The organism is Atopomonas hussainii (assembly GCF_900109735.1).
Lineage (GTDB): Bacteria > Pseudomonadota > Gammaproteobacteria > Pseudomonadales > Pseudomonadaceae > Atopomonas > Atopomonas hussainii.
Genome location: NZ_FOAS01000005.1, coordinates 56,906 through 169,849, shown reverse-complemented (window position 1 = coordinate 169,849; position 112,944 = coordinate 56,906). Strand labels below are relative to the sequence as shown.

General features: G+C 58.7%; 109 protein-coding genes and 1 tRNA gene. 40 read left to right on the top strand and 70 right to left on the bottom strand.

Annotated elements, in window-relative coordinates:
• Positions 1-86: 86 nt before the first annotated feature.
• Complete coding sequence (locus BMX80_RS06475; RefSeq protein ID WP_074866507.1) at positions 87-1,013, top strand: LysR family transcriptional regulator; 927 nt, start codon at positions 87-89, stop codon at positions 1,011-1,013.
• Here BMX80_RS06475 and BMX80_RS06470 read toward each other — a convergent pair.
• On the bottom strand, positions 1,010-1,768 hold the full coding sequence (locus BMX80_RS06470; protein ID WP_074866504.1) for a helix-turn-helix domain-containing protein: 759 nt from the start codon (positions 1,766-1,768) through the stop codon (positions 1,010-1,012). The genes BMX80_RS06475 and BMX80_RS06470 overlap by 4 nt on opposite strands.
• A gap of 171 nt (positions 1,769-1,939) precedes the next feature.
• On the opposite strand from BMX80_RS06470, the gene BMX80_RS06465 reads away from it, so the two are divergent.
• Positions 1,940-2,509, top strand: a complete 570-nt coding sequence (locus tag BMX80_RS06465; RefSeq protein ID WP_074866501.1) for a hypothetical protein — start codon at positions 1,940-1,942, stop codon at positions 2,507-2,509.
• Here BMX80_RS06465 and BMX80_RS06460 read toward each other — a convergent pair.
• From BMX80_RS06460 to BMX80_RS06450, 3 genes are all read right to left on the bottom strand, one after another.
• Positions 2,506-3,846: an ATP-binding protein gene (locus tag BMX80_RS06460; RefSeq protein ID WP_083394258.1), complete on the bottom strand. Its 1,341-nt coding sequence runs from the start codon at positions 3,844-3,846 to the stop codon at positions 2,506-2,508. The genes BMX80_RS06465 and BMX80_RS06460 overlap by 4 nt on opposite strands.
• Positions 3,846-4,523, bottom strand: a complete 678-nt coding sequence (locus BMX80_RS06455; RefSeq protein WP_074866499.1) for a response regulator transcription factor — start codon at positions 4,521-4,523, stop codon at positions 3,846-3,848. Before BMX80_RS06455 ends, BMX80_RS06460 begins: the two co-directional genes overlap by 1 nt.
• Before the next feature lie 65 nt (positions 4,524-4,588).
• Positions 4,589-5,188 carry a hypothetical protein gene (locus BMX80_RS06450; protein ID WP_074866494.1) on the bottom strand — a complete coding sequence of 200 codons (600 nt, stop codon included), beginning with the start codon at positions 5,186-5,188 and terminating at the stop codon, positions 4,589-4,591.
• 233 nt (positions 5,189-5,421) lie between these two features.
• On the opposite strand from BMX80_RS06450, the gene cmoA reads away from it, so the two are divergent.
• Both cmoA and cmoB read left to right on the top strand, forming a co-directional pair.
• Complete coding sequence (gene cmoA, locus BMX80_RS06445; protein ID WP_074866491.1) at positions 5,422-6,162, top strand: carboxy-S-adenosyl-L-methionine synthase CmoA; 741 nt, start codon at positions 5,422-5,424, stop codon at positions 6,160-6,162.
• Positions 6,159-7,118 carry a tRNA 5-methoxyuridine(34)/uridine 5-oxyacetic acid(34) synthase CmoB gene (gene cmoB, locus BMX80_RS06440; protein WP_074866488.1) on the top strand — a complete coding sequence of 320 codons (960 nt, stop codon included), beginning with the start codon at positions 6,159-6,161 and terminating at the stop codon, positions 7,116-7,118. Before cmoA ends, cmoB begins: the two co-directional genes overlap by 4 nt.
• 39 nt (positions 7,119-7,157) lie before the next feature.
• Here the strand turns inward: cmoB and pdxJ are convergent, their stop codons facing one another.
• The 12 genes from pdxJ to rpoE form a co-directional block, all read right to left on the bottom strand.
• A complete protein-coding gene (gene pdxJ, locus BMX80_RS06435; protein ID WP_074866485.1) occupies positions 7,158-7,913 on the bottom strand; it encodes a pyridoxine 5'-phosphate synthase in 756 nt (251 codons plus the stop codon).
• A gap of 3 nt (positions 7,914-7,916) precedes the next feature.
• Positions 7,917-8,603, bottom strand: a complete 687-nt coding sequence (gene recO, locus BMX80_RS06430) for a DNA repair protein RecO (RefSeq protein WP_074866482.1) — start codon at positions 8,601-8,603, stop codon at positions 7,917-7,919.
• Positions 8,604-8,760: 157 nt separating this feature from the next.
• Positions 8,761-9,663 carry a GTPase Era gene (gene era, locus BMX80_RS06425; protein WP_074866479.1) on the bottom strand — a complete coding sequence of 301 codons (903 nt, stop codon included), beginning with the start codon at positions 9,661-9,663 and terminating at the stop codon, positions 8,761-8,763.
• A gap of 10 nt (positions 9,664-9,673) precedes the next feature.
• On the bottom strand, positions 9,674-10,363 hold the full coding sequence (gene rnc / locus BMX80_RS06420; RefSeq protein ID WP_074866477.1) for a ribonuclease III: 690 nt from the start codon (positions 10,361-10,363) through the stop codon (positions 9,674-9,676).
• Positions 10,360-10,740, bottom strand: a complete 381-nt coding sequence (locus BMX80_RS06415) for a DUF4845 domain-containing protein (RefSeq protein WP_074866474.1) — start codon at positions 10,738-10,740, stop codon at positions 10,360-10,362. The genes rnc and BMX80_RS06415 overlap by 4 nt, the downstream gene beginning before the upstream one ends.
• Positions 10,741-10,767: 27 nt before the next feature.
• Positions 10,768-11,613, bottom strand: a complete 846-nt coding sequence (gene lepB / locus BMX80_RS06410; RefSeq protein WP_071870747.1) for a signal peptidase I — start codon at positions 11,611-11,613, stop codon at positions 10,768-10,770.
• A 12-nt stretch (positions 11,614-11,625) separates the two neighbouring features.
• Positions 11,626-13,425 carry a translation elongation factor 4 gene (gene lepA, locus BMX80_RS06405; protein ID WP_074866471.1) on the bottom strand — a complete coding sequence of 600 codons (1,800 nt, stop codon included), beginning with the start codon at positions 13,423-13,425 and terminating at the stop codon, positions 11,626-11,628.
• Between the two features lie 151 nt (positions 13,426-13,576).
• The gene (locus tag BMX80_RS06400; RefSeq protein WP_083394263.1) at positions 13,577-14,944 is read right to left on the bottom strand and encodes a DegQ family serine endoprotease; all 1,368 of its coding nucleotides are present in this window, start codon (positions 14,942-14,944) and stop codon (positions 13,577-13,579) included.
• A gap of 129 nt (positions 14,945-15,073) precedes the next feature.
• Positions 15,074-15,520: a SoxR reducing system RseC family protein gene (locus tag BMX80_RS06395; RefSeq protein ID WP_074866466.1), complete on the bottom strand. Its 447-nt coding sequence runs from the start codon at positions 15,518-15,520 to the stop codon at positions 15,074-15,076.
• Positions 15,517-16,443 carry a MucB/RseB C-terminal domain-containing protein gene (locus tag BMX80_RS06390; RefSeq protein ID WP_074866463.1) on the bottom strand — a complete coding sequence of 309 codons (927 nt, stop codon included), beginning with the start codon at positions 16,441-16,443 and terminating at the stop codon, positions 15,517-15,519. The genes BMX80_RS06395 and BMX80_RS06390 overlap by 4 nt, the downstream gene beginning before the upstream one ends.
• Positions 16,444-16,461: 18 nt before the next feature.
• Entirely contained in the window at positions 16,462-17,064 is a 603-nt protein-coding gene (locus BMX80_RS06385; RefSeq protein WP_074866459.1) for a sigma-E factor negative regulatory protein, read from the bottom strand.
• Between the two features lie 28 nt (positions 17,065-17,092).
• A complete protein-coding gene (gene rpoE / locus BMX80_RS06380) occupies positions 17,093-17,674 on the bottom strand; it encodes an RNA polymerase sigma factor RpoE (RefSeq protein WP_074866456.1) in 582 nt (193 codons plus the stop codon).
• A 251-nt stretch (positions 17,675-17,925) separates the two neighbouring features.
• Here rpoE and nadB point away from each other — a divergent pair, with 251 nt between their 5' ends.
• Positions 17,926-19,548, top strand: a complete 1,623-nt coding sequence (gene nadB, locus BMX80_RS06375) for an L-aspartate oxidase (protein ID WP_074866454.1) — start codon at positions 17,926-17,928, stop codon at positions 19,546-19,548.
• Here nadB and BMX80_RS06370 read toward each other — a convergent pair.
• A complete protein-coding gene (locus tag BMX80_RS06370) occupies positions 19,487-19,966 on the bottom strand; it encodes a protein YgfX (RefSeq protein ID WP_074866451.1) in 480 nt (159 codons plus the stop codon). The genes nadB and BMX80_RS06370 overlap by 62 nt on opposite strands.
• Positions 19,950-20,204, bottom strand: a complete 255-nt coding sequence (locus tag BMX80_RS06365) for an FAD assembly factor SdhE (RefSeq protein ID WP_071870583.1) — start codon at positions 20,202-20,204, stop codon at positions 19,950-19,952. The genes BMX80_RS06370 and BMX80_RS06365 overlap by 17 nt, the downstream gene beginning before the upstream one ends.
• Before the next feature lie 148 nt (positions 20,205-20,352).
• Here BMX80_RS06365 and ygfZ point away from each other — a divergent pair, with 148 nt between their 5' ends.
• From ygfZ to BMX80_RS06350, 3 genes are all read left to right on the top strand, one after another.
• Positions 20,353-21,276, top strand: coding sequence for a CAF17-like 4Fe-4S cluster assembly/insertion protein YgfZ (gene ygfZ / locus BMX80_RS06360; protein WP_074866449.1), 924 nt, complete (start codon positions 20,353-20,355; stop codon positions 21,274-21,276).
• A gap of 72 nt (positions 21,277-21,348) precedes the next feature.
• Positions 21,349-22,185 (top strand): HDOD domain-containing protein, encoded by an 837-nt coding sequence (locus BMX80_RS06355; RefSeq protein WP_071870585.1) that lies wholly within the window; start codon positions 21,349-21,351, stop codon positions 22,183-22,185.
• 3 nt (positions 22,186-22,188) lie between these two features.
• Entirely contained in the window at positions 22,189-22,974 is a 786-nt protein-coding gene (locus BMX80_RS06350) for a substrate-binding periplasmic protein (protein ID WP_074866445.1), read from the top strand.
• On the opposite strand, the gene ung is transcribed toward BMX80_RS06350, so the two are convergent.
• The gene (gene ung, locus BMX80_RS06345) at positions 22,949-23,632 is read right to left on the bottom strand and encodes a uracil-DNA glycosylase (RefSeq protein WP_071870587.1); all 684 of its coding nucleotides are present in this window, start codon (positions 23,630-23,632) and stop codon (positions 22,949-22,951) included. The two genes, BMX80_RS06350 and ung, sit on opposite strands and share 26 nt — an antisense overlap.
• Positions 23,633-23,715: 83 nt before the next feature.
• Between ung and BMX80_RS06340 the strand changes: the two genes are divergently transcribed.
• Complete coding sequence (locus tag BMX80_RS06340; protein ID WP_074866443.1) at positions 23,716-24,603, top strand: HDOD domain-containing protein; 888 nt, start codon at positions 23,716-23,718, stop codon at positions 24,601-24,603.
• Positions 24,604-24,613: 10 nt separating this feature from the next.
• On the opposite strand, the gene BMX80_RS06335 is transcribed toward BMX80_RS06340, so the two are convergent.
• Complete coding sequence (locus BMX80_RS06335) at positions 24,614-25,495, bottom strand: AraC family transcriptional regulator (protein ID WP_071870589.1); 882 nt, start codon at positions 25,493-25,495, stop codon at positions 24,614-24,616.
• Between the two features lie 111 nt (positions 25,496-25,606).
• Here BMX80_RS06335 and BMX80_RS06330 point away from each other — a divergent pair, with 111 nt between their 5' ends.
• The 6 genes from BMX80_RS06330 to BMX80_RS17615 all read left to right on the top strand — a co-directional run bounded on the left by BMX80_RS06330 (position 25,607) and on the right by BMX80_RS17615 (position 32,023).
• The gene (locus BMX80_RS06330; RefSeq protein WP_074866440.1) at positions 25,607-27,100 is read left to right on the top strand and encodes a CoA-acylating methylmalonate-semialdehyde dehydrogenase; all 1,494 of its coding nucleotides are present in this window, start codon (positions 25,607-25,609) and stop codon (positions 27,098-27,100) included.
• A 15-nt stretch (positions 27,101-27,115) separates the two neighbouring features.
• The gene (locus BMX80_RS06325; RefSeq protein WP_074866438.1) at positions 27,116-28,279 is read left to right on the top strand and encodes an acyl-CoA dehydrogenase family protein; all 1,164 of its coding nucleotides are present in this window, start codon (positions 27,116-27,118) and stop codon (positions 28,277-28,279) included.
• Between the two features lie 18 nt (positions 28,280-28,297).
• Entirely contained in the window at positions 28,298-29,116 is an 819-nt protein-coding gene (locus BMX80_RS06320; protein WP_074866434.1) for an enoyl-CoA hydratase, read from the top strand.
• 10 nt (positions 29,117-29,126) lie between these two features.
• On the top strand, positions 29,127-30,236 hold the full coding sequence (locus BMX80_RS06315; protein WP_074866432.1) for an enoyl-CoA hydratase/isomerase family protein: 1,110 nt from the start codon (positions 29,127-29,129) through the stop codon (positions 30,234-30,236).
• Between the two features lie 10 nt (positions 30,237-30,246).
• Positions 30,247-31,143 carry a 3-hydroxyisobutyrate dehydrogenase gene (gene mmsB, locus BMX80_RS06310; RefSeq protein ID WP_071870594.1) on the top strand — a complete coding sequence of 299 codons (897 nt, stop codon included), beginning with the start codon at positions 30,247-30,249 and terminating at the stop codon, positions 31,141-31,143.
• A 223-nt stretch (positions 31,144-31,366) separates the two neighbouring features.
• On the top strand, positions 31,367-32,023 hold the full coding sequence (locus tag BMX80_RS17615) for a potassium channel family protein (RefSeq protein WP_083394257.1): 657 nt from the start codon (positions 31,367-31,369) through the stop codon (positions 32,021-32,023).
• A gap of 51 nt (positions 32,024-32,074) precedes the next feature.
• Here the strand turns inward: BMX80_RS17615 and BMX80_RS06300 are convergent.
• Positions 32,075-32,148, bottom strand: a tRNA-Gly gene (locus tag BMX80_RS06300).
• Between the two features lie 186 nt (positions 32,149-32,334).
• Between BMX80_RS06300 and BMX80_RS06295 the strand changes: the two genes are divergently transcribed.
• From BMX80_RS06295 to rimO, 3 genes are all read left to right on the top strand, one after another.
• Entirely contained in the window at positions 32,335-33,519 is a 1,185-nt protein-coding gene (locus tag BMX80_RS06295; RefSeq protein WP_074866429.1) for an NnrS family protein, read from the top strand.
• A 174-nt stretch (positions 33,520-33,693) separates the two neighbouring features.
• The gene (locus tag BMX80_RS06290; protein ID WP_074866426.1) at positions 33,694-34,416 is read left to right on the top strand and encodes a 4'-phosphopantetheinyl transferase family protein; all 723 of its coding nucleotides are present in this window, start codon (positions 33,694-33,696) and stop codon (positions 34,414-34,416) included.
• Positions 34,417-34,505: 89 nt separating this feature from the next.
• Positions 34,506-35,828 (top strand): 30S ribosomal protein S12 methylthiotransferase RimO, encoded by a 1,323-nt coding sequence (gene rimO, locus BMX80_RS06285; protein WP_074866424.1) that lies wholly within the window; start codon positions 34,506-34,508, stop codon positions 35,826-35,828.
• A gap of 69 nt (positions 35,829-35,897) precedes the next feature.
• Here the strand turns inward: rimO and BMX80_RS06280 are convergent, their stop codons facing one another.
• On the bottom strand, positions 35,898-36,581 hold the full coding sequence (locus tag BMX80_RS06280; RefSeq protein ID WP_074866421.1) for a DUF6901 family protein: 684 nt from the start codon (positions 36,579-36,581) through the stop codon (positions 35,898-35,900).
• A 74-nt stretch (positions 36,582-36,655) separates the two neighbouring features.
• Between BMX80_RS06280 and BMX80_RS06275 the strand changes: the two genes are divergently transcribed.
• From BMX80_RS06275 to BMX80_RS06260, 4 genes are read left to right on the top strand one after another with little or no spacing between them, the layout of a single operon-like run.
• The gene (locus BMX80_RS06275; protein ID WP_083394256.1) at positions 36,656-37,906 is read left to right on the top strand and encodes an ATP-binding protein; all 1,251 of its coding nucleotides are present in this window, start codon (positions 36,656-36,658) and stop codon (positions 37,904-37,906) included.
• Entirely contained in the window at positions 37,903-39,276 is a 1,374-nt protein-coding gene (locus tag BMX80_RS06270) for a response regulator c-di-GMP phosphodiesterase, NosR family (protein ID WP_074866417.1), read from the top strand. The genes BMX80_RS06275 and BMX80_RS06270 overlap by 4 nt, the downstream gene beginning before the upstream one ends.
• Positions 39,254-39,805: a response regulator gene (locus BMX80_RS06265; RefSeq protein WP_074866414.1), complete on the top strand. Its 552-nt coding sequence runs from the start codon at positions 39,254-39,256 to the stop codon at positions 39,803-39,805. Before BMX80_RS06270 ends, BMX80_RS06265 begins: the two co-directional genes overlap by 23 nt.
• A complete protein-coding gene (locus tag BMX80_RS06260) occupies positions 39,805-44,514 on the top strand; it encodes an EAL domain-containing protein (protein WP_074866410.1) in 4,710 nt (1,569 codons plus the stop codon). The genes BMX80_RS06265 and BMX80_RS06260 overlap by 1 nt, the downstream gene beginning before the upstream one ends.
• Positions 44,515-44,553: 39 nt before the next feature.
• On the opposite strand, the gene BMX80_RS06255 is transcribed toward BMX80_RS06260, so the two are convergent.
• Positions 44,554-46,026 (bottom strand): helicase HerA-like domain-containing protein, encoded by a 1,473-nt coding sequence (locus BMX80_RS06255; RefSeq protein WP_074866407.1) that lies wholly within the window; start codon positions 46,024-46,026, stop codon positions 44,554-44,556.
• Positions 46,027-46,278: 252 nt separating this feature from the next.
• Here BMX80_RS06255 and BMX80_RS06250 point away from each other — a divergent pair, with 252 nt between their 5' ends.
• The gene (locus tag BMX80_RS06250; RefSeq protein WP_074866404.1) at positions 46,279-46,968 is read left to right on the top strand and encodes a hypothetical protein; all 690 of its coding nucleotides are present in this window, start codon (positions 46,279-46,281) and stop codon (positions 46,966-46,968) included.
• A 161-nt stretch (positions 46,969-47,129) separates the two neighbouring features.
• Here the strand turns inward: BMX80_RS06250 and BMX80_RS06240 are convergent, their stop codons facing one another.
• The 6 genes from BMX80_RS06240 to purL form a co-directional block, all read right to left on the bottom strand.
• Positions 47,130-47,579 carry a CBS domain-containing protein gene (locus tag BMX80_RS06240; protein ID WP_074866398.1) on the bottom strand — a complete coding sequence of 150 codons (450 nt, stop codon included), beginning with the start codon at positions 47,577-47,579 and terminating at the stop codon, positions 47,130-47,132.
• Between the two features lie 53 nt (positions 47,580-47,632).
• A complete protein-coding gene (purU, locus tag BMX80_RS06235; protein ID WP_074866395.1) occupies positions 47,633-48,484 on the bottom strand; it encodes a formyltetrahydrofolate deformylase in 852 nt (283 codons plus the stop codon).
• A 78-nt stretch (positions 48,485-48,562) separates the two neighbouring features.
• On the bottom strand, positions 48,563-48,880 hold the full coding sequence (locus BMX80_RS06230) for a YqfO family protein (protein ID WP_074866392.1): 318 nt from the start codon (positions 48,878-48,880) through the stop codon (positions 48,563-48,565).
• Positions 48,880-50,409: a glycoside hydrolase family 1 protein gene (locus BMX80_RS06225; RefSeq protein WP_074866389.1), complete on the bottom strand. Its 1,530-nt coding sequence runs from the start codon at positions 50,407-50,409 to the stop codon at positions 48,880-48,882. The genes BMX80_RS06230 and BMX80_RS06225 overlap by 1 nt, the downstream gene beginning before the upstream one ends.
• Positions 50,410-50,484: 75 nt before the next feature.
• A complete protein-coding gene (locus tag BMX80_RS06220; RefSeq protein WP_074866386.1) occupies positions 50,485-50,817 on the bottom strand; it encodes a CDGSH iron-sulfur domain-containing protein in 333 nt (110 codons plus the stop codon).
• Positions 50,795-54,691: a phosphoribosylformylglycinamidine synthase gene (gene purL, locus BMX80_RS06215; RefSeq protein WP_074866383.1), complete on the bottom strand. Its 3,897-nt coding sequence runs from the start codon at positions 54,689-54,691 to the stop codon at positions 50,795-50,797. Before purL ends, BMX80_RS06220 begins: the two co-directional genes overlap by 23 nt.
• A gap of 251 nt (positions 54,692-54,942) precedes the next feature.
• On the opposite strand from purL, the gene mltF reads away from it, so the two are divergent.
• Positions 54,943-56,397, top strand: a complete 1,455-nt coding sequence (gene mltF, locus BMX80_RS06210) for a membrane-bound lytic murein transglycosylase MltF (RefSeq protein ID WP_074866645.1) — start codon at positions 54,943-54,945, stop codon at positions 56,395-56,397.
• A gap of 26 nt (positions 56,398-56,423) precedes the next feature.
• Here mltF and BMX80_RS06205 read toward each other — a convergent pair whose 3' ends face one another.
• Complete coding sequence (locus tag BMX80_RS06205; RefSeq protein WP_074866381.1) at positions 56,424-56,834, bottom strand: hypothetical protein; 411 nt, start codon at positions 56,832-56,834, stop codon at positions 56,424-56,426.
• 195 nt (positions 56,835-57,029) lie between these two features.
• Here BMX80_RS06205 and BMX80_RS06200 point away from each other — a divergent pair, with 195 nt between their 5' ends.
• On the top strand, positions 57,030-57,212 hold the full coding sequence (locus BMX80_RS06200) for a hypothetical protein (RefSeq protein ID WP_074866378.1): 183 nt from the start codon (positions 57,030-57,032) through the stop codon (positions 57,210-57,212).
• Positions 57,213-57,290: 78 nt separating this feature from the next.
• Here BMX80_RS06200 and ligA read toward each other — a convergent pair whose 3' ends face one another.
• The 4 genes from ligA to BMX80_RS06180 form a co-directional block, all read right to left on the bottom strand.
• Complete coding sequence (gene ligA / locus BMX80_RS06195; RefSeq protein ID WP_074866373.1) at positions 57,291-59,657, bottom strand: NAD-dependent DNA ligase LigA; 2,367 nt, start codon at positions 59,655-59,657, stop codon at positions 57,291-57,293.
• 74 nt (positions 59,658-59,731) lie between these two features.
• Positions 59,732-60,529, bottom strand: coding sequence for a cell division protein ZipA (gene zipA, locus BMX80_RS06190; protein ID WP_074866370.1), 798 nt, complete (start codon positions 60,527-60,529; stop codon positions 59,732-59,734).
• 189 nt (positions 60,530-60,718) lie between these two features.
• Positions 60,719-64,207 carry a chromosome segregation protein SMC gene (gene smc / locus BMX80_RS06185; RefSeq protein WP_074866368.1) on the bottom strand — a complete coding sequence of 1,163 codons (3,489 nt, stop codon included), beginning with the start codon at positions 64,205-64,207 and terminating at the stop codon, positions 60,719-60,721.
• Between the two features lie 12 nt (positions 64,208-64,219).
• Positions 64,220-64,876, bottom strand: coding sequence for a GntR family transcriptional regulator (locus tag BMX80_RS06180; RefSeq protein WP_074866367.1), 657 nt, complete (start codon positions 64,874-64,876; stop codon positions 64,220-64,222).
• Positions 64,877-65,106: 230 nt separating this feature from the next.
• On the opposite strand from BMX80_RS06180, the gene BMX80_RS06175 reads away from it, so the two are divergent.
• Positions 65,107-66,243 carry an alkane 1-monooxygenase gene (locus BMX80_RS06175; protein ID WP_074866365.1) on the top strand — a complete coding sequence of 379 codons (1,137 nt, stop codon included), beginning with the start codon at positions 65,107-65,109 and terminating at the stop codon, positions 66,241-66,243.
• Positions 66,244-66,437: 194 nt separating this feature from the next.
• On the opposite strand, the gene BMX80_RS06170 is transcribed toward BMX80_RS06175, so the two are convergent.
• Both BMX80_RS06170 and BMX80_RS06165 read right to left on the bottom strand, forming a co-directional pair.
• Positions 66,438-67,220 carry a sterol desaturase family protein gene (locus BMX80_RS06170; protein WP_074866362.1) on the bottom strand — a complete coding sequence of 261 codons (783 nt, stop codon included), beginning with the start codon at positions 67,218-67,220 and terminating at the stop codon, positions 66,438-66,440.
• A 187-nt stretch (positions 67,221-67,407) separates the two neighbouring features.
• Complete coding sequence (locus BMX80_RS06165) at positions 67,408-68,472, bottom strand: helix-turn-helix domain-containing protein (RefSeq protein ID WP_074866358.1); 1,065 nt, start codon at positions 68,470-68,472, stop codon at positions 67,408-67,410.
• A gap of 137 nt (positions 68,473-68,609) precedes the next feature.
• On the opposite strand from BMX80_RS06165, the gene chrA reads away from it, so the two are divergent.
• Together chrA and BMX80_RS06155 are read left to right on the top strand one after the other, a co-directional pair.
• Positions 68,610-69,950, top strand: coding sequence for a chromate efflux transporter (chrA, locus tag BMX80_RS06160; RefSeq protein ID WP_235821614.1), 1,341 nt, complete (start codon positions 68,610-68,612; stop codon positions 69,948-69,950).
• Entirely contained in the window at positions 69,947-70,780 is an 834-nt protein-coding gene (locus BMX80_RS06155; protein ID WP_074866354.1) for an ion transporter, read from the top strand. The genes chrA and BMX80_RS06155 overlap by 4 nt, the downstream gene beginning before the upstream one ends.
• A 57-nt stretch (positions 70,781-70,837) precedes the next feature.
• On the opposite strand, the gene ccmI is transcribed toward BMX80_RS06155, so the two are convergent.
• From ccmI to ccmA, 9 genes are read right to left on the bottom strand one after another with little or no spacing between them, the layout of a single operon-like run.
• Positions 70,838-72,046, bottom strand: coding sequence for a c-type cytochrome biogenesis protein CcmI (gene ccmI / locus BMX80_RS06150; RefSeq protein ID WP_074866351.1), 1,209 nt, complete (start codon positions 72,044-72,046; stop codon positions 70,838-70,840).
• Positions 72,039-72,512, bottom strand: coding sequence for a cytochrome c-type biogenesis protein (locus BMX80_RS06145; protein WP_074866348.1), 474 nt, complete (start codon positions 72,510-72,512; stop codon positions 72,039-72,041). The genes ccmI and BMX80_RS06145 overlap by 8 nt, the downstream gene beginning before the upstream one ends.
• Positions 72,512-73,042: a DsbE family thiol:disulfide interchange protein gene (locus BMX80_RS06140; protein ID WP_071870625.1), complete on the bottom strand. Its 531-nt coding sequence runs from the start codon at positions 73,040-73,042 to the stop codon at positions 72,512-72,514. Before BMX80_RS06140 ends, BMX80_RS06145 begins: the two co-directional genes overlap by 1 nt.
• 2 nt (positions 73,043-73,044) lie before the next feature.
• Entirely contained in the window at positions 73,045-75,018 is a 1,974-nt protein-coding gene (locus BMX80_RS06135; RefSeq protein WP_074866345.1) for a heme lyase CcmF/NrfE family subunit, read from the bottom strand.
• The gene (gene ccmE, locus BMX80_RS06130) at positions 75,015-75,485 is read right to left on the bottom strand and encodes a cytochrome c maturation protein CcmE (protein ID WP_074866343.1); all 471 of its coding nucleotides are present in this window, start codon (positions 75,483-75,485) and stop codon (positions 75,015-75,017) included. Before ccmE ends, BMX80_RS06135 begins: the two co-directional genes overlap by 4 nt.
• Positions 75,482-75,661 carry a heme exporter protein CcmD gene (gene ccmD / locus BMX80_RS06125; RefSeq protein WP_074866336.1) on the bottom strand — a complete coding sequence of 60 codons (180 nt, stop codon included), beginning with the start codon at positions 75,659-75,661 and terminating at the stop codon, positions 75,482-75,484. The genes ccmE and ccmD overlap by 4 nt, the downstream gene beginning before the upstream one ends.
• On the bottom strand, positions 75,658-76,401 hold the full coding sequence (locus BMX80_RS06120; protein ID WP_071870629.1) for a heme ABC transporter permease: 744 nt from the start codon (positions 76,399-76,401) through the stop codon (positions 75,658-75,660). Before BMX80_RS06120 ends, ccmD begins: the two co-directional genes overlap by 4 nt.
• A gap of 14 nt (positions 76,402-76,415) precedes the next feature.
• Positions 76,416-77,087 carry a heme exporter protein CcmB gene (gene ccmB / locus BMX80_RS06115; RefSeq protein ID WP_074866333.1) on the bottom strand — a complete coding sequence of 224 codons (672 nt, stop codon included), beginning with the start codon at positions 77,085-77,087 and terminating at the stop codon, positions 76,416-76,418.
• The gene (gene ccmA / locus BMX80_RS06110) at positions 77,081-77,719 is read right to left on the bottom strand and encodes a cytochrome c biogenesis heme-transporting ATPase CcmA (RefSeq protein ID WP_074866330.1); all 639 of its coding nucleotides are present in this window, start codon (positions 77,717-77,719) and stop codon (positions 77,081-77,083) included. The genes ccmB and ccmA overlap by 7 nt, the downstream gene beginning before the upstream one ends.
• 142 nt (positions 77,720-77,861) lie before the next feature.
• Here ccmA and fliK point away from each other — a divergent pair, with 142 nt between their 5' ends.
• Together fliK and BMX80_RS06100 are read left to right on the top strand one after the other, a co-directional pair.
• Complete coding sequence (gene fliK / locus BMX80_RS06105) at positions 77,862-79,394, top strand: flagellar hook-length control protein FliK (protein ID WP_074866327.1); 1,533 nt, start codon at positions 77,862-77,864, stop codon at positions 79,392-79,394.
• Positions 79,391-79,735, top strand: a complete 345-nt coding sequence (locus BMX80_RS06100) for an EscU/YscU/HrcU family type III secretion system export apparatus switch protein (protein ID WP_074866325.1) — start codon at positions 79,391-79,393, stop codon at positions 79,733-79,735. The genes fliK and BMX80_RS06100 overlap by 4 nt, the downstream gene beginning before the upstream one ends.
• Here the strand turns inward: BMX80_RS06100 and BMX80_RS06095 are convergent.
• The 24 genes from BMX80_RS06095 to rlmM form a co-directional block, all read right to left on the bottom strand.
• Positions 79,629-80,165, bottom strand: a complete 537-nt coding sequence (locus BMX80_RS06095) for a rhodanese-like domain-containing protein (RefSeq protein ID WP_074866322.1) — start codon at positions 80,163-80,165, stop codon at positions 79,629-79,631. The two genes, BMX80_RS06100 and BMX80_RS06095, sit on opposite strands and share 107 nt — an antisense overlap.
• 213 nt (positions 80,166-80,378) lie before the next feature.
• Positions 80,379-80,777, bottom strand: a complete 399-nt coding sequence (locus BMX80_RS06090; protein ID WP_074866318.1) for a DUF2802 domain-containing protein — start codon at positions 80,775-80,777, stop codon at positions 80,379-80,381.
• A 1-nt stretch (position 80,778) separates the two neighbouring features.
• A complete protein-coding gene (locus BMX80_RS06085; protein ID WP_071870636.1) occupies positions 80,779-81,258 on the bottom strand; it encodes a chemotaxis protein CheW in 480 nt (159 codons plus the stop codon).
• A 77-nt stretch (positions 81,259-81,335) separates the two neighbouring features.
• Entirely contained in the window at positions 81,336-82,313 is a 978-nt protein-coding gene (locus tag BMX80_RS06080; protein WP_074866313.1) for a chemotaxis protein CheW, read from the bottom strand.
• A gap of 60 nt (positions 82,314-82,373) precedes the next feature.
• Complete coding sequence (locus BMX80_RS06075; protein ID WP_071870638.1) at positions 82,374-83,162, bottom strand: ParA family protein; 789 nt, start codon at positions 83,160-83,162, stop codon at positions 82,374-82,376.
• Between the two features lie 78 nt (positions 83,163-83,240).
• A complete protein-coding gene (gene motD, locus BMX80_RS06070; protein ID WP_074866310.1) occupies positions 83,241-84,080 on the bottom strand; it encodes a flagellar motor protein MotD in 840 nt (279 codons plus the stop codon).
• Between the two features lie 4 nt (positions 84,081-84,084).
• Positions 84,085-84,825, bottom strand: a complete 741-nt coding sequence (locus tag BMX80_RS06065; RefSeq protein ID WP_074866307.1) for a flagellar motor protein — start codon at positions 84,823-84,825, stop codon at positions 84,085-84,087.
• Positions 84,825-85,949, bottom strand: coding sequence for a protein-glutamate methylesterase/protein-glutamine glutaminase (locus tag BMX80_RS06060; RefSeq protein ID WP_074866303.1), 1,125 nt, complete (start codon positions 85,947-85,949; stop codon positions 84,825-84,827). Before BMX80_RS06060 ends, BMX80_RS06065 begins: the two co-directional genes overlap by 1 nt.
• A 29-nt stretch (positions 85,950-85,978) precedes the next feature.
• On the bottom strand, positions 85,979-88,255 hold the full coding sequence (locus BMX80_RS06055; protein WP_074866300.1) for a chemotaxis protein CheA: 2,277 nt from the start codon (positions 88,253-88,255) through the stop codon (positions 85,979-85,981).
• 11 nt (positions 88,256-88,266) lie between these two features.
• Positions 88,267-89,049, bottom strand: coding sequence for a protein phosphatase CheZ (locus BMX80_RS06050; protein ID WP_071870643.1), 783 nt, complete (start codon positions 89,047-89,049; stop codon positions 88,267-88,269).
• Between the two features lie 22 nt (positions 89,050-89,071).
• Positions 89,072-89,446, bottom strand: a complete 375-nt coding sequence (locus tag BMX80_RS06045; RefSeq protein ID WP_175474881.1) for a chemotaxis response regulator CheY — start codon at positions 89,444-89,446, stop codon at positions 89,072-89,074.
• Between the two features lie 99 nt (positions 89,447-89,545).
• Positions 89,546-90,292, bottom strand: a complete 747-nt coding sequence (locus BMX80_RS06040; protein WP_139214029.1) for an RNA polymerase sigma factor FliA — start codon at positions 90,290-90,292, stop codon at positions 89,546-89,548.
• Positions 90,289-91,119: a flagellar synthesis regulator FleN gene (gene fleN / locus BMX80_RS06035; RefSeq protein WP_175474880.1), complete on the bottom strand. Its 831-nt coding sequence runs from the start codon at positions 91,117-91,119 to the stop codon at positions 90,289-90,291. The genes BMX80_RS06040 and fleN overlap by 4 nt, the downstream gene beginning before the upstream one ends.
• Positions 91,120-91,207: 88 nt before the next feature.
• The gene (flhF, locus tag BMX80_RS06030) at positions 91,208-92,533 is read right to left on the bottom strand and encodes a flagellar biosynthesis protein FlhF (protein WP_074866298.1); all 1,326 of its coding nucleotides are present in this window, start codon (positions 92,531-92,533) and stop codon (positions 91,208-91,210) included.
• A 38-nt stretch (positions 92,534-92,571) separates the two neighbouring features.
• Positions 92,572-94,695: a flagellar biosynthesis protein FlhA gene (gene flhA, locus BMX80_RS06025; protein WP_074866296.1), complete on the bottom strand. Its 2,124-nt coding sequence runs from the start codon at positions 94,693-94,695 to the stop codon at positions 92,572-92,574.
• Between the two features lie 168 nt (positions 94,696-94,863).
• Entirely contained in the window at positions 94,864-95,997 is a 1,134-nt protein-coding gene (gene flhB / locus BMX80_RS06020; RefSeq protein WP_074866294.1) for a flagellar biosynthesis protein FlhB, read from the bottom strand.
• Between the two features lie 7 nt (positions 95,998-96,004).
• Entirely contained in the window at positions 96,005-96,778 is a 774-nt protein-coding gene (gene fliR, locus BMX80_RS06015) for a flagellar biosynthetic protein FliR (RefSeq protein ID WP_074866290.1), read from the bottom strand.
• A gap of 9 nt (positions 96,779-96,787) precedes the next feature.
• A complete protein-coding gene (fliQ, locus tag BMX80_RS06010; RefSeq protein WP_071870651.1) occupies positions 96,788-97,057 on the bottom strand; it encodes a flagellar biosynthesis protein FliQ in 270 nt (89 codons plus the stop codon).
• An 18-nt stretch (positions 97,058-97,075) separates the two neighbouring features.
• The gene (gene fliP, locus BMX80_RS06005) at positions 97,076-97,828 is read right to left on the bottom strand and encodes a flagellar type III secretion system pore protein FliP (protein ID WP_074866642.1); all 753 of its coding nucleotides are present in this window, start codon (positions 97,826-97,828) and stop codon (positions 97,076-97,078) included.
• Complete coding sequence (gene fliO, locus BMX80_RS06000) at positions 97,828-98,232, bottom strand: flagellar biosynthetic protein FliO (protein ID WP_074866288.1); 405 nt, start codon at positions 98,230-98,232, stop codon at positions 97,828-97,830. The genes fliP and fliO overlap by 1 nt, the downstream gene beginning before the upstream one ends.
• Positions 98,232-98,729: a flagellar motor switch protein FliN gene (gene fliN / locus BMX80_RS05995; RefSeq protein WP_071870654.1), complete on the bottom strand. Its 498-nt coding sequence runs from the start codon at positions 98,727-98,729 to the stop codon at positions 98,232-98,234. The genes fliO and fliN overlap by 1 nt, the downstream gene beginning before the upstream one ends.
• Positions 98,730-98,768: 39 nt before the next feature.
• Positions 98,769-99,740, bottom strand: coding sequence for a flagellar motor switch protein FliM (gene fliM, locus BMX80_RS05990; RefSeq protein ID WP_074866285.1), 972 nt, complete (start codon positions 99,738-99,740; stop codon positions 98,769-98,771).
• A 15-nt stretch (positions 99,741-99,755) separates the two neighbouring features.
• Positions 99,756-100,271 (bottom strand): flagellar basal body-associated FliL family protein, encoded by a 516-nt coding sequence (locus tag BMX80_RS05985; RefSeq protein ID WP_074866282.1) that lies wholly within the window; start codon positions 100,269-100,271, stop codon positions 99,756-99,758.
• A gap of 205 nt (positions 100,272-100,476) precedes the next feature.
• The gene (gene rlmM / locus BMX80_RS05980; RefSeq protein ID WP_074866279.1) at positions 100,477-101,532 is read right to left on the bottom strand and encodes a 23S rRNA (cytidine(2498)-2'-O)-methyltransferase RlmM; all 1,056 of its coding nucleotides are present in this window, start codon (positions 101,530-101,532) and stop codon (positions 100,477-100,479) included.
• A gap of 200 nt (positions 101,533-101,732) precedes the next feature.
• Between rlmM and BMX80_RS05975 the strand changes: the two genes are divergently transcribed.
• Entirely contained in the window at positions 101,733-103,304 is a 1,572-nt protein-coding gene (locus tag BMX80_RS05975; protein ID WP_074866276.1) for a methyl-accepting chemotaxis protein, read from the top strand.
• On the opposite strand, the gene BMX80_RS05970 is transcribed toward BMX80_RS05975, so the two are convergent.
• Positions 103,301-103,933 (bottom strand): alpha/beta family hydrolase, encoded by a 633-nt coding sequence (locus tag BMX80_RS05970; protein ID WP_074866273.1) that lies wholly within the window; start codon positions 103,931-103,933, stop codon positions 103,301-103,303. The two genes, BMX80_RS05975 and BMX80_RS05970, sit on opposite strands and share 4 nt — an antisense overlap.
• A gap of 298 nt (positions 103,934-104,231) precedes the next feature.
• On the opposite strand from BMX80_RS05970, the gene ccoN reads away from it, so the two are divergent.
• The 9 genes from ccoN to BMX80_RS05925 all read left to right on the top strand — a co-directional run bounded on the left by ccoN (position 104,232) and on the right by BMX80_RS05925 (position 112,752).
• Positions 104,232-105,659 (top strand): cytochrome-c oxidase, cbb3-type subunit I, encoded by a 1,428-nt coding sequence (gene ccoN / locus BMX80_RS05965; RefSeq protein WP_071870660.1) that lies wholly within the window; start codon positions 104,232-104,234, stop codon positions 105,657-105,659.
• A gap of 11 nt (positions 105,660-105,670) precedes the next feature.
• Complete coding sequence (gene ccoO / locus BMX80_RS05960) at positions 105,671-106,282, top strand: cytochrome-c oxidase, cbb3-type subunit II (RefSeq protein WP_074866271.1); 612 nt, start codon at positions 105,671-105,673, stop codon at positions 106,280-106,282.
• Positions 106,283-106,287: 5 nt separating this feature from the next.
• The gene (locus BMX80_RS05955) at positions 106,288-106,470 is read left to right on the top strand and encodes a CcoQ/FixQ family Cbb3-type cytochrome c oxidase assembly chaperone (RefSeq protein ID WP_071870662.1); all 183 of its coding nucleotides are present in this window, start codon (positions 106,288-106,290) and stop codon (positions 106,468-106,470) included.
• Positions 106,467-107,375, top strand: a complete 909-nt coding sequence (gene ccoP, locus BMX80_RS05950; protein ID WP_074866268.1) for a cytochrome-c oxidase, cbb3-type subunit III — start codon at positions 106,467-106,469, stop codon at positions 107,373-107,375. Before BMX80_RS05955 ends, ccoP begins: the two co-directional genes overlap by 4 nt.
• A gap of 125 nt (positions 107,376-107,500) precedes the next feature.
• On the top strand, positions 107,501-108,934 hold the full coding sequence (gene ccoG / locus BMX80_RS05945; protein ID WP_074866263.1) for a cytochrome c oxidase accessory protein CcoG: 1,434 nt from the start codon (positions 107,501-107,503) through the stop codon (positions 108,932-108,934).
• 18 nt (positions 108,935-108,952) lie between these two features.
• The gene (locus BMX80_RS05940; protein WP_074866260.1) at positions 108,953-109,459 is read left to right on the top strand and encodes a FixH family protein; all 507 of its coding nucleotides are present in this window, start codon (positions 108,953-108,955) and stop codon (positions 109,457-109,459) included.
• A complete protein-coding gene (locus BMX80_RS05935; protein ID WP_074866257.1) occupies positions 109,459-111,879 on the top strand; it encodes a heavy metal translocating P-type ATPase in 2,421 nt (806 codons plus the stop codon). The genes BMX80_RS05940 and BMX80_RS05935 overlap by 1 nt, the downstream gene beginning before the upstream one ends.
• Positions 111,876-112,082 carry a cbb3-type cytochrome oxidase assembly protein CcoS gene (gene ccoS / locus BMX80_RS05930; protein ID WP_074866254.1) on the top strand — a complete coding sequence of 69 codons (207 nt, stop codon included), beginning with the start codon at positions 111,876-111,878 and terminating at the stop codon, positions 112,080-112,082. The genes BMX80_RS05935 and ccoS overlap by 4 nt, the downstream gene beginning before the upstream one ends.
• Positions 112,075-112,752: a sulfite exporter TauE/SafE family protein gene (locus tag BMX80_RS05925; RefSeq protein ID WP_074866252.1), complete on the top strand. Its 678-nt coding sequence runs from the start codon at positions 112,075-112,077 to the stop codon at positions 112,750-112,752. Before ccoS ends, BMX80_RS05925 begins: the two co-directional genes overlap by 8 nt.
• Positions 112,753-112,944: the final 192 nt, after the last annotated feature.

Sequence of the window (112,944 nt, the reverse complement as noted above, 5' to 3'; positions counted from 1 at the left end):
CCTAGGCTTAAGTGCAGCCATTCTAGAAAGCCCGGCCCTTATCTGATAAACAGTCTTTTTCAATATCACTTACCGGATTAGCCGATATGCATTTCACCCTGCGCCAGCTGCAAGTTTTTGTTGCCACTGGGCAAACCGGCAGCGTGTCACGCGCGGCGGAAAACCTTGCCATGTCGCAGTCGGCCGCCAGTGGCGCGCTGGCTGAGCTGGAAAAACAATTCGACTGCCAACTGTTCGACCGCCTTGGCCGGCGCTTGCAGCTCAGTAGCCTGGGTGAAGAAATGCTGCCCAAAGCCGCCGCCCTGCTCGACCAAGCAGCCGACTTCGAGGCGTTACTGAAAGGCCAAGCCGGTTTTGGCGAGTTACGCGTGGGCGCCACGCTGACCATCGGCAACTACTTGGCCACCCTGCTGATTGGCGAGTTTCTGCAGCGCCATCCGCAGGCCCATGCGCAACTGCATGTGCACAACACTGCTGCCATCATCGAGCAAGTGCGGCATTTTGAGCTGGATATTGGCCTGATCGAAGGCGAATGCCGCGAACGCGATATTCATGTGCAGCCGTGGATTGAGGACGAACTCTGTGTGTTCTGCGCCCCCAGCCACCCACTGGCCAGCGCGCAAAACATCAGCATGGCCGACTTGGCCGAGCAAGCGTGGATCATGCGTGAAGCTGGCTCCGGCACCCGCCGTGCATTTGAAGCCGCACTGCGCCCGCATCGCCGACAACTGCGGGTGCGCCTTGAGCTGGAACACACCGAGGCGATCAAACGTGCAGTGGAATCTGGCCTCGGCATTGGCTGCATCTCGCGCTTGGCGCTGCGCGATGCCTTTCGGCGCGGCAGCTTAGTGCCACTGCAAACCCCGGAGCTAGATCTGCACCGGCAGTTTTATTTCATCTGGCACGAGCAGAAATACCAAACCCTCGGCATGCGCGAGTTTCAGAGCTTGTGTTTAGAGATGACCAAGGGCCTAAGCAGCAGTAGTGATATTCAACTGAAGCCGATTGCTTAAGAGCTACGCCAATGCTTTGGCGACAACCCCAAATAACGGCGCATCGCATGGCTTAACGCCGCTTGATTGGCAAAGCCGCAAGCTTCGGCAATCGCGGTGAGCGACGCACTGCTCTCGCGCAATAAGCGCTGCGCCTCGGCTAAGCGTTCGCGCAGCACAAACTGATAGGGCGTTTGCCCGGTGGCCTGTTTAAAGCAGGCGCTGAAATGCGCGGGGCTCATGTGCACCTGTGCGGCTAGCTCGGCCACGCTAATGCGCCTGCGCAACTGGCTGCGTACATAGCTTTGCAGCGCTGCCACATCAAAGCGCCCGTTCTGGGTGGCCACAGGCTCGGCGAATAAGCGCACATGCAAGGCACGCAGCAGCATGCTGCCTAGGGCGCGGGCCAAGTGGGCGTCGTGGCCAAAGCGCTGTAGCTCGGCCACGGCGTAGTGTTTAAGGCTAATAAAGTCCGCATCCAAGGTGGCAAAACGCGGCTGCTCGAACAGCTGGGTAAGCATGTGCCGGTCGGCCGCATGGGCCTCAGCGCCGGTATCGGCTTCGCCATCCAAAATCAGCATGCGGTTATCGCCCTGGCCGGCAAAGGCATGCGCCACCGAGCCCGGCACTAAGCAAGCATGTTGCGCGCTCACTGCGCCACCGCGCCCAGCCAACTCAAACTCCGCACACCCCTTCACGCCCAACACCAACTGGTGATGACTGTGGGCATGCGTGTGGGCTTGAGCAGACAGTGGCAATAGGCGAGCGGTAAACATGGCGACCTCTTTTTTGCCGCACTGTAACCCAGCCTGACTGAACAGTCATGCCATTAGCCTGTCGACTGTCGTGGTTGTGTATGGCTTTGCCGATTGGCCCTCGGCGCGGAAAACTGCGCAAAAACCGTCTATATGCATAGCAGGCCCGAAAAAAATAATAAGGAGTGGAACATGCGCTATGCATGGCGATGGCTAACGGTATTTTTGTGCGCGCTCAGCGTGAGTAGTTGCAGCACGTGGCTGCCGAGTTCGAAAGAAGAGCAGCTCTCCCCCTTTGATACCTATAACGATGCGGTAAATCGTTTTGCGCAAGCCAAAGTGCAGCAAACCCGCCGCAGCGATTTACTGAAATTAGGTTTCGACCCCCTAAAGGCCGGCAATGGGCGCATGCTGTCGTTTATCGATTTGCGCCTGATGTTTGTGCAGCCCAATGTACCGATCGAATACCTGCCCGATGGCATGCTGCAATGCTTACAAGCCAAAGACCGCTGCACCGGCTTTGCCTTCGGCTTTAGTAAGCTGGAAAAAGAACGTGTGGGTAGTTTTTGGGCCGACCTACTCAACTTCCGCAAGCGCCGGCAAATTAATGGCTGGAGCTTTAATGCCGTGTTTGTGCTGGTAGATGATGTGCTGGTGCACAAGATGAGCAATGGCGAGCCAAACATTCGTCGTTTTGAGTCGAAAAAGCACCCGCTCGGGCCGCTGCAGGATGCGGGGGATTTTATTGAGGACCAGCTTTAATCGACCGCACTCGCAGCTTCTAACGGCGCCAGCCTAAAGCAGGCGCCGCCTAAGCTGGACTCCCCCACACTTAAGCCCAAGCCGTAGCTGTCGAGAATATCCACCACCACGGCAAGGCCAATACCCTGCCCCGGGTGCTGCTCATCGGCACGCACGCCACGGCGTAGAATGGATTCGCGCAGCGCTTGCGGCACGCCGGCGCCGTCATCCTCCACCCACACTTGCCAGCTGTTGCCCTGCTGCACGCACTGAATACGCACCTGCCGCACACACAGGCGATAGGCGTTATCCAGCAGATTGCCGAACACCTCCAGCGCATCGCCCTCGCTTAAGCCCAAGGCAAAATCAGCGGGAAGTTGCTGCATAAACTGCACTTGTTTATCGCGGTAGACCTTATCGAGACTGGCTTGCAGTTTGTTCAGCACCGGCAACAGCGGGTGCTGACTGCGATCGAGCGGCGAACGTTGACTGACCGCCCTTTGCAGCTGATAGCTGATCTGCTGGTTCATGCGCTGCACTTGCTCGTCCAGCACGGCCAGTTCGCGCTGGCAATCGCTGCGCAGCGCCAAGGCATGGCGTACTTGATCAAGCACCGCTAGCGGTGTTTTCAGGCTGTGCGCCAAATCCGCCAAGGTAGTGCGGTAGCGTTCGCGCTGTTGGCGTTCGGCACTGAGCATTTGGTTAAGCCCTTGGGTCAGGGCACGCACCTCATCTGGCACACGGTCATCCAAGGTGTCGCGCTGGCCTTGCTGCAGCTCTGTCAACTGCCTGCGCAGCACAGCCAAAGGCTGTAAGCCCCAGTGCAAACCCAGCCACAGCAAAGCGATCAAGACACACAGCGAACTGAGCAGCCATAGCTTTAGTTGCCGCTTAAACGCTTGCCGTTGTCGGTCGAATTCTGCCGCTGATTTCCACGTCACTATGCTGACCTTGGCAGCACCATGCACTAAGTCTTGATCGTACAAAAAGTAATCGCCACGACGTAAAAACAGCGCTTCTTCGGGATGATATTCGGGCGTGTAGCTAAGCCCCAAGGCGGTGGCCTTCGGGGTTTGCCACAAGAGCTGCCCACTGCGGCCATACACCTGCCCTAACACTTCCGTTTCAAGCTGCGCAAAGCGCGCATTGGGCAAGTCGCGCGGTTGGTAGTAATGCCCGTCGCCGCGATCCGCCGAGGCCAGCACCACTTGCACATCGGCGGCTAAACGCTGGCGAATGCCGTCTTCGGCAACCCCTTCATAGGCCTCTAACAAGGCCCAGTAAAACGGCCAAACAAACAGCACCAGCACAAGGCTGGCCACCAATAGCAAACGCTTACGAAACGAGCCCATCGCCATCAATGGCACGCCACGTTGAACAAATAACCTTGGCCGCGCACGGTATCAATCGGGTTAACCCCGGCGGCGCTATCAAGCTTGCGGCGTAGACGACCGGTGAGCACTTCCACCACGTTGGCTTCACGCTCGTCGTTATCGCCGTACAAATAACTGAGTAGGCGCTCTTTGCTAATCACCTGCTGGTGATGTGTCATCAGGTATTCGAGAATTTTGTATTCGTAAGCGGTGAGGTTGAGCACCTGTTCGCCGACGAAGGCTTGCTTGCGATGGGTATCCACCACGAACGGGCCGCCTTCAATACGGCTTTTCACAAAACCGGTAGAGCGGCGCAACAGCACGTTGAGACGCGCCTCTAACTCTTCAAACTGAAAGGGCTTAACCACGTAATCATCGGCGCCCAGCTGCAAGGCTTCGACCTTGTCTTGCCAGTTACCACGCGCGGTGAGCACTAAGATGGGAAAAGTGGCACCGGACTGGCGAACCTGCCGAATCACCTCAAAGCCATCCATGCTCGGCAAGCCTAAATCGATGATAGCCACATCGCAGGGAAACTCGCGGGCCATGTACAGGCCTTCTTTGCCATCGGCAGCCAGGCTAACGTGATGATCACACGCGCTTAAACGCTCTTGCAGGTGGTGGCTAAGCAGCGTGTTGTCTTCGACCAGCAGAATCTGCATATCCCCTCCTTAAAGCCTCTGACGCTAGGCAGACCCAGCGCCAGAGAGTTTAACAGCCAAGCCCGTTAGAATTTCACATTCACGCCGAGGAACGACTGCTTGCTGCTCGATAGCTCGGCATTGCCGGTGCGGCCTACGCCACGCTCTTTGAAGTCCACATCGGCGTTGTGCTTGAGGTAGCGGAAGCCCGCTTCCAGCTCAACCGCTTGAGTCAGCGCTAACAAACCACCGACCTGCGCGCCGATAGCGTAGCCGTAGCCAGTATCGCGGCTGTAGCCCTTGGACTCTTGCGACACCTTCGTCATACCGCCAGTGACACCGGCGTACAGGCGCGCCGAATCGGTCACGCTAAAGGTGCGGTCGTAGCTACCCAGCAAGTTTTCCTGACGCAGCTTAACGGTGCTGTGGTAGTCATCCGACACCTGCTCGTAAGTCAGGTAAACACGATCATGACCATTGTCGCGGCCGGCGCGCACGCCCCAAGTGCCGCTGTTTTTAATCACGTCATCCATTTTCGCGCCGGGCATTTGCTGTTGCAGACGCTTGGAGCTGTCGTAGTTGGAGGTGCTCTCACCCCAGGTCACGCCAGCAAAGTTGTCCGCCGCGGCGGCCATACCCGCAACACCCATAGAAGCAGCCAGTACAGTCAGTTTGATCAGTCGCATGGTGTATTCCTCGTTAAGTTGCCAGTGATCTTGAACACGCAACCAGAGTACCCAGCGCTCGCTGAACGCCCGCCAAACCGAAGCTGAACCATTACTGAACGAATCGCAGATCGCCACTTAGCGGAAACGCAGCTCAAAGGGCTGCTCCTCACCCGCTGAAATCGACACCTAGCCTTGGGCCTGTGCGGCCGCTGGGCTAAAATCGCCGGCTTTGTTGTTTGCCGAGTAATCCCGTGAGCGAATCCGACCGCCTGTTCAGCCAGCCCGACCACCCAATGCGCGACTTCGTGTTTAACGAGGACGTAGTGCGGGTGTTCCCCGACATGATCAAACGCTCGGTGCCCGGCTACCCCGCCATCGTGGAAAACCTCGGCGTGCTGGCCAACCAATTCGCCCAGCCCAACAGCGTGCTGTATGACTTGGGCTGCTCGCTCGGCGCCAGCAGCCAAGCCCTGCGCCGCCACGTGAAGCAAGACAACTGCCGTGTGCTGGCGGTGGATAACTCGCCGGCGATGATCGAGCGCTGCCGCCAATACATGAGCCAGCAAGACAGCCTGTTCCAAGAACTGCTGCCGATTGAGGTGCTGGAAGCCGACATCACCCAGCTGGCTTTCCAACCCGCTTCGGTGGTGGCACTTAACTTCACCTTGCAGTTTATTGCCCCCGAGCAGCGCCTAGACCTGCTCAGCCGCATTCGCCAAGCCTTAGTACCCGGCGGCGCGCTGCTGCTCTCGGAAAAACTGCGCTTTAGCGATGAGGCCGAGCAACATCTGCTGACCGATCTGCATATCGCCTTTAAACGCGCCAACGGCTATAGCGAGCTGGAAATTGCGCAAAAGCGTAATGCGCTAGAAAAAGTCCTGCTGCCGGACACCCTAGAAGAACACCGCAAGCGCTTACTAAAAGCCGGCTTTAGCCAAGTGGTGGTGTGGTTTCAGTGCTTAAACTTTGCCTCCCTGGTGGCCCTGCCATGATCGCGCTGGACTCGTTACTGGCGCACTTGGCGCAAACCCAACTCAAAGACTGGACCACCAGCCTGTCCGCGCAACTGCAAGAGAAGCTGGATAAAGGCCACGGCGACCTGCAGCGCTGGCAAACAGCACTGGATGCCTTACCGGCGCTAACCCCAGAACAGATTGAGCTAGCCAGCGAGCTGCGCTTATCCGCCGCGTTAGACAGCGCCCAGCAGCAAGCCCTTGAGCAGGCGCTGCTAGGGCTTAAGCCGTGGCGCAAAGGCCCGTTTCATCTGTTTGATGTGCATGTGGATACCGAATGGCGCTCGGACTGGAAGTGGAACCGCATCGCCCCGCACCTAAACCTTAACGGCAAGCGCGTGCTGGATGTCGGCTCGGGCAATGGTTATTACCTGTGGCGTATGCTCGGCGCCGGTGCGCGCAGCGCCATCGGCGTGGACCCGAACTGGCTGTTTCTCTGCCAGTTCAATGCTGTGCAGCGCTTTCTGCCGCACCTACCGGCATGGCAGCTGCCGTTCACGCTGGAAGAGTTACCGGAAAAGCTCGAAGGCTTTGACATGACCTTCTCGATGGGCGTGCTGTATCACCGCCGCTCGCCGATTGATCATCTGATTCAACTCAAAGACACCCTGCTCAGCGGCGGCGAATTGGTGCTGGAAACCTTGGTGGTTGAGGGCGATGCGCAGCAAGTGCTGGTGCCCGAAGACCGCTACGCGCAGATGCGCAACGTGTGGTTTTTACCCTCGGTGCCGGCGCTAGAACTGTGGCTGCGCCGCGCCGGCTTTACTGATGTGCGCTGCGTGGATGTCACCCCCACCAGCACCGACGAGCAACGCAGCACTGAGTGGATGAGCTTTCAGTCGCTGCCCGACTTTCTCGATCCGAACGACCCGAGCAAAACCTGCGAAGGCTACCCAGCACCGCTGCGTGCCACGCTGGTGGCACGCAAGCCCTAAGACTGAATGGCTGGATTAAAGGCCGGCTTAATGACGGGTTTAATGGCTTGGCTGCGCGCGCTGCGCCTGAGCAATCAGCTCGCGCATCTCGCGCACCGCTTGCTTAAAGCCGACAAACACCGCGTGCGCGACAATGGCGTGGCCGATGTTCAGTTCGTTAATCCCCGGCATGGCTGCCAGCGGATCAACATTGTGGTAGTGCAAACCGTGACCGGCGTTAACCACTAAGCCACGCTTCACCGCCAGTTCAACACCGGCGCGAATGCGGGCCAGCTCGGCCAGCTGTTCGACCTCGGTTTCAGCCTCGGCATAAGCACCGGTATGCAGCTCAATCACTGGCGCACCGACACGGGCGGCCGCTTCGATTTGCGCAGGGTCGGCATCAATAAACAACGACACCTCGCTACCCGCTTTCGCCAAGCGCTCTACCGCCGCACGAATGCGCTCCTCTTGACCGGCGACATCCAAGCCACCTTCGGTAGTCACTTCTTCACGGCGCTCTGGCACTAAGCACACATGCTCTGGGGCAATCCGCTCGGCAAACGCGAGCATCTCATCAGTTACCGCCAGCTCAAGGTTCATACGGGTTTGCAGCACTTGGCGCATGACTTCCACATCGCGTTCTTGGATATGCCGACGGTCTTCACGCAGGTGCAGGGTAATGCCGTCGGCACCGGCTTCTTCGGCATCCAAGGCGGCTTTAACTGGATCGGGATAACGCGTGCCACGCGCTTGGCGCAGGGTCGCCACGTGGTCGATGTTTACGCCAAGCAAAACGCGCTGCGTGGGGTTCATGGGTTACTCCTTACGTGATCGAAACAGTTCGCGGCTCAACAAGGGCCGCGAACCTAAATGCGGTGCCAAGGCCTGACGCATCAAGCGTTTAGCCGTGAGTAAAACGCCGGAGGCTTGCCAGTCGGCGCGGCTTAACCCGAGCAATTCACCGCCGGCAAATAAACCCGGGGCGAAAGCATCGCTCACCGCCTCAAGGCCGCTATCGACCAGCAAACGATAGAAGCCCTGCGGGTTAATCGGCTGGCCATGGCAATCGCTATCTAGGGCAAAACCATAGCCCAGCTCATCCAATAATCGCCACTCAAAACCGCGCAGCAAGGGCTCTAAGCTCTCGCCACAGGCCAAGGCGGCCAGCGTGAGTTGGTAATGCTCGAACAGATCGGGGTGTGCCTCGTCTTGCGGTAGCAAGCGCATCAGCAGCTCGTTGAGGTACAAACCGCTAAACAGAAAATCACCGTGCAGAAAGTGCGGTGGTGCGCTGCTCTCAACGCGACTTAAGGTCTTCAGCTCACCAGCGCCTTTAAGCTCCATCTCCAGCAGCTGGAAAGGCCGCGCCTGCGAGCCGCGCTTGCTGCGCGCGCCGCGCAACACGGCACGGCTGCGGCCTTGCGCGCTGAACACATCCACCAGCGCACTGCTTTCGCGATAGGGCCGCGCGTGCAGCACGTAAGCGCTTAGCAGCCCGCTCATCGACTAACGGCTTAAGGGAACACGGATTAAATCGGCGAACGCCACCAGCACAAGGCGCCCGGCGCGCAACAGGCAAGACATACCACGTGGTAGGCGCGCTTGTGAGCACCGCGCAACGCTGTGATGGAGGTGTGCAGCCATTGAATCTGGCGTTCCCTTAGATGTCGTCGCTGTAACCGAGGGAGCGTAACGCCCGCTCGTCATCCGACCAGCCGCCTTTCACCTTAACCCACAGGTTAAGCATGACTTTGCGCTCGAAGAGCTTTTCCATATCGATGCGCGCTTCGGTGCCGATGCGCTTAATACGCTCGCCTTTATCGCCGATGATGATGCGCTTTTGCCCATCACGCTCAACCATGATCAAGGCATGCACATGCAGCAGGCGACCGTCGAGCTTGAACTCTTCAATCTCCACCGCCACTTGATACGGCACTTCAGCACCGAGTTGACGCATAACCTTCTCACGTACCAGTTCAGCGGCTAAAAAACGCGAGCTGCGGTCGGTGATTTGATCTTCCGGGAAGAAGTGCACGCTTTCCGGCAGGCGTTCGCCTACCAGCGCTTCAAGGCCATCCAGGTTATGGCCCTGCTGGGCAGAAATTGGGATCACTTCAGCCTCTGGCAACTGCTCGGTGAGCCACTGTAGGTGCGGCAACAGGGTTTGCTTGTCGTCGATCTTGTCAACCTTGTTCACCGCCAAAATCACCGGGCAGCGCACGTGCTGAACTTTCTCCAGCACCATCTGGTCTTCGTCCGTCCAGCGCAGGCGGTCGACCACAAACACCACCACATCCACATCGCGTAGCGCGGTGGAGGCGCTCTTGTTCATAAAGCGGTTGAGCGCTTTTTCGTTGTCTTTATGCAAGCCCGGCGTGTCGACATAAATGGCCTGCACATCGCTCTCGGTTTTAATCCCGAGCATGTTGTGTCGTGTGGTTTGCGGCTTGCGCGAGGTGATGGCTAATTTCTGCCCCAAAATGTGGTTGAGCAAGGTGGACTTGCCAACATTCGGACGGCCAACAATCGCTACATAGCCGCAGCGGCTCACAGGTTCAGTCATAGTTACCTCGTTACGCCTGCGCGTCGTCTACGCCCAATGCCGCCAGAGCGGCAGCAGCGGCCTGTTGCTCGGCGATGCGCCGACTATTGCCTTCACCACGGGTGACTTGCTCAAGCAACGCCACCTGACACTCGACAAAAAACACCCGACAATGCGGCTCGCCCTGCTCGTCAGTCACCGTGTACCTCGGTAGTTCAACACCACGCGACTGCAAAAACTCTTGCAGGCGGGTTTTCGGGTCTTTATGGGTGTCAACTAGCGTCAAGTCGGCAAAGAAAGGTTCAAGCCAAGCCAACACGCGCTCACGCGCAGGCTCCATGCCGGTGTCTAAATAAATAGCACCGATCAGTGCTTCAACCGCATCGGCCAGAATGGATTCACGGCGAAAACCACCACTTTTCAGCTCTCCTGAGCCTAAGCGGAGAAACTCGCCCAAATCGAACTGTTTGCCCAATACCGCTAGGGTAGCGCCTTTAACCAGCCGGGCACGTAAACGCGACAGCTGACCTTCTTTAGCTTGCGGAAAACGCTTAAACAGCTCTTCGCCAACAACAAAGTTAAGAATGGCGTCACCGAGAAACTCTAGGCGCTCGTTGTTACGCCCGGCAAAACTGCGGTGGGTCAACGCCAACTGCATCAAGTCACTGTCGTTAAAGGTGTAACCTAAACGACGCTCTAAACGGTCAAGTTGCGTATTCACTGCGGAGCACGCACTCTAAATTCTTTTTCAAACTTCACGACTAAATCGATGTTCTTGATCAGGTTTTCGCGCTGTTCATAATTCAATTTAATGTGAAATTCGTTACCTTCTTGCTCTACCACCATTGCCTTGCGCAAATCCACGCCACGAATACTATTAACCTGCATTCCCTTACGCATATGATCATAAACATCACCAGGTGTAGTAATCCCTAACCCTTGCGGAGATTCAATACCAGCAACCATCTTCTCCATTGCCATAAAATCTAGGTAATGTGGGATCACTTTAAACGCTGCACTGGCCAAAAAAGCTGCAATAGCCAGCAGCATCAACACATTCATCACCGACATGCCACGTTGTTGCTTGCGAACCACCATGCTCACCTCGCTATCCGGCGTAAAGAGTTACTGCACAATGCCAACACGAGAAAAACTCGGCAGATTGGCAAATTTAGGGTCGGCCCAGGTCATCCAAATCGCGAACGCCTTACCGACAATATTGCGATCAGGCACCATGCCCCAATATTTAGGCTCGATATTGGGATCCTGCCAGAAGCGGCTGTCGTTGGAGTTGTCGCGGTTATCACCCAGCATAAAATAATGCCCAGCCGGAACAACCCACTGCGAGCGCGGTGCGCCCCGCAGCGCATGCACTTCTTTACGTACTTGGTGTGCCACGTCGCCTAGCTGTTCACTCAGCAACTGCACTCGCCCTAAGCTACCCGGCTCTTCCCCTAAGTACTTTTGCACCACCGGCTTGCCGTTAATAAGAATCTGCTTGTTGATATACGCCACCGTGTCGCCCGGCAGCCCAACAACACGCTTGATGTAGTTGATATTCGGGTTGCTCGGGTAGCGGAACACCATCACATCACCGCGCTGCGGCTCGCCGATAGAGATCACCTTAGTGTCCAGCACCGGCAGGCGAATGCCGTAGGCGAACTTATTCACCAAAATAAAATCGCCGACTTCCAGCGTTGGCTTCATCGAACCGGAAGGAATTTGGAAGGGCTCAACCAAAAACGAGCGCAGCACCAGCACAATGGCCAACACAGGGAAAAACGACTTTCCGTATTCCAGCAGTTTTGGCTCTCGATTGAGCTCATCTAGCACTTGCGGATCGGGCACCGCCTGCGACGCCTGATACTGAGCAATCGCTGTTTTTCTTCCTGGGGCGAAAAACAGCAGATCAATCAACGCCAAGGCGCCGGTCACTGCGACCAACACCACCAGCAACAACGGGAAGTTTATTTCCGCCACGCGTTATCCATCCACTTTGAGCACAGCGAGGAAGGCATCTTGTGGAATTTCCACACGACCTACCTGCTTCATGCGCTTTTTACCGGCTTTTTGTTTTTCCAACAGTTTTTTCTTACGCGAAACGTCACCACCATAGCACTTGGCCAACACGTTTTTGCGCAGTGCTTTTACCGTTGAACGGGCGACGATTTGCCCGCCCACCGCGGCTTGAATAGCCACATCGAACATCTGCCGCGGAATCAACTCTTGCATCTTCTCGACCAAACGGCGGCCTTTGTACTGCACGTTATCTTTGTGCACGATCAAGGCCAACGCATCGACCTTTTCGCCGTTAATCAGAATATCCAGACGCACTAAATTGGCTGCTTCGAAACGGTCGAAGCTGTAATCCAGCGAAGCGAAACCACGGCTGGCGGACTTCAGGCGATCGAAGAAATCCAGCACCACTTCGTTCATCGGCAGGTCATAAACTACCTGCACCTGATTACCCATGAAGTGCATATCACGCTGCATGCCGCGCTTTTCAACACATAGCGTAATCACGCTGCCGAGGTGATCTTGCGGCACCAGAATGGTCGCCTTACAAATCGGCTCGCGCATTTCCTGCACAGACGACATATCCGGCAGACGTGACGGGTTATCGACGTAAAGGACTTCTTTGTTTTTCATCAACACTTCGAAGACCACCGTTGGTGCCGTGGTGATCAAGTCGAGGTCGTATTCGCGCTCTAGACGCTCCTGAATGATCTCCATGTGCAGCATGCCCAAGAAGCCGCAGCGGAAACCAAAGCCCAAGGCTTCGGAGCTTTCCGGCTCATAGTGCAGGGAAGAGTCATTCAGGGTGAGTTTTTGCAGCGCCTCACGGAAGGCTTCGAAGTCTTCCGAGCTGATCGGGAACAAACCGGCATACACCTGCGGCTTGATCTTCTGGAAGCCCGGCAGCACGCCCACATCCGGGGTGCTGCTATGGGTCAGGGTATCGCCCACTGGGGCGCCGAGAATCTCTTTAATACCAGCAATCACAAAGCCCACTTCACCGGCTTTAAGATCTGCGGTTTCGGTATGTTTTGGGGTGAAGACGCCGACGCTATCGACTTGGTGGATTTTGCCGGTGGACTTCACTAACAGCTTGTCGCCTTTCTTGATGCGCCCGTGCTTAACCCGCACCAGCGAGACCACGCCCAAGTAGTTATCGAACCACGAGTCGATAATCAGCGCCTGCAACGGTGCGTCGATATTGCCTTCCGGGGCCGGAATGCGCTTTACCAGATGCTCAAGAACATCTTCAACGCCCAAGCCGCTCTTGGCTGAGCACGGCACAGCGTCGGTGGCGTCAATACCGATGATTTCTTCGATTTCCTGCTTAACGCGCTCGGGCTCAGCTTGCGGCAAATCCATCTTATTAAGGATCGGCAGCACTTCTAAGCCTTGCTCGATCGCCGTGTAGCAGTTCGCCACCGACTGCGCTTCCACACCTTGACCGGCGTCGACCACCAGCAGTGCGCCCTCACAGGCCGCCAACGAACGGCTGACCTCGTAAGTGAAGTCGACGTGACCGGGGGTATCAATGAAGTTCAGCTGGTATACCTTGCCGTCTTTGGCTTGGTAATCCAGCGTCACGCTGTGCGCTTTAATGGTGATGCCACGCTCGCGCTCAAGATCCATGGAGTCCAGTACCTGAGCCTCCATTTCGCGCTCGCTCAGACCGCCGCACATTTGGATAAAACGGTCTGCCAGCGTCGACTTGCCATGGTCGATGTGGGCAATGATGGAGAAATTACGGATATGACTCAGATCACTCACGACTATCGGTCTCGAAACAGCGCGGGCGTAGCCCTAGGAAAATAGCCGGCAAGTTTACCTGAAACCCCCTACGGCAGAAACAGGCCCCGCTAAAACAACCAAGGGCAGCGAAAAGCTGCCCTTGGTTAAGTCACTAGCGAACCTCGCCGGCTTACTCCGCCAATTTGAAGGTGATGAAGCTGGCATGCCCCTGACGAATCACTCGCATCGACACAGTGCGATTCTTCGGCAATTCATCCACCACTTCGGCAAAGGTTTTCACCGAATCAATCGCGCTGTTATTCAAGTGCGTGATCACGTCACCCGGACGCAAACCAATCACGGCAGCGGGGCCATCAGTCACCTCACTGATCACTACGCCACGCTTAAGATCCAGATTTGAGCGCTGATCGGCGGTTAGCTCGCTCACCACCACACCTAAGCGATTACTGCGTTTCTCTTGCCCGCCTGCCTGCGCAACCAAGGCTTCACCTTCATCCGGCAAAGAACCCACAGTGACTTGCAACTGCTGACGCTTACCCTGACGCACCACTTCCACGCTGGCACTAGTGCCAGGCTTCACGCGCCCTACCGCATGCGGCAAGTCGCCGGAGCGGACGATCTCTTTGCCGTTAAAGCGCAAAATGATATCGCCATCACGCAGCCCGCCTTTAGCGGCCGGGCCATCGGGCATAACCTGCGCAATCAAAGCGCCGGCGGGCTTATCCAAGCCAAACGACTCGGCCAAATCTTTGTTCACTTCCTGAATCACCACACCCAACCAACCGCGGCTGACCTTGCCCTGCGCCTTGAGCTGATCGGCAACTTCCATCGCCACATCCACAGGAATGGCAAACGACAGCCCCATAAAGCCGCCCGAGCGGGTGAAGATTTGCGAGTTAATCCCCACCACTTCGCCATCCAGATTAAACAGCGGACCGCCTGAATTGCCGGGGTTAATCGCCACGTCGGTCTGGATAAACGGCACATAGTTTTCGTTGGGCAGGCTGCGGCCTTTGGCGCTAACAATGCCGGCGGTGACCGAGTAATCAAAACCAAACGGCGAACCAATCGCCACGACCCACTCACCCACTTTGAGCTCGGACGAACTACCCAGTTTCACGTAAGGCAAATCGTTACCTTTAACTTTGAGCAGCGCTACGTCGGTGCGTGGATCGGTGCCTACCAGCTCAGCTTCAAGCTCGCTGCGATCAGACAAACGCACGATGATTTCATCGGCGCCTTCCACCACATGGTTATTGGTCAGCACATAGCCATCGGCAGAAATAATGAAGCCGGAGCCCAGCGACTGCGCCTCACGCTCTTGCGGGCGACGCTGCTGCGGCGGCACTTGCGGAATGCTGCGCTCGAAGAACTCACGAAAAATCGGCGGCAAACCTTCTAAATCCGGCATGCCCGGCACCATGCCGGCCTGACGCCCGGCTTTTTGATGCTGCCGCGTACTGATATTCACGACTGCCGGCGAGGTATCTTCAACCAGCTCGGCAAAATCCGGCAGACTGGCTTGCGCCTGCGCCATCCACCCGGCACTCAGCAGCAATGCTGCACCGGCTACCCAGGATTTCCACACTGCGTTCACTCAGGTTCTCCTCACAACGGAACAAACATAGCTAGGCCGGCCAACTCATTGCCAACCTAATCAGCGTTATTAATGCAAGCTGCGCGCTAGCAAAGCGCGCAGCACAACCGGCTGCAGCGCTGGGTCATCCGCATGGCGGCGGTCATACCAGCGCACCACCAGCAAGGCGATAGCGAAGGCCAAGCCCGCCAGCAGCACGCTAGCCAACTCACCCCATGCTTCACCGGCCACGGCACCTGCCAGCAATGCCAGCAAAGGCAGCAGATAAACCAGCATGGATGATTTCACCACCGCGTCTTCTGGCACGCCGATCACCACGTCATCGTCGACCTGCAACGAGGCGTCATCGGTCAAACAGCGCACATAACCATGCCGCTGGCCAACGCCCAAACGCTGCATTAAACCTTGCCCGCAGCCTGCCTTAGCAGAGCAGCTTTGGCAGGTGCTTTGGCGAATGGTTTGCACCCACACGGCACCGGCTTCAAGAGCGACGACGCGGCCTTGTTCCTCAATCATGGTGCTGCCTCCGCCACTGGGCGCATGGACAGCACCACGCGCTCAGCCGTGACACGCGGCACTTCGCCAACCACAGTGATCATCACATCGCCCTGTTCGGCTTGCAGGCGGTGCGCCACCGCCACCGTGGGGCCCAGTTGCGAGCGCGCATCGGCGGCCAGCTGATCACCCATCGGCTCGACATACACAGAAAAACTGTTCAGCCCATCGCTAAACAAGCTCGACAATACCAGCACCTCGCCACGCCCCGGCAACTGCTGCTGACTCAACTGAGCAAAGCCCGGTGGCAGCCACTGCGGCTCCCAGCCTTGCACCACTGGCTGCGAGGGGGCCAACTGCGGTGGCTGACACGGCACTTGCGGCTGCAACTGCTCAACCTTGGGCGGTAGCGCAGAAAGCTGTGAAAACTGGAAGCGTTCAAGCAGGCCACCGTCGGCATCCACCATCACCGCCTTCAATAGCAGACCGGTCTGCGCATCCAGATGCCACTCATGGGCATAGCGATAACGGTCACGCGGGATTAGCGCCAACACAGTAGCCAAACGCCCGGCCACACGAGAGCGACCTACCAGGCGCAACTCGTAGCCTTGCGCCAAGCGATCCAGATCGAGGGTTAGTAACGGGCCGGCAGCGGATAGCCACTGCCCACGCGAGCTACACAGCAGCACGCCATCACGCTGCAGGCGCTCGTGAGGTTCGCCGTCCTGATCTTGGATACGGCGCAGCACGTGGCCCTGCTCGACACCCTGCCAAATACGGAAGGTGGCAAAGCTATTTTGCCGCTCATACACAAACACGCCCTGATAAGGCTGTTGTTGCTGAGCCTGCTGTAGCCGTTCCAGCCATGCCTGCGGAGTATTGTCAGCCTGCGCCGCTGCACTGAGCATTAATGCGCCGAGAAAAACGCCTGCACTGCGCCACATAAGGTTATTTAGCCTCAATCAGCGCCCTTCAAAGTTAGCAACGCGCGCCTGTGGCAGCTGAGCATTGCCTTGAGAGGCCGACACTTGCTGTAAGTGCTGGTGCAAATACAGCGGCATGCGTTCCTCGTGCCAACGGTTTTGCATAGGTTGCACAGCTTCGGCCGATACCGGCTGCGCATCCGCGCTGGCCTCTGCAGGCTGATAGCCCGCCAATATCGCCGGCCCCGGCAAAGCCTGTCCCGGAATGGTCAAGGTAGGGATTTCTTGTTGCGCTAACTGAGGCGCGGCTTGCTCGCCCAGCGGGGCAAATTGCAACCCGGCGAGAACAGCCAAAGTGACCGACGCCGCCACGGCAACCCGGCCGGGCATGCGTGCATACCACGGCACTTGCGCTACCAGCGCGGGCTCATCGGCCAGCGCTGCGCTAACCCGACTGGCCAAATCCAGCTTAGGAGCCTGCAGCTCGTCATGCATCGCTGCACGCGCTACATGCCAATGCCGCCAACGCTCGCGCAGTTCGCCATCGTCGGCGCTGTCGCGGAGCAAGCGGCGAACTTCCAGTTCGCTGGCTTCACCATCCATTAGTGCAGAAAGCGATTCATGCAGGGCATCACGACTCATGAAAGATCCTCGTTATGGAGCTGCTTCTTCAACCTTCATGCAGCAGAGGCTGCAAGGCTTTATCAATGGCTTCTCGGGCACGAAAAATGCGCGAGCGAACCGTACCGACCGGGCATTGCATCACACTGGCAATGTCCTCGTAACTCAAGCCTTCGAACTCGCGCAGCGTTAATGCCGTGCGCAAGTCTTCGGGCAACTGGCGAATCACCTTGTGCACTGCCTGCTCGATTTCATCACGCAGCAGGTTGCGTTCGGGTGACTCGACATCTTTAAGGGCATGATCGCCCTCGTAAAACTCAGCATCTTCGGCGCTGACATCGGCATCAGGCGGACGACGTCCACGGGACACCAGATAATTCTTCGCCGTGTTAATAGCGATGCGGTACAGCCAGGTATAAAAAGCACTGTCACCGCGAAAGTTCGCCAACGCCCGGTAAGCCTTAATAAAGGCTTCCTGAGCCACATCTTGCGCCTCGTGCGGGTCACGCACGAAACGTTGCACTAAACCTAAAATCCGGTGCTGATAACGCAACACCAACAAGTCGAAGGCACGCTTATCACCCTTTTGGACACGCTCGATCAGTGCCTGATCGTCACTGCTCTGATGCACAGCGCTCCTCCCACTTGCAGCGCTGGCACGTCACCATTCGCCCTTGTTGACCGGTTCTGCAGAGATAGACACAGGGTTTTACAAAAAGTTCGCAGGCCATTGAAATTGCTCAAAACGAAGGCACGATCGGCCCATCACGATTGCCGCGTATTGTGCCGGGCAGCGCGCACAATGCAAATCGTTAGCCGCCATTAGCGGTTTCGGCCCCCAGCAGGCGCCCGTATACTGCCGCCAGACTTGCGGAGAGAAGCATGAGTCAACGTTTTGCCTACGATGTGCTGGTCATTGGCAGTGGCGCAGCCGGCCTGACCTTAGCCCTTAACCTGCCCACTGACGTACGTGTCGCCGTGCTGAGCAAAGGCGAGCTCGCCAGTGGCTCGACCTTTTGGGCGCAAGGCGGTGTGGCAGCCGTGCTGGATGAGCGCGACAGCGTTGATGCGCACGTGCAAGACACCCTCGTCGCCGGTGGTGGCCTGTGCGATGAAGCTGCGGTGCGCTACACCGTAAGCCATAGCCGCAGCGCCATTGAGTGGCTGATTGAGCAAGGCGTGCCCTTTACCCGCGACGAAAATATTCACAGCGGCTTTCATGACTTCCACCTCACCCGCGAAGGCGGCCACAGCCATCGGCGCATTATTCACGCCGCTGATGCCACTGGCGCGGCGATCTTTCGTACTTTGCTCGACCGCGCGCGCGAGCGCAGCAACATTGCCCTGCTTGAGCACAAAGTGGCCGTCGACCTGATCACCGAGCGCAAGCTGAATCTGGGCGACAGCAATCGCTGCCTCGGCGCCTATGTGCTCGACCGCCCCAGCGGCAAAGTCGACACCTTCAGCGCCCGCGCGGTGATTCTTGCCACCGGCGGTGCCAGCAAGGCGTACCTGTACACCAGCAACCCTGACGGTGCATCCGGTGACGGCATCGCCATGGCGTGGCGCGCAAGTTGCCGGGTGGCGAACATGGAGTTCAACCAATTTCACCCCACCTGCCTGTATCACCCCAAGGCGAAAAGTTTCTTGATCACCGAGGCCGTGCGCGGCGAAGGCGGCTTGCTCAAGCTGCCGAACGGCGAGCGCTTTATGCTGCGCCACGACGAACGCGCCGAACTGGCCCCGCGCGACATCGTCGCCCGCGCCATCGACCATGAAATGAAGCGCTTGGGCCTTGATTGCGTGTATTTGGATATCAGCCATAAGCCCGCGGAGTTTATCCAAAGCCACTTCCCGACCATTTATGAGCGCTGTTTAAGCTACGGCATCGACATCACCCGCGAGCCGATTCCCGTGGTGCCGGCAGCCCACTACACCTGTGGTGGCGTGGTGGTGGATGATTGCGGCCACACCGATGTACCCGGACTCTATGCCTTGGGCGAAGCCAGCTGCACGGGCCTGCATGGCGCCAACCGCATGGCCAGCAATTCGCTGCTGGAGTGCTTTGTCTATGCCCGCGCCGCTGCCGCCGATATCACCCGCCAGCTGCCTACGTTAAGCAATCCCGGTGAGCTGCCGTTCTGGGATGCCAGCCAAGTGACGGATTCCGACGAAGACGTAATCATCGCCCACAACTGGGATGAGCTGCGCCGCTCGATGTGGGACTACGTGGGGATCGTGCGCACTAGCAAGCGCCTGCAACGCGCACAACACCGCGTCGAAATGCTGCTGGCAGAAATCGACGAGTTCTACAGCAATTACAAAGTCAGCCGCGACCTGATTGAGCTGCGCAATTTAGCCCAAGTGGCCGAGTTGATCATTCTCTGCGCCATGCAGCGCAAAGAAAGCCGTGGCCTGCACTACACGCTGGACTACCCGAACGCTAACCCAACGACTCAGGACACTGTGCTGTATCCGCCGCAGTTTGCCGAGTTAACTCACTAAAGCGTAAGCGCACCCGCAAACGCCGGTGCGCGACGGCATCCATGCTGTCAGAGGGCAGGCACAAGCTTTGCGCAAAGCGCAGGCCATCTACTTTAAAGTGCAGCACGATCAAGCCGCGCATGGCCCGCGTACTGGGTAAAAAGCGCAGGCTGTGCCAATCGCCTTGGGTATTTTGCAGCGCCCAGCCGTTGGCATCGTGACGCAGTGCCTGCCAAGGGTGACGTGGCCGCCCCGTCAAACTGGGCCATACCCATGCCCAATGCGCCAAACAGGCGATCGACAGCGCCAGCCTGGCCCACCAAGGCCAAGGCACCGCCACGCTTAATGTCAAACACAAGCCTTGCAGGGCGAGATAAGCCCAGCGCAGCTGACGCGACGTGCGCCAGCGCCAAACCTGCGGATCAGTCCGGTTGTACACGATCCAGAATCATCTTGACGATATAACGCAGATCGGCATCTTCCGGCTCGCCGCGCTGCATAAACCAGCCGAACATGTCTTGGTCTTCGCAGCTCAACAGCTTGCGGTAACGCGCCTGATCTTCTGCGCTCAAAGTCGGGTAAACCTCTTTGACAAAAGGCACCAGCAGCACGTCCAGCTCAAGCATGCCGCGACGGCTATGCCAAAACAGACGGTTCAGTTCAGTTGAGTCAGTCATGGGGCTCTCCGCAAATTTGCCGGCGATTATACCCAGCCCTGCCGGGCCCGGCAGCGCAAATTGCTGAGCTGCCGCGCTCGTCGCGCCTGAATTTTTCCCGCTGGGGCACTATGATGGGCGCCTGCTTGTCTGTTTCAGGATTGCCTCCATGTCCGCCCCGTATGTTCACCCGTTAACTCACCACGCTGTTTTAGCCGTACACGGCCCCGATGCGGCCAAGTTTTTACAAGGGCAGCTAACCTGCAACATCAACTACCTAAGCCCCAACCAAGCCAGCCTAGGCGCCCGCTGCACCGTTAAAGGCCGCATGCTGGCGAGCTTTTATATTGCGGCCCAAGGCGATGGCTTTTTACTGATATTACCCAGCGAGCAACTGGAGACCCTACGTGCCGACCTCGCCAAGTACGCCGTGTTTTCTAAAGTCACCATCAGCGATGCCAGTGCCGCTTGGCAGCTGTTTGGCTTGTCCGCAGATGCTGCGTTGATCGACGCTTGGCAGCTCGGCGAGCAGGCCGGTCAGTGCGTAGCGCATGAGCATGGCCTGATGATTCGCCTGCACGACGGTCGCGCCTTGCTGTGCTTAAACAGCAGCGCCGACAGCAGCACGCTACTCACTGGCTTAGCCAGCGCCGACGAAAACACTTGGCAACTGGCCAATATCCAAGCAGGCCTCGCTGAAGTAACCGCCGCCACGCGCGAGCTGTTTATTCCGCAAATGCTCGCCCTGCAAAGCTTAGGCGGCGTGAGCTTTAAGAAAGGCTGCTATACCGGGCAAGAAATTGTCGCCCGCATGCAGTATTTAGGGCGCTTAAAACGACACCTTCAACGTTTACAAGCCGCAGCCGATACCCCTTTACAGCCGGGTATGGAGCTGTTTTCGCCGGTGCACAGCAGCAGTGTCGGTGAAGTGGTCAGTGTGGCCCGCCATGGCGACCAGCAAGAACTGCTGGCCGTGGTGCAAGATGATGCCGTCAGCGCTGGCCAGCTGTTTGCCGGCAGCCCCGATGGCGCGCCGTTAAGCGTGCTAACGCTGGCGATACACAGCGACCACGACCGCGATATCAGCCGCTAACGCAATCGACGGCCCCGACACCGACAAAAGCCACTAGACTCAAGACAATTAGCCCAGTTTAAGGAATACCCCATGAGCAATCTGGCCGACCAAGTACAACACGCGCTGATCAAGGCCATCGATAACGACGAACTGGTGCTGCCGACCCTGCCTGAGGTTGCACTCAAAGTGCGCGAAGCGGCAGAAGACCCGGATATCGACATCCCCAGCATGGCCAAAGTGCTGAGCAATGACGCCGCACTCACTGCCCGCCTGATAAAAGTGGTGAACAGCCCGCTGCTGCGCGCCAGCAAAGAAATCACCGACCTGTCCGCCGCTGTTGGCCGCTTGGGTATCAACTACACCTGCAACTTGGCCACGGGCTTGGCGATGGAGCAGATGTTCCAAGCCACCAGCGATGTGGTCGATCGCAAAATGCGTGAAGTCTGGTCGCGCAGCACCGAAATCGCTGGCATCGCCCACGTACTGTGCCGCCACTACACCCGCTTGATGCCCGACCAAGCCACGCTGGCCGGCTTAGTCCACCAGATCGGCGTACTGCCGATTCTGACCTTCGCCGAGGAGCACAGCGAACTGCTGGCCGACTCCATCAGCCTGAACCACGTGATCGAGAAGATCCACCCCATCATTGGCGACAAGATTCTGCGCACTTGGGAGTTCCCCGAGCCGATTGCCATGGTGCCGATGAACTACCTCGACTTTAGCCGCGATTCCGCCAAAGCCGATTACGTCGATATCGTGCAAGTGGCCACCCTGCAGAGCTACCTGGGCACCAACCACCCCTACACTGAGTTGGACTGGTCGAAGATTCCCTCGTTTGCCAAGCTCGGCCTCGACCCCGAAGTCGACATGAAAGCCGACGAAGACCTGAACGACGCCATGGAAGCTGCCATGAGCATGCTGCAATAAATCATGCTGCGTTTGACTGCCTGCCTGCTGCTGGGCCTAGTGCTCAGCACTGGCAGTCGCGCACAAAGCAACATCATCCTCACCAACGGTGAGTGGCCACCCTATTTAGGCGAAATGCTGCCTTACAACGGCACCGCCTCACGCATCATCAGTGAAGCCTTTGCCAGCCAAGGCATGCAGGTTCGCTGGGATTTCCACGCTTGGGATCGCGCCTTCGAACTCGCCCAACAAGGGCTTCGCGATGGCACCGCCGTGTGGTCGTCAACACCAGAACGCGAACACGACTTTTACATCAGCGCGCCGGTACTGCGTTCCGGGCATTTCTTTTACAGCCTGCGCGAACGTGCTTTCGACTGGCAGCAGATGGATGATCTAGAAGGCCTGCAAGTCGGCCTAACCCGCAGTTACAACTACGGCAAAGCCCTGCAAAAAGCCGCCCGACAAGGTTTGATTAGCACCCGCACGGCCAATAACGACCTGACCAACTTACGCCGCTTGCTGCGCGGGCAGATCGATATTTTCCCGATCAACCCTGTGGTGGCCGACTCCCTGCTGCAAACGCACTTTACCCCCGAAGAGCGCGAGCGTTTAGTGCAACACCCCAAGCCCATTCGCCAATACACCCTGCACTTGCTGTTATCGCGCAAGGTACTCGGCAATCAACGCACCTTAGAGCGCTTTAACAACGGCCTCGAACAACTGTGGCGCGATGGCCGTATGCAGCGCTATTTGCAAGATTTCGAACGTCCCGATGGGCTGCAAGCTATTCCGCCAAGCGCCAATCGATAGGGCTTTTGCCCTGCTGCTGAAGATACGCGTTGGCGGCGCTGAAGTGCCCGTTGCCGAGAAAGCCCCGATGCGCCGACAGCGGCGATGGGTGGGCCGAGCACAACACCTGATGTTTACTGGCATCGATCAGCTTGCGCTTACTCTGGGCATGCGCGCCCCAGAGCAAAAACACCACGCCTTGGCATTCTTGATTAACCAACTCGATGATGCGATCGGTAAAGGTCTGCCAGCCCTTACTCGCATGCGAGCCCGCTTGGCCCTGCTCCACAGTCAGCGAGGTATTGAGCAGCAGCACCCCCTGCTCGGCCCAGCGCTGCAAGCAGCCGTGATTAGGCACCGGCAAGCCTAAATCGCGCTGTAACTCTTTAAAAATATTCTTCAGTGACGGCGGCGCAGGCACCCCCGGCGCCACCGAAAAACACAAACCATGCGCTTGCCCCGGGCCGTGATACGGGTCTTGCCCCAGAATCACCACCTTCACCTGCGGCAGCGGCGTGCTGTCTAGGGCATTGAAGATTTGCGCCCCCGGTGGGTAAATCACCTTACCGGCGGCTTTCTCATCACGCAGAAACTGGCGTAGCGCCAGCATGTAAGGCTGACTAAACTCAGGCAACAGGTGTGTTTTCCAGCTCGTTTCTAGCGTGATGTTGTCAGCCATAGGGCACCCTGCACGTTGTGATTAGCCGCCGCACCCTAGGAAAGCGCGTACAGGCTGTCAACCGCAGCCACTAAGGACACTGCATGCAAGACCCACTGTTTGCCGGCCACCCTGCCCTGCAAATTTGCCAACGCATCACCCGTGGCGAAGCCAAATTGCCGGAACTGCCGGAAATCTCGTTAAAAATCCGCCGTCTACTGACCAGCCCTGATTGGAGCCTGCGCGAATTGCAGCCACTGATCGAAAGCGACCCTGCACTGGCCAGTTACCTACTCAAGATCGCCGAAAGCCCGCTTTACCGCACCCACAGCCGCTCGCCGAGCCTACGGCAAATCATCACCCAAACCGGCGAGGCCACCCTTAACCAGCTAGTTACCGCGTTTACCTTGCGGCATTTGTTTATCAGCATTAACCCGCATATCCAAAACGCGCTGAAACGCCGCTGGACACAAGCCACACAACGCGCCGCCATCGCCTGCGTGCTGGCCCAGCAGTGCTATGGTTTTATTAACGATGAAGTGCTGTTGGCAGCCCTGTTAGAAGACATTGGCAGCTTGCTGATCATTAGCGAAACCGCCCACCTCACCCAGCTCGGCGCCGCGGAACTTGAGCAACTGTGCGACAACCACGCCGCCGAAGTGGGTGTGATGCTGACCATTCACTGGGAGATGCCCGAATCGCTGCGCAATGTGGTACGCCAGCGCCGCAACTGGGCTTACGACCCCGCAGGCGCGGTTGGCCTGCCCGGCTTAGTGATTGTCGCCAGCCGTTTGCTGGCCAGCGCGCACGGCGAGGCCTTTGCCCTGCCGAACCTGCATTTACTGCCGGCGTTTCAGAAACTGCCATGGCGCAGCCCACCCGCCAAACGCGCCGAAGACTGGTTAGAACAGCACCTGAATGCGATCAACGAGCTGATAGATGTCTTCCAAGGCGCTCCGTTACCCCCACTACTGCGCGAGCGCAGCGACTAATCGGCAGCGCTTAACCTTGATGCAGCGCCCGATAATGACTGGGCGCAATACCCACCACCTGCTTAAACAAGCGGGAAAAGTAATAACTGTCGTCGTAACCCAGCTGCTCAGCCACTTGGCGCACATTTAACTCGCCTTCATCGAGCAAACGGCAGGCTTGAGCCATTTTTAGCTGGATAAAATCCTGCATGGGGCTGTGCCCCGTCAGCTCGCGGTACACGCGAGCAAAGTGAAACCGCGACAACTTAAACTGCGCCGCCAGCTGCTCTAGATTGAGCTGATCGGGCAGATGCTGACGCATATAGCTGTGCACGGCTTCGACATCCAAACGGCGGCCCGACTTTAACGTCAGCTGCGCCGGCAGCACCGCCACATAGCTGAGTAAGCTTTGCAGCTGATGCGCCGCATGCAGGTAATGCGGCAGGCTTAAGCCTTGTTTTTGCAGCGCCAGCAGGGCTTCAAACTCAGCCAGCAAGCGCGGCAACACACCAATGCGCCGCCACGGGCGATTCCCCAGCAGCTCAATAAACGCCGCGCTATGGGTGCCAGCAAAGTGCACCCAATACAGCGTCCACGGTCGCTGGCTATCGGCGCCGTATTCGTGCGCCACACCGGCTGGCAGCAACAATAAATCACCACCGCGCACCTCATAGTGTTGCTCGCCTACCTTGAGCCAGCCTTGCCCGGCGCGGCAGTAAATCAGCAGATGGTCTTCATGCCGCGTGCGCCGCATGCGGTGCCCCGCTGCCTGCGGATAAAACCCCAATGCTTGCGGATAACAGCCGGCGCCTAACGGATGCCGTTCCAGCTGGCGGCGCAGCTTGGGGGCTATCACCAAGCGCACGCCGTTTTCTGGCAAAGGCCAGCTGGAGGTGATCACGGCTTGGCTCATACAAACTCCTGTTTAACCGCAAGATAGTCCATCCCACTGCCAACATCGTCAATCCAAAGGCTGATTTCGCCATGCTACAACAGACAAAAAACAACATGAGGCATGTCAACGATGGCCAAGGTAATTCCGCAACTTATCGCCGGGCAGTGGCGCAACTGCGATCACCATGAAGTGATCGAAGTGCTCGACCCCGCCACCCAGCAAGTGCTCTGCTTGGCACCGCGCGCCACCGCCGAAGACATCGAAGACGCCATCGCCAGCGCCAAAACCGCGCAATTCAGTTGGCGCGAAACGCCGGTCTCTGACCGCGCACGGCTCATGCTGCGCTATCAGCATTTGCTCAAAGAGCATCACGATGAAGTGGCGGAGATTCTCGCCAAAGAAACCGGCAAAAACTTTGCCGATGCCAAAGGCGATGTGTGGCGCGGCATCGAAGTGGTGGAGCAAGCCTGCAACATTGCCAGCCTGATGATGGGCGAGACGGTCGAAAACGTCGCCCGAGAGATCGACACCGCCAGCTGGATTCAGCCACTGGGCGTGTGCGCCGGTATCACGCCGTTTAACTTCCCGGCAATGATTCCGCTGTGGATGTTTCCGCTGGCCATCGCCTGCGGCAACAGCTTTGTGCTCAAGCCCTCCGAGCAAGACCCGATGACAGTCAATCGCCTTGCCGAGCTGTTTATCGAAGCCGGTGCCCCGGCGGGCCTGTTGCAAGTGCTGCACGGCGCCCGCGAGCCGGTGGACGCCCTGCTCACCCATCCGGACATTCGCGCTGTGTCGTTTGTTGGCTCGGTGCCGGTGGGCCAACACGTGTATCGCACCGGCACCCAGCATTTAAAGCGCGTGCAAGCCTTTGCCGGGGCGAAGAACCACATGGTGATCATGCCCGATGCGCCAAAAGATCAAGTGTTGAGCAACTTGGTCGGCGCCAGCTGCGGCGCGGCTGGGCAGCGCTGCATGGCGATCAGCGTGGCGGTGTTTGTCGGCGAGTCTAAACAGTGGATTGCCGAGCTGGCCGAACAAATGAAAGGCATTCAACCCGGCTACTGGAACGACCCCGCCGCCGCCTTTGGCCCCTTGATTAACCCGCAAGCCAAGCAGCGCGTCTTGCGTTTGATTGCCGAGGGCAAAGCCGAAGGCGCAGAGTGCCTGCTGGATGGCAGCGACTGCAGCGTGGCCGGCTACCCGGACGGCAACTGGATTGGCCCCACCCTGTTTAGCGGCGTGACGCCGAAGATGAGCCTGTACCGCGAAGAAATCTTCGGCCCCGTGCTGGTGTGCATGGAGGTCGACACGCTGGAGCAAGCCATTGAGCTGGTCAACAACAGCCCCTACGGCAACGGCACCAGCATCTTCACTCGCTCCGGCGGCGCGGCGCGGCATTACCAACATGCGGTGGAAGTCGGCCAAGTGGGTATCAACGTACCGATTCCGGTGCCGCTGCCGTTCTTCTCGTTCACCGGCTGGAAAGGCAGCTTCTACGGCGATCTACACGCCTACGGCAAACAAGCAGTGCGTTTTTATACCGAGACGAAAACCGTCACCACCCGCTGGTTTGATGACAGCCCGGTGAGCGGGCCGAACATGACCATCCAGCTCAAATAAGCGCGGAGCCCGGACATGGATTTTGAACTCAGCGAAGAACAACGCCTGCTGGTGGAAAGCGCGCGACGCTTTGCCGCCGACGAGCTAACCCCCAACGCCGCCGACTGGGACCGTGACAGCCACTTCCCCGTCGACACCATCAAGCGCGCTGCGGCACAGGGCTACTTGGCTCTGTACATCCCAGAAGAAGACGGCGGCTTGGGCCTTTCGCGCCTATCCAGCAGCTTGATTTTCGAGCAGCTGGCCGCTGGCTGCGTGGCCACCACGGCGTTTTTCACTATCCACAACATGGCCAGCTGGATGCTCGCCAGCTTTGCCGAGCAAAGCTTAAAAGACGCATGGCTGCCCCGTTTAGTCAGCGGCGAGCTGCTGGCCTCGTACTGCCTCACCGAGCCAGACGCGGGCTCCGACGCCGCCAACCTACGCACCCGCGCCGAACGCGATGGCGACGACTATGTGCTCAGCGGCAGCAAGTGCTTTATCTCCGGCGCCGGCAGCACCGATGTATTGATTGTGATGGCGCGCACTGGCGAGCCCGGCGCTAAAGGCATTTCGTGCTTCTTAGTGCCGGGCGACACGCCCGGCGTGGTGTATGGCCGCAACGAGCTAAAAATGGGCTGGAAAGCCCAGCCGACCCGCACCATCACCTTCGAGAACGTGCGCATCCCCGCCAGCCAGCGTATCGGCCCGGAAGGCCAGGGTTTTGTCTACGCGATGAAAGGCCTCGACGGCGGCCGTTTAAACATCGCCAGCTGCTCGCTCGGCGCCGCACAAGCAGCGCTAGAGCAAAGCCTGCGTTATGTCGAAGAGCGCCAGCAGTTCGGTAAGGCCATCGCCAGCTTTCAGGCGCTGCAATTTAAGCTCGCCGACATGCTCACCGACCTCACTGCCAGCCGGCAGATGGTGCGCTTAGGCGCGGCTAAGCTCGACAGCGGCCACCCCGAAGCCAGCCTGTATTGCGCCATGGCCAAGCGCCTAGCCACCGACCGCTGCTTTAACGTGTGTAACGAGGCCCTGCAACTGCACGGCGGCTATGGTTATCTCAACGATTACCCGTTAGAGCGCTGGGTGCGCGATGCGCGCGTGCACCAGATTCTTGAAGGCACCAACGAAATCATGCGGGTCATCATCGCCCGCCGCCTGCTTGAGCAAGGCGGCCAGCTCGATGGCCTGCTGTAACCGAACAAGGAGTATTGCGTGAGCACAGCACTGGAACCCTACAAGAGCGGCCCCTTCGACCTCACCCATAAATTGATGCTGGAAAAATGCGGCAACACCGCGCTGATCACCATCAATAACCCCGCGGCCAATACCTGGGACCGCGACTCGCTGATCGGCCTCAAGCTGATCGTCGAGCATCTAAACCGCGATGACGATATTTACGCGCTGGTGATTACCGGCCAAGGCGAGAAGTTTTTCTCCGCCGGCGCCGACTTAAAACTGTTTGCCGATGGCGACAAAGCCCGCGCCCGCGAAATGGCCCGCCGCTTTGGCGAAGCCTTTGAAGCGCTGCGCGATTTTCGCGGGGTGTCGATTGCTGCGATCAACGGCTACGCCATGGGCGGCGGCTTAGAGTGTGCGCTGGCGTGCGATATCCGCATTGCCGAACGCCACGCACAACTCGCCCTGCCCGAAGCCAGCGTGGGCCTGCTGCCCTGCGCCGGGGGCACCCAGCACTTGAGCTGGCTGGTGGGCGAAGGCTGGGCCAAGCGGATGATTCTTTGCGGCGAGCGTGTCGATGCCATGACCGCCGAGCGCATCGGCTTAGTCGAGCAAGTGGTCGATAGCGGCGAGGCACGCAATCACGCGCTGCTGCTGGCCAGCAAAGTGGCCAACCAGAGCCCCGTCGCGGTGCGTACCATCAAACCACTGATTCAAGGCGCCCGCGAGCGCGCGCCGAGCACCTGGCTGCCGGAAGAGCGCGAGCGCTTTGTCGACTTGTTCGATGCCGACGACACCCGCGAAGGCGTGAATGCCTTCTTAGAAAAACGCCGCCCACAGTGGCTGAACCACTAAGGGGCCCGCCATGAACGTACAGTTTGAACAACGCCCTAGCCTGCACGGCTATCAGATTGGCATTGCCACGCTAGACAGCGCGAAAAGCTTAAACGCCCTGTCGTTGCCGATGATCGAAGCGCTGTGGCAGCAATTAAGCACGTGGGCCAACGACGACACTATTTGCGCCGTGGTGCTGCGCGGCGATGGCGCCAAGGCGTTTTGCGCCGGTGGCGATGTGGTCGATTTGGTCCACGCCTGCCGCGCCGAGCCCGGCAGCGTGCCTAATTTGGCCGCACGTTTTTTTGCCGACGAATACCGCCTCGACCACCTGATTCACACCTACCCCAAGCCCTTTATCTGCTGGGCACACGGTTATGTGATGGGCGGCGGCATGGGCCTGATGCAAGGCGCCAGCACGCGTATCGTCACCCCCAGCACGCGCTTAGCGATGCCGGAGATCAGCATTGGCTTGTTCCCCGATGTCGGCGGCAGTTGGTTTCTCACCCGCCTGCCCGGCAAGCTCGGTTTGTTCCTCGCCTTAACCGCCGCGCACATCAACGCCGCCGATGCCTTGGCACTCAACTTGGCCGACCGCTTCTTGCTGGATGAACAGCTCGACGCCCTGCTTGCGGGCCTAGTGCAAATCAACTGGCAAGAGCGCGCCAACGAGCAGCTGATCAGCCTATTACAAGCGCTGGAGCACGAAGCACGCAGCCAGCTGCCGGATACCCAGTGGTTACCACGACAAACCCAGATCAATCAGCTGCTCGATGTGCCCGACGCCGCCAGCGCGTGGGATGCCATCGCCACGCTAGTGGATAGCGACGACAACCTGCTGGCCCGCGCCGGTAAAACCCTGGTCAACGGTTGCCCGCTGACCGCCGCACTGGTCTGGGCGCAGCTCGAACACGCCAAGCATTTATCCCTCGGCGGGGTGTTCCGCATGGAATACGCCATGGCGCTGAACTGCTGTCGCCACCCGGAATTTGCCGAAGGCGTGCGCGCCCGCTTGATCGACAAAGATCAGCAACCGGCGTGGCACTGGCCGGATATTCACAGCATTCCCGCTGCCGTGGTCGAGGCGCACTTTGCCTCTGCCTGGCAAGGCGCACACCCACTGGCCGAGCTGACCCCATAAGGAGCACACCATGAGTCGCATTGCATTTATTGGCCTAGGCAACATGGGCCTGCCGATGGCGCTTAACTTGCTCAAAGCGGGCCATCAGGTGACAGGTTTTGATCTGGTTGCCGCGAGCCTTGAGCAACTCGCCGCTGCCGGTGGTGTGGCCGCTACCAGCGCCCAACAGGCTGCACAAGGCGCCGAAGTCGTGGTCTCCATGCTGCCCGCTAGCAGCCACGTAGAAGGCTTGTACTTAGGTAGCGATGGTTTACTGCAACATTTAGCCGCCGGCACCTTAGTGCTGGAGTGCTCCACCATCGCCCCCGATAGCGCGCGCAAAGTACATGCGGCAGCCAGCGAGCGCGGCATTGAGTTACTCGATGCCCCTGTCTCCGGCGGCACCGCTGGCGCCGCCGCCGGCACCCTGACTTTTATGGTGGGCGGCGATGCTAAGCACCTTGAGCGCGCTAAGCCTTTTCTTCAGCAGATGGGTAAAAACATCTTCCACGCCGGCCCCGATGGCGCCGGCCAAGTGGCCAAGGTGTGCAATAACCAACTGCTCGCCGTGCACATGCTCGGCACCGCCGAAGCGCTCGCGCTGGGCGTCGCCAATGGCTTAGATGCCAGCGTGCTGAGCGAGATCATGCGCCAGAGCTCCGGCGGCAACTGGAGCCTAGAAAAGTACAACCCGTGGCCCGGCGTAATGGAGGGCGTGCCCGCCAGTCGCGGCTACAGCGGCGGTTTTATGGCTCAGCTGATGAGCAAAGATTTAGGCCTTGCCCAACAAGCGGCGCAAAGCGTGAATGCCAGCACGCCAATGGGCAGCCTAGCGTTGGCGCTGTATCGCCAGCTGTTATTACAAGGCAAAGGTCAGCTGGATTTCAGCGTTGTGCAGCAGCTGTTTACCGCCGATAAATCTGCCTAAAACTTGCCCCAAGCCCCCTGTCTTGCCCACACTTCTAGGGGCCTGTGCGGTTAATGGGTTAACTCAAGTTCGGATGACTGAGGTTCTGAGACAAGGCGTCGCGACGAGTCATAGCAGAGCTATGCCGAGGAGCGGCAACGCAGTATCAGGGCCTCAGGCGCCGAAGTTGACTAACTGAGTTAACCAAACAGGCCGCTAATCAATCTGGATCGAGAGTGTGGGCATGACGCTACTGCATTGGGTTAACCGCAAACGCTTTACCTTACTGTTTATTAACTGCGTGTTAATGGCCAGCTTGCTGTTATTCCCACACCGTATCGACTACCTGAACATGATCGCCCTGGCCTTGTTCAGCCTAAGCGCCCTGCACGCCCTGCACGACCGGCGCATTTACCTGTGGGTGATTGGCCCACTGCTGCTCGGTAATTACCTGTTCAACCTCTACGACCACAGCGAAGTGCTGAGCTTGGTCAAGGCACTGCTCAACCTTGGCATCTTCTGGGCGCTGACTGCCGGCCTCTTTGTACACATGGTGCGTTACCGCCCAGTCACCAGCGACTTAGTCTTCGGCTTAGTGGCGGTGTACATCATGATCGCCATGGCCTTTGCCATGGGCCACGGCATTGTGCAGATGCTCGACAGCCAAGCGTATTTGATCAGCAGCCAACCGGGCATCGCCCCGCAACTGCACGACTTGATGTACTACTCGCTGGTGACCTTAACCACCGTCGGCTACGGCGATGTGCTGCCCATGAGCCCCTGGGCACGCTTGCTAGCCAGCGCCGAAGGGGTGATTGGTGTGATGTTCATTGCCTTAGGCGTAGCACGCGGCCTGAACTTATTGAACGAGCCCGAACCACCCGGCCACGGCATGCCCTGAGCCATGCTTGACAGTCACAAGGGCTAAACAGCAGAAAAGTGGCGATAAAAATGGAGCGGGTGATGGGAATCGAACCCACGCTAGCAGCTTGGGAAGCTGCAGTTCTACCATTGAACTACACCCGCATAGAGCGGCAGCACGAACGTCTACCGGAAAAGCCGAGCCTTTTTACCAGATGCCGACGCTAAGGTGAAGCCAGAATAACGCCAGCCTGGTCTTACATCCGCCTTATATCGCCTTGATTTGCATCAGGGCCACACTGATCAAGCCAGTGAGAAACTATGGCTGACTCAGCGCAACAGGAGCCCGCCATGCACATTCAGGAAAAACGCCACGCCATGGCCATCCCGCCGCTGTTGCGTTTGGGTTTTCGGCCGTTCTTTTTAGGTGGCGCGCTGCTGGCCCTGTGCAGTATTGCCCTGTGGCTGCTGGCCTTAAGCGGCGGTTTTAACCAAGCCCCGCTCGGCGGCTGGCTGGCTTGGCACCGGCATGAGCTGCTGTTTGGTTTTGCTGGGGCGATTGTTGCCGGCTTTTTGCTCACTGCGGTGCAGAACTGGACCGGTCAACCCGGCTTAAGCGGCCAGCCACTCGCCGCGCTGGCCCTACTCTGGTTGCTCGCGCGCTTGAGCTGGTTTGCCGATGCCGGCTGGCTGTTGCTCGCCAGCAATGTGCTGTTCTTTATCGCCGTCGCGGTGGTAATGGCGCGCAGCTTGTACCGCGTCAAGCAAACCCGTAACTACCCGATTGTCGGGGTGCTCGTGTTACTCGCCTTGGTCGACGCGCTGAGCTTAAGCGCTGTGCTCAGCCAAGATGACGCGCAACAACGCCAAGGCGTGCTGGCAGGCTTGTGGTTGGTCGCCGCTTTGATGACTTTGATCGGCGGCCGGGTGATCCCCTTCTTTACCCAGCGCGGTTTAGGCCGCGTGCAGCAAGTGCCCGCACAACCCAAGCTGGACTGGGCACTGCTCGGCGGCACCATCTTGATCGCCCTATTACATGCCAGCGGCACAGCGCTCAGCCCTAGCGCCGGCCTCGGCGTGCTGTTTGTGCTGCTCGGCGCTGGGCATGCCTACCGCTTTTATCGCTGGGCTGATCGCGGCGTGTTTAAGGTGGCGCTGCTGTGGTCGCTGCATGCCTCGTACCTGTGGCTAATAGTCGCCTGCGCGGGCTTTGCGCTGTGGCACTTCGGCGTTATCGACAGCTTTAGCCAAGCCACTCATGCGCTGGCCATCGGCGCCATGGCAGGGATGATTCTGGCCATGCTGGCCCGCGTCAGCCTTGGCCATACCGGGCGCCCCTTGCAGCCACCGGCAGCGATGACGCTGGCGTTTATTCTGCTCAACCTCGCCGCTGCCAGCCGTGTGCTACTGACTTTAATCGCCTACCAAGACGGTCTCTGGCTGGCGGGGCTGTGCTGGCTCAGCGCCTTTGGCCTGTTCCTTTGGCACTACGGGCCTATGCTGTGTCAGACCCGTGCCGATGGTCATCCGGGCTAGCGGCACTGAATTATTAATGACTGCACACCTCAATCGCTGCGTTGCGCGGTGCTCACAGCCTCGCCTACCAGACAGTATGTCTCGGCTGCTGCGCTCCGGGCGCCTTGCGCTTGAGGCGTTCGCCGATTAATTCAACGCCGCTAGGCTGTTAAGCTCTGGCGCACTGAACCCTTTATGAGTGCGCCTGTGACCACGGCCTTTACTCCTGACCTCAGCTGGCACTGGCCCAGCGCGCTACCCACGCAAGGCATTGCCCTTAAAGCCTGCCGCTTTGACCCGAAAGCCACGCCCGCTTCGCACACCCTGCCCGAACACTTGCAGCGCGCCGCGGTTAAGCGCCAGCAGGAATACCTCGCCGGGCGCTGGTGCGTTGCCCAAGCGCAGCAAGCACTGGGGCTTAGCGTGAGCAACCCCGCCATCGGAGAAGACCGCGCGCCGCAGTGGCCCACCGAGCAATGCGGCAGCATCAGCCACAGCCAAGGCCGCGCCGCCGCCATCGTTGCCGATCGCCGTTACTGGCAAAGCGTGGGGCTGGATATTGAACACTGTTTAACCGAAGCCCGTGCGCAGCGCTTGGCGGGGGAAATCCTCACCCCCGCCGAACTGCAACAGTGGCAAAACCTGCCCAACGATCAGCAAGCTCGCGCCTTAACGCTGAGCTTCTGCTTAAAAGAAGCGCTGTTTAAAACCCTCTACCCGCTAACTGGGGTGCGCTTTTACTTTCACGATGCCGAATGCCTGAGCAGCACCGATAGCCGAGCGACCAGCGGGCAAAGCTACTTGCGCCTTAACAAAACCCTTAGCAACGCTTGGCCGGCAGGTCGCGAGTTAACCGCGCACTGGCAATGGCAGGCAGATGCCGTACTGGGTTTTCTAGCCATCGCCCACGGCGAATAAATCGCCTAGCCAAGGGCGAGTTCGGCCGCTAAAATTGCGCACTTTTTGATCAGAGGCACCCCTGAAGGTGCCCTTCGAGGTTAGCCCCCATGTCCACCGCTTCACCCAAAGTTGGCTTTGTTTCCCTAGGTTGCCCCAAGGCTCTCGTTGATTCCGAACGCATCCTCACCCAGCTGCGCATGGAAGGCTACGAAGTGGTGCCGACCTATCAGGACGCCGACGTGGTGGTGGTCAACACCTGTGGCTTTATCGACAGCGCCAAGGCCGAATCGCTGGACGCCATCGGCGAAGCCATCGCCGAAAACGGCAAGGTGATCGTCACCGGCTGTATGGGCGTGGAAGAAGGCAGCATCCGCGAAGTACACCCCAACGTACTGGCCGTGACGGGCCCGCAGCAGTACGAGCAAGTGGTCAACGCCGTGCACGAAGTGGTGCCGCCGAAAACCGAGCACGACCCCTTCACTGATCTCGTGCCGCCACAGGGCGTTAAGCTCACCCCGCGTCACTACGCGTATTTGAAGATTTCCGAAGGCTGCAACCACAGCTGCAGCTTCTGCATTATTCCCTCGATGCGTGGCAAGCTGGTCAGCCGCCCGGTGGGCGATGTGCTCTCCGAAGCGCAGCGCTTAGTCAAAGCCGGCGTGAAAGAGCTGTTGGTGATCAGCCAAGACACCAGCGCCTATGGCGTCGACCTCAAGTACAAGACTGATTTCTGGGACGGCCAGCCGGTGAAAACCCGCATGCTGGAGCTGTGTCAGGCGCTGTCGTCGATGGGCGTTTGGGTACGTCTGCACTACGTGTACCCCTACCCCAATGTGGATGACGTGATTCCGCTGATGGCTGAAGGCAAGCTGCTGCCGTATCTGGACATTCCCTTCCAGCACGCCAGCCCGAAAGTGCTCAAAGCCATGAAGCGCCCGGCGTTTGAAGACAAAACCTTGGCGCGCATCAAGAAGTGGCGCGAGATCTGCCCTGAGCTGACCATTCGCTCGACCTTTATTGTTGGCTTCCCCGGTGAGACCGAAGAAGACTTCCAATACCTGCTGGACTGGCTGACCGAAGCGCAGCTGGACCGCGTCGGCTGCTTCCAATACAGCCCAGTCGACGGTGCACCAGCTAATGACTTGGGCCTTGAGCTGGTTCCCGATGACGTGAAACAAGACCGTTGGGAGCGCTTTATGGCGCACCAGCAGGCCATCTCTGCCGCACGCTTGCAGCTGAAGATTGGTCAAGAAATGGATGTGCTGATCGACGAGATCGACGACGAAGGCGCCGTGGGCCGCAGCGCCGCCGATGCCCCAGAAATTGACGGCGCTGTGTATATCGACAGCTTTGATCTAGAGCCCGGTCAGATGGTGCGCGTGCGCATCACCAATGCTGATGAGTATGACCTGTGGGGCGAACTGGTCTAATCAGCGCCTCCCTAACCCAAGCCTTCTAGCTCAGCCAACCCAACCCTGCTGCCGTAAAACGCAGCAGGATCACTCCTCCCCCGCCCAATAGCTGGCAAAAAACGGTGCCAAGGCGCTGTCGAACGTATCCAGCGAATATTCCATCTCCGCCGCTTGCACGGCTAACAGCACCAAGGCATTACTCGGCGCATCGTGACTGGCGGCGCCTCGTAAACGCTCGGCCAAACCGCTATTCACTTCGCGCAGCGCGTGCATGGTATCGATCAGCAATTCCAAACTGTGCTCAGCGGGTAAGCCCTTACGCGCACGCAAATACTGCCCCAGCAGCACGCTACCGGCCGCGCGAAACAGAGTTTCTTCAAGGCTGGCCAGCGGCAAATGAAAAAACGCCATCGGTTTTAACGGCGCGGTATGTGGGCAACCGCTTAAACCACCGAGCAAGCCCATCAGCGAGCCCAGCGCACGCTGCAAGGTGGTTTTCACCACCACGCCACGGCCGTGGTGCAGCACCTTAACCGTCACCTCAGCAAACGAGTCATCGCCGCCTAATAAACGTAACGGCTCCACCAAGCGCAGCGCATAGGGGCAGTGGCTAACCGTCGCGGTGTTCAGCGGGCAGTTGCGGCATTGGGAAAAGCCCAGTTCGGTCCAGGCCGGGCGCTCTGCCAGCTGCGGCTCATCCGCACTGATCTGCAACGCCACTTTGCGGCCATCAGCAAACTCAAAGCGATAGTGCACAACATCGTTATTCATTTTTCGCACTCTGCCAGCAGGTAGAAAAAGGCTGTTCTAGACTGGTTTTAGCAGACTCCCAATGAGAAACACGCATGACTGCTTCTTCCGACCAAGAAAGCCTACTGGCAAACGCCATGGATCACCTCGATGTGGGGCTGGTGCTGTTTGCGCCTAACTATTTGATTCAGTACGCCAATCAATTTTTGTTAGACCGTTACCAGCAAACCATTGAGGGCATTGCGCAACAACCCCTTTCTACCCTGCTGAGCGACATTGACCTTAGCCACCTTAAGGCCTTGGTGGACAAAGCCCTCAGCAGCCAGCAAAGGCAGATGGCCACGTGGCCATGCACCACCAGCGATAACCTGCTCAACAGCGCCCTGCTCTACCCACTGACCGACAACCAAAATCAACCGCATTTATGCTTAGTGCTGTACGACAACACAGTGGGCTATAACGCCGACGTTTACTTAAAAGAAGCCCTACGCGCTCTGGCCGGCAAGCACAACGAGCAGTCACTACTGGCCAACAAGCTGGAGCAAATTCACAAGCAACTGGTGCAATCAGAAAAAATGGCCGGCATCGGCCAACTGGCCGCCGGCGTCGCCCACGAAATCAACAACCCCATCGGCTTTGTGTTCTCTAACCTAAAAACCCTCGCCGATTACGTGAAAAACCTGCTGCAAATCATCGACACCGCCGCCGCCAGCGAGCAACCCGGTGCCTTGCAGAATCTGATGGACGAAATGGACTACGCCTACATCCGCGACGATGTCACCTCGCTGCTGGAGGAGTCCGAAGACGGCTTGCAGCGGGTGAAGAAAATCATCCAATCCCTGAAGGACTTCTCGCACATCGACGAAGAAGCCTTCCAGCCAGCGGATTTAATTCGCGGCCTCGACACCACCCTCAACGTGGTGCACAACGAGATCAAATACAAAGCCGAAGTCATTAAGGACTACCAAGACCTACCGCCGGTGGATTGCATCGCCTCACAAATCAACCAAGTGGCGATGAACTTACTGGTCAACGCCGCGCACGCCATTGAAGAGTTCGGCACCATCACCCTGCGCACCGGCACCGAAGGCGATGAGGCGTGGTTCGAGGTGCAAGACACCGGCAAAGGCATCGACACCAAACACCTGTCACGCATTTTCGACCCCTTTTTCACTACCAAACCCATTGGCAAGGGCACCGGCCTTGGGCTGTCTTTGTCGTACACCATCGTGGAAAAACACCATGGTCGTATCGAAGTCGACAGCACCGTCGGCGTAGGCACGCGGTTTCGCGTATGGCTGCCGATCAAACAGCACGAGCCCGAAGCACAGGAGATAAGCGCATGAGTGCCGCCACGGACAGCACCCAACTCGAGCCCCCAACCCCGCGCGTGCTCTTGGTCGATGACGAAGTCGGCATCCTCAACTCACTGCGCCGCCTATTGCGCCATGAAGAGTTCGAAGTGCTCACCGCCGAAAGCGCTGAAGCGGCGCTGGAGATTCTGGAAGAAAAGCCCGTTGAGCTGATCATCAGCGATGCGCGCATGCCGGGTATGGACGGCGCCACCCTGCTGGCCAAAGTGTGGGAAAAATGGCCGAAAACCATCCGCATCCTGCTCACCGGTTTTGCCGACTTAAACACCACGGTCAAAGCCATCAACGCCGGGCGCATCCACCGCTATATCTCTAAGCCGTGGGATGACGACGACTTAAAAGAAACCGTGCGCCAGTGGCTGCAGTTTCAAACTGCCGACCGCGAACGGCAGCGACTGGAAAAACTCACTGAGCAGCAGAATGCCGAATTGCAGAAGCTCAACGATCAGCTGGAAGCACGGGTTAAGGCGCGCACCTCCGAGCTTGAGCAAACCGCCGATATGCTCGATTTGGCCTATATCGAGCTTAAACGCAGCTATGAGACCTGCGTCGAGGTGTTCTCCACGCTGCTCACCCAGCGCTACCCGCTGACCAAGCAAACCAATAAAGCCGTGATCTCGCTGGCCCGGCACATCGCAGAAAACTTCAAGATGGGCGAGCTAGAGCGCGAGCAGCTGGTCATGGCCGCTGCGCTGTATAACGTCGGCAAAGTCAGCTGGAACGACACGCAAATCCATAAGTCCGCCGAGGTGATGCTGAAAACCGAGCGCCCGGCCTATCAAAAATACCCCACCCAAGGCGAACAACTGCTGATGGCCTTGGAGCCGATTCAAGAGGCCACACGCCTGATTGGTCTGCATCAAGAACGCTGGGATGGCAGCGGTTTTCCTAACGGCTGGCAGCATGAAGTGATTCCGCCGATGGCGCGGGTGCTGAAAATCATCGTCGACTTCGTTGAGCTGCAATGCGGCCTGCTGCTGGAGCGGGTCTTAAGCCGCGACGAAGCCTTAGTGTTTTTACGCAAATACGCCGGGCGCTGGTACGACCCGGGCTGGATCGACCGCATCGTGCCGTACCTTGAGCGTGAAGCGCCGGACTTACTCGAGCTCAACCCCAACCTGCGGGCACTCACCACCGCGCAAGTCAAACCCGGCATGGAGCTAGCGCACAACCTGCACGCCGCCAGCGGCATCTTGCTGCTTAATCGCGGCAAGATTCTCTCGCAACCGCTGATTGAAAAGCTCGCCGCTTACGAAACCTCAGAAAAGGCCCGCTATACCCTATTTGTCAAAATCAACGAGCCCATCAAGGAGGCCAACCATGGCCAACCTGCTGCTCATTGATGATGAGCCGAATATCCTCAGCGCCCTTACTCGCGTGCTGCACAAGCGGCCTTGGCAAGTCACCACCTGCGAGCGCCCGGAAAAAGCCCTAGAGCTACTCACCCAGCAGAACTTTGATCTGATCCTCAGCGATTACCGCATGCCCGGCATGGACGGCATCACCCTGCTGCAGTTTGTGCGCCAGCGCCAGCCCGAAGCCATGCGCTTGCTGCTCACCGCTCACGGCGACCGCGAAGCGCTGATCAAAGCCATCAACCAAGCGGAAATCTTTCGCTTCTTAAGCAAACCCTGGGACGACTACGAGCTGCTCACCGCCCTCGACACCGCGCTGGAGCTTCTCACCCTGCGCCGCGAACAAAAGCGCATGTACGAACAACTCAAACAACAACACGACCTGCTGGTGCGCCAGCGCGAGGCGCAAGAGCATTTACGCGCCGAGCATCCTGCCTTATTTGAAGTGATGCGCAACGAAGACGGCGCCATCGTTCTGGAGGAATGGGAGAGCCTCGACCACCAAGGGTTCAATTAATGCTAAAACGCCTAGCGCAGATCAATTGGGCACTCGCGGCGCAGGCCTACCTGCATAGCCTTGCCTTCGTGTGCCTGAGCCTAGCGCTGATCTTGGGCGTGTTCTTATTGGCCAATAGCACCGACCGTGCCCCGTTGTTCAGCCCCGGCACGCCGGTGGCGCTGTTGCTCTTAGCACTCCTCAGCTGGAGCACCGTACGCGGCAAGCGCTGGCAATGGCTGGCACTCCCGCTCGCGGCGTTTTGGCTGGCGCTACAAGAGCAGATAGCGGTACTACACGCCGCAACCGGCTTGCTGCTAGCGCTGATGCTCTGGGGGTTCAACGCTCTGCTACAGCGCCGCGACAGCCTACAACCGCTGAGTTTTGTCCTAGGCTCGATCACCGCCATTAGCGGCTTGCTGTTGCTGATTTTGCCCATCAACTATCAACCCTTATTCGAGCAGAGCCTTAGCCTCACGCAGCACTTATTGGGCGCCACCCTCCTGCTACTCAGCGGCATTGGCTTGCTGGCCCAAACCAGTCTGGATGATGACAGCGAGGCGTTGCCTTGGCCTGCCATTAGCTTAATCGTCGCCGTGGTCGGCAGCCTGTTATGGTTCGCGCAGATTCAATACAGCCAACAGTTGGAGCACTTACGTGGCCAACAGCAACTAGAACGTATTGAGCAAATCCTCACCCGGGAGCTGCACGCCAACGAACGTTTAATGGAAACCCACGCCACGCTTTGGGCCAGCCGCGCAGTGGCTGACCAAGCGCAGTGGAATAAGAGTGGCGAAGCGCTAAGCACTATCCTGCCTGACCTCGCCGCTGGCTTTATTCTCAACCATTACGGCGCCCAACAATTTAACTACTACCCACCGGGCACCGACGCAGAGAGTTTGATCAACTTACTGCCAATGAACGACCTGCCCAGATGGCTCCGCCAACTGCGGCAAAGCCCCGGCATTGGCTTCAGCCATAGTGTGAACGGCAGCCAAGGTTGGGTGCATGCCATTGGGCGTTACCTGCCGCAGTCGCAGCAATACATGGTGCTGATCATCAAACTGCCCGGTTGGCTTAGCAGCCAACTAGAGGAAGTCAGCCAACACACCCCGCTGCGCCTCAATGAGGGGCGCTATGAACTGTTTGCCAGCCTCAGAAGCGAAGACATTAGCGAGCCTGCCCAGCCACTGGCTCTGCCCGGGCAACTTAACTGGCAAGTGAAGCTGCTAACTAGCTCGGCTAAAGACATTCAAGCCATCACCACCGAGCTGATTCTGATCTTCGCTACCTTAGTCGGCGCTTTATTAGGCTTAGTGATGCATTTAATGCAGCAAAGCTCTCAGCGCACGCAGCGCCTGCAACAGCAACAGCTGGCCCTTGCCAACAGCCTGATGGAAAGCGAGCAACTGCGCCAAACCAATCAGCAAATGATGGAGCAAAGCCTCGATGTGCTCTGCGCACTGGATGAAAACCGCCTGATTCGCTGGATCAGCCCAGCCATTGAACGCTTGTGCGCGCGACAAACTGCCAACTTAGCCGGGCTCAACTTCCATGAACTGGTGTGGGCCGAAGACCGCCACAGCTTTAATCAGGCCGCGCAAACGGTTACCCAAGGCTTCCCCCTCTACGACCTGCGCCTGCGTTTGATCCATGCCGATGGGCACGTGGTGCCAACCCTCTGGTCACTGCGCTGGTCGCGGCAAGAAAGCAGCTATTACTTGGTTGGCCGCGATATTCAAACCCTGCAAGCCACCGAGAACTTTCAAACCCAGCAGCGCGAAATCCTCAGCGAAATCAGTAACGACAAGCCCGCGCAACACATCTTGCACATGCTCATCGACTTGATCATCGACTATGTGCCGGGCACCAGCGTCGCCTTTCACAAAGTAGACGGCCAAGACGCTCTGATCGCCATCGCGCATTCGCACCGCGCCCAACCTGTGCTTGGCGAACTCGGCCTAACCGGGCCCGACGAGCTGTGTGATGCGCCCTTAGAGGCCACCTTGCAACGCTGCCGTTCGCACAACAGCCGTCAAGCCAGCATTCAATGGCAGCAACGTCTTGGCCAAAAAGGACTGCGCGACAGCCTGTGCCTGCCGCTGATCAATGCTCGCCACGATGTACTGGGCATCATGACCTTAGTGGTAGAAAACACCGCCGCGCTAGAAGCGCCGTATGCCGAACGTTGGACGTTAGCCGCCAACCTCGCCACCATCACCTTGGAGCGCGACCGGCAAAAACACCAACTGCAAATGAACGAGCAGTACTATCGCTCGCTGTTTGATAACCACCCCGATGCAGTTTTTTCTTGCGACTTACAAGGCCGTCTATTGGCCGCCAACCAAGCAACCAGTGAACTGATCAAAATCCCCCGTGAACGCCTGCCCGGCCACCGATTGGAAGAGTTCCTCCTCGCTGAAGACGCGAGCCTTATGCAAGCGCAATGCGAGCGGGTGATCGCTGGGGAACCGCAGCACCGCGAGCTTGAATGGCTTGATAGCAAAAAACACATTTGGCAGGTCGATGTCACCCAGCTGCCGATTCATGTCGATGGTGATTGCGCGGGGATATTCAATATCGTCCGCAATATCACCCTAGCGAAAAGTGCTGAACAACACTTAAAGCTTAGCCAGCGTGCCCTAGAGGCCTGCTCCAACGGTATTGTGATCAGCGATGCCCGCCTGCCCGAGCAGCCGGTGGTGTATGTCAATGCGGCGTTCACCCGCATCACCGGCTACAGCAACGACGAGATATTGGGGCGTAACTGCAATGTGCTGCAAAAAGACGTACCGCGCAGCAAAGCAGTCGATCAACTCAGCGCCAGCATCAAGGCTGGTGAAAGCGTGCATGTGGTTCTGCAAAACCGGCGCAAAAATGGCGAGCTGTTCTGGAATGATCTGCAAATCGAGCCGGTAACTGACGACAAAGGCAACCTCACCCACTTTGTCGGCATCCAAACCGATGTCACCTCGCAAAAACACTACGAAAAAGAACTGGCCTTTCACGCCAGCCACGACCGCCTTACCGCCCTGCCTAACCGCGCCTTGTTAGAAGACCGCCTTAGCCAAGCTGTGCATGCCGCACAACGCCGCCAACGTCTGCTGGCGCTGTTGTTTATCGACCTGGATGAGTTCAAGCCGATTAACGACACCTTTGGCCATGCGGTGGGCGATGAAGTGCTGATGGAGATTGCCGAACGCCTACGCTGTGAAGTGCGCAACGAAGACACCCTTGCCCGCATGGGCGGTGATGAATATGTGATCCTGCTGCCCGAGCTGGATAACGAGCAGCAAGCGGTGCAAGTGGCCGAGCGCATCATCGCCAGCATCGACCGGCCTATCGTGCATCACGATTTAACCTTGCACGTCACCTGCAGCGTGGGCATCAGCTTCACCTACGACGGCGAGCTGGAGCAGCCAACGCAACTGCTGCAGCAAGCCGACATGGCCATGTATCGCGCCAAGCAAAATGGCCGCAACACCTACGACATCTACACCGAAGACCTCGACGAAAGCGTCAGCGCGCGGATGATGCTACGCAATGAGCTACGTAGCGCCTTGGCGCGTGACGAGTTCATTCTGCACTTCCAACCGCAAGTCGATGGGCGCACCGGGCGCATCAGCGGTATCGAGGCACTGATTCGCTGGCGTCACCCTGAGCTGGGCATGGTGCCGCCCAACGACTTCATTCCGCTGGCCGAATCCAGCGGGCAGATCGTGCAAATAGGCGCTTGGGCACTGCGTGAGGCCTGCCGCGTTAACAAAATGCTGCTTGATCGCGGCCTGTGCGACTGCCCTATGGCCGTCAACTTATCCCCCGCGCAACTGCGCCGCCAGCCCTTTACCCAACTGGTTGAGCAAACCCTGCAAGAAACCGGGCTGCCGGCTAACCGCTTAGAGCTGGAAATTACCGAGTCGATTTTGATGCAAGACACCGAAAATAGCGTGGCGGTGCTCAAAGCTTTGAGCCAGCAAGGCGTACGCACGGCGATTGATGACTTTGGTACCGGTTTCTCCAGCCTCAGCTATTTAAAAATCCTGCCGCTGAACAAGGTCAAAATTGACCGCTCTTTTGTCAGCGACATCATCCGCAATAGCCACGATGCGGCGATTACCCAAGCCATCATTGCCATGGCCCATCACTTGTCGATGGGCGTGATTGCCGAAGGCGTTGAAGAAGAAGGCCAGTTCAACTTCCTGCTGAAAAACCAGTGTGATGAGTTCCAAGGCTTTTTCTTCAGCAAACCGCTGCCTGAAGATCAGCTCGTCGCCTTCCTACAACAAAACCGCCAAGGCGTGAGCCTGCCCGAGCAAGCGCAAGAGCAAGTGCAAACGCTGCTGTTAGTGGATGACGAACCGAATATTCTGCGCGCGCTGACCCGCCTGCTACGCCGCGACGGCTACACCATTCTCACCGCCAACAGCGCGCAAGAAGGCTTCGAGCTGCTGGCGCGCAATAACGTGCAAGTGATCATCTCCGACCAACGTATGCCGGGCATGAGCGGCACCGAGTTTCTCCGCAAGGTAAAAGATATTCACCCGCACACCGTGCGCATGGTGCTGTCGGGTTACACCGACCTAGCGAGTGTCACAGAAGCAATCAACCAAGGCTCGATTTACAAATATCTGGTCAAGCCTTGGGAGGACGAGCAGCTACGCGAAGTGATTCGCCAAGCCTTCCAGCAGTACGAGCTGCAGCTACGCACCACCATGCGCCTGAACGCCTAATGCGCGCCCCTACCGCGGCGTACTCATTTCATAGCGCGTTTAGCGCCGCCCTTTCAGCGAGCCCAACAAGCCGCGCACCAGCTCGCGGCCAATCCGATTGGCCAACTGCCGCGCGGTGCTTTTCACCACTTGACTAGCCAGCGAGCCTAACGCCCCGCCGAGCAAATCTCCCATGCCCGACTCAGCTGAGCCCTTGCCAGATTGCGCCTTGGGCTCGGCAGCCGGCTCAGCACGTTTAAGCAGCAGTTCATAAGCCGACTCACGATCAAACGCCTGCGCATAACGCGCTTTGAGTGGGCTAGCAGCCAACAGCGCTTGCCGCTGCGCCGCCGTCAACGGGCCAATCTGTGAGGCTGGCGGGGCAATCAACACCCGCTGCACCACCGCCGGTGTGCCTTTATCTTCCAAGGTACCCACCAGCGCCTCGCCAATGCCTAGTTCAGTGAGCACCGCTTGGCTATCGAACGCCGGGTTAGCACGAAAGCCCTCCGCCACGGCACGCAGGGCTTTCTGCTCACGTACGGTAAACGCTCGCAGACCATGCTGCACCCGCAAGCCCAGCTGGGCGAGAATCGCATCGGGCAAATCCGCTGGCGACTGGGTAACAAAAAACACGCAAACACCCTTAGAGCGAATCAGTCGTACGACTTGCTCTAAACGCTCTTGCAGGGCTTTGGGGGTGTCTTTAAACAGCAGGTGCGCCTCATCAAAAAACAGCGCCAGCACGGGCTTGTCGGCATCACCGCGCTCGGGCAACTGCTCGAATAACTCGGCCAATAGCCAGAGTAAGAAGCTGGCATACACTCGCGGCGCCTCATGCACCAAGCGTGTGGCATCGAGCAAATGCACCATGCCTTGGCCATCAGCCGCTGGGCGCAACACATCTTCCAGCGCCAGCGCTGGTTCACCAAACAAGGCTTCGGCGCCTTGTTGCTCCAACACGGCCAGCTTGCGCAATAGCGCCTGCACACTGGCTGAGGCGAGTAACGCGCGATCATCACCGAGGCTATCTGGGTTATCACGCAGCCAATTGAGCAGCGCCTTGAGGTCTTTTAAGTCGAGCAGCAACAAGCCTTCGCGGTCGGCCACTTTAAAGGCGGCAAACAAGGCGGCTTGCTGGCTGTCGGTTAGCTCGAGCAAATTGCCCAGCAGCAGCGGGCCCATTTCACTCAGTGTGGTGCGCAGCGGCAAACCTTGCTCGCCATGCACATCCCACAGGGTTAATGGCACGCTTTGCGGGTTGAAGTTCAGCCACGGCATGCCGGCAATTCGCTCAGCGACCTTACCTTTGGGGGCCGCCGGCTGGCCTAAGCCAGACAAGTCGCCCTTGATATCGGCGGCAAACACACTCACCCCAGCGCGGCTGAACGACTCGGCCAAGCGCTGCAAGGTGACGGTTTTACCGGTGCCGGTGGCGCCGGCCACCAAGCCATGCCGGTTACATAAACGCCATGCTTGGCCAACCACCTCGCCGGTTAACGTTTGGCCGATATTCAGCTGCGTCTCTGACATGCCTTGCTCCTGCTTCGTATGAACCGCCAGCGCACGGCTGGCGGGGTAATCCCCTCAAGAAAACACAGCCCAGCGCAGAAAAGCAAAGGGCCGCACGTTGCCACAGCCCGCTAGCGCGCATGCCGACAAACGGCACAACACGGTTTGAGCACCACGCTAGAGCGGTTTTTTCTGTTAGCGGGCTGTTTTCTGCGCGCAAACACAAGGTATGCTTGGGCCTGCCCAATAAAATAACAATCACGGGAGATCGCAATGTTTTCACGCCTGTTGCTTGCAGCCAGTCTGATCTTCAGCCCGCTGTTGGCCCAAGCTGCGGATTACCCCTGGAACACCCTGCGCGAAGGCTTTGCCGCGCGCAATCAGCTGCTGCTGGTCGGTTACCAAGAAGGTGACCGCGAGGCCTACAACCTAGCTGTGGAGCGGGTCAATCGCACCCCAGCCGGCTTGCCCGCCGAAGCCCAAGCGGCTTGGCAGAAGATGAAAGAGCTCACCCTAACCGTAGATCCTGAGGCCGGTTACCTTGAGCTGTACACCGTGATTGATTTTGACGCGGCATTGCAGGCTTACCGCAGCGCGCTGGGCAACGCCGATATGGCCCCTGACAGCTTAGCCCCTGCGCAGCGTTTGCAGCGCTGGCAAGCCCAACTGGAATTACTCACCGGTCAGTACATTGCCCGTGCCACCTCGGCCAGTGGCGATGGTTACCGCACCGCGTTAAGCGATAGCCTGCCGCCATTGAATCAGTTCACTGAAGAAATGGATGCAGAACTTAAAGCCATCAGCCAAGCCTTAGCCGGTGACGCCAGCATGCAAGGCAAGCTGAAAAGTGTCGCCCAACAATGGGCCTACGTGAAAAAGCCCATCGGCGACCTTAACGCTCGCTCGGTGGTGTTTGTGGTAACGCGGGTGGTGGACAAGATTCAGCGCGATCTGTCGCAGTAAGCGTGTGCCACAAGGCAGCGGCCCCGGCGAAGTCGGTGCCGCTGTTTTCGTTTAAAGCCTCAGGATCAAAGCGTCGGGTACAGCCCTCGCCCAGCGTGGCAGGCATACCCGCTGCCCCGCGCGCCAATGCGGCTGGCTCGTCACTCATAGGCCGACCTCGCTCAATGAAACTCGGTGTACTCTTCGGCCTGCACCACAGCGCCTTTGAGTTCATGCTGAGCAAATTCTTTCACCGCGCGCAGTACATCGCAGCGGCTAATCTGTCCCACTAAGCGATCATTCTCGACCACCGGCAGGCGCCGACGACGGTGCTGGGTGAACAACTGCGCGGCGTGAAAGATATCCGCCTCGGGGCTGATCACTTGCAGTTCACGCGTCATGTAGGCCGACACTTGGCCACCCACTTCTTCGTGATAGGCGCCGGCGATAATGCCTTTTAGGCAGTCGCCCTCAGACAACATGCCCACCAAGTGGCCCGTATCATCAACCACCGGCGTGCCGGAAATATGGTGACTGAGCAACAATTGAATGGCCGCGAAAAGCTCAGAATCTGGCTTTACGGTAATCAAGTTACGCGTCATGTAATCCCGCACTTTGACTGACTTAAGCATGCCAAGGCCCTCCAGAGGTCGCACATGTGTGCCTGTCCGGTGCGGGTTTTAGGTCAGTCGAACACCACGGTTCGGTTGCCGTGCACCAGCACCCTGTCTTCTAAGTGATAGCGCAAACCACGCGCGAGCACCATTTTCTCGCAGTCTTTACCCTTTCTTACCATATCTTCGACGCTGTCTTTATGGCTGACGCGAATCAAGTCTTGCTCGATGATGGGGCCAGCATCCAGCTCTTCGGTCACATAATGGCACGTCGCGCCAATCAGCTTAACGCCGCGCTGCGCCGCTTGGTGATAGGGCTTAGCGCCGACAAACGAGGGCAAGAAGCTGTGGTGAATGTTTATCACCCGATGGCGCAGCCGTTCGCACAGTGACGGCGGAAGGATCTGCATATAGCGCGCCAACACCACGGCATCGGCCTCATGGGCTTCGATCAAGCGCTCCACTTCGGCAAACGCCGGTTGTTTGTCGTTGGGGTCGACCGGCACATGGTGATAGGGAATGCCGTGCCACTCGACCATGCCGCGCAGGTCGTCGTGGTTGGCAATCACGCAGGTAATCTCGCAGTCCAGCTCGTCGCTGTGCCAGCGGTGCAGTAAGTCAGCTAGGCAGTGCGACTCTTTGGAGGCCATCAGCACCACGCGCTTTTTCACCGCCGAATCGGCAATCTGCCAGTGCATGTCGAATTCGCGGGCAATTGGCGCAAAGGCGCGGCGAAAGTCGTCTAGCTCAAACGGCAGGGAATCGGCGCGTAGCTCGTAGCGCATAAAGAACCAGCCCGAGGCTTGGTCAGAATGGTGGCTCGCCTCGGTAATCCAACCGTTATAGGTCGCCAAAAAGCCACTGATTTTCGCCACAATGCCAACCCGATCCGGGCAGGCGGTAACTAGGCGATAGGTGCGCATAAGATCTCCTCAGACCATCCACTGCTGCGAGCAAAGCGCGGCATTGTAGCAGCCTGCTAGCAGCGTGTGACCGCTGCGTCAGCTGGGTAGCTCAGCCAGCTGCCACAGATCAAAGGCGGGCTCTTCATAAGGATGGCTAGCCCGCAACGCGCCGATAACGGCACCGACCAAATCATCCGCCAGCACCATCTCGACTTTCCACTCCGGCACTTGCTCAAGCTGGCCTTGCTGACCCAAAAACGGCTGCGCCCCCGGCAGCGGGCGAAACTGCCCGGTGCCAAGGGTTTGCCAGCAGCAATGTTCATAATCGCCAATGCGCCCTGCCCCAGCGGCAAACAGCGCGTCCTTCACCGTTTGCAGATGGCTTTCCGGCACAAAGAAGGCGAGCTTGTACATCAGTGACTCCGTGGCGCTGGCATGTTTTCCAGGCTTTTTAGCAACTCTGGGCTTAGGCCTTCGCGAGCAATACGGCCAAACAGCGGCGCACTGGGGCGCGCAGTGCGACGATAGTCATCGGCGTAATCCACGGCAAACAAACCAAAGCGGGCGGTAAAACCTTCGGCCCACTCAAAGTTATCGGTCAGCGACCAATGAAAATAGCCCTTCAGCGGCACGCCCTGCTGCTGTGCATGGGCCATCTCCGCCAAGTGGCTGATCAGCAGATACTGGCGACGCAGGTCGTTAGCGGCTTTATCGGCGGTGCCGTTTTCCAGCACGTAGATCGGCTTGTTATAACGCTCGTAGGCGGTGCGCAGTACGTCGCCAAAGCCTTTCGGGTAGATCGCCCAACCCAAGTCGTTGACCCACTGATCGGCCTCGGGGTCATGGCTGTGCACAATGGGTTTAACCGGATTGGCCAAGCTGACTTCAATATAGAAGCGCCCGTAATAGTTGATACCGACGTAGTCTTGAGTACCCGCAAGACCGTCGATCTGCTCGCTAAAGCCAGTGCCGGTTAATTGCAGCTCGCCGGTTTCCAGCGCATCGAGCAAGTCCCAAATAAAGATCTCGTCGATTTGCCGCGCAGCAAAGCGGTCCAGCGGGTTCCAATTGCGCCACGGCTCAAAAGCGCGGGTGTGCTGGGTGATGCCCACTTGGCTATCTTGCCCCACCACTTTCTTAATCGCGTGATAGGCATAGGCATGCGCACGGGCCATGGCCGCTAACGCCGGGCCTGCTGCGGCAGGGTCGGCACGGGTTTCTAGCGGCGGGAACACGCCATCTAAGTAGCCAGCGTTTAAGAACACCATCGGCTCATTCAGGGTGGTCCAGTGCTTGATGCGGCTGCCGTACAGGCTTAACACGGCATCCACATAACGCTGCCACAGGGCTTGCGCATCGGCGCGCTCCCAGCCGCGTTTGCCGTCTTTTTCTTGCCACAGCCAAGCAGGGCTGGAGAAGTGGAACAAGGTGGCAAACGGGGTCAGTTCGTGGCGCTCTAAGCTATCCAGCACACCTTGGTAGAAGGCCACGGCCTCGGGGTCTGGCTGCTGCATGTCTTCACGGGGGAACAGGCGCGCCCACTCAAACGAGAAACGATAGGCGTTGTTGCCCAGCACCTGTTTAGCCGCCGCGAAATCTTCATCGTAACGACGGTCGTAATCGGTTTTGCGCGTGCGCACATCCAGCGAGTACTTATCTAGCTCGGCGATATGCCCAGGCTTAGCCACGCCCGGCGCGCTGCCGTGCTCGGTACGCCCTTTGGCGATGGCATCCAGCTCGAAGGCCGTCCAGTCGCTGGGGCTTTGGCTTTCGATTTGCTGCGCGGCGGTGGCGGTGCCGAAGTAGAAATCTTTGGGGAAGGTCAGTGCGGTTTGTGCAGACCAACCGCTGGTCCACTCCGCTTGTCGGGGCTTACCCGCAAAGAACAGGCCGGCACTGGCCGCGAGTACAAGCAACAACACCGCGTAGGCGAGTTTTTTCATAGCGTTTTTTTCCTTATCGTTTTTATTGTTGTTATGTAACTGAGCAGATCGAGCCGCTCAGTTTGGCGGGCATAGTCAGTCGCGCGACTGACCATCTTGCCCAGTAAAGCGCCGCCATTTTGCCAGCAAACTGGGCGCTTGCGGCACATGGCTACCATCACAAAACGGTAAGCGCTTCGATTGACCACAGCGGCAGAGCAGCAGGGTCTGAGTTTTCTTCGCCGTATAGCGCAAGCCTTGCCCACAGTCAGCGGGGCACTCGCTGTGTTCGCGCAACCTATCGCAGCGGCATAAACACACAGAAACGCCGGCATCGAGCCGGCGTACTGTGGGTAACACGGACGCCTCGCTCACTGCGAGCGAGGCGTTGGGCTTGACGGGTTGATCAGTCAACCCACACCCGCGCATTGCGGAACATGCGTAGCCAAGCGCCGTCTTCTTGCCACTCGTCCGGGTGCCAAGAGTTCTGCACGGCGCGGAACACACGCTCCGGGTGCGGCATCATGATGGTCACGCGGCCGTCTTGGCTGGTCATGCCGGTAATGCCCTTCGGCGAGCCGTTGGGGTTGGCCGGATAGGTTTCGGTGACTTTGCCGTGGTTGTCGATATACCGCAGCGCCACAGTGCCGGACAGGTCCGCACCGACCAACGCTTCGTGGCTGGCGAACTCGGCATGCCCTTCACCGTGCGCCACGGCGATCGGCATGCGCGAACCGGCCATGCCACGCAGGAAGATCGACGCCGACTCCTGCACCTCGACCATCGCCACACGCGCTTCGAACTGCTCGCTGCGGTTACGCACAAAGTGCGGCCACAGGTCAGCCCCGGGGATCAGCTCGTGCAGGTTGGACATCATCTGGCAACCGTTACACACCCCCAGCGCGAAGCTGTCTTTACGCTGGAAGAAGGCCTCGAAGCCTTCACGAGCACGGGCATTGAACAGAATCGACTTGGCCCAGCCTTCACCGGCGCCTAACACGTCGCCGTAGGAGAAGCCGCCGCAAGCCACTAGGCCTTTGAAGTCGGCCAGATCAACGCGACCGGCGAGAATATCGCTCATGTGCACGTCGATGGCGGAGAAACCGGCGCGATCAAATGCCGCAGCCATTTCTACCTGACCGTTTACGCCCTGCTCACGCAGCACGGCTACGCGCGGACGCACGCCTTTGGCGATGTACGGCGCGGCGATGTCGTCGTTGACGTCAAAGCTCAGCTTGGCGTGCAGGCCGGGGTTACGCTCGTCCAGCAGCACGTCGTATTCCTGATCGGCGCACTGCGCGTTGTCACGCAAGCGCTGAATCTGGTGGCTGGTTTCCGCCCATGTGCGCTGCAGCAAGCGGCGCTCGCCGACGAAAATACGCTTGCCTTCGCGGCTGATGCCGATGCGATCGCCATCTTGTGGCTGGCCGATCACCGCTACGCAGTCTTCCAAGCCAGCCGCAGCAAACTGCGCCAGCACAAACTCGGTGTCGTCTTGACGCACTTGCAGCACGGCGCCGAGCTCTTCACTAAACAGCACGCCGTTCAGCTCGGCATCGGTTTCGCCCAGTGCATCTAAGTAGACGTTCATGCCGCAATGCCCGGCGAAGGCCATTTCCAGCAAAGTGGTGATCAAGCCGCCGTCGGAACGGTCGTGATAAGCCAGCAGCTTGTCGTCGCTGTTCAGGCCTTGGATCACGGCGAAGAAGGCTTTTAAGTCTTCGGCGTCGTCGACATCCGGCACGGCTTGGCCGAGCTGGTTGTACACCTGCGCCAGAATCGACGCGCCGAGACGGTTCTGGCCACGGCCCAAGTCGACCAGAATCAGGTCGGTCTCGCCTTTGTCCAAACGCAGCTGCGGGGTCAGGGTCTTGCGCACATCCAATACCGGCGCGAAACCGGTCACGATCAGCGACATAGGCGCGGTGACGCTCTTCTCGCCTGAGTCATCCTGCCAGCGGGTTTTCATCGACATGGAGTCTTTGCCCACCGGAATGGTGATGCCCAGCGCCGGACACAACTCCATACCCACCGCCTTCACGGTGTCGTACAGACGCGCATCTTCGCCCGGGTGACCGGCAGCCGCCATCCAGTTGGCCGACAGCTTGATGTCGGAGATCTTGCCGATGCTCGATGCCGCCAAGTTGGTGATGGTTTCGCCCACCGCCATGCGACCCGAGGCCGGCGCGTTAAGCAGCGCCAGCGGGGTACGCTCGCCCATGGCCATGGCTTCGCCGGTGTACACATCGAAGCTGCTGGCGGTTACTGCGCAGTCCGCCACCGGCACCTGCCAAGGGCCGACAAACTGGTCGCGAGCGACTAGGCCAGTAATGGTGCGGTCGCCGATGGTGATCAAGAAGCTCTTGCTGGCTACCGCCGGATGACACAGCACGCGGTTGACCGCCTCTTCGACATTCAGGCTATCCACGGCGAAGTCATCGCCCTGCTCCGCTTCGCGGGTCACGCTACGGTGCATGCGCGGCGGCTTGCCGAGCAGCACTTCCAGCGGCATATCCACCGGCGTGTTATTGAAGTGGCTGTCTTCGACGGTCAGCTGACGCTCTTCGGTGGCTTCACCGACCACGGCAAACGGGCAGCGCTCGCGCTCACAGATGGCTTTGAACTGCTCGAAGTTCGCCGCATCCACGGCCAGCACGTAGCGCTCTTGCGATTCGTTACACCAGATGGCCAGCGGGCTCATGCCCGGCTCGTCGTTAGGAATATCGCGCAGCTGGAAGCGACCACCACGACCGCCGTCGTTGATCAGCTCAGGCAGGGCGTTAGACACGCCGCCAGCGCCGACGTCGTGAATAAAGGCAATCGGGTTAGCCTCGCCGAGCTGCCAGCAACGGTCGATGACCTCCTGACAGCGGCGCTCCATTTCTGGGTTGTCGCGCTGTACCGAAGCAAAGTCGAGGTCTTCGGCGCTGGCGCCGGTGTCCATCGACGAAGCCGCGCCACCACCCAAACCAATCAACATAGCCGGACCGCCGAGCACGATCAGCTTAGCGCCGACGGTGATCTCGCCCTTCTCCACATGACCGGCGCGGATGTTGCCCATGCCGCCGGCGATCATGATCGGCTTGTGATAACCACGCACTTCTTCGCCACGCGGACTGCCCACGCGTTGCTCGAAAGTACGGAAATAACCGGTCAGGTTCGGACGACCAAATTCGTTGTTAAACGCCGCGCCACCCAGCGGGCCTTCAACCATGATGTCCAGCGCGGTAACGATGCGCTCGGGCTTGCCGTTGTCCTGCTCCCACGGCTGGGTGAAGCCCGGAATCTTCAGGTTCGACACGGTAAAGCCGGTCAAACCCGCCTTGGGCTTGCCGCCGATGCCGGTGGCGCCTTCATCGCGGATCTCGCCACCAGAGCCGGTCGAGGCACCCGGGAACGGCGCAATCGCCGTTGGGTGGTTGTGGGTTTCCACCTTCATCAGGATGTGCACGGGCTCTTGGTTAGCACCGTACTCGCGGCTATCGGCGTTGGGGAAGAAACGCCCAGCGGTAAAGCCTTCGATCACTGCGGCGTTGTCTTTGTAGGCCGACAGCACGCCTTCGCGATTCATCTCGTAGGTGTTCTTGATCATGCCGAACAGGGATTTTTCCTGCGCTTGGCCGTCGATATCCCAGCTGGCGTTGAAAATCTTGTGGCGGCAATGCTCAGAGTTGGCCTGGGCGAACATCATCAGTTCGATGTCGTTGGGGTTACGGCCCAAGTCGGTGAAGCTCTTCACCAAGTAATCAATTTCGTCATCGGCCAGTGCGAGGCCCAGCTCGACGTTGGCGTTGGCCAGCGCGGCTTGCCCGCCACCGAGCACATCCACCGATTTCAGCGGTGCCGGCTCAGCATGACTGAACAAGCCGGCGGCTTGCTCGGCGTCAGTTAATACACGCTGGGTCATGCGGTCGTGCAGCTTGGCGGCGACTTGTTTGCGCGCGGTGTCATCCAGCTCGCCGGCCACGTAATAGGCCACGCCACGTTCGATACGCTGAATCTTACTCAGGCCGCAGTTGTGGGCGATATCGCTGGCCTTGCTCGACCACGGCGAAATGGTGCCAAAGCGCGGCACAACCAACAGCAAGGTGCCTGTGCCCTGCTCGGCGGCGACGCTCGGGCCGTACTTGAGCAGGCGATCGAGCACGGCTTGCTCGTCGCTGCTGAGCGCTGCGCTCAGTTCAGCAAAGTGCATGAACTCGGCATACACGCCAGTCACAGCGGGAACGTCGGCTTGCAGTTGCGCCAACAGCTTGTCACGACGGAAGGCAGAAAGGGCAGGTGCGCCACGCAGGATCAGCATGGGAGGGCGGCCTCGGAAATGCGGAAAAAAGAGGCCGCGTAGTTTACCCCAAAGCCGCGCGCAGCGGCACCTTGTAAACACACCCGCTTGGCAGCGCACACGCCTTGGCCAACCCGCCAGAAAAATAGCCAAGCCAATGAATTACAAGGCTTTTATTCTAACAGCGGCAAATGTGGCCAATTTCGCAGTTTGCCCCCCAAGCAGCCAAAGAGAAGATTTGGTGCGGCTGGCGCATTGCGTATACTCAGCCCATGCGCACTTTTCCCTCGTTTTTGCTGCGCCCCTTGCTATGGCTGGCAAGCGGCGTCCTCGCCCTGCTGCTGTCTGGCTGCGGCGAGCCAGCACCGCCGCCTAGCCTGCTGGAGCAAATCCAGCAAGCGGGTGAGCTACGGGTGATGACACGCAACAGTCCGACCACTTATTTCGAAGATAAAAGCGGCACCAACGGTTTCGAATACCAACTCAGCAAGCAATTCGCTAAACAGCTGGGTGTCGAACTCAAAGTCATCACCGCCTCAACCTTTGAGGAGCTGTTCAGCAGCTTGGTGGATGGCCGCGCGCATATCATCGCCGCCAACATTGTCGATACCCCCAGCCGCCACCAGTTCGCGCGCTTCAGCAAAGGCTATTTAGAGGTCGTGCCACAAGTGGTGTATCGCCACGGCCAGCCACGCCCGCGCAGCATCAGCGATCTAATCGGCAAACGCATTTTGGTCTCGCGCAGCAGCAGTCAAGCCGAGCTGCTGGCCAACCTAAAACGCCAATACCCCGAGCTGAGCTGGGAAGAATCCGACGACGTGGAAGTGGTCGACCTGCTGGGCCTGATCGATGAAGGCCGCATTGACTTCACCATCGTCAACTCCAACGAGCTGGCGACCAATCAGGTGTATTTCTCTAAGGTGCGCGTGGGCTTTGATATTGGCACCGCCACGTGGCTGAGCTGGGCAGTGGCCGGCGGCAAAGACGAAAGCTTATTACAAGCGATTAACGCGTTTCTCGACACCACCAAGGCCAACGGCACCCTCAACCGTTTGATCGACCGTTTTTACGGCCACGTGGAAAAACTCGGCTACGTCGGCGCCTATGCCTTTGCTCAGCATTTGCAGCAGCGCTTGCCGCGCTATGAGCGCTATTTCCAGAAATCCGCCAATGAATACAACCTCGACTGGCGCTTATTGGCGGCGGTGGGCTACCAAGAGTCGCTCTGGCAGCCCGAGGCCACCTCAAAAACCGGGGTGCGCGGCTTAATGATGCTCACCCAGCGCACGGCGCGCGCCATGGGCGTGGAAGACCGCCTTAACCCGCAGCAAAGCATCGCCGGCGGTGCACGTTATTTGGCCTATTTAAACGACACCCTGCCGGACGAAATACCCGCCGATGAGCGCATCTGGTTTGTGCTGGCGGCGTATAACGTCGGCATGGGGCACTTAGACGACGCACGCAAGCTAACCGCCGATGCCGGTTTAAACCCCAACAGCTGGAACGATGTGCGCGAAATTTTGCCGCGTTTGGCGCGCAAGCAGTGGTACAGCAAAACCCGCTACGGCTACGCCCGCGGCTGGGAGCCGGTGGATTTTGTGCGCAACATTCGCCGCTATTACGACATCCTGAGCTGGATCGGCCAACCCAGCCTAGAGGGCCGCCAACTGGGCCGCAGCAACCTGCATATTCCGGGGCTGGATCGTAATTCAAGCCTAGATCGCTAACCGATAGGCTTGCCGCTAACACCCCATCAATCCGAGCGTGCTTGCTTTAACGCCTGCTGTAAGTGCGCGGTGACTTCGCCCCGCTGCACCACCGCCAGCAGTGCTTGACGGGCTTCTTCAGCCGTCCAGCCGACGGCCAGCAAGCGCTGCTGCAGCGCCGCGAATTTTTCCCGACGTTTAAGGCCCTGTGCCGACATATCGCGACGATCGAGATGATAGGTCAGCAAGGTCGAGCCGCATTTGCAGTTACGAAACCAGCCCAGCACATCGTGCTCGTCATCATCGACCATGCTTTTGAAGCCGCTCTTATCGGCGGCCACCGGCACTGTGCCGGCAATGTAGTGCGCCTGATCGGTGAACACCGTCCCACAGCAAGCGCAAGTTTTCGGGAAGGCATTGGCATGCAGCGCTTTTAGCCCCTCGAACAAATCACTCACAGCTCATCTCGCCCCACACGCAGCGCCAATACCTTGTTCAGTGTAGCGCGCGAAAAAAGCGGTGGCAGATCAAGAAAACCGCCGCCTTTCATTAAGCCGCGGTTAATTAATGATTACGGTCAAGCCTAATGCACTGGGCAACGTGTTTTCCTAGCAGGGTCGCATCGCAACAGAGTCCGCCATGAGGGCAGCAACATGACCGAGTTAATCCCGCTACATGCCTTGAACGTCAAACTGCTCATGCAAGAGCCGCGCTTTAAAGCGCAGCCCGCCGCCATCGAGGAGCACCAGCCCGGCTGGAAATCACGCTGGCAGCAGCTACGCCAACTGCACGTTAGCCAAGAACAGCCGCGCCTATCCCCCTTCTACCGCGCCTAAGGCGGCGCGCCGGAGCACAGGTACCCCCCGCCTTGCAGACTGTGTGAAAACTACTGCGCTTGGCGGGGGATTTCTTGATTAGCCCTTAAGCGCGGCCAACTGCTGAATAAAAGCGCTTTCATCCAACACCGGCACATTCAGCTGTTGGGCTTTAGCCAGTTTGGAGCCCGCACCGGGGCCGGCGACCACACAGTGGGTTTTCGCCGACACTGAGCCCGCCACTTTGGCACCCAGAGCCTCCAGCTGCTGCTTAGCATCATCACGGGTCATTGCCTCTAAGGTGCCGGTCAGCACCCAGGTTTGCCCTGCCAATGGCAAACCGCTGAGCTGCTTGCGCTCGCTGTTCCAGTGCATGCCAAACGCCAACAACTGCGCTTCAAGTTGCTGTGCATAGGCAACATGCGCCGGCACGGCAAAGTAGTCACGCAGCGCTTGCGCGGCCTTTTCGTTAAAGCGCTCAAGGCTGCGCAAATCCAGCCAATCGGCGGCCATCACCGCTTCCAGCGAGCCAAAGCGCTCGGCCAAACGTTGCGCGCCCGTGGCGGCCACATGGGCGATATTGAGTTTCTCCAGCAAGCTGGCCAGCGTCGCGCAGGCGCTGAATTCGGCGTGCAGCTCGCCCTCTTCTTGCAGTTGCACACCGTTGGCCAATAGCCCGGCGATCACCTGCTGGTTATGCGCATCGGCAAAGAAGCTGTGAATCTCATGCGCCACTTCAAGGCCCACATCCGGCAAGTAAGTCAGCACTTCTGGCAGCGCTTGGCTCACTCGCTCAAGACTGCCCAGCGCGCGCGCCAGTAGCTTGGCGGTTTCCTCGCCCACATCGGGTATGCCTAAGGCATAGATAAAGCGCGCCAAACTGGGCGTGCGACTCTCGGCGATGGCCTGCAGCAAGTTGCGTGTCGATAGTTCCGCAAAGCCTTCAAGGCCGACAATTTGCTCAAAGCTCAGCTGGTACAAATCCGCCGGGGAATGCAGCAGCGCTTGGCTCACCAGCTGCTCGACGATTTTGTCACCCAAGCCGTCGATATCCAGCGCCTTGCGCGAGGCAAAGTGAATGATCGCCTGCGCGCGCTGTGCCTGACAGGCCAAACGGCCCACGCAGCGATACACCGAGCCCTCGCTAACGCTGGCTTTGCCTTTGCCACGTTTGACCAGCTGGGTGCGCTCCACCGCCGAGCCACACACTGGGCAGCTGTGAGGAATCTCTACCGCACGAGCATGCTCCGGACGACGCTCCAGCACCACGCTGACCACCTGCGGAATCACATCGCCGGCGCGGCGTATAATCACGCTGTCGCCGACCATTAGGCCTAAACGGGCGACTTCATCCATGTTGTGCAGCGTGGCGTTAGATACCGTCACCCCCGCCACTTGCACGGGTGCCAAACGTGCCACCGGAGTGACTGCTCCAGTGCGCCCGACCTGAAATTCAACATCCAGCAAGGTGGTGATTTCTTCTTGCGCGGGGAATTTATGCGCCGTGGCCCAACGTGGTTCGCGGGCACGAAAGCCCAGCTCGGCCTGCCACGCGAGGTCATCCACTTTGTACACCACGCCGTCGATGTCGTAGCTGAGCTGATCACGCCGCGCGCCAATGTCTTGGTAATAGGCCAGCAAAGCCTTCGCCCCCTGCACTAACTTAAGCTCAGGGCTGATTGGCAGACCCCACTGCTTAAACTGCTGCAGAATTTGGAACTGACTATCGCTCAGTTCGCCCTGCTCCACCCGGCCAAAACCGTAGGCGCAGAACTCCAACGGGCGGCTGGCGGTGATCTTGCTGTCCAGCTGACGCAAGCTGCCGGCAGCGGCATTGCGCGGGTTAGCGAACACCTTGCTGCCTTCGGCCATGGCGCGGGCATTCAGCTCAGCGAAGCCTGCGCGACTCATAAACACTTCGCCGCGCACTTCTAAAATCTGCGGCCAGCCGTCGCCGTGTAACTTGAGCGGAATATTGCTGATGGTGCGCACGTTAAGGGTGATGTCTTCGCCGGTGCTGCCATCGCCGCGCGTGGCGCCGCGTACCAGCACACCGTTTTCGTACAGCAGGCTCACCGCTAGGCCGTCGAGCTTGGGCTCGCAGGTGTAGCTCACCGCTGCGCCGCCGCCAAACAAGTCGCCCGCCGGCAGTAAGTCGCCTAGGCCTTCGCGCACGCGGCGGTCAAAGTCGTGCAAATCGTCATCGCTAAACGCATTGCCCAAGCTGAGCATGGGGACTTCGTGCTGCACTTGGGCAAAGGCTTTGAGTGCCTCGCCACCGACGCGCTGGGTGGGTGAGTCATTGCTGCGCAGTTCGGGGTGCTGTTGCTCCAGCGCTTGTAGTTCGCGGAACAAGCGATCGTATTCGGCATCCGGAATGGTCGGCGCGTCGAGCACGTAATAATTGTGGTTATGTTGCGCCAGTTGCTCACGCAACGCGGCAATACGAAGTTCAGCAGAGCTCATTGACTTATTCGGCACACAAAGAAAAACCGGGTGGACGATTATCGCCGCACCCGGTTTATCAGACCACCCGTAACTTAGCGTTTTGGCGTGAGCTTACGACGCTCAAACTCGACGATACGCTGGCGGTAGTGTTCGATGGTTTGCGCGGTCAGCACGCTACGCTGCTCGTCTTTCAGCTCGCCATCCAGCTCGCTGGCCAGCTTACGAGCCGCAGCCACCATCACATCAAAGGCTTGTTTAGGGTGACGCGGCCCCGGCATGCCGAGGAAAAAGCTCACCGCACGGGTGCGGAAGTGATCGAAGTCATCCAAATCAAAAGTGCCCGGCTTCACGCCGTTAGCCATGGAGAACAGGATATCGCCATGCCCTGCCATGCTTTCGTGGCGATGGAAGATGTCCATCTCGCCAAAGCGCAAGCCGCTTTCCAGAATGTTCTGCAGCAGCTCTGGGCCCTTAAAGCCCTCTTCGGCGCGGCTGATGACGTTAATCACCAGCACCTCTTCAACCGGCGGCAGTTCTGCTTGCGATTTCGGATCGGCGTCTTTTTTCGACGCGGCTTCGCCTTGCTCTTCGACGCTCATCAGCACAGGCACGGCGTCATCCAGCTTCAAGTCACCTTGTTGTGGCTCTTCGCGTGCGCTTAGGTTGGGCAGATGGTCTTCGTCTAAATCGGGCTCAATCGGGTCGCGGCGAGTGCGCGCTGGGCCTAACACTTCGGGGTTGTCGGCATCGGGCAGATCGCCCGCCGAATGATCAAGATTGAAACGCAACTTATTGCGGCCACCGCGCATACGGCGCCAGCCATCGAGCAGAATACCGGCAATGACAACCAGGCCAATCACCATCAGCCATTCGCGCAAACCGAAATCCATGTAGAACAGTTCCCCTTGAGTCAATCTGTTGCCGGGCAATCCCGGACCGGCCTAAGTCCCTGATACTGCAAGGGCTTATTAGAAAAAGCTATCCAAAGGCCGGAAATTTGGCACTAAGCTATCACGCCGAGCCGGTTGCTGCCCACCCATGGTGCACAGCGAAGGGCGCGGATTTAACCAGCCTAACCGTTAGGCTTCAACCATGGCAGCGGCTTCTTCAATATTGACTGTTACAAGACGTGAGCAACCCGGCTCGTGCATGGTCACCCCCATCAAGTGATCGGCCTTTTCCATGGCGATCTTGTTGTGGGTAATGTAGATGAACTGCACCTTCTCGGACATTTCTTTGACCATGTTGGCGTAACGGCCCACGTTGGCGTCATCCAGCGGTGCATCCACCTCGTCGAGCATGCAGAAAGGCGCAGGGTTGAGCTGAAAAATAGAAAACACCAAGGCAATCGCGGTGAGTGCTTTCTCGCCACCGGAGAGCAAATGAATGGTGCTGTTTTTCTTGCCCGGTGGACGCGCCATGATGGCCACGCCGGTATCCAGCAAGTCGTCGCCAGTTAGCTCCAGATAAGCATGACCGCCGCCGAAGGCTTTGGGGAACAAGCCCTGTAAGCCGGCGTTGATCTTATCGAAGGTTTCTTTAAAGCGCTGGCGGGTTTCGCGGTCGATCTTGCGGATGACGTTTTCTAACGTCTCCAGCGCCTCGTTAAGGTCGGCGTCTTGCGCATCCAAATAACGCTTACGCTCAGATTGCTGCTCATACTCTTCGATGGCCGCCAAGTTGATCGGACCAAGACGACTAATGCGCCCGGCTAAGCGCTCCAGTTCTTCGTCCCAGGCCTTTTCGTTGGCGTCGGCCGGCATGTCGGCAAGCAAGGTGGGCGCGCTCAAGCTTTGCTCGCTGAGCTGCTGCTGCAAGGTTTCGCGCTGCACGCTAAAGCTCTGCCAGCCCATGCGCTGCTGTTCTAGCTGGCCGCGCAGCAGCTGGGCTTGCTGCTCGGCTTGGCTGCGACGTTTTTCTGCATCGCGCAGCAGGCGGTCGGCGTCTTCTAGAGCCAATCGGGCCACACGCAACTCTTCGTCCACGGCCATGCGGCGCTCGAGCTGTTCTTCGAGCTTCATGCGCAGCTCGGTGAGCGGCTCATCGCCCTCTTCCAGATTGAGACTGAGCTGATCGAGTTTTTCCGCCAGCATCGCCGACTGCATGCGCAAGCGCTCTAAGGCTTTGCCGGTGGCGTCATGCTGGGCGCGCAACGAACCGGCCCGCACCGCCAATTGATGAGCATGGTCTTTCTGCTGGCGACCTTCTTGCCGCGCACGATCGAGTTGCTCGCGCAAGCCATCGCGCTGACTGAGTAAGGCTTCACGCTGCTCGCTGTCGCTGGCCATGCTTTCCAGCGCCTGTTCCAGCGTGGCGCGGGCAAGGCCTAGGTTTTCTTGCTCTTGCTCTTGTTGCAGCTGCACGTCGTCCAGTTCGTTTTGCAGCTGCTGGCGGCGTAAGGCTTGCTGCTCGCCCCGCGCGGCCAGCGCCGAGCGCTCGGCTTGCAGCTGGCCTTGCTCACGCTGCACTTGTTGCTGCACGGCGCGCAGCTCATCGCGCTCACGCTCACCATCGGCCAGCGCTTGGCGGGCTTGCTCCAGCTTGCTGCTGCGCCGTTCCAAGCTGGCTTGCAAGGTGTCGCGTTGTTGTTCATCGGCTTCAAGCTGCTGGGCACGCGCCAGCAAACCTTGTTCGGCCTCGCCACCGCGCTTAACGCGCAAAAAGTGCTGGCCCAGCCAAAAGCCTTCGGGGGTGATCAAGCTCGCGCCAGCGGGCAAATTAGCGCGCTGAGTCAAAGCTTCTTCCAACGAGGAAACCGGCAGCACCTGCCCCAGCCACGGCGATAAATCGCGTGTGCTGCTGACTTTCTCCAGCAGGCTGCCCGGCAGGCTAGGCGCTGCGGCAGACCAGGCCAAGCGCAGCTCGCCACTGGCCAAGTCGGCTAAGTCCAGCTCACGGAGTTGGCTGGCGTCTAAACACAGCGCTTGCAGATCGCTGGCCAGCACCGTCTCGACCGCCAGCTCCCAGCCTTCGGCGACTTTTAGTTCGTCACTTAATAGCGGCAGCTCCAGCGCTTGCCGGGTGAGCCACTGCTGTACGCCTTGGCCTTGCTCGCGCGCGGCCTCCACCAAGGCGCTGAGCGAAGCAATGCGGCCTAAGCACTGCTGTAACTGGTTTTGCTCGGCTTGCTGCTCGCGCTGTAAAGCTTCCAGCTGATTCGTCGCGCTTAAACGCTGCACTTGGCAGGCTTGTTCTTGCTCGGCCAGCTCGGCCATGCGCTCTTCCTGCACAAACAGGCGCTCGTCCAGCTCGGCCAAGGCTTCGGCCTCTTGGTTTTGGCCAAGCAGGGTTTGTTCATCGTGCAAACGGCGACGGCGCTCGGCCAAACGCTCGAGGGTTTGCTCCAGATGACGAATGCGCGCCTGCTCGACTTCGGCCTGCTGACGCGGGGTGGCGCTGTTCTGGTTGAACTGATCCCACGCCTGCTGCCACTGCTGCATGGCTTGCTCGGCGCGTTCTAGGCGCTCGGCGCTGTCTTCGCTGGCCGCTTGGCTCATTTCCAGCTCGGGTTCGAGCATGGCCAGCTCCTCACCCAAGGTAGCGTAGAGAGTTTCGTCATGGCCCAAATGCGCGGCGTTTTCACTGCGCGCGCGCTCGGCTTCGCGCAAGTCATCTTGCAGCTGACGCAAACGCTGCTGACCGTGCTGAATGCTTTGCTCGATGCGGGCAATGTCGCTGCCCACCGAATAAAAGCGCCCTTGGGCCTGATTGAACTGCTCGGATAGTTCGTGATGGCCATCGCGCTGGCGTTCGATTTCAGCATCGGCGCTGCGCTGCTCGGCGATCAGGGCTTCGAGGGCGATTTCTTGATCGGCAATCACCCGTTCGCGCTGCTCGACTTGCTCTTGCAAGGTGCGCCAGCGCAGTGCAGTGAGTTCGGCCTTGAGCTTGCGCTCTTCGGCTTTAAATTCTTTGTACTTCTCGGCCGCCTGCGCTTGGCGGTGCAGGTGCGACAGCTGACGCTCCAACTCATCGCGCAAGTCAGTTAAACGGGCGAGGTTTTCGTGCGTGCGGCGGATGCGGTTTTCGGTGTCGCGGCGGCGCTCTTTGTACTTCGAGATACCCGCCGCTTCTTCAATGTAGTTACGCAGCTCTTCAGGCTTGGACTCAATCAGTTTGGAGATCATGCCCTGCTCGATAATCGAGTAGCTGCGCGGGCCAAGGCCGGTGCCTAAAAAGATGTCGGTGATATCGCGGCGGCGGCACTTCACGCCGTTTAAATAATAGGTGTTTTGCGCTTCACGGGTGACTTTGCGGCGGATGGAGATTTCCGCGTATTGCGCGTACTCGCCACGCAAGGTGCCATCGCTGTTATCGAAGATCAGTTCGATAGACGCCTGTCCCACCGGCTTACGGCTGTTGGAGCCATTAAAGATGACGTCGGTCATCGAGTCGCCGCGCAGGTTTTTTGCTGAGCTTTCGCCCATCACCCAGCGCACGGCGTCGATGATGTTGGACTTGCCGCAGCCATTGGGGCCAATCACCGCACTCATATTGGCGGTGAAGTGCACGGTGGTCGGGTCGACAAAGGATTTGAAGCCGGCCAATTTGATGCACTTAAGGCGCATGTGCGGTGTCCTTTATTGGTTAAGCGCCGCAATCACCAAGGCACAGTTGTGCTGGGCGTACTCATCCATCACATGGCGTGCGGTGGCTTGATCGCGTTGGCGGATAGCCTGCAATAAGCGTGCATAGGTGTCGAGGAAGGTGTGCATTTCGCCTTGCCGACGCGCCAAGCTGAAGAAATAGGTGCGCTGAATAGCTGGCAGCAGGTTAAGCACCACGTCGCGCAGGTAGGGGTTGTCGACAAAGGTTAAGCCGGCGTGGAGTATCTCAAAGCTGTTCTCGACAAAGCGCTGCACGTCTTGCTCTTGGGCGGCCTGCAGTAAGCCGCGCTGAATGCCGACAAACACATCGAGCTCGCTGTCGTGCTGCCAAGTGCCAGCCACTTCGGCGGCGAGCAGCATGTACAGCTCTTTGACCAAGGCATACAGAGCCTGCACATGGTGCGCGGTCAGCTCGGCGACCATAGCGCCACGGCGTGGCGGAATGGTCACTAAGTGGCGACGCTGCAAAATCAACAAAGCCTCACGCACCGAGCCGCGACTGACGTTTAGCTCGCTGGTGACTTTAATCTCTTGAATCCGCTCGCAGGGCTTTAGCTCGCCGCGAATGATGCGTTGGCTCAAGTGCTGCGCGATTTGCTCGGCTAGGCTGTCGGGGGCTTTGAAACTCATGGCAATCCTTATCAACTGGCGCATCGCGCGGCCAGCTCAAGCGGCGCAGAATACCACAGCCACCCGCCCGGCAATGCCACGCAGTACACGGCGCAGCGGGATGCACAAACCATGATCACGGACAAACTCGCCGCCGACCAATCTAAGGTTGGCCTATCGCGCCTTGCTACTTGTAGGATTGTAGGACAATCTTAACAACACCGATAACAACAACCTCAGCGGAGTTTTCCATGTTGGCGCATTTGTCCCCCCAAACCATGCTGACCATTAAGCGCTACGGCTATTGGCTGTGGATGCTGTTCGTGCTCGCCGTGCCGTTTTCTTACCTGCAAGCGCAAGGCAGTGAGCTGCCAAACCTGTGGGCCTTCTTTACCCCCATCGTGGTATTTGGGGTGATTCCGCTGCTCGACGCCCTGCTCGGCCGCGACCCAGCCAACCCCGAAGAAGGCGCCGAAGTAGACGCGCTGAGCGAGCAAACATACTACCGCTGGTTAAGCCTGCTGAGTGTACCCATGCTGCTGGGCCTGATTGGCTGGGGCGGCTGGGTATTTGCCACTAACGAGCTATGGAGCTGGGCAGGTCAACTGGGCTGGCTGTTGTCGATCGGCACCGTCACCGGCGGCATTGGTATTACCGTGGCCCATGAGCTGGTGCACAAAGACCCGAAACTGGAGCAAAACGCCGGCGGTTTATTGCTCGCGGCGGTGTGCTACGCTGGCTTTAAGGTTGAGCATGTGCGCGGCCACCATGTGCATGTCTCTACCCCGGAAGACGCCTCGTCGGCGCGTTTTAACCAGAGCCTCTATCAGTTTTTGCCGCATGCCTATCTGCACAACTTTTTAAATGCTTGGAAGCTGGAAGCCGAGCGTTTAAAGCGCAAAAACCTGCCGGTGTTCTCGCACCATAACGAGCTGATTGGCTGGTATGGCCTAAGCGCACTGATGGCCGTGGGCTTCGGTATCGCCTTTGGCTGGATTGGCGTGGCGTACTTCTTGGGCCAGAGCTTTGTCGCCTTCACCCTGCTGGAAATCGTTAACTACGTAGAACACTACGGCCTACACCGCCGCAAGCTGGACAACGGCCGCTACGAGCGCACCACGCCGGAGCACTCGTGGAACAGCAACTTTCTGCTCACCAACCTGTTCTTGTTCCACTTGCAGCGCCACTCCGACCATCACGCCAACGCCAAGCGTCGTTATCAAGTGCTGCGCCACTTTGACGACAGCCCACAGCTGCCCAACGGTTACGCCGGCATGGTGGTACTGGCCTTAGTACCGCCACTGTGGAAAGCGGTAATGAACCCCCGCGTGCGGGCTTACTACGCTGGCGAAGAGCATCAACTGAGCGAAAACCAACAAGCCGCTTAACGCGTTTTTCTCCACGCCCCCGTGCAATCAGCCCTGCTTGGCAGGCTGTGTGAAAACGTCGCGAGCGCAGGCTAGGCAAGGCAAAAACAGGCGAAAAAGCACAGTTTACGTGTGGTGAATGAGCATTCTGAGCCTGCTTTTAACGCCGCATAGCCAAGTGCAGTAGTTTTCACACTGTCTGTCGGGGGTTGTTTTTAAGCCCCTGCCCGCTCGCCTTGCTCATTAGCCGAGCGCTGCAACGCCTGCGCTAAACGCTGCGCATACTGCGGATGTTCCGTGCCGCAGCAGCGATCCCACCAAGTGAAATACAAGCCGTAGTTGTAACGCCCGTTCTGGTGGTGCAGGTCGTGATGCGTGGTGGTGGTCAGCCAGTTAAACCAACCGCTGTGCAGCATCACGCGCGGGAACAGCTCATAACCAGCATGTCCGACCACATTGCGGGCAATCATGTGCACGCTCCACAGCAGTAAAACAAACGGATGCAGCGGCACCAGTTGGGCAAACAAGATGGGAAACAACACGTGAGTCAGCGCCTCGCCCGGGTGAAAGGCATAGGCCGCCCACGGACTGGGCGTGCGCGAGCGGTGATGCAGCACATGCAAACGGCGCAGCCAGCGGCTGTGCAGGGCGCGATGCGTCCAATAGAAATACGCATCGTGGGCGACAATCATCAGCAACAGAGTGCCCAGCGCGTAAGCCGCACTGTAATCACTTAGCTGCCAATACAACTGGCCAACACCCTGCTGAGCCAACCAGACGATGCCCACTAAGCTGCTCACCGCGAACAGACTGGCGGTGCACAGCGACCAGAGAATTTCGCGTCGGTAATCCGCCCACTGCGGACGGCGCATTTGTATACGCCGGCCAGCGAGGCGACCACGCAGGCAAAACAACAACAGCGTCAAGCCCCCAGCAAACAGCAGGTACTTAACGATATCGTGCAGTAAGGCAGTGTGTAGCTGGGCTAGGGTTAGCATGATCGCGACTCCGAATTCATCGGCAGTCAGCGTGTAACAAGCGCGGCACGAGGTCTGGCCGATTTGTTAAAAAAGCTGGTCGAATCTGTAATCGGCGCGCTTTTTTACGTTTCGGTTAGGCCAACGCTGATTTAATCGTCGAACGATTCAAGCGCCGCACAACGCAGTCACTGGTTCGTGCAGACCTTTAAATCAGATTGTTTTGGCGGAATTCGCTCGGCGTCATGCCCTGCTGTGCTTTAAAGGCACGATTAAAGGGCCCAATCGAGGCAAAGCCGACATCCAAGGCAATGGTCAAAATTGGCAAACGCTGCCGGGCGGGGTCTGCCAGCTGAGTGCACGCGGCAGCAATACGAAACTGATTCAGGTAGCTGTTGAAATTGCGCTGACCTAAAGCGCCATTTATTAACTGGCGCAAGCGGTAATCAGGCATACCTAAGTGGCTGGCCAGATCGGCCAAGCTGAGATTGGCACGTGCCCATAGCTGTTCATCATCCATCGCGCACTGTAAGCGCTGTAACGCCGCTTGCTCTTCAGCGGTCAGCGCAGGCTCGGCAACCGTAGCAGCCGACTCTGGCCTTGCTGCGCTAGCGGCAACAGGGCTTAACAGCGCCAGCAATGCTTCGAGCCGCAGGCTCAGCCACAGCGTGACTAAGCCAATACCGACCAAGTTGAGTCGCTCCAGCCATGGCGGCTCTGGGTTTTGCCCGTAGCCCAGCTCAACCAACAGCACCAGCAAGATATACATACCCACACCCGGGCCTAACCACAGGCGCAAATGTCGGCGCTGCTCGAGCAAGTCGGCGCCCTGCCCACGCCAGATCAGCCACAGCACATGGCAAATCAGGCCGCCAGCAAGCACGTGCTGCACCACCGCCAGCTGCGCCACGCTGAGCCACGGCAAACCACCACACTGCATCAATACCGACAGTCCAGCCAAGGCCAGCAGCGGCAGCCATAAATAGCCTCGCCAAGTAAAGGCATCATCAAATAAGGCTTGGGCAAATAGCCAAAAACAGGCGGGGGCAATAGTCGCCAACAGAATCAAGCTGACCTGCAATGGCCAAGGCAGCGCCGGCAATAGGCTACTGCCAGCGAATAAATAGCCTGCAATACTCAGCACCAACAATAGGCACAGACGCTTGCTCACGGCAGGTGGCGGCGCGGCCAAGCGCAGCCCCACCAGCAACAGCAAGCCCAAACAGCCGCCACGCAGCATTAAGTCGATACTGGCGCCCAACGCATCCGCCATTAAACCCACTCCAAGCTCTTTGTATGAGCACAGCATAACTGAGCAGCGCATGCCCACTAGGTCTGCACGCGGCGCTTGCTCCTGTCATACAGAGTCATTAGCCTGCCGCAAACCCTGACTTAGGCCTGAGCATGAGCATGAGCAGCCCGCACGAAACACCTGCCCCGCACTGGCCCACCCTCTGGCAAGCCACCCGCTATTGGTTGTTGCTGGGGCTGATCAGCTTTGGCGGCCCCGCTGGGCAAATTGCCTTGATGCACCGCGAATTGGTCGAGCGGCGCCGCTGGATCAGCGAATCGCGGTTTTTGCATGCGCTGAACTACTGCATGTTGCTGCCCGGGCCAGAAGCGCAACAACTGGCCACCTATATGGGCTGGCTGCTGCATGGGCGTATCGGTGGGATTATCGCCGGTGGCTTATTTATTCTGCCCTCGGTGATTCTACTCATCGCCCTCAGTGCACTGTATTTGCAGTTTGGCGACTTGCCGTGGGTGGCCGCACTGTTTGATGGCATCAAGCCCGCTGCGTTGGCGCTGATTATCTTGGCTTGCTGGCGCTTAGGCAGTCGCACCTTAAAACACCCACTGGCGTGGGGCATGGCACTGGCGGCGCTGCTCAATGCGCTGTTCTTGCACTTGGCCTTTCCGTGGGTGATTGGCATTGCCGCTATTGTTGGCCTAATTGCCCAGCGCAGTGGCTCGAAGGCATTCAGCGCTGGCGGGCATGGCAGCAGCCACAAAGACCAACCGCATGAGCCGGCGTTAATCGACGATCACTCGCCGCTACCGGCGCATGCCAGCCCCAGCCGCAAGCAAATCGCCGCATTGCTGGTTTGCGGAGCCCTGCTGTGGTTACTGCCTTTCGGCTTGCTGCTCGGCAATGATGGCTTGAGCAGCGTTGCGACCTTCTTTAGCAAAGCAGCGCTGGTCACCTTTGGTGGCGCCTATGCGGTGCTGCCCTATGTGTTTGATGCGGCAGTCAATCAATACCAGTGGATGACCCCGCACCAGATGCTCGATGGCTTAGCACTGGGCGAAAGCACCCCCGGACCGCTGATTATTATCGTCACCTTCATCGGCTTCTTGGGCGGTTGGCAGCAGGCCATGCTCGGCGCCGATAGCTTGCTCGCCGGTGGCGTGGCCGGTGCTTTGGTGGCCACCTGGTTTACCTTTTTGCCCTCGTTTGTGTTTATTTTGCTCGGTGCGCCGTGGGTCGAGTCCACCCGGCAGATCCCCAGCTTGGCCGCAGCCATGGCCGCTATCAGTGCTACGGTGGTGGGCCTGATCGTGCACTTGGCGCTGGTGTTTGGCTGGCACTTATTCTTGCCGCACGCGTTTAGCCAGCTGCCGGATATGTTTGCTGTCGGCACCTGCATCATGGCCGTGTGGTTGCTGCATGTACGGCAATGGTCTGTGCTTAAGGTGATTGGTTTAAGCGCCGCCTTAGGCTTGGTTAATTTTGGAGCCAGTTTGTTGTGAGCCCTACGCGCAAAGAGCAAATACACACCATTATCTTCGGCACCAGCACGCCTGCCGGGGCGCTGTTCGATAAGTGCCTGCTGGTGCTGATTATCGCCAGCGTGGCGGTAGTCATGCTGGACAGCATCGAACTGCTGCATGAGCGTTACGACTTCACCCTTAATGTGCTGGAGTGGGTGTTCACCTTAGTGTTCACCGCCGAACTGGCGCTACGTCTGTATTGCCATCCACGGCCGATTCGCGGCTACCTCTTCACCTTCTACGGCATGGTCGATGTGCTGGCGATTCTGCCCGGCTATTTGGGCCTGTTCTTTGGCGACTTGCAGTATTTGCTGATGCTGCGCGTGCTACGCCTGATGCGTGTGTTCCGCGTGCTCAAGCTGGTGCAGTTCAGCACCGAGGCGCGCACCTTAATGCGTGCGCTGATTGCCAGCCGCAACAAGATTCTGGTGTTTATGCTCAGCGTGATGACGCTGGTGTTCTGCTTCGGCGCACTGATGTATGTGATCGAAGGGCCAGAAAACGGCTTCACCAGCATTCCCAAGAGTGTGTATTGGGCAATTGTCACCCTCACTACCGTGGGTTACGGCGATATCGCCCCGCAAACGCCGCTCGGCCAAGCGATTGCCGGTTTAGTGATGCTCACCGGTTATTCGATTATCGCCGTGCCAACGGGCATTTTTGGTGCCGAGATGGCCCGCGCGGTGCGCCACGAGCGGCAGCTAAAGCACAGCTGCCCACGCTGTAAAAAAGACCAACACGAAGAAGACGCCAGCTTCTGTAATCGCTGTGGCAGTGCGCTTTTTGTGGATAAAACAACGTCAAACTAATAGCCAAAAGCCCGCAAAAAGCGGGCTTTTTTATCGGCAACTGCCAGCGTTTGTCGCTTACAGCGCGCGATCGATGGTCACTGCCACTGGCGCTTTACTGGGGCTAAACGGTGCCACTTCGCCCTGCCACTGGCCCTCTTTCACATCGCCGGAGCGGGATATACGCGCCTGCACGATGATCTCGGCAAAGCCTGAAAGCTTGAGCTGCGGCATCATCGCATCGGCATCGCTTAGGCTGACCTGCGCGGGCAAATCCGCCACGCTTAGGCGCTTCACCGCCAGCGGCATGGGCATGCCGTTATTGGCTTTGGCGAAGACAAATACGCTGTCGCTAGCCGCCACTTTATCGCGCAGCGACGGGTGTAGGCTGACCTGCACGGTTACCTCTGGGCCAGCACTGACAGGCTGCTTGGCCACTTCGGGGGCGGTTTCACCTGCTTCAGCCATGCGCTCACGCGCACGGGCAATACCACCGGCAATTGCCTCGGCGGTGGGGTCTTGCGGCGGCAAGGCGTCGATTAAGCGCTGCCAAAAGCCGATGGCATCGGCGTAGCGTTGCTCTTCAAAGGCGGCAATACCCAACAGGCCTAAGGTGGTGACTTCCTGCGGATCTTTTTGCAGCACTTCATCGGTCAGTGCGCGCACTTCAGGGCTAAACACTTTGCCGGCAAAGTACTGCGCCTGCGCCCATTGCGCTAACAGCTCGGTTTCCCGTCCGGCAATGCGCACCGCTTCGGCAAAGGCTTTGGCGGCATCGGCGGGGCGATCCATGGCCATGTAGCTGCGGCCTAGGAAGTACCAGTTTTCTGCGCTATCGGGCTGGGCTTTGACCGAACGTTCAAGCCGCGCGGTGATTTCTTCCATCGAGTGCGGCGGCGCGCTTTGGTTTTCCCGCGCTAACTGCAGGGCGTCGTAGGCGCCCCACTGCCAATACAGCGCCATCGCCAACACGGGGATGGCAAACGCGCTGACTAACAAGGCCCAGCGGCCATAACTGCGCCCGGCCACGCCGTTTTGCTCGCTGTTCTCGGCATCGGCCAGCAACTCGCGGGCGGCTTCGGCTTCGCCTTGGCTGAACTGTTCAGCGGTTAAGATGCCGGCCTCTTGCTGCTCGCGAAGCGCGCCAACCCGCTCTTCATACAGTGTTACGTTAAGCGCCGTGCGATCTTGTTCGCGGCGCGCACCCACGCCACGCAGCGCTGGCAGCAAGACAAAAGACGCCGCCACCAACAGCAGCAAACCTGCGGCTAACCAAAAATCAGTCATGGGATTGTTTGTCCAGCAATTGGGAAAGTCGTTGCCGCTCGGCGTCGCTCAGCTCGGCAGTCACGGGCGGCGCACTGGCCGCTTGGCGTCGTCGGCGCACGATGTTGAGTACCACTAACAAGGCCAACAGCAGCAAGGCCGCCGGGCCAAACCACAGCAGCAGGGTTTTGCCAGTCAGTGGCGGGCGATACATGACGAAATCGCCATAGCGCGTCACCAAAAAGTCGACGATCTCATCGTCACTCTGGCCTTCATCGAGCATGCGATGAATCTCGCGGCGCAGGTCATTGGCAATCGGCGCGTTAGAGTCCGCTATGTTCTGGTTCTGGCACTTAGGGCAGCGCAGCTCTTCGGTGAGCACGCGAAAACGCTGGCGCTCGGCCTCGTCGTTAAACTCGTAGGTATCAATCGCAGCGAGCACGTTCAAGCTCAGCAGCGTACCCAACAGTAGGCTTAGCCAGCGCATTATTCGTCCACCAGTGCTTGGTATTTGGCCGCCAGCGACTCACGCCAGACGCGCTCGTCGATCACCCCAACAAACTTGTCGCGGATGATGCCTTGCTTGTCGATCAGGAAGGTTTCCGGCGCGCCGTACACGCCCAAGTCCAGCCCCAAACTGCCCAGCTCGTCGCGGATATTCAGCTGATAGGGGTTGTGGAACTCGTCCAGCCACTTGATCGCATCGGCGTTGATGTCTTTGTAGTTGACCCCGTGAATGACCACGCCCTGCTCGGCCAGCTTATTCAGCACCGGGTGCTCCACGCGGCACGACACACACCAAGTGCCCCACACGTTGACCAGCGCGGCTTTACCTAACAGGGCTTTCTCAGTGATGCGCTGTTCAGGGTTATCCACACTGGGCAAATCAAAGGCGGGGAACGGCTTGCCGATCAAGGCCGAGGGCAGCTCGGTGGGGTTTAAGAACAGGCCGCGATACAAGAACACCGCGACCAGCAAAAACACCGCCAAGGGCAATAACAGAATCGCACGACGCATGCTTAGGCTCCTTGTGCCGACAGGCCCAGCGTCTGGCTGACCCGCTGTTTAACTTTTAACCGATAGCGCTTGTCGGTGGCCGCCAGCAAGCCGCCGAAGGTCATCAGCAAGCCGCCCAGCCAAATCCAACGTACAAAGGGCTTCACGTGCACCCGCACGGCCCACGCGCCATCGCCTAAGTCTTCACCCAAGGCGACATACAAGTCGCGGAAGAAACCAGCGTCGATGCCCGCTTCGGTCATCACCGAGCCCTGCACGCGATACACGCGTTTTTCCGGATGCAGCAGAGCAATCTCGCGCTCGCCATCAAGCACATGCACGCTGCCTTTATCAGAAATAAAGTTCGGCCCTTCGTGGTGACGCACACCTTCAAACTTGAAGGCATAGCCGCCCATCTCCAGCGTTTGCCCGGGCACCATGCGCAAGTCACGCTCGTAATTAAAGTGGCTCGACAGCACCACGCCCAGCGCCGTCACGGCAATGCCTAAGTGCGCCAACTGCATGGCCCAGTAGCTGCGCCCGAGCGACGGCAGACCGGCGCGCCAGCCTTTGTGGCGTACCTTGTCTTGCACATCCCGCAGGCAGGCCAAGACTAGCCATAGCGACACCAACAGCACCGCCAACACGGCCCAATCGAAGGCATCCAACCACAGGGCAAAGACAATACTCAGCACCACCGCAGCGCCCAGCACCGGCCACAGCATGCCAACCAGCCACTGCAGCGGGGTGGTTTTCCAGCGCACCAGCACGCCGACACCCAAGCTCAGCATCAGCAAGGCCATCAGCGGCAGGAACAAGGCATTGAAGTACGGCGGGCCCACCGACAGCTTGGCGCCGGTTAAGGCATCCAGCAGCAGCGGGTACAGGGTGCCGAGCAGAATCATCGCGCACGACACCACCAAGAGGATGTTATTCAGCAGCAGCCAAGTTTCGCGCGACCACAGGTCGAACTTCACTTCGCTTTTCACTTCCGGTGCACGCAGGGCGAACAGCACCAGCGAGGTGCCCACCACAAACAGCAAGAAGCCCAAGATAAACACGCCACGCTCAGGGTCGCTGGCAAAGGCATGCACCGAAGTCAGCACGCCAGAACGAACCAAGAAGGTGCCCAGCAGGCTCAGCGAGAAAGCCGCGATGGCCAACAGCAGCGTCCAGCTTTTGAACACGCCGCGTTTTTCCGTCACCGCCAACGAATGCAGCAAGGCAGTGCCGACCAGCCAGGGCATAAACGAGGCGTTTTCCACCGGGTCCCAGAACCACCAGCCGCCCCAGCCTAATTCGTAATACGCCCACCACGAGCCCAGCACGATACCGATGGTGAGAAACGCCCACGCCACTTGCGTCCACGGTCGCGACCAGCGCGCCCAGGCGGCATCCATACGCCCGCCGAGCAATGCGGCAATGGCGAAGGCGAAGGCCACCGAGAAGCCCACATAACCCATGTAGAGCATCGGCGGATGGACGATCAGGCCGAAGTCTTGCAGCAAAGGATTTAAGTCGTTGCCATCCACCGGCACGTTGGGCAGCAAGCGCTCAAACGGGTTGGAGGTGACCAGCATAAACAGTAAGAAGCCGATGGCGATCCAGCCCAGTACGCTGAGCACGCGGGCCAGCAGCACTTGCGGTAGGTCTTTGGAGAACACCGCCACGGCGAACGTCCAGCCGCCCAAGATCAGCGCCCACAGCAGCAACGAGCCTTCGTGCGCGCCCCACACGGCGCTGAACTTGTAGTACCACGGCAGCGCGCTGTTGGAGTTACTCGCCACATAGGCGACCGAGAAGTCGTCCACCATAAAGGCGTAGGTCAAACAGCCGAACGAGAACAACAGCATGGCGAACTGGCCCCACGCCGCCGGGCGCGCCAAGCTCATCCACACCACGTTGCCGCGCCACGCGCCAAGCAACGGGAACACGGCCAGCACTAAGGCTAAGCACAGCGCCAGAATCAGCGCCACATGACCCAGTTCAGGAATCATTGTGCGGTCTCCTTAGCGTCACCACCTTGGTAGTGCTGGAACTGGCCGCTGTCTTTCAGCGCTTGCGCCACTTCGGGCGGCATGTAGTTTTCGTCGTGCTTAGCCAGCACTTCATCGGCGACCAGCTCACCGGCTTCGTTCACTTTGCCCAGCGCGACAATGCCCTGCCCTTCGCGGAACAAGTCCGGCAGGATGCCGGCATAGCGAATCACCACACTCTTGCTGCCATCACCCACTTTAAAGGCCACTTCGAGCGAGTCTTTATCGCGCTGCACGCTGCCCTCTTCCACTAAACCACCGGCACGAATACGGGTATCCAGCGGTGCCTCGCCGTTAGCAATTTGCGTGGGGGTGTAGAACAGGTTGATGTTCTGCTGCAGCGCCAATAGCGCCATACCCACGGCCACGCCGACACCAGCCAGTGCCAGCAAGATCAACATCAGGCGTTTTTTACGGATGGGGTTCATTGTGCAGCCTCTTCACGACGAATGCGGCGGGCCTCGTCAGCGATATAGCGACGATGGGCCAACACCGGCAGTAAAACATTCAAGCCCAACACCACCGCGCTGATGCCATACGACAGCCAGACATAGGGGCCGTGGCCACCCATGGCGATAAAGTCAGCAAAGCTTGCGAAACTCATGCGCGGCCCTCCACTTCAGCGCGCACCCAACGGGTGCGTGATTCGCGCTTGAGCACTTCCAAGCGCATGCGCATTAACAGCACGGCGGCAAAAAAACAGTAAAAGCCCAGCACCATGACCAGCAGCGGCAGCCACATTTCCATCGGCATGGCGGGTTTTTCGGTGATTTTGAAGGTGGCCGGCTGATGTAGGGTGTTCCACCACTCCACCGAGTACTTGATGATCGGCAGGTTGATCACGCCAACAATCGACAGCACCGCACAGGCCTTAGCGGCGCTGTCGCGGTTACTGATGGCTTGGCTTAAGGCGATCACGCCGAAATACAAAAACAGCAGAATCAGCATCGAGGTCAGGCGCGCATCCCACACCCACCAAGTGCCCCAGGTGGGCTTGCCCCACACCGCACCGGTGAGCAAGGCGATAAAGGTCATCGAAGCACCAATCGGCGCCGCGCACTGCAGTGCGACATCGGCGAGCTTCATCTTCCACACCAAACCAATCACGCCAGCTACCGCCAGCATCAAGTAACAAGACTGGGCTAAAAACGCCGCCGGCACGTGGATATAGATGATGCGGAAGCTATTGCCCTGCTGGTAATCCTGCGGCGCAATGGCCAAGCCCCACACAGTGCCGAGCAGCAACAGCACGGCAGCCGCCCACGCTAAGGCACGCAGCCACGCGCCGCTCATCTCGTAGAACCACTTGGGCGAGCCCCATTTGTGAAACCAAGTCCAGTTCATCGTGTTCCTTACATCTATTCAGCGACGCTGATTTTAAGGCCAGCGGCGATGGCTAAAGGCGCCAAACTGACGGCCAGCACCATAAGGCTGGCCAACCACCACAAATAACCGGCGGTGGGCAAACCTTGCAGGCTAGCCTGCAAGGCACCACTGCCTAAGATCAGTACCGGGATATACAGCGGCAAAATCAGCAGTGCGAGCAACAAACCGCCGCGTTTTAACCCCACTGTAAGGGCGGCACCTACCGCCCCCAACAAACTCAGCACCGGCGTGCCTAACAGCAGCGATAACAACAGCACGCCCAAGGTGCGCTCGGGCAAACCGAGCATTAGCCCCAGTAAGGGGGAAAGCAAAACCAGCGCCAAGCCCGAACACAGCCAGTGCGCCAAGACCTTGATCAGCACCAACAGGCTCAGCGGTTGCGGGGCTAATACCCACTGTTCTAACGAGCCGTCTTCGTAATCGCTGCGAAACAAGCCATCCAGCGACAGCAGCACCGCCAGCAAGGCCGCCACCCACACCACACCGGGCGCGATGGTGGCTAACAAGCGGCTTTCCGGGCCAATCGCCAAGGGAAACAAGCTGATCACCAAGGCAAAGAACACCAACGGGTTGGCCAGTTCCATGGGCCGGCGAAACAGCAGCCGGGTTTCGCGCTTGAACAGCAGTATGCACAGCCTCAGCATGCTGCCCCCTGCGTCAAATCAAGCCGGCGGTAACTGTCTGCCGGCAGTGCCAGCGGATGGTGCGTGGTGAGAATCACCGCACCACCGTGCGCGCAATGCTGCTGCAGATGTTGCTCCAGCGCCGCTACGGCCTGCACATCCAACGCTGTAAACGGCTCATCGAGAATCCACAATTTGGGGCCGGGCAAATGTAAGCGCGCCAAGCCGACACGACGCTGTTGCCCAGCCGATAAGGTATGGCAAGGCACATCCTCAAAGCCACGTAAGCCCACGGCCGCCAAGGCCTGCCAGATTTGCTCGCGCGAGGCGCCTTCATGCAGGGCCGTTAACCAACCGAGGTTTTCTTCCGCACTGAGCAAGCCTTTGATGCCCGGCGCATGGCCCAGCCACAACAGCTGACGGGCTAATTCGCTGCGCTGCGTCTCGATAGCGCGGCCATTGAGCAGCACCTGGCCGCCTGCGGCAGGCATTAGCCCGGCAAGAATGCGCAATAGACTGGTTTTACCGCTACCGTTGGGGCCCAGCACTTGCAATAACTCACCGGGTTGCACGGCAAAATTCAGCTGCGCAAACAGCAAGCGCAGGTCGCGCTCACAGGCTAAATCTCGGGCTTCGAGTAACGTTTCAGTCACACGGTATCTCGCAAGTTTGCTCAGCTCCCCCATTGCGCTCGCTATACTGCGCAATAGGCCTTATCTTTCAAGGCGTTGCCGGGACGGCATTATACACAGCCAACCCAGCACGCGCGGTTTTCAGCCTTCGCCGAGGAACGCCATGCCAGCACCTATCAGCGGCCCGCCCGGCGCGTCTTTCAGCCCTTCGGCACGCCCAACGACGCAGCCGGGCTTAAGCCTTAATCTGTTACAACCTGTTTCCAGCCTGCTCGCCCTTGGCCAACAAGCGCAGGCTGAGGTGATCAGCATTCAGCAAACGCAGCAAAGCTTTGATGTGATGCTCAAGCTGCAGGTCGAACCCGGCCGAGAAACCACCGTCAAGGCACAGAGCCCGCAAGCGATCAGCCCCGGCACGCAACTGATTGTGCAGGCAGCAGCGAACAATCAACTGTTGACGCAATTAGCCGGCCCCGGCAATCCGGCCCTCAATCAGCTCGACTTACAAGAGCTGCCGCTAGGCACGCTGTTGCAAGGCAAAGTGGTGTCGGTCGAGCAGCTGTTACAAGGCAAAAGCCAGCAAATACAGTTCCGCGTATTGCTGGAGCTATTGAACACACCTTTGCGCGGCCGTTTATTGACCTTGGACAGCCCGCGCGCACTTGCGCCGGGCAATTTGCTCAGCGCCTTAGTGCAAGGTCCGCAAGCGCTGCAATGGCTATCCCCCAGCAGCCAGCTGGATAGCCTCGAGTTACAACAGCAACTCGCCCCGCAACTCGCCCGCCAGATAGCCCTAGAGCAACTGCTGCCCAGCCTCGCGCAGCTCAAGGACAGTGCGCAGCTGCCTGCCGATGCCAAGCAATCGTTACTGCTACTGCTCGGCAAATTGCCCAGTGGCGATCAACTGCAAGACCCCTCCCAGCTCAAGCAGCTGCTGCACTTCAGCGGCCTTAATCTGGAGGCCTTGCTCCAACAAGGCGGTAACAGTGCGCAACAGGCGGCGCAGCTCGACTTAAAAGCTCAGCTACTGCGTTTGGTGGCCACTTTGTTGCCCCACACGCCACAAGCGCTGAGCCAGCAAGTGGCGCAAAGCACCAGCAGCGCGGGCTTGGCGGGTTGGCTGAAAAGCTATCTGCAACAAAAAGAGCTGGGGCTTAACCCGTCATTTCCGCTGCCTAATACCGCGCTAAACCCCAAAGGCGAGCAAGAGGCCGACTTACCGCTGTTATTACGCTTAGCCAGCTCGGCCCTCGCACGGCTGCAAAGCCATCAGCTGAGCAGCCTGCAACAGAGCCAAACCCTTGCCGACGGCACGCAGCTGCAAACCTGGCAATACGAACTGCCCTACCGCGAAGGCAGTCAGTGGCATGGGGTGCAAATACGCTTGCAGGAAGAAAAACACTCCGAGCGCAGCAAACAGGCCGGCAGCACGCTATGGCGCATCGACTTAGCACTACAACTGGAGCCACTGGGGCCTATACATGTGCGCGCGCTATGGCACAACGATGAAATCAGCACCCACTGGTGGGCCGAACACGCGCAAACTTTCGCGCTGGTTGAGCAAGCCCTGCCAAGCTTTGTCGAGCGCCTGCGCGAGCGCGGCCTTAAGGTAGGCGAGATGCACTGCCAACACGGCCAAGCGCCCAGTGGCAGTAAAACCGGCCTGCAGCAACGCTGGATTGATGAAACCGCATGACTAGCCCACGCCAAGCCATTGCCCTGCATTACGACGGCCAGCAAGCGCCTAGCTTAAGTGCCAAAGGCGAGGACGAACTAGCCGCAGCGATCATCGAGATCGCCAAAGCGCATGACGTGCCTATCTATGAGAATGCCGATCTGGTGCGTTTATTAAGCCGCTTGCAGCTCGGTGACAACATTCCCGAAGCCTTGTACCTGTGCATTGCCGAAATCTTGGCGTTTGCCTGGCACCTTAAGGGCAAGTGCCCGGCGGATTTTGCCCGCCGTGAGAGCGAGAAGCGTGAGGCGCGCAGCCGACCTGCCCTACCGGCGCCGACAAAGGCTGCACCGAAGCGCTGAGGCCATCCAACTCTAGGCGCGCCTGTGCTTGCGGCAAATCCATCAGCTGCCACGCAAAGAAGCCTTCGCGAAAGTAGTACACCTCTTGATAGCCCCAGCGCACCGCTAAACGACTGGCCAAGGCGCTCAGCGATGACAACTCGCTATCGCCGTACAACACAATCGGTACATCACGCGGCCACTGTTGTTGGGCCAGCGCCACAAACGGCCCACGCAAATCTAAATGCACGGCGCCAGCGATATGCCCCATGCGCCAATACTGCGGGCTACGCACATCAATAAACAGCGCTTCATGTTGATGCAGCGCTTGCGCTTGCCAAACATTCACCGTGCGCGCCCCGGTTACTTCATGTGGGGCTTCTGCGGCGTTCACAACGCCAGCTGCGACTAACGCCGCCATTGCAAGCAAGCCACGAATAAACGCGTGCATAACCACCTCCTGTTACGACGCCTGCAGCAACCCTGCCGCCTGTTGATTGACTTATAAAAAGTTTAGGCAGGCCGACGTACACACAGAGGAATCATTAGCAGCAGCACGGCAAGGCTTAAGAGCGAATTCGTCCAAGCAAAGCAGCAGAAAACGACTACGCCAAAACGCCAACGGCCTCCCGAAGGAGGCCGCTGTGACGAGCAAAGCAAAAGGCTAGTGGCCGGCTTTCTGTAGCTTACTGACCAACTCAGCCTCGGCACGGGACAAGCCGCAGGACTGAGTCAAATCATCGACACTGGCACCCATACCCGCCAACTTAGCCGCATGGGTAAACGACAGGCTCATCGGGTCGCGTTGCTCTAGCTGCTGCAAGCGCTCCGGCACGGCACCAAGCTTACGGCGCAGCTCTTGCAGCTCTTCACCCATGCGGATGCTGCCGGTGAGGTAAGCATCCAAACGCCGCTGCAGCTCTTTTAACTTTTGATCACGAACGCTATCGCGCTCGGCTTGCAGCTCGCGCTGCTGCTTAAGCTGCATGTGTAGCCATAAGCACAACATGCCGAGGCCAAGCACCCCGGCAGCTAATGCAGCAATGGCTAACCAGTAGGCCATATTAGAAGTCGCCTAGCTCGGCCCATTCTTCGTCAGACATCATTTTGTCCAACTCAACCAGAATCAGCAGTTCGCCGTTCTTGTTGCACACGCCTTGAATGAACTTGGCGGACTCTTCGTTACCCACGTTCGGCGCGGTTTCCACCTCCGACTGACGCAGGTACACCACCTCGGCCACGCTATCGACCAAGATGCCGACCACTTGTTTATCCGCCTCGATAATCACGATACGCGTGTTATCGGTCACCGGCGCCGAGGCCAAGCCAAAGCGTTGACGGGTATCGATCACCGTCACCACGTTACCGCGCAGGTTGATGATGCCCAGCACGTAGCTTGGCGCACCCGGCACAGGAGCAATCTCGGTATAACGCAGCACCTCTTGTACCTGCATCACGTTGATGCCGTAGGTCTCGTTATCCAGACGGAAGGTCACCCATTGCAGGATTGGATCTTCTGAACCCTGTGCTGACGATTTCTTCATGTTCCCAACCTCTTATTTGGCTGCCGCTGCCGGCGATTGCGGGAAGAGCCCGCCGAAATTCTGTTCAGGCCTTTTCACTATAGCCTGCTGCTGTGCTGCGCGCCGCTTCGTGTCGCACCAGAGGCAATCAAGCCGGCCAGCTCGGCAACATCCATCAACGCACACATATGATCAATCACAGTGCCAGCCAGCCAAGGCCGCTGACCATTACTGCTCCGCCATTTGACTTGCTCGGGCTGCAGGCGAATCGACTCGCGCACGTTAGTCACCGCCAGCCCCCAGTCATAGCCCTCAATCGAGATCACATAACCGTAGCCGTCTTTGAGGCTGTCTTCATAACGTTCGGGCATGACCCATAGGCCAGTATTGACCACTTTCAGGTTGCCGACCTGCGAAGGCAGGATGCCCATAAACCAATCCGGCTGGCCAAACAACGGCGTCAGTTCAGTGGTCAGCGGGTAAATACTGCCCAAGCTGATCAGCGGCACAGCTAAGGTCAGGCCGCCAACTTCAAATAACAAACACTCAAACGCTTCATCGGCCCAATCACGCCGGGCTTTAGCGGGTTTTGCCGTCTCGGGCGGGGCTACTTCTGCTACTTCAGCGCTTTGCACCGGTGCGGCAACGGGGGCAACCACGGCCGGCTTCACCTCAACCAACGGCGCGGCCACTGTCGGCACTTTTGCCACCGGAGGTGCCTGCACAGGCTCTGCGGCTTTAAGCTCGACGTCTTCCAGCAGGCGACTGTTAAGCAGCGAGCGTGGCCGCTCATCAACCAACTGCACGCGACGCGGCTCTGCCAGCACAGCTTTCGGCTCGCGCGCGGCATCGCGGATTTGTTCTTCCAGCACGGCAGCTTCGAAGTCACTCAGCGCTTCGGGGTTATCTTCAAGCAGTGTGGGCTCGGCCTGCACCACGGGCTTTACCGCAGCGCGCGCAGGCGCAGGCCGCGGCGGCGCCGCAAGGGGCGTCGGCTCTGTGGCTTCAACCAGCAACGCATCCAGATAATCTTGCAGCGCCAGTTGCGAACGATTGGCAGAGTGCGGACGGCTCATAGAACAAATTCGCCTAAATACTTGCTGTGCTTATCGGCAAAGCTGCTCATCTCTGAAGCCCTAAGCCACTTGCGACTTAGCTGGCAGACCCAGCAAATGCTTGAGCAAAGCGCGGTAAGCCGCCACCCCACGCCCTTGTGGATCGAAGCGCGACGGCACCTCGCCAGCCTTGCTGGCATCACGCAGGCGCGTATCGATAGGCACATAGGCGTGCCACAGTTCATCGGGGTAGGTATTGCGCAAAATTCTTAAAGTTTGCAGCGAGGCCTGGGTGCGCCGGTCAAACATGGTCGGCACTATGGTGTACGGCAGCGCTTGGCGGCGCGAGCGGTTGATCATATCGACGGTGCCTACCATGCGCTCCAACCCTTTAAGGGCGAGAAACTCAGTCTGCACCGGAATCACCAAATGCTGACAAGCCGCCAAGGCATTAACCATCAACAAACCCAACAGCGGCGGGCTGTCGATAATCGCGTAATCGAATTGATCCCACAGCTGCGCCAAGGCGCGACCAATCACCATGCCCTGCCCGCCTTGCGTGGAGATCTGCCGCTCTAAGGTCGCCAGCGCAGGGCTAGAAGGAAGCAGTTGAATATGCTCGTGCGAGGTCGGATGCAGCACCGAGGCGGCTAGACCATCAGGCATCTCGCCTTGCTGAACGAATAGATCGTAAAGGCTGTGCTCAAGGTTATCGGGGTCATAACCAAAATAGCTGGTCATAGAGCCGTGCGGGTCGAGGTCAATAATCAGCACGCGACGACGGGTATCGGCAATTAAGCCGGCAAGCGCCAGCGACGTAGTGGTTTTGCCCACGCCCCCTTTTTGATTGGCTACTGCCCAGACTTTCATCCAATCACCCTCAGCCGCCTATGCGCGACTTTGCTGCCAGACACCTTGACGACATCTTGACGCATTTTTTTATGGTCGTCAGTTCGATATGGGCTGTGCAGTTTGTGTGCCAGCCCGCTCTAGCGCGGCATCGGGTTGCGCATTGGCACTGCCCACGCCACTCACGCTGCGGCGCACTTCGAGGTTGCGCGAAATCACCAAAACAACCCGACGATTGCGCGCGCGCCCTTCGAGCGTGTCGTTATCGGCAATCGGCTGAAACTCGCCATAGCCCACAGCCGCTAGGCGGCTTGGCGACACACCATCGCTAGCCAGCAACTGCACGATGCTGGCGGCGCGCGCCGTGGACAGCTCCCAATTAGAGGGAAAGCGCGGGCTGCGAATCGGCTGATTGTCGGTGAAGCCTTCGACGTGAATCGGGTTGCGGTACGGGGCCAGAATTTTGGCGATGCGCTCGATGATCTCGAAGGCCTCGTCACTGGGAATGGCATCACCACTGGGGAACAACAAACTGGAGTTCAGCTCAATCTCGACCCACAGCTCGTTACCGCTGACATTCAATTGCTTGCTGGCAATCAAGTCAGCAAAAGCATCGCTCACCTGCGCCGAAATACTCTCCAGCGACTGCTTAGGGTCAGCAATGGCCATCTGCTGTTTGTCTTGTTCGCTGAGCAGTTCTTGATCTGGCGTGCTGGTGCGTGGGCGTTCATCCCCGATCGGAATCGGGTTTACCGAGCGATCGGGCTGATTGAACACGCCAACCAAGGTCTCGGAAAGAATCTTGTACTTGCCTTCGTTAATCGACGAGATGGAGTACATGACCACAAAAAAGGCGAACAACAAGGTGATGAAGTCGGCATAAGACACCAGCCAACGCTCGTGATTTTCGTGCTCCTGCTCGCGGCGACGCCTGGGCATTACATCACTCCAGGTAGCCTTGCAGCTTAAGTTCGATCGAGCGCGGGTTTTCTCCCTCCGCGATCGATAGGAGCCCCTCGATGAGCATGTCACGGTATTGCACCTGGCGCTGCACGTGGGTTTTCAACTTACTGGCCACCGGCAAAAACATCAGGTTGGCGCTGCCAACCCCATAAATGGTCGCCACAAACGCGGTGGCAATGCCGGTGCCCAGCTGGCTGGGATCGGCCAAATTACCCATCACATGAATCAAGCCCATCACCGCCCCGATGATGCCGATGGTCGGGGCGTAACCCCCCATGGCCTCGTACACCTTGGCCGCATTGAGGTCGCGGGTTTCTTGGGTGAATAAATCCACTTCGAGAATATTGCGAATGGCATCCGGCTCGGTGCCATCAACCAACAATTGCAAACCTTTGCGAGCAAAGGCATCCGCTTCGCTATCGGCGATGGTTTCTAAGCCCAACAAGCCTTCTTTACGCGCGGTGATCGCCCAGCCGACGACACGCTGGATGCCGCCGAGCATGTCGATTTTCGGCGGCATAAAAATCCACTGAAACACGTTCATTGAGCGCACAAAGGTGCTCAGCGGAGTTTGCAGCAAGGCGGCGCCGAAGGTGCCGCCCAAGACAATAAGTGCCGCCGGCGTATTGAGTAACGCGCCGGCGTGGCCGCCTTCGAGAAGATTACCGCCAATAATGGCGCCAAAGGCCAGAATGACGCCTATGACGCTAAGGATATCCATTAGCCACAGGCCTCGGTCAGGTGCCGACCGATATCCTCCAAGCTGTACACAGCATCGGCCAGACTGGCTTTAACCACCGCCATTGGCATGCCGTAGATCACACAGCTGGCTTCATCCTGTGCCCAGACCTGACTACCGGACTGCTTGAGCATGCGCGCGCCTTCACGGCCGTCGGCGCCCATGCCGGTTAACACCACAGCCAATACTTTGTCGCTGAATACCTTAGCCGCTGAGCCAAAGGTCACGTCGACACACGGCTTGTAATGCAGTCGCTCATCGCCGGGGAGGATTTTCACCGTGCCACGGCCATCAATCATCATTTGCTTACCACCGGGCGCCAGCAAGGCAACACCGGGGCGTAGTACATCGCCGTCTTGCGCTTCTCGCACGCTGATGCGGCAAAGCTTATCCAAGCGCTCGGCAAAGGCCCCCGTGAAGGCTGCCGGCATGTGCTGGATCAACACAATAGGCGCGGGAAAGTTGGCCGGCAGCTGGGTCAGTACACGCTGCAGGGCCACCGGCCCACCGGTTGAGGTGCCAATCGCCACTAACTTGTACGGTTTACGCTTTGGGGCCGGCGCACTCGCGGTGCTGGCCGCACCCGATGCACCGGGTGCTGAGCGTGGCGCAGGTTGTGGGGCAGCTGTGGTGCGAGGTGCTGGACTAGCCGGCGCCGGCGCAGCGGCCGGGGCTGCCGGCGCACTGTAAGCACTGCTGTAGCGACGATTACTGCGGGCAATGCTATGCACTTTCTCACACAGCAGCTGCTGCACTTTGGCCGGGTTGCGCGAGATGTCTTCGAAGTTTTTCGGTAAGAAATCCACCGCGCCGGCATCCAGAGCATCTAAGGTGACGCGCGCGCCTTCATGGGTTAGCGAGGAAAACATCAATACCGGCGTTGGGCACACCTGCATGATGTTTTTCACTGCGGTGATGCCATCCATCATGGGCATTTCGTAGTCCATGGTGATGACATCCGGGCGCAGCTGCTGGGCCTGCTCAATCGCCTCACGGCCATTGGTGGCGGTGCCGACAACTTTAATATTGCTGTCAGCGCCGAGGATCTCGCTCACACGGCGGCGAAAGAACCCCGAATCATCAACCACCAAGACCTTTACCGTCATAACAGCTCCCTAGAGCACATCGTCAAAGCTTAGCCGCGGCGCGCGTAGCGCTTGAGCAGGCTGGGCACATCCAAAATCAACGCGATACGACCATCGCCAGTGATCGTCGCGCCAGCCATGCCCGGCGTGCCTTGCAAGGCACGACCCAGTGGTTTGATCACCACCTCTTCCTGCCCTACCAGTTGGTCGACCACAAAGCCGACCCGCTGCGTGCCGACGGACACCAGCACCACATGGGCTTCCCCGGTAGAGGCCTCCCACGGCGCGCCCGGTACTAGCCAGCGCTTTAAGTAGAACAAGGGCAAGGCTTTGTCGCGCACGACCACCACTTCCTGCCCATCCACCACATTGGTGCGTGACAGGTCGAGGTGGAAAATCTCGTTCACGTTGACCAATGGGAAAGCAAACGCTTGATTACCCAGCATGACCATCAGCGTGGGCATGATCGCCAAGGTCAGCGGCACTTTAATGATGATCTTCGAGCCTTGGCCAAGGCCTGAATAGATATTGATGGTGCCGTTGAGCTGGGAGATCTTGGTTTTCACCACGTCCATGCCCACGCCACGACCAGAAACATCGGAAATTTCTGTTTTGGTCGAGAAGCCCGGCGCAAAGATCAGGTTGTAACACTCAGACTCGCTCAAACGATCGGCGGCGTCTTTATCCAAGAGGCCCTTCTCGACGGCTTTGGCGCGCAGAATATCCGGGTCCATGCCCTTACCGTCGTCGGAGATCGACAACAGGATATGGTCGCCCTCTTGCTCGGCCGACAGCACCACACGGCCAGCGCGGGCTTTACCGGAGCCTTCACGCTCGTCAGGCATCTCAATGCCATGGTCAACCGCGTTACGCACCAAGTGCACCAGCGGATCGGCGAGTGCCTCAACCAGGTTTTTGTCGAGATCGGTTTCTTCACCCACCAGCTCAAGGCTGATTTCTTTTTTCAGGTTACGCGCCAAGTCACGAACCAAGCGCGGGAAGCGGCCGAACACTTTTTTGATCGGCTGCATGCGGGTTTTCATCACCGCCATTTGCAGGTCAGCGGTCACCACATCGAGGTTGGCAACGGCCTTGCTCATAGTTTCGTCGCCGCTGTTAAGGCCCAAACGCACCAAGCGGTTACGCACCAGCACCAACTCGCCGACCATGTTCATAATGTCGTCAAGGCGGGCGGTATCCACCCGTACGGTGGTTTCCTGCATGTCTGCGCCACCGCCACCAGCCGGTGCTGGCACGGGCGCCGCGGAAGATTTGGCAGCGGCTGCCGGTGCAGGGGCTGCGGCCGGCTTAGGTGCCGGTTTCGGCGCAGGTTTCTCCGCCGGCTTTGGCGCAGCAGCAGGCTTAGCTTCAGCTTTAGGCGCGGCGGGCTTGGCCGGTTCCGCTGGCTTAGCCGCCGGCGCTGCCGGGGCTGCCTCATCAGCGGCCTCTTGAGCAACAAATTTGCCCTTGCCGTGCAGCTGATCAAGCAGGTCTTCAAACTCATCATCGGTGATCAGATCACCGCTGGCGGCTGCCGGGGCATCGGCTGCAGGTTCCGCAGCCGGCGCTTGCTTCACTACCGGGCCACTACCGTGCAGCTGATCAAGCAGAGCTTCAAACTCATCGTCGGTGATTAAGTCCGAATCACCTGCGGCCGTTGGGCTAGGCTCAGCAGCCGGCGCTGCCGGGCTAGCGGCAGGCTTAGGCGCCGCACCGGAGCCATCTAAGGCATCCAGCAAGCGCTCGAACTCTTCGTCGGTAATATCACCTTCAGCAGCGCTAATCTGGCCAATCAGCTCATCGGCGGAGGCTTTCGGGGCTGCTGGGGCAGGCTCGGGCTCGGGTGCTTCGGCAACGGCCTCAACCTCTGGCTCTGGCTCCGGCTCGACATATTCGGGCTCGTCGGCGACAGGCTCGTCGACCACCTCATCATCGCCACCGGGGTGGGCAAGGCGCGTCAGTGCTGCAAGCAGCTCCGGGCTTGCTGAGGTTAGCTCGCTGCGCTCACGCACTTGGCCAAACATTTCGTTGACCGAGTCCAGTGCTTGCAGAACGACGTCCATGAGTTCGGACGTAACCCGACGCTCACCCTTACGCAGGATGTCGAAGACGTTTTCAGCAATATGACAGCACTCCACCAAAGGGTTGAGCTGGAGAAACCCAGCCCCGCCTTTGACGGTGTGAAAACCACGGAAGATGGCATTGAGCAGGTCCATGTCATCGGGTCGGCTTTCCAGCTCGACCAGCTGTTCAGACAGCTGCTCTAAAATCTCTCCCGCTTCGACTAAAAAGTCCTGAAGGATTTCTTCGTCGGCGTCGAAGCTCATGCGCGTGCTCCCTAGAATCCAAGACTGGACAAGAGATCATCAACATCGTCTTGTCCGGATACCACGTCTTCACGCTTATCGGCATGAATTTGCGGACCTTCACCTTTCGATGAACTTTTTTTCTCTTCAAGGATGTGGCTGGCGTCGTGAACCAAGCCGGTATAGCGATCAACCTGACTGGCCATGACCATGAGTTTGACCAGACTGCCTTCAACATCTTTGACCAAACCGGTGACACGCTTGATCACCTGCCCGGTTAGATCCTGAAAGTCCTGAGCCAAAAGGATTTCATTAAGATTGCCGGAAAGCTGACTCGCATCGCCTTCAGCCTTCTCTAAAAACGCATCAATGCGTTTGTATAAGTCGCGAAACTCGGCCGGGCCGACCTCGCGACGAATCAGCTTGCCCCACTCACCACGCAGCTGGCGGGCTTCATCCACTAAACCGCCGGCCAAGGGGCTACACACTTCGACCAAATCCATGGTGCGGTTGGCGGCCTTTTCGGTCATCGCCACCACATAACTCAAGCGGTCGGTGGCGTCGCTAATTTGCGAGCCCTCGGCACCTTCATTGCCTTCATTATCGATTTGGAAATTCACAATGGCGTTGTGCAAACCACGGGTGAGCTTACCCACCTCGTGGTACAAGCCTTGATCACGAGTCAGGTTGAGCTCGTGAATGATTTGCATGGCGCGTTTGAAGTTGCCTTCTTCAATGGCTTCATTCAATTGCAGCGCATGATCTTTGAGGACCTGCTCGAGGTCGCCAAACTGAATATCGTTGCCAAGTTCCATGAGTGCTCCTGGACTGGCGGCCTCAGCCGTTGACCCGTTCGAAAATCTTGTCGATTTTCTCCTTCAACACCTGCGCGGTGAACGGTTTAACCACGTAACCGTTCACCCCAGCCTGTGCGGCCTCGATGATCTGATCACGTTTGGCTTCGGCCGTTACCATCAGCACCGGCAAGCTTTTCAGCTTGTCGTCAGCCCGCACGGCGCGCAGCAGGTCGATGCCGGTCATCCCGGGCATGTTCCAGTCGGTCACCAAGAAATCAAAGCTGCCACTTTGCAGCATAGGCAAGGCGGTGGTGCCGTCATCAGCCTCTTGGGTATTGGTGAAGCCCAAATCCCGCAACAGGTTTTTGATGATGCGTCTCATCGTAGAGAAATCGTCAACGATGAGAATTTTCATGTTCTTGTCCAAGTGGACCTCCGTCACGCCATGACTTGCCCCCACCTGGGCAGAGTCAGATAAAACCAGTCTAGTGCGTGAAGAAGCGCTTTGCCGTGTTCACGACGATTTCCAGCCAGAAAGCCGACTACGCAGACGCGAAGCAGCTTGTGAATGCAGCTGACAAACCCGTGATTCACTGACCCCAAGCACTTCTCCGATTTCCTTGAGATTCAGTTCTTCATCGTAGTACAGAGACAGCACTAACCGCTCACGCTCGGGCAAACCCGCGATCGCCTCGGCCAATGCTCCCTGGAAGCGTTCAGATTGCAGATCACCGAAGGGCTCTTCTGCGCCTGAATCTGCATACTCGAAGGCTGAGTCACCACCTGTACTTTGTAAGTCTTCAAAGCTGAACAGACGGCTGCCCTGAGTGTCGCTGAGGATGCCGTAGTAATCGTCCAGACTCAATCCAAGTTCGGCCGCAACGTCAGAATCTTTAGCATCACGTCCGGTTCTGGCTTCGATGCTACGCATCGCGTCGCTGACCATGCGCGTGTTGCGGTGTACCGAGCGCGGTGCCCAGTCGCCTTTGCGCACTTCATCGAGCATAGAGCCACGAATACGAATGCCAGCGTAGGTTTCAAAGCTGGCGCCTTTGCTGTCGTCAAATTTCTTGGCGGCTTCGAGCAGGCCAATCATGCCCGCTTGCAGGAGGTCTTCGAGCTGCACGTTGGCCGGCAAACGCGCAAGCAGGTGATAACCGATACGCTTGACCAAAGGCGCGTACTGGTTAATCAATCGTTCTTGTTCATTTTGCACACTGGCCTTGCTGTACATTCTTAGCCCACCAAGTGCTGCCGTCATAAGGGTGTTCCTGCCGGGGCATGGACGAGACGCTCAACAAAAAATTCCAAGTGCCCACGTGGATTGGCCGGCAACGGCCATGCATCCACTTTCTGCGCCAATGCTTTAAAGGCTAGCGCAGCTTTGGAACGTGGGAAGGCTTCGTACACGGCTTTTTGCTTTTGCACGGCCTTACGCACCACTTCGTCGTAGGGCACAGCGCCAACGTATTGCAGCGCTACATCCAAGAAGCGATCGGTCACTTTGGTCAGCTTAGCAAACAGGTTGCGGCCTTCTTGCGGGCTGTGAACCATGTTGGCCAGCACGCGAAAACGCATGATGCCGTAGTCGCGATTAAGCAGTTTGATCAGCGCGTAGGCGTCGGTGATGGAGGTGGGCTCGTCACACACCACCAACAAGACTTCCTGCGCGGCACGCACGAAGCTGATCACCGAATCGCCGATACCCGCAGCGGTGTCTACCACCAGCACATCGACGTTATCGCTGATATCGCTAAAGGCTTGGATAAGACCGGCGTGCTCCATCGGCGACAGCGACACCATCGCTTGGGTGCCCGAGGCCGCTGGCACGATGCGAATGCCGCCCGGACCCTGCAACAAGACATCGCGCAGTTCGCATTCGCCAGCAATCACGTCGGCCAAGGTTTTTTGCGGCTTTAAGCCGAGCAATACGTCGACATTGGCGAGACCTAAGTCGGCGTCCATTAACATCACCCGACGGCCTAAATCAGCCAGCGCCATGCACAGGTTGACCGACACATTGGTCTTGCCCACGCCACCCTTGCCCCCGGTGACGGCGATTACCTGTACAGGATGCATGCTACTCATGATGCGTACTGCCCTCTTCCACTCTGTTCGCGGCAAGGCCTGCGAACCTCATTATTCATTGTTGTCGATTTATCGACCTTTGCCGCCATCATACCGCCTGCGGCCAGCCTGCGCCTTTATCCAGGCCTGTAAACACGCCTTGGAGCAATTCTTCGGCGGGCTCTGCGGGTAATTGTAGATGTACTGCACGACTAACCAATTGCGCCGCTGTCGGCACGGATAAATCTTCAGGAATGCGCGGGCCATCGGCCAGATACGCCACCGGCAGTTTGCGCGTGATGGCCAGCGCCAGCGATTCGCCCAGCGTGGCGGCTTCATCGACGCGGCTTAAGATCAGGCCGCTTAAGTCACAGCCTTGGTAATTCTGATAGGCCGCCTGCATCACGGCCGCTTGACTGGTGGCGCCGAGCACTAAGTAGTTACGCACTTTGCCCCGCAGGCTTTCCAGCGCGGTGAGCTGCTCGCGCAGGCCCGGTGCGCTTTTCGGCATGCCGGCGGTATCGATCAGCACGGTGCGCTTGTCGGCGTATTGCTTGAGCACTTGCTGCAGCGGCTGCGACGGATCGGCGGCGGTCACCGGCACGCCCAAGATGCGGCCTAAGGTACGCAGTTGCTCCTGCGCGCCGATGCGGTAGCTGTCTAAGCTCACCAGCGCCAAGTTACGCGCGCCGTATTTGAGTACATAACGCGCTGCCAGCTTAGCCAGCGTGGTGGTTTTGCCCATGCCGGCAGGGCCGACCAAGGCAATCAAACCGGGCTCATGCAGCGGCTCGTTAATGGGTGTTTTGACCGCATGGGCCAGATGCGCCAGCACCATGCGCCAGGCTTGGCGGGCATCGTTGATGTGCTTCACGCGATTAAGCAGCGAGCGGGTTAAATCGGCTGGCAAACCCATTTGCAGCAAGCGCTTGCACAGCCGGGCTTGCAGCGGGCTTTGCTGGCTCATGCGGCTCCAGGCCATGCTGCTGAGCTGCACTTCGAGCAGCTCACGCAGGCCCGACAGCTCGGCCTGCATCTTCGCCATGCTGGCGTTATCGCTGGCAAGTGCTGGGCTGGCCGGCTCGGCTAAACGTTGCTTGAGCGCTTGAGCAAAGTTGACCGGCTCTTGCGGCAGCGTGGGTTCGATGCGCTTATCGGTCATCTGCCGATTGGCGGCTTTTTCTTCGGCGCTACGCAGCAGCAGCTCTGCGCGTGCTTGGGCAATGCGCGACTGGGTTTTTTGCAGCTCAGTGGCCAGCTCTGGGCTGGGCTTACTCGGCGTCACGGCGCTGGTGGGATAGTCCAGACATGCGGTCAGCTCGATACCGCCGGCCACCTTGCGGTTGCCCATGATCACGGCATCGGCACCGAGTTCCTCGCGCACCAGCTTCATGGCTTGGCGCATATCGGGGGCGAAGAAGCGTTTGACTTGCATGCTGCACCTCTACTGTTCTGTGGCCGCCGAGTTGTCGTTTAGCCGTTCTGTCCAACCGTTGCCACGATGGTGACTTGCTTGGTTTCCGGCACTTCTTGGTACGACAACACATGCAGACTGCTGCTGGAGAGTCGCGCGAAGCGCGACATCATGGCCCGAATCGGACCGGCCACCAGCAACACCGCCGGCTTGCCTTGCATTTCTTGCCGCTGCACCGCGTCGATTAACGAACGTTGCAGCTTTTCAGCCATGCCCGGCTCGAGAAGAATGCCATCTTCCTGACCCTGACCAGCTTTCTGTAGGCTATTGAGCAATATCTGTTCCAACTTCGGCTCAAGGGTAATGACCGGCAGCTCAGGCTCTAGCCCAACGATGTTCTGCACGATACTGCGCGCCAACGAGACACGAACCGCTGCGGTAATCGCGGCGGGATCTTGACTCTTACCCGCTTGATTGGCGATGGCCTCGGCAATGGTGCGAATGTCGCGAATCGGCACCTGCTCTTGCAGCAGACTCTGTAGCACTTTCAGCAGTGCCGACAAACTGATCATGCCCGGCACCAGCTCTTCAGCCAGCTTGGGCGAGCTGCGCATCAGGTTTTGCAGCAGCTGCTGCACTTCTTCATGGCCGAGCAACTCATGCGCATGCTGATACAGCACTTGGTTAAGGTGCGTGGCCACCACAGTGCTGGCATCCACCACGGTGTAACCCAGCGACTGCGCTTGATCGCGCTGCTGGGTTTCGATCCACACCGCCTCTAAGCCAAACGCGGGGTCGCGCCCGGCAATGCCGTTGACCGTGCCGTACACCTGCCCTGGGTTAATCGCCAACTCGCGCTCGGGGTAGATTTCCGCCTCGGCCACCGACACACCCATCAGCGTCAACCGATAGGCATTAGGCAGCAGATCGAGATTGTCGCGGATATGCACCGAGGGCATTAAGAAGCCCATGTCTTGCGAGAGCTTTTTGCGCACGCCTTTAATGCGCGCCAGCAGTTGCCCGCCTTGGTTGCGGTCGACCAAAGGAATCAGCCGGTAGCCCACTTCAAGGCCGACCAAGTCCACTGGCTGCACGTCGTCCCAACCTAACTCTTTGGCCTCTGGGCGCTGTGCGGGGGCGGCTTCGAGCTGTTTCTGTGCCTCAACTTCGGCCAGTTCTTGCTTCTGTTGCTGACGCTTCCAAATCCAGTAAGCGCCACCGGCACACACCAAGCCCAAGCCCACAAAAGGCACGTGCGGCATGCCCGGCACTAAACCCATCACAATCAAAATACCGGCAGAAACGGCCAACGCCTTGGGCGAGGCGAACATCTGCCGATTGACCTGCTGGCCCATGTCTTCGGAGTCCGACACACGGGTCACCATGATCGCCGCAGCGGTGGAGAGCAGCAGCGACGGCACTTGCGCCACCAAGCCGTCACCGATAGTCAGCAGTACATAAATGCGCCCAGCATCGCCGAAAGTCAGCGCGTGCTGGAACATGCCGATAGCGATACCGCCGATGATGTTGATAAACAAAATTAGCAAACCGGCGATGGCGTCACCACGCACGAACTTACTGGCACCGTCCATCGAGCCATAGAAGTCAGCTTCTTCAGCCACCTCAGCACGGCGGCGCTTGGCTTCTTTTTGATCGACCAAGCCTGCGTTCAAATCGGCGTCGATGGCCATTTGCTTGCCGGGCATGGCATCCAAGGTAAAACGCGCGCTGACCTCAGAAATACGCCCCGCACCTTTGGTGACCACCACGAAGTTAATGATCATCAAGATGGCGAACACCACCAGACCGACCACGTAGTTACCGCCGATCACCACCTCACCGAAGGCTTTAATCACCTTACCGGCGGCATCGCCGCCTTCATGGCCGTGCAACAGCACCACGCGGGTTGAGGCCACGTTGAGCGCCAAGCGCAGTAAGGTGGCGACCAGCAAAATGGTCGGGAAAACGGCGAAATCCAGCGGCCGCAAGGCATACACACTGACCAGCAACACGACGATGGACAGCGCGATATTGAAGGTGAAAAACACGTCGAGCAAAAACGGCGGAATCGGCAAGGTCATCATGCCGAGAATCACCAACAGCAAGATAGGCACGCCCAAATTGCCGCGACTCAAGGCCTGTGCATTGCTGCGTAGTGATCCGACTAGCTGCGCTCGATCCACGCTCGGCTCCTGTAACGAGTTAAAGCGTCGCGCGTTCAAAGCCTTGACGCGCAACACGACTTAAACGCGTTACTGCAAGAACCCTTCCAAGTTTATTTTTTAGCCAAATCAGCTGTTTAGCGGGTCAAAAGATTAACTCGGCGTGGCGCGGCTTAAGCGGGGCAGCGTTTAGTCGTGCTGCAAGTCATCGGGAATGGGCAAATCCCCCAGCGACTGCGGCCGCTTGCCCTTGCCGGCTTGGTATTGGCGCAGTTGGTAGATATAGGCCAGCACTTGGGCTACGGCCAAATACAGGCCGGCGGGGATTTCCTGATCCAGCTCGGTGGAGTAATACACTGCCCGCGCCAGCTCCGGCGAGGGCAGGATAATCACCTCGTGCTCACTGGCCACTTCGCGAATCTTAAACGCCAAGAAGTCGGCGCCCTTGGCGATCAGGCGCGGCGCACCGCCTTGTTCGGGGTCGTATTTCAGCGCCACCGAGAAGTGTGTCGGGTTAGTGATCACCACATCGGCTTTGGGCACTTCGGCCATCATGCGGCGTTCGGCCATTTCACGCTGCAACTGGCGAATCTTCGACTTCACCTCGGGCTTACCTTCGGTGTCTTTGTATTCGTCGCGGATTTCCTGCTTGGTCATCTTCAGCTTTTCGCCGTGATCCCACAGCTGAAACGGCACATCCACGGCGGCAATCAAAATCAACGAAGCCGACAGCGCCACTAAGCTCCAGCCGACCATTTTTACGCTGTGCAGCATGGCCGGCAGCATCGGCTCATGGGGCAAGCCCATCAGCTCGGTCAGCTGGCTGTTCATCACCAGCAGCGCCACGGCGAGCACCACGCCGAACTTGGCCAGCGCTTTAATCAGCTCGACCAAAGCCTTGGCGGAGAACATGCGCTTAATGCCTTCCAGCGGGTTTAAGCGGCTGGCTTTCGGCGCCAAGGCTTGCCACGAGAAGATCACCCCGCCCATGCCTAAGGGGCCGATGATCGAGGCAATAAACAGAAAAATCAGAAACGGCACTAAGGCCTCTAGCGCCGAATAGCCGGCGCCGACCAATAGCTCGGACATGCTGCGCGGGTCGAACATCGCCCCGCGCTCTAGGTCGAAGCAGGCTTTCATCACCCGCACGAACATATCCAGCAAAATGCCGCCACTAACCAGCAGCGCCGCACTGCCGCCTAAGGTAACCGCTAAGGTGGACAGCTCTTTGGAGCGCGCGACCTGGCCTTTTTCCCGCGCCTCACGCAGCCGTTTCTCCGTGGGCTGTTCTGTGCGTTCCTGACTGCTGTCGTTCTCGGCCATAGCACCCTCACGGCTGGCTGAGCTGACGCAGCATGGTCAGCGCATCGGTGGCGAGCACCTGATATTGGCCCAAGATATCGCTGATGCTGATCCAAAAAATCACCAGCCCCAGCACTAAGGTCATCGGAAAACCAATGGAGAAAATATTCAGCTGCGGCGCGGCGCGGGTCATCACGCCAAAGGCCAAGTTAACGATAAGCAGCGCGGTCACCGCGGGCAATGCAATCAATACCCCAGCGGCCAGCACCCAGCTCAGCCGGCCTGCTAGCTCATAAAAGTGCCCAACTACCAACGCCTGCCCCACTGGCAGCGTGGTAAAGCTGTCGATCAGCACCTCGAACACTACCAAATGGCCATTCATGGCGAGAAACATCAGCGTGGTGAGCAGCAGCAAAAATTGGCTCAGCACCGGCACCGACACGCCGTTACTGGGGTCGACCATCGAGGCAAAACCGAGGCCCATTTGCATGGCAATCAACTGCCCGGCCACCACGAAGATGTGAAAGAACAGCTGCAACATAAAGCCCAGCATGGCGCCGAGCAGAATCTGCTCACCAATCAGCCACACCGCTTTGGCACTGATGGCGTCCACCTGCGGCATGGCGGGCAAAGTCGGCGCAATCAGCACCGTCACGGTAAGGGCCAGATACAAGCGCACGCGCATCGGCACTAGCTGGGTGCCGATAATCGGCATGGTCATAAACAGCGAAGCCATGCGAAACAACGGCAGCAAAAATTGGCCGACCCAACCGCCGATTTGCTCCGAAGTTAGCTCCAGCATGGCTCTGGCTCAGCCGATTAGCTGCGGCACGGAGCGAATCAGGTTCTCCGTGAAATCCATGAGCTTTTGCGCCAGCCACGGGCCCGTCCAGATCATGGTCATCAAGGTGACAATCAGGCGCGGCAAAAAGCTTAAGGTTTGTTCGTTAATCTGCGTGGCGGCCTGAAAGGTGGCCACCAACAGGCCCACCAGCAAGCTCGGCACCACAATCACCATGACGATCAGCGCCGTGAGCCACAGCGCCTCGCGGAACAGGTCTACCGCTACTTCAGGAGTCATAGGGGCCTCCGTACGGCGCTACACGCCGCCAAAACTCGCCGCTAAGGTGCCGATAATCAGCGCCCAGCCATCGACCAGCACAAACAGCATCAACTTAAAGGGCAGCGACACGATCAACGGCGAGAGCATCATCATACCCATGGCCATCAACACGCTGGACACCACCAGATCGATGACCAAAAACGGGATAAAAATCATGAAGCCGATCTGGAACGCGGTTTTTAGCTCAGAGGTAATAAACGCCGGCACCAGAATCGTCAGCGGCGCTTCCTCGGGGCTGGCGATATCGGTGCGCTGCGACAGGCGCACAAACAGCTCCAGATCGCTTTCGCGGGTTTGCGCCAGCATAAAACGCTTGATCGGCACTTGCGCTTTATCCAGCGCCTCAACCGCACCAAGCTGCTCGTTTAGATACGGCTGCACGGCATCACGATTAATTTCATCGAAGGTCGGCGCCATGATGAAAAAGGTCAAAAACAAGGCAATGCCCACCAACACTTGGTTAGAAGGCGTCTGCTGCAAACCCAACGCCTGACGCAAAATAGAAAACACGATGACGATGCGGGTAAAGCTGGTCATCAACATAACAATCGCGGGGATAAATCCCAGCGCCGTCATGATCAGCAAAATCTGCAGGCTAACGGTGTACTGCTGCTGACCTTGTTCGTCGGTACTTAAGGTAATCGCCGGTATCGACAGCGGATCAGCCGCCTGCGCCAACATCGGCAGCAGCGCCAGCGCAGCGGCGAGCAGCACGCGCAACCAAGACATCATGGGCGCTTATCCTTGTTGATCATTTCCAGCAGGCGCTGGGCGAACTCGGGGGTCTGCGCTTGTTGCGAATTAACCGGAATCGGCTCGCGCAGTTCCAGCAACGTGGTGATGCGCCCCGGCGCCACGCCAAGCAGTAATTGCTGCTGGCCCACTTGCACCAACAGCAAACGCTCACGCGGGCCCAACGGCAAAGCCGCCAGCACCTTAAGCGCGCCTTTACCGGCCGGGCCGACTTGCTGCACACGGCGCATCAACCACGCCATGACAAACACCAGCGCAATCACCGCCAACAAGGCGACGCTGAGTTCAATCAGCTTGCTGCCCCATGCCAGGCTTGGCGCGCTATCTTCCGCCGCCAGCGCAGCCTGCGGCGCCAGCCATAACAGCCACGCGGCTCGCATTAGCGCAGCTTCTTAATACGTTCGCTGGGGCTGATCACGTCGGTGAGGCGGATGCCGAATTTCTCGTTCACCACCACCACTTCGCCGTGGGCGATCAGCGTGCCGTTGACCAACACATCCAGCGGCTCACCGGCTAAGCGGTCCAGTTCCACCACCGAGCCTTGGTTAAGCTGCAGCAAATTGCGGATGGTGATGTCGGTATTGCCCACTTGCATGGAGATGGTCACGGGGATATCGAGAATCACATCCAGATTCGGCGCCCCCTCCAAACTGACTCCGGCATCCGCTTTGGGCGGCGTACCAAACTGCTCCATCGGCGCTTTACTACTGGCAGGCGCAGCAGCCGGGGCCGCGGCCTCAGCCTGATTCATCAGGGCGTCGATATCGTCTTGCCCGCCGCCATCGCCAGACTCTTCCAGCGCGGCTGCCCACTCATCGGCCAGAGCTTGGTCGTCTAGGGCGCCTTCGTCGGGGTTTTGGTTTTCTTCGTCAGCCATCACAACCTCGTTCTTACAGCTTGAATGCATTGACCGCTGTTAGCGGTGGCTCTTCACCGGTTCGAGCACCTGCAAGGCCAAGTTGCCTCGATGCGACCCTAGCTTGACCTTAAACGTGGGCACGCCATTGGCACGCATCACCATCTCTTCCGGCATTTCCACCGGAATCACGTCACCGGCTTTCATGTTCAAAATATCGCGCAGGCTCAACTGGCGGCGCACCACGGTAGAGTTCAACGGCACCGGGGCGTCGAGAATGTCCTCGCGCAACGAACGCACCCAGCGTTCGTCCTGATCGTCGATATCCGATTGCACGCCGGCATCGAGAATTTCGCGAATCGGCTCAATCATCGAGTACGGCATGGTCAGGTGCATATCGCCGCCGCCGCCATCCAGCTCAACATGGAAGGTCGATACCACCACCACTTCACTGGGGCTGACGATGTTCGCCAGCGCCGGGTTAACCTCGGAGCCGATGTAATCGAAGTTGAGCTTATAGACCGAGTTCCACGCCTCTTTCATGTCGATAAAGGCTTGATCGAGCACCATGCGCACCACGCGCAGCTCGGTGGGGGTGAACTCGCGGCCTTCGATCTTGGCGTGACGGCCATCGCCGCCAAAGAAGTTGTCCACCAGCTTGAACACCAGCTTGGCATCCATGATGAACAAGCCAGTGCCGCGTAGCGGCTTCATCTTCACTAAGTTCAAACTGGTGGGCACATACAGTGAATGCACGTACTCGCCAAACTTCATCACCTGCACACCGCCCACCGCAACATCCGCCGAGCGGCGCAGCATGTTGAACAAGCTGACGCGGGTGTAGCGGGCAAAACGCTCGTTGATCATCTCCAGCGTGGGCATCCGCCCACGCACGATGCGGTCTTGACTGGTGAGGTCGTACTGCTTAATGCCGCCGGGGGCGACATCGGTTTCCGTTTCGACATCACCGTCATCGACGCCGTGTAACAGGGCATCGATTTCGTCTTGTGACAGCAGATCTTGAACAGCCATGTGCGCTACCTAGGCTTATTGCACGACAAAATTAGTGAACAACACTTGCTCGACGACATCCGCGCCGGTCTCACGCTGAGCAATTTCTTTCACTTTGGCGGTGGCTTGCTCACGCAAGGCGACCTTGCCTTCGGGCTTCATCAGTTCGGCAAAGTTTTGCTGGGAAAACAGCATCACCAGCTCGTTACGCAGCACCGGCATATGCACTTTCAGCTCGTCGAGCTTGGCCGGGTCGCGCGCCATTAAGCTGACATGCACTTGCATGTAATGCTGACGACCTTCGTGGGTGTAATTGACCACAAAGGCGGGGGTTAGCTGCTCATATAAAGCCGGCAACTTAACCGGCTCGGCGGGCTCGGCGGCCTCTTCGGGCTCTGCACTTTTTTGCCCGCCCAAGAAGAACCACACGCCGCCTGCCGAAGCCGCGCCCACCACGATAAAGCCCACCAACATCATGATGATGAGCTTCTTATTGCCGGCGGGTTTTGCCTCTGCTGGCGCTTCTGCTGGTTTTTGCTCTTGTTTTGCCATGCCAATAATCCGTCGCTTAAGAGTGTTTTGCGCGCTATTGCGCTGGATTCAGCAAGAGCTGTGCCAGCCAACAACACCCGAATGAGTTACCGAGGCGAGCCATTAGCATCGCCTACAGGCATTTTAGAAAGAACCGCAGAAAAAGCAGGTTTTCACCCCGAGATAGCGCCACACCAGCCGTGCTGGCGCATTACCGAGGGGGCATTTAGTTCCAGCGGCGCAGGTGGCAGGTCACTTCTTCGCGGTCGTGGTACAGCTGCTTGCAGCCGATACTCACACGCACACCGGCGTCATCGAAGAAGTCTTCAAGGCGCGCCAAAATCTGCTGCACTTCGGCATAGCGGGTCTTCATCGGCAGTTTGAGGTTCACAATGGCCTCACGGCACCAGCCGTGGCCGAGCCATTGCTCGATCAGCCAGGCGGTGCGCGCCGGTCGCTCGACGATATCGCAGACCATCCAATCCACCGGCTTACGCGGCTCAAACACATAGCCATCGGCGCGTTGGTGATCGACCAAGCCAGAATCCATCAGCGCCTTATCCATCGGCCCGTTATCCACGGCGGTGACGCGCATATGCCGCTGTACCAATTGCCATGTCCAGCCGCCCGGCGCCGCGCCTAAGTCCACCGCGGTCATGGCCGGCGCTAGGCGATCATCCCACTGCTCGCGCGGCACAAAGTGATGCCAGGCTTCTTCCAGCTTTAAGGTGGAGCGACTCGGCGCCTCGCGGGGAAACTTCAAGCGTGGAATGCCCATCGGCCACGGCGCCGCATTGGTTTGCTCCACTAAGCCAACAAACACCCGCTGACTATTTAAGAAGAACAACTGAATACGCCCCGGCAGCGGCGCATTAGCGCGCAAACAGCCGACCTTGTGCATGCCCTTTTCCAGCGGCGCCTGAAACTTTTTACAAAAGCCCGCCAGCGCTTTGCCGTCGTTGGTGTCCGGCACCTCCAACCACACTTGCGAAACACGCGGATACGCGCGAAAAGCGCCCAGCAAGGTGGTGAGGCGGTCTTTCTCAGGCAAATCAACAAACTGCCCGCGCGCCCATTGGCGAATAAAAATCAGCTGCGCAAAACGTACCGACTGCATCAAGGTTTCGCAGGCAGCGGCGTCATTCATCTGCCATTGCACCCAGCCTTGGCTGGCTTGGGTGCGGGCAAAGCCGCTTAAGCCTAAGCGCTCGGCATGGGCTTGGATTTCACTGGCCGCTTCCCCTTCGAAACCGGGGCGGCATTGCAAGAGCAGACTGTTCATCGATACCTCGTTAGCTGGTCGCGCACTATAGCACCGCCACCTGCGCGGCAAAAAAAGCTGGTAGATCAAGCACTAAGAAACCGCTTGCGGCAACAAACGGCTCAACCTTAGTCAGCCAAGGCCGATAGCAAGGCACGCGTTAGCGCCATGACTACAATCAAGGCTGTAGGAAAACTCCGCAGCACGGCAAGGACTCCCCCATGCGTAACAACCAACCCATCACGCAAACCGAACGCACGTTTCCCGCTGAGCAGCGGCTGATCTCCACCACCGACTTAAAAGGTCAGATCACCTACAGCAATCAGGCGTTCATCGACATCAGCGGCTTTAGCACCACAGAACTACAAGGCGCCCCGCATAATCTGGTGCGCCACCCAGATGTGCCGGCAGCGGTGTTTGAGCATATGTGGCAAACCTTAAAACACGGCAAGCCGTGGATGGGCATCGTGAAAAATCGCTGCAAAAATGGCGACTTCTACTGGGTTAACGCCTATGTCACACCCATTCTGCAAGACGCACAGGTGATCGGTTATGAGTCGGTGCGGGTCAAGCCCAGCCGCGAACAAGTCGCCCGCGCCACCGCGCTGTATCAGCGTATCAATCAAGGCAAGCCGGCCCTCGCCCCGCTGCAACAGCTGTTCGCCCGTAGCGGCGCCTATATTCCGGTGCTTGCCGGCGCCGGCATTACCGCGCTAGCCAGTGCATTGGGCTTAAGCGCCAGCCTCACGCCCCTAGCGGCGTTGGCCGGCATCGCAGCAGGCTTAGCCTGCTTGGGCCTGCAACAGCAAGGTCTGAAACGCCTGTTAAAAATTGCCGACCGGCACACCAGCGACCCACTGATTGCCACCATGTACACCGACCAAACCGGTGATTGGGCCCGCTTAGAGCTGGCCTTGCTGAGCCAAGAAGCCCGTTTAGCCACCTGCTTAACCCGTCTGCAAGACAGCACCGGCACCTTGGCACGCCAAGCCAGCGAAGCCGAAGGCGTTGCCCAGCGCAGCTTTGCCAGCCTTGAACAGCAGCGTCAAGAAACAGACTTAGTGGCTACCGCGATTCAGCAAATGGCCGCCACCACACAAGAGGTAGCCAGCAATGTGCACCTCACCGCCGAGGCCACGCAAAAAGCCAATCAGCTGGCCCGCCAAGGCCAAGACGTCGCTCGCTCTACGCGAGAAGCCATCGAGCGCCTCTCCAGCGCCGTAGGGGAAACCAGCGACGCCGTGACGCAGTTAGCGCAAGACAGCAACGAAATCGGCGGCGTGGTGGATGTGATTAAAAGCATCGCTGAACAAACCAACCTACTGGCGCTTAACGCCGCCATCGAGGCCGCTCGCGCCGGTGAGCAAGGCCGGGGTTTTGCCGTGGTGGCCGATGAGGTGCGCGCCCTCGCCCAGCGCACGCAAGAATCCACCCAGCAAATCCACAACCTGATCGCCAAGCTACAAAGCGCCGCCAAAGATGCCGTCGATACCATGCAGCATGGGCGCATTCAGGCCGACGAAGGGGTCAGCCGTGTGCAAGACGCCGACAGCGCCTTGGCCGGCATCCAGCAAGCGATCGAGCAAATCAACGACATGGCGCGACAAATCGCCAGCGCCGCCGAAGAACAAAGCGCGGTCAGCGACGAGGTCAGCCGTAATATCGCCAACATTGCCACGCTGGCCGATCGCACCAGCGAAGAGGCCCGCTTAAGCGCCGACTTGAGCGAGTCCCTCACCCACACCGCACACGCCCAGCAAGCCCTAGCCTTGCGTTTTACCCGCAGCCATTAAGGCAAACGCTGTAAGAAGCGTGCCACGCAAACAGCGGCCTGCTGCAGGTTATCCGCCTGCGTCAGGCCGCTGCTTTTTAGCGGCTTAAAGTCGTGATCGCCGCTGTTGAGCCATTGCACAGTAAGGGCCGGGCTTAAGGCATAGCCCTCCACCTCGGCGCGTTTACCGAACGGGTCGCGCTCGCCCTGCACAATCAGCCCCGGCGTAGCGAGGCTGGCCAAATGCGCCGTGCGCAGTTTCTCTGGCTTGCCCGGCGGATGAAACGGATAGCCCAAGCACACCAACGCATCGACCTCTACTTGGTCGACCAGCAAGCTAGCCATGCGCCCGCCCATGGATTTACCGCCAAGCGCCACACGGCCCGGCCATTGGCTTTTTACCAGCGCCAATACTTCGCTGAAATGCGCCAATAAAGCGCCCTGAGCATTGGGCGGACGTTTTTTGCCATCGGCGCGACGCGCCTGCATATAAGGAAACTCAAAGCGCACCACAGTGACGCCCTGCTCTGCCAAGCCTGCTGCCATGCTTTGCATAAACTCGCTGTCCATCGGTGCGCCGGCGCCATGGGCCAACAGCAGTAACCAGTCGTCTGCTGACTCGGCACGGTTCCACAATAATTCGTCTGTCATGTCTACGCTCAGTGAGTGATTTATCGATGCGCATTGATCTAGCGCAAGGTTGCAAGCATTCAACCTGCGGCCAATAAGCGCTATCCTTAGACCCAGTCGCACCTTGTAACAAAAATATCCGCGACATCGCCTTCGCGCACCGAGAAACGGACCTCCTCAACAGAGGGGCAGCACGCTCTATCTCTGGGCTTGCTGGGGTTGTGGAAATGTCTTTGTCATTGCAATGACTAGGGGCATTCCCCATACTTGCGCCGCTTTTTTCTGTCCCCATAAAACTCGAAACCGTGGAACCCCTAGCATGAGTACAGCAACTACTCCGACTGCTTATAACTATAAGGTGGTCCGCCAGTTTGCCGTGATGACGGTAGTCTGGGGGGTCATTGGGATGGCCATGGGTGTGTTTATCGCTGCCCAGCTGGTTTGGCCGGAACTTAACTTCGGCTTGCCTTGGACCAGCTTCGGACGTCTGCGTCCGCTGCACACCAATGCCGTAATCTTCGCCTTCGGCGGTTGCGCCCTGTTTGCGACGTCTTACTACGTCGTGCAGCGCACCAGCCAAGCCCGCCTGATCTCTGACGGTCTGGCTGCCTTTACCTTCTGGGGTTGGCAGGCAGTTATCGTGCTGGCGGTCATCACCCTGCCACTGGGTTACACCAGCAGCAAGGAATACGCTGAGCTGGAATGGCCGATCGATATCCTGATCGCAGTCGTGTGGATTTCTTACGCACTGGTGTTCTTCGGCACCGTGATCAAGCGTAAGACTAAGCACATCTACGTGGGTAACTGGTTCTTCGGTGGTTTCATCCTCACCGTGGCCATGCTGCACATCGTCAACAGCGCCGCCATGCCGGTGGATATGCTGAAGTCGTACTCCGCCTACTCCGGCGCTACCGACGCGATGATCCAGTGGTGGTACGGCCACAACGCCGTAGGTTTCTTCCTGACGGCTGGCTTCCTGGGCATGATGTACTACTTCGTACCTAAGCAGGCTGAGCGTCCGATCTACTCCTACCGCCTGTCTATCGTGCACTTCTGGGCACTGGTTTCGATCTACATCTGGGCTGGCCCGCACCACCTGCACTACACCGCGCTGCCAAACTGGGCGCAGTCGCTGGGCATGGTGATGTCACTGATTCTGCTGGCACCGAGCTGGGGCGGCATGATCAACGGCATGATGACCCTGTCGGGCGCCTGGCATAAGCTGCGCACCGACCCGATCCTGCGCTTCTTGGTGGTTTCGCTGGCCTTCTACGGCATGTCCACCTTCGAAGGCCCGATGATGGCGATCAAGACCGTTAACGCCCTGTCGCACTACACCGACTGGACCATCGGCCACGTACACGCTGGTGCCTTGGGTTGGGTTGCGATGATCTCCATCGGCTCGATCTATCACCTGCTGCCGAAAGTGTTTGGTCTGAAAGAGATGCACAGCATCCCGCTGATCAACGCACACTTCTGGCTGGCCACCATCGGCACTGTGCTGTACATCGCCTCTATGTGGGTCAACGGCATCACTCAGGGCCTGATGTGGCGCGCGGTCAACGAAGACGGCACCCTGACCTACAGCTTCGTAGAGTCGGTTGTAGCCAGTGAGCCGGGTTACATCGTGCGTGTGATTGGTGGCGCGTTCTTCGTCACCGGCATGCTGCTGATGGCCTACAACACCTGGCGTACCGTGCGTGCTTCCAAGCCGGCTGAGGCCGAAGCCGCTGCGCAGATGGCCTAAGGAGTCGCCTGATGAAACAACATGAATTAGTCGAAAAAAACCTCGGCCTGATGATCTTCTTCATGATCATCGCGGTGAGCATCGGCGGTCTGACCCAGATCGTCCCGCTGTTCTTCCAGCCGGAAACCACTGAGCCGGTCGAAGGCCTCAAGCCTTACACCGCGCTGCAGCTGGAAGGCCGCGACATCTACATCCGTGAAGGCTGCGTTGGCTGCCACTCGCAGATGGTACGTCCGTTCCGTGCCGAGACCGAACGTTATGGTCATTACTCGGTGGCCGGTGAAAGCGTCTACGACCACCCCTTCCTGTGGGGCTCTAAGCGTACCGGTCCGGACTTGGCTCGCGTTGGTGGCCGCTACTCCGATGAGTGGCAGCGTGCTCACCTGTACAACCCGCGCAACGTAGTACCGGAGTCCATCATGCCAGCTTACCCCTGGCTCGCCGAAGGTGTGCTAGACGGCAAGAAGACTGCGGACAAAATGCGTGCTCTGCGCACTTTAGGCGTGCCCTACAGCGACGAAGACATCGCTGGTGCCAAGGCTGCGGTTGAAGGCAAGAGCGAAATGGACGCCATCGTGGCCTACCTGCAGGTATTGGGCACGGCGATTACCAACAAGCGGTGAGTGCTATGGATATCGGAACCTTACGTGGTCTAGGCACCGTTGTGATCTTCATCGCCTTCATTGGCGTGCTGATCTGGGCCTACGGCGGCAAGCGTAAAGCGCGCTTCGACGAAGACGCCATGTTGCCCTTCGCCGATGACCCTGAGGCCGCCAAGCGCATTGAGCAAGAATCTAGGAGTAAGCAATGACCAATTTCTGGAGCGGTTGGATCACCGTTTTGGTGGTCGGCACCATTATCGGTCTGTTCTGGCTGATCTTTGCCACCCGCAAAGGCCAGCGCCCGGCAGAAACCGAAGAGACTGTGGGCCACAGCTTTGACGGTATCGAAGAGTTTGATAACCCCCTGCCCCATTGGTGGTTCCTGCTGTTCGTCGGCACCATCATCTTCGCCATCGGCTACTTAGTGCTCTATCCGGGCCTGGGTAAGTGGGAAGGCGTACTGGGCTGGACGCAAGTCAACCAGTGGCAGAAAGAAATGGACAAGGCCGCCGAGCAGTATGGCCCGCTGTACGCTAAGTACGCGGCCATGCCGATCGAAGAAGTGGCCAAAGACGAAGCAGCCCTGAAAATGGGTAACCGTCTGTTCGCTTCTAACTGCGCCGTGTGCCACGGTTCAGACGCCAAGGGCAGCTTCGGCTTCCCCAACCTGACCGACGACCAGTGGCGTTGGGGCGGCGAGCCGGAAACCATCAAAACCTCCATCTTGGCTGGCCGTATGGGCGCCATGCCGGCTTGGGGTGATGCACTGGGTGAAGAAGGCGTGAAAAACGTATCTGCCTACGTGCTGAAAATGGCTGGCCTGAAAACCCCGGAAGGCATCGACGTTGAGGCAGGTCAAAAGATCTTCGCCACCAACTGCGTAGCCTGTCACGGTGCCGATGGCAAAGGTAACCCGCTGATGGGTGCGCCGAACCTGACCAGCAACAAAGGCTGGATCTTTGGTTCGAGCTACACCCAAGTGCAGCAGACCATTCGCTACGGCCGTAACGGCCAAATGCCTAAGCAAGAACACCTGCTCGGTAACGACAAGGTGCACCTGCTGGCAGCGTATGTGTACAGCCTGTCTCATGGCGAACAACCCGAGAAGGAATAAGCCAGCGCGACCCTGTGTCGCAGGCTGAAAACGCTAAAGCGGCGTATCCTTCAAGGGTGACTAGCCCTAACAACAAGGCCGGCACATGCCGGCCTTGTTGTTTCTAAAAGAAATGGATCAGCCCGATGAGTAATGACCAGATCCCCGTACGGGACATCACCCCGCCCAAGCTCAAGCCCGTTAAGGTCGATAGCAACGGCGAGTTCGATCTGTATGCCAAGCAAGAGAAGATTTACACCAAAGCCTTTACCGGCCTGTTCCGCAACCTGCGCATGGGTGGCGGGGCGTTTCTCTTCTTGCTGTATTTCGGCACGGTTTGGCTCAACTGGGGCGGTCGCCAAGCGGTGTGGTGGAACCTGCCAGAGCGCAAGTTCTACATCTTTGGCATGACCATCTGGCCGCAAGACTTCATCCTGCTCTCTAGCCTCTTGATCATCAGCGCCTTTGGCCTGTTCTTTATTACTGTGTTCGCCGGCCGCGTTTGGTGCGGTTACACCTGCCCGCAAAGCGTGTGGACGTGGATCTTCATGTGGGCGGAAAAGGTCACCGAAGGCGACCGCAACCAACGCATGAAGCTCGACAAACAGCCGATGAGCCAGAACAAGCTGACGAAAAAAGCCGCCAAGCATGGCCTGTGGTTCTTAGTCAGCTTTGTCACCGGCTTAACCTTTGTCGGCTACTTCACCCCCATCCGCGACTTGGTGATTGAATTCTTCACCCTGCAAGCCAGCGGCTGGGCGTATTTCTGGATTGGCTTCTTCACCGTAGCCACCTACTTAAACGCCGGCTACCTGCGCGAGCAGGTGTGCATCTACATGTGCCCCTATGCACGTTTCCAAAGCGTGATGTTCGATAAAGATACGTTGGTGGTGTCGTACGACCCACGCCGGGGCGAAAGCCGTGGCCCGCGTAAGCGTGGCAGCGATTACCAAGCCGAAGGCCTGGGCGACTGCATCGACTGCAAAGCCTGCGTGCACGTCTGCCCCACCGGCATCGACATCCGCGATGGCCTGCAATACGAGTGCATTACCTGCGCGGCGTGTATCGACGCCTGCGACAGCATCATGGACAAAATGGGCTATGACAAAGGCCTGATCAGCTACACCACCGAGCACAACTTAAACGGCGAAAAAACCCACCTGCTGCGCCCACGCCTAATCGGCTACGCCGTGGCGTTGCTGGCCATGCTCGCAGGCTTTGCCTTTGCCGTGATCAATCGCCCGCTGGTGGAGCTGGATGTCCTCAAAGACCGCGTGCTGTACCGCGAAAACGAAGTAGGCCGCATCGAAAACGTCTACACCGTGAAGGTGATGAACAAAGATCAGCGCCAGCACACCTACGTGATCAGCGCCGAAGGCATCGAAGGTTTAGTGCTAGAAGGCCGCCGCGAAGTGACCGCCGCGCCGGGGGAAATTCTCTCCCTGCCGATGGGGCTTTCCGTCGATCCGGAACAACTGCCTAACAGCACCAACGAAATTACCTTTAAAATCCGCTCCCTAGATGACGATGGGGTCAAGCGCAGCACCGATAGCCGCTTTATCGGCCCCGTAATTCGCTAAGGAGCCACAGTGAACACGATGAGCAAGAACCCCGCCCCCTGGTACAAACAACCTTGGTTGCTGTTTCTGCTCGGCATGCTGGGCTTTGGCATCAGCGGCGGCACCACCTTGCTCATCGTGGCGATTAACAACCAAGACCCCGTGCTGTCGGACGACTACTACGACGTCGGCAAGGGCATTAACCAATCGCTGGCCCGCGAAAGCTTTGCCGACCAACTCAAGCTGTCCGCAGATATCCGTATCGACAGCCTGACCGGCGAAATCGAGCTACAACTCAGCGGCTTGAGCCGTCCGGAGCAAATCACTCTAAATGTGATCTCCCCCACCCAGCCGGATAAAGACCGCACCATCAAGCTCACCCACAGCGCCAGCGAGCCCGGCCGCTATGTCGGTCAACTGCTGGACGAAATCATTGGCCGCCGATTCCTTGAGCTGCTCGGCCAAGAGGGCGGGCAAGAATGGCGCCTATTCGACGAGTTCTACCTGCAAGCCGAACAACAACTGGTGCTCAGCGCTGAGTTCTAATGGCTGATCTGTCCGGTTGCTACCACTGTGGCCTGCCGGTGCCCGCCGGCAGCACTTGGCAATTAGAAGTACTCGGTGCGCCACGGCAGTTTTGCTGCCCCGGCTGTCATGCCGTGTGCCAGAGCATTGTCGACGCTGGGCTAGCGAGCTATTACCAGCACCGCAGCGAACCCTCGGCCAACCCGCAGGATCTGCCCAAGGTCATTAGCGACGAGCTGGCCCTACTCGACCGCCGCGATGTGCAAGAAGACCTCGTGCGCCACGAGGGCGACAGCAGCGAATGCCTGCTGCTGGTCGAAGGCATCAGCTGCGCCGCCTGCGGCTGGCTGATCGAGCGCCACCTGCGCCAAGTGCCCGGCGTCAGTGAGGCCAACCTTAACCTCAGCAACCATCGCCTATCGCTACGTTGGCAGGCCAGCCAAGCCAAGCTGTCGCAATTGATCAGCGAGCTACGCCGCATTGGTTACGCCGCGCAGCCCTACCAGCCCGACCAAGCCGCGCAGCAGCTACAACAGGAAAACCGCCGCGCGCTGCGCCAGCTCGGTCTTGCCGGTTTGTTGTGGATGCAGGTAATGATGGCCTCGATGGCCACGTGGCCAGAGTTCAATATCGACCTCTCCGCCGACATGCACCTGATTCTGCGCTGGGTCAGCCTGTTTATGACCACACCGATTGTGCTGTATTGCTGCGCTGACTTTTTCCGTGGCGCGCTGCGCGACCTGCGCACCCGCCGGCTGACCATGGATGTCTCCGTCTCGCTGGCCATCGGCGTGGCCTATGTGGCCGGTATCTGGACCTGCTTCTCCGGCAACGGCGAGCTGTATTTCGACGCCGTCGGCATGTTTGCCTTCTTCCTGCTCGCCGGACGCTATCTGGAACGCCGCGCCCGCGAACGCACCGCGAGCAAGACCGCGCAACTGGTTAACCTGCTGCCCGCTTCGTGCCTGCGCCTTAACGCCAGCGGCGCAAGCGAGCGGGTGCTGCTCAAAGAGCTGGCCGTGGGCGACCTGCTAGAAGTACTGCCCGGCTCAGTGGTACCGGCTGACGGAGTGATTAGCCAAGGCCAGTCGAGCCTCGATGAATCGCTGCTCACCGGCGAATACCTGCCTGTGCTGCGCCGCAACGGCGAGACGGTGCACGCCGGCACCTTGAATGTGGAGGGGCCGCTACAGATCCGCGTGACCGCCTTGGGCGATGCTTCGCGACTCTCCACCATCGTGCGTTTGTTGGAGCGCGCGCAAAGCGAAAAACCGCGCTTGGCGGAACTTGCCGACCAAGTAGCGCAATACTTTTTAATCAGCGTGCTGCTGCTGTCTGCCGTGGTGGCCTATGCCTGGTGGCAGATCGAGCCCGAGCGCGCCTTGTGGATTGTGCTCGCCGTGCTGGTCGCCACGTGCCCCTGCGCGCTGTCGCTAGCCACCCCCACCGCGCTCACCACCGCCACCGGCACACTGCATGGCCTTGGCTTGTTGCTCACCCGTGGCCATGTGCTGGAAACCTTAGGCCATATCAACACGGTAGTGCTGGATAAAACCGGCACCCTCACCGAAGGCAAACTCAGCCTGCGCGAGATACGCCCGCTTGCCGCGCTAAACCCCGAACAATGCCGCAGCCTCGCCGCCGCGTTAGAGGCGCATTCAGAGCACCCCATTGCCCGCGCACTCGGGCGCGGCGAGCAACACGCCGACAACGTCAGCAACCACCCCGGCCTTGGCCTAGAAGGCTGTGTCGACGGGCAAATCCTGCGCATTGGCCAACCCGCGTTTGTCTGCGCGCTCAGCGGCTGCGCCATTCCTCAGGTAGTACAAGACAGCGGCCAATGGTTGCTGCTGGGCAATCAACGCGACCCGTTGGCGTGGTTTGTCTTGGATGATCGCCTGCGCAGCGATGCCCTCGCCCTGATCGACACCTTCCGCCAGCGCGGTTGGCGCTGTGAGCTGCTCTCCGGCGACAGCGGGCCTATGGTCGCCGAATTGGGCCAACAGCTAGCGCTAGACGCTGCCCTGGGCGGGCAAACTCCAGCGGCCAAACTGGCCCATGTACAAGCCTTGCAGCAACAGGACCACAAAGTACTGATGCTCGGCGACGGGGTGAATGACGTGCCTGTGCTCGCCGCCGCCGATATCAGCATCGCCATGGGCTCGGCCACCGACTTAGCCAAAACCAGCGCCGATGCCGTGCTGCTCTCCAATCGCCTCGACAGCCTGCGCCACAGCCTTGCGGTGGCGCAGCGCACCCGCACCGTCATTCGCCAAAACTTAGCGTGGGCCTGCCTGTATAACCTCTTGGTACTGCCGTTTGCCGCCATCGGCTGGGTAACCCCCGGCTGGGCCGCACTAGGCATGTCGATCAGCTCGTTGCTGGTGGTGCTTAACGCGTTACGCTTAAGCCATCAACCAGCCCTCAAGGAACAGCCATGAACGCCCTGTATTACCTGATCCCGATTGCCATTGTGCTGGTGATAGCGGCGATTTGGCTGTTCTTCTGGGCCGTAGATAGCGGCCAGTACGACGACCTCGACGGCCCTGCGCACAGCATCCTGTTCGACGACGAAGACCCGGCGCACACCGCCGCGCAAAAAACCGCGCAAAGCACTGACAACAACCCTAAGCCCAATGACTGAACTGGCCTTGCACGTCAGCGCCATGGTGCTCGGCCTACTCGGTGCAGGGCACTGCTTAGGCATGTGTGGCGGCTTGATGGGCGCGCTGACCATGGCGATTCCGCCCGCCGCTAAAGCTCGACGCTTGCAGATTTTGCTCGCCTATAACCTTGGCCGCATCGCCAGTTACAGCGTGGCGGGTTTACTGCTGGGCTTAGTCGGCTGGGCAGCCAATCAGGCCTTTGCCGATGGCCTGCGCATTTTCGCTGCGCTGCTGTTACTGGCCATGGGTTTGTATTTGGCTGGCTGGTGGCAAGGGCTAACCAAGGTAGAAGCCCTCGGGCAAGGCCTGTGGCGATTCGTGCAGCCGCTGACCAAGCGCTTTATGCCGGTGCACAACCTGGCGCAAGCCCTGCTGCTGGGCAGTCTATGGGGCTGGCTACCCTGCGGTTTGGTGTATAGCACCTTGCTGTGGGCCGCCAGCCAAGGCGATGCGCTGACCAGCATGAGCCTGATGGCCGCGTTCGGCTTGGGCACCTTACCGTTAATGCTCGCCACCGGCATGGCCGCCAATGGCCTGCGCCAGCTGCTGCAAAAGCCGCTGACGCGCCAAGCAGCGGGCATCTTGGTCATGTTATTTGCCCTGTGGACGCTGCCCGGCCCGCATCAGCACTGGCTAATGGGCCATTAACACCAAGGAAACACTGCTTAAATGCCTGCACGGCGCAATCACTGCGTTGTGCGGTGCTCGCAAACTAGCCTACCAGACGGTATGTCTCGCTTGCTGCGCTCCGTACGCCTTGTGCTTGAGTCGTTCGTCGATTTAATCAGCGCCCCCTTAAAAGCACGACCTCGCCCGCTGTTGATATGCGTCAAGACCCCT

What these genes read in the sequence shown, in the direction of transcription:
- BMX80_RS06475 (WP_074866507.1), top strand. Translation starts at nt 87, where the DNA reads ATGCATTTCACCCTGCGCCAGCTGCAAGTTTTTGTTGCCACTGGGCAA.
- BMX80_RS06470 (WP_074866504.1), bottom strand. Translation starts at nt 1,768, where the DNA reads ATGTTTACCGCTCGCCTATTGCCACTGTCTGCTCAAGCCCACACGCAT.
- BMX80_RS06465 (WP_074866501.1), top strand. Translation starts at nt 1,940, where the DNA reads ATGCGCTATGCATGGCGATGGCTAACGGTATTTTTGTGCGCGCTCAGC.
- BMX80_RS06460 (WP_083394258.1), bottom strand. Translation starts at nt 3,846, where the DNA reads ATGGCGATGGGCTCGTTTCGTAAGCGTTTGCTATTGGTGGCCAGCCTT.
- BMX80_RS06455 (WP_074866499.1), bottom strand. Translation starts at nt 4,523, where the DNA reads ATGCAGATTCTGCTGGTCGAAGACAACACGCTGCTTAGCCACCACCTG.
- BMX80_RS06450 (WP_074866494.1), bottom strand. Translation starts at nt 5,188, where the DNA reads ATGCGACTGATCAAACTGACTGTACTGGCTGCTTCTATGGGTGTTGCG.
- cmoB (WP_074866488.1), top strand. Translation starts at nt 6,159, where the DNA reads ATGATCGCGCTGGACTCGTTACTGGCGCACTTGGCGCAAACCCAACTC.
- pdxJ (WP_074866485.1), bottom strand. Translation starts at nt 7,913, where the DNA reads ATGAACCCCACGCAGCGCGTTTTGCTTGGCGTAAACATCGACCACGTG.
- recO (WP_074866482.1), bottom strand. Translation starts at nt 8,603, where the DNA reads ATGAGCGGGCTGCTAAGCGCTTACGTGCTGCACGCGCGGCCCTATCGC.
- era (WP_074866479.1), bottom strand. Translation starts at nt 9,663, where the DNA reads ATGACTGAACCTGTGAGCCGCTGCGGCTATGTAGCGATTGTTGGCCGT.
- BMX80_RS06415 (WP_074866474.1), bottom strand. Translation starts at nt 10,740, where the DNA reads ATGGTGGTTCGCAAGCAACAACGTGGCATGTCGGTGATGAATGTGTTG.
- BMX80_RS06400 (WP_083394263.1), bottom strand. Translation starts at nt 14,944, where the DNA reads ATGGCGCAGGCGCAAGCCAGTCTGCCGGATTTTGCCGAGCTGGTTGAA.
- BMX80_RS06395 (WP_074866466.1), bottom strand. Translation starts at nt 15,520, where the DNA reads ATGATTGAGGAACAAGGCCGCGTCGTCGCTCTTGAAGCCGGTGCCGTG.
- BMX80_RS06390 (WP_074866463.1), bottom strand. Translation starts at nt 16,443, where the DNA reads ATGTGGCGCAGTGCAGGCGTTTTTCTCGGCGCATTAATGCTCAGTGCA.
- BMX80_RS06385 (WP_074866459.1), bottom strand. Translation starts at nt 17,064, where the DNA reads ATGAGTCGTGATGCCCTGCATGAATCGCTTTCTGCACTAATGGATGGT.
- nadB (WP_074866454.1), top strand. Translation starts at nt 17,926, where the DNA reads ATGAGTCAACGTTTTGCCTACGATGTGCTGGTCATTGGCAGTGGCGCA.
- BMX80_RS06365 (WP_071870583.1), bottom strand. Translation starts at nt 20,204, where the DNA reads ATGACTGACTCAACTGAACTGAACCGTCTGTTTTGGCATAGCCGTCGC.
- ygfZ (WP_074866449.1), top strand. Translation starts at nt 20,353, where the DNA reads ATGTCCGCCCCGTATGTTCACCCGTTAACTCACCACGCTGTTTTAGCC.
- BMX80_RS06355 (WP_071870585.1), top strand. Translation starts at nt 21,349, where the DNA reads ATGAGCAATCTGGCCGACCAAGTACAACACGCGCTGATCAAGGCCATC.
- BMX80_RS06350 (WP_074866445.1), top strand. Translation starts at nt 22,189, where the DNA reads ATGCTGCGTTTGACTGCCTGCCTGCTGCTGGGCCTAGTGCTCAGCACT.
- ung (WP_071870587.1), bottom strand. Translation starts at nt 23,632, where the DNA reads ATGGCTGACAACATCACGCTAGAAACGAGCTGGAAAACACACCTGTTG.
- BMX80_RS06340 (WP_074866443.1), top strand. Translation starts at nt 23,716, where the DNA reads ATGCAAGACCCACTGTTTGCCGGCCACCCTGCCCTGCAAATTTGCCAA.
- BMX80_RS06335 (WP_071870589.1), bottom strand. Translation starts at nt 25,495, where the DNA reads ATGAGCCAAGCCGTGATCACCTCCAGCTGGCCTTTGCCAGAAAACGGC.
- BMX80_RS06330 (WP_074866440.1), top strand. Translation starts at nt 25,607, where the DNA reads ATGGCCAAGGTAATTCCGCAACTTATCGCCGGGCAGTGGCGCAACTGC.
- BMX80_RS06325 (WP_074866438.1), top strand. Translation starts at nt 27,116, where the DNA reads ATGGATTTTGAACTCAGCGAAGAACAACGCCTGCTGGTGGAAAGCGCG.
- BMX80_RS06315 (WP_074866432.1), top strand. Translation starts at nt 29,127, where the DNA reads ATGAACGTACAGTTTGAACAACGCCCTAGCCTGCACGGCTATCAGATT.
- mmsB (WP_071870594.1), top strand. Translation starts at nt 30,247, where the DNA reads ATGAGTCGCATTGCATTTATTGGCCTAGGCAACATGGGCCTGCCGATG.
- BMX80_RS17615 (WP_083394257.1), top strand. Translation starts at nt 31,367, where the DNA reads ATGACGCTACTGCATTGGGTTAACCGCAAACGCTTTACCTTACTGTTT.
- BMX80_RS06295 (WP_074866429.1), top strand. Translation starts at nt 32,335, where the DNA reads ATGCACATTCAGGAAAAACGCCACGCCATGGCCATCCCGCCGCTGTTG.
- BMX80_RS06290 (WP_074866426.1), top strand. Translation starts at nt 33,694, where the DNA reads ATGAGTGCGCCTGTGACCACGGCCTTTACTCCTGACCTCAGCTGGCAC.
- rimO (WP_074866424.1), top strand. Translation starts at nt 34,506, where the DNA reads ATGTCCACCGCTTCACCCAAAGTTGGCTTTGTTTCCCTAGGTTGCCCC.
- BMX80_RS06280 (WP_074866421.1), bottom strand. Translation starts at nt 36,581, where the DNA reads ATGAATAACGATGTTGTGCACTATCGCTTTGAGTTTGCTGATGGCCGC.
- BMX80_RS06275 (WP_083394256.1), top strand. Translation starts at nt 36,656, where the DNA reads ATGACTGCTTCTTCCGACCAAGAAAGCCTACTGGCAAACGCCATGGAT.
- BMX80_RS06270 (WP_074866417.1), top strand. Translation starts at nt 37,903, where the DNA reads ATGAGTGCCGCCACGGACAGCACCCAACTCGAGCCCCCAACCCCGCGC.
- BMX80_RS06265 (WP_074866414.1), top strand. Translation starts at nt 39,254, where the DNA reads ATGGCCAACCTGCTGCTCATTGATGATGAGCCGAATATCCTCAGCGCC.
- BMX80_RS06260 (WP_074866410.1), top strand. Translation starts at nt 39,805, where the DNA reads ATGCTAAAACGCCTAGCGCAGATCAATTGGGCACTCGCGGCGCAGGCC.
- BMX80_RS06255 (WP_074866407.1), bottom strand. Translation starts at nt 46,026, where the DNA reads ATGTCAGAGACGCAGCTGAATATCGGCCAAACGTTAACCGGCGAGGTG.
- BMX80_RS06250 (WP_074866404.1), top strand. Translation starts at nt 46,279, where the DNA reads ATGTTTTCACGCCTGTTGCTTGCAGCCAGTCTGATCTTCAGCCCGCTG.
- BMX80_RS06240 (WP_074866398.1), bottom strand. Translation starts at nt 47,579, where the DNA reads ATGCTTAAGTCAGTCAAAGTGCGGGATTACATGACGCGTAACTTGATT.
- purU (WP_074866395.1), bottom strand. Translation starts at nt 48,484, where the DNA reads ATGCGCACCTATCGCCTAGTTACCGCCTGCCCGGATCGGGTTGGCATT.
- BMX80_RS06230 (WP_074866392.1), bottom strand. Translation starts at nt 48,880, where the DNA reads ATGTACAAGCTCGCCTTCTTTGTGCCGGAAAGCCATCTGCAAACGGTG.
- BMX80_RS06225 (WP_074866389.1), bottom strand. Translation starts at nt 50,409, where the DNA reads ATGAAAAAACTCGCCTACGCGGTGTTGTTGCTTGTACTCGCGGCCAGT.
- BMX80_RS06220 (WP_074866386.1), bottom strand. Translation starts at nt 50,817, where the DNA reads ATGCGCGGGTGTGGGTTGACTGATCAACCCGTCAAGCCCAACGCCTCG.
- purL (WP_074866383.1), bottom strand. Translation starts at nt 54,691, where the DNA reads ATGCTGATCCTGCGTGGCGCACCTGCCCTTTCTGCCTTCCGTCGTGAC.
- mltF (WP_074866645.1), top strand. Translation starts at nt 54,943, where the DNA reads ATGCGCACTTTTCCCTCGTTTTTGCTGCGCCCCTTGCTATGGCTGGCA.
- BMX80_RS06200 (WP_074866378.1), top strand. Translation starts at nt 57,030, where the DNA reads ATGACCGAGTTAATCCCGCTACATGCCTTGAACGTCAAACTGCTCATG.
- ligA (WP_074866373.1), bottom strand. Translation starts at nt 59,657, where the DNA reads ATGAGCTCTGCTGAACTTCGTATTGCCGCGTTGCGTGAGCAACTGGCG.
- zipA (WP_074866370.1), bottom strand. Translation starts at nt 60,529, where the DNA reads ATGGATTTCGGTTTGCGCGAATGGCTGATGGTGATTGGCCTGGTTGTC.
- smc (WP_074866368.1), bottom strand. Translation starts at nt 64,207, where the DNA reads ATGCGCCTTAAGTGCATCAAATTGGCCGGCTTCAAATCCTTTGTCGAC.
- BMX80_RS06180 (WP_074866367.1), bottom strand. Translation starts at nt 64,876, where the DNA reads ATGAGTTTCAAAGCCCCCGACAGCCTAGCCGAGCAAATCGCGCAGCAC.
- BMX80_RS06175 (WP_074866365.1), top strand. Translation starts at nt 65,107, where the DNA reads ATGTTGGCGCATTTGTCCCCCCAAACCATGCTGACCATTAAGCGCTAC.
- BMX80_RS06170 (WP_074866362.1), bottom strand. Translation starts at nt 67,220, where the DNA reads ATGCTAACCCTAGCCCAGCTACACACTGCCTTACTGCACGATATCGTT.
- BMX80_RS06165 (WP_074866358.1), bottom strand. Translation starts at nt 68,472, where the DNA reads ATGGCGGATGCGTTGGGCGCCAGTATCGACTTAATGCTGCGTGGCGGC.
- chrA (WP_235821614.1), top strand. Translation starts at nt 68,610, where the DNA reads ATGAGCAGCCCGCACGAAACACCTGCCCCGCACTGGCCCACCCTCTGG.
- ccmI (WP_074866351.1), bottom strand. Translation starts at nt 72,046, where the DNA reads ATGACTGATTTTTGGTTAGCCGCAGGTTTGCTGCTGTTGGTGGCGGCG.
- BMX80_RS06145 (WP_074866348.1), bottom strand. Translation starts at nt 72,512, where the DNA reads ATGCGCTGGCTAAGCCTACTGTTGGGTACGCTGCTGAGCTTGAACGTG.
- BMX80_RS06140 (WP_071870625.1), bottom strand. Translation starts at nt 73,042, where the DNA reads ATGCGTCGTGCGATTCTGTTATTGCCCTTGGCGGTGTTTTTGCTGGTC.
- BMX80_RS06135 (WP_074866345.1), bottom strand. Translation starts at nt 75,018, where the DNA reads ATGATTCCTGAACTGGGTCATGTGGCGCTGATTCTGGCGCTGTGCTTA.
- ccmE (WP_074866343.1), bottom strand. Translation starts at nt 75,485, where the DNA reads ATGAACCCCATCCGTAAAAAACGCCTGATGTTGATCTTGCTGGCACTG.
- ccmD (WP_074866336.1), bottom strand. Translation starts at nt 75,661, where the DNA reads ATGAGTTTCGCAAGCTTTGCTGACTTTATCGCCATGGGTGGCCACGGC.
- BMX80_RS06120 (WP_071870629.1), bottom strand. Translation starts at nt 76,401, where the DNA reads ATGAACTGGACTTGGTTTCACAAATGGGGCTCGCCCAAGTGGTTCTAC.
- ccmB (WP_074866333.1), bottom strand. Translation starts at nt 77,087, where the DNA reads ATGCTGAGGCTGTGCATACTGCTGTTCAAGCGCGAAACCCGGCTGCTG.
- fliK (WP_074866327.1), top strand. Translation starts at nt 77,862, where the DNA reads ATGCCAGCACCTATCAGCGGCCCGCCCGGCGCGTCTTTCAGCCCTTCG.
- BMX80_RS06100 (WP_074866325.1), top strand. Translation starts at nt 79,391, where the DNA reads ATGACTAGCCCACGCCAAGCCATTGCCCTGCATTACGACGGCCAGCAA.
- BMX80_RS06095 (WP_074866322.1), bottom strand. Translation starts at nt 80,165, where the DNA reads ATGCACGCGTTTATTCGTGGCTTGCTTGCAATGGCGGCGTTAGTCGCA.
- BMX80_RS06090 (WP_074866318.1), bottom strand. Translation starts at nt 80,777, where the DNA reads ATGGCCTACTGGTTAGCCATTGCTGCATTAGCTGCCGGGGTGCTTGGC.
- BMX80_RS06085 (WP_071870636.1), bottom strand. Translation starts at nt 81,258, where the DNA reads ATGAAGAAATCGTCAGCACAGGGTTCAGAAGATCCAATCCTGCAATGG.
- BMX80_RS06080 (WP_074866313.1), bottom strand. Translation starts at nt 82,313, where the DNA reads ATGAGCCGTCCGCACTCTGCCAATCGTTCGCAACTGGCGCTGCAAGAT.
- BMX80_RS06075 (WP_071870638.1), bottom strand. Translation starts at nt 83,162, where the DNA reads ATGAAAGTCTGGGCAGTAGCCAATCAAAAAGGGGGCGTGGGCAAAACC.
- motD (WP_074866310.1), bottom strand. Translation starts at nt 84,080, where the DNA reads ATGCCCAGGCGTCGCCGCGAGCAGGAGCACGAAAATCACGAGCGTTGG.
- BMX80_RS06065 (WP_074866307.1), bottom strand. Translation starts at nt 84,825, where the DNA reads ATGGATATCCTTAGCGTCATAGGCGTCATTCTGGCCTTTGGCGCCATT.
- BMX80_RS06060 (WP_074866303.1), bottom strand. Translation starts at nt 85,949, where the DNA reads ATGACGGTAAAGGTCTTGGTGGTTGATGATTCGGGGTTCTTTCGCCGC.
- BMX80_RS06055 (WP_074866300.1), bottom strand. Translation starts at nt 88,255, where the DNA reads ATGAGCTTCGACGCCGACGAAGAAATCCTTCAGGACTTTTTAGTCGAA.
- BMX80_RS06050 (WP_071870643.1), bottom strand. Translation starts at nt 89,049, where the DNA reads ATGGAACTTGGCAACGATATTCAGTTTGGCGACCTCGAGCAGGTCCTC.
- BMX80_RS06045 (WP_175474881.1), bottom strand. Translation starts at nt 89,446, where the DNA reads ATGAAAATTCTCATCGTTGACGATTTCTCTACGATGAGACGCATCATC.
- BMX80_RS06040 (WP_139214029.1), bottom strand. Translation starts at nt 90,292, where the DNA reads ATGACGGCAGCACTTGGTGGGCTAAGAATGTACAGCAAGGCCAGTGTG.
- fleN (WP_175474880.1), bottom strand. Translation starts at nt 91,119, where the DNA reads ATGAGTAGCATGCATCCTGTACAGGTAATCGCCGTCACCGGGGGCAAG.
- flhF (WP_074866298.1), bottom strand. Translation starts at nt 92,533, where the DNA reads ATGCAAGTCAAACGCTTCTTCGCCCCCGATATGCGCCAAGCCATGAAG.
- flhB (WP_074866294.1), bottom strand. Translation starts at nt 95,997, where the DNA reads ATGGCCGAGAACGACAGCAGTCAGGAACGCACAGAACAGCCCACGGAG.
- fliR (WP_074866290.1), bottom strand. Translation starts at nt 96,778, where the DNA reads ATGCTGGAGCTAACTTCGGAGCAAATCGGCGGTTGGGTCGGCCAATTT.
- fliQ (WP_071870651.1), bottom strand. Translation starts at nt 97,057, where the DNA reads ATGACTCCTGAAGTAGCGGTAGACCTGTTCCGCGAGGCGCTGTGGCTC.
- fliP (WP_074866642.1), bottom strand. Translation starts at nt 97,828, where the DNA reads ATGTCTTGGTTGCGCGTGCTGCTCGCCGCTGCGCTGGCGCTGCTGCCG.
- fliO (WP_074866288.1), bottom strand. Translation starts at nt 98,232, where the DNA reads ATGCGAGCCGCGTGGCTGTTATGGCTGGCGCCGCAGGCTGCGCTGGCG.
- fliN (WP_071870654.1), bottom strand. Translation starts at nt 98,729, where the DNA reads ATGGCTGACGAAGAAAACCAAAACCCCGACGAAGGCGCCCTAGACGAC.
- fliM (WP_074866285.1), bottom strand. Translation starts at nt 99,740, where the DNA reads ATGGCTGTTCAAGATCTGCTGTCACAAGACGAAATCGATGCCCTGTTA.
- BMX80_RS05985 (WP_074866282.1), bottom strand. Translation starts at nt 100,271, where the DNA reads ATGGCAAAACAAGAGCAAAAACCAGCAGAAGCGCCAGCAGAGGCAAAA.
- rlmM (WP_074866279.1), bottom strand. Translation starts at nt 101,532, where the DNA reads ATGAACAGTCTGCTCTTGCAATGCCGCCCCGGTTTCGAAGGGGAAGCG.
- BMX80_RS05975 (WP_074866276.1), top strand. Translation starts at nt 101,733, where the DNA reads ATGCGTAACAACCAACCCATCACGCAAACCGAACGCACGTTTCCCGCT.
- BMX80_RS05970 (WP_074866273.1), bottom strand. Translation starts at nt 103,933, where the DNA reads ATGACAGACGAATTATTGTGGAACCGTGCCGAGTCAGCAGACGACTGG.
- ccoN (WP_071870660.1), top strand. Translation starts at nt 104,232, where the DNA reads ATGAGTACAGCAACTACTCCGACTGCTTATAACTATAAGGTGGTCCGC.
- ccoO (WP_074866271.1), top strand. Translation starts at nt 105,671, where the DNA reads ATGAAACAACATGAATTAGTCGAAAAAAACCTCGGCCTGATGATCTTC.
- BMX80_RS05955 (WP_071870662.1), top strand. Translation starts at nt 106,288, where the DNA reads ATGGATATCGGAACCTTACGTGGTCTAGGCACCGTTGTGATCTTCATC.
- ccoP (WP_074866268.1), top strand. Translation starts at nt 106,467, where the DNA reads ATGACCAATTTCTGGAGCGGTTGGATCACCGTTTTGGTGGTCGGCACC.
- ccoG (WP_074866263.1), top strand. Translation starts at nt 107,501, where the DNA reads ATGAGTAATGACCAGATCCCCGTACGGGACATCACCCCGCCCAAGCTC.
- BMX80_RS05940 (WP_074866260.1), top strand. Translation starts at nt 108,953, where the DNA reads ATGAGCAAGAACCCCGCCCCCTGGTACAAACAACCTTGGTTGCTGTTT.
- BMX80_RS05935 (WP_074866257.1), top strand. Translation starts at nt 109,459, where the DNA reads ATGGCTGATCTGTCCGGTTGCTACCACTGTGGCCTGCCGGTGCCCGCC.
- ccoS (WP_074866254.1), top strand. Translation starts at nt 111,876, where the DNA reads ATGAACGCCCTGTATTACCTGATCCCGATTGCCATTGTGCTGGTGATA.
- BMX80_RS05925 (WP_074866252.1), top strand. Translation starts at nt 112,075, where the DNA reads ATGACTGAACTGGCCTTGCACGTCAGCGCCATGGTGCTCGGCCTACTC.